65 protein-coding genes, 2 pseudogenes and 1 riboswitch (1 of these 68 running past the window's edge) are annotated in these 86,095 nt (G+C 68.9%); of the genes and pseudogenes, 33 read left to right on the top strand and 34 right to left on the bottom strand.

The window, feature by feature from the left end; genetic code table 11:
- Window positions 1–237: 237 nt before the first annotated feature.
- Window positions 238–843 (bottom strand): TetR/AcrR family transcriptional regulator, encoded by a 606-nt coding sequence (locus ACFY12_RS32345; protein WP_390719519.1) that lies wholly within the window; start codon window positions 841–843, stop codon window positions 238–240.
- Between the two features lie 98 nt (window positions 844–941).
- Here ACFY12_RS32345 and ACFY12_RS32340 point away from each other — a divergent pair, with 98 nt between their 5' ends.
- Window positions 942–1,376: a DoxX family protein gene (locus ACFY12_RS32340; RefSeq protein ID WP_390719518.1), complete on the top strand. Its 435-nt coding sequence runs from the start codon at window positions 942–944 to the stop codon at window positions 1,374–1,376.
- A gap of 305 nt (window positions 1,377–1,681) precedes the next feature.
- On the opposite strand, the gene ACFY12_RS32335 is transcribed toward ACFY12_RS32340, so the two are convergent.
- The 3 genes from ACFY12_RS32335 to ACFY12_RS32325 all read right to left on the bottom strand — a co-directional run bounded on the left by ACFY12_RS32335 (window position 1,682) and on the right by ACFY12_RS32325 (window position 5,776).
- Window positions 1,682–1,987: a DUF6086 family protein gene (locus ACFY12_RS32335; RefSeq protein WP_390719517.1), complete on the bottom strand. Its 306-nt coding sequence runs from the start codon at window positions 1,985–1,987 to the stop codon at window positions 1,682–1,684.
- Window positions 1,988–2,286: 299 nt separating this feature from the next.
- Window positions 2,287–3,552 carry a cytochrome P450 gene (locus tag ACFY12_RS32330; protein WP_390719516.1) on the bottom strand — a complete coding sequence of 422 codons (1,266 nt, stop codon included), beginning with the start codon at window positions 3,550–3,552 and terminating at the stop codon, window positions 2,287–2,289.
- A 580-nt stretch (window positions 3,553–4,132) separates the two neighbouring features.
- A complete protein-coding gene (locus tag ACFY12_RS32325; protein WP_390719515.1) occupies window positions 4,133–5,776 on the bottom strand; it encodes a histidine decarboxylase in 1,644 nt (547 codons plus the stop codon).
- A 542-nt stretch (window positions 5,777–6,318) separates the two neighbouring features.
- On the opposite strand from ACFY12_RS32325, the pseudogene ACFY12_RS32320 reads away from it, so the two are divergent.
- Window positions 6,319–7,019: pseudogene (locus tag ACFY12_RS32320) on the top strand (transposase); the annotation flags it as partial.
- Here the strand turns inward: ACFY12_RS32320 and ACFY12_RS32315 are convergent.
- The 4 genes from ACFY12_RS32315 to ACFY12_RS32300 all read right to left on the bottom strand — a co-directional run bounded on the left by ACFY12_RS32315 (window position 7,001) and on the right by ACFY12_RS32300 (window position 16,006).
- Complete coding sequence (locus ACFY12_RS32315) at window positions 7,001–7,489, bottom strand: hypothetical protein (protein WP_390719525.1); 489 nt, start codon at window positions 7,487–7,489, stop codon at window positions 7,001–7,003. The pseudogene ACFY12_RS32320 and the gene ACFY12_RS32315 overlap by 19 nt on opposite strands.
- A gap of 163 nt (window positions 7,490–7,652) precedes the next feature.
- The gene (locus ACFY12_RS32310; protein ID WP_390719514.1) at window positions 7,653–8,066 is read right to left on the bottom strand and encodes a hypothetical protein; all 414 of its coding nucleotides are present in this window, start codon (window positions 8,064–8,066) and stop codon (window positions 7,653–7,655) included.
- A gap of 207 nt (window positions 8,067–8,273) precedes the next feature.
- Window positions 8,274–8,816 carry a hypothetical protein gene (locus tag ACFY12_RS32305; protein ID WP_390719513.1) on the bottom strand — a complete coding sequence of 181 codons (543 nt, stop codon included), beginning with the start codon at window positions 8,814–8,816 and terminating at the stop codon, window positions 8,274–8,276.
- On the bottom strand, window positions 8,813–16,006 hold the full coding sequence (locus tag ACFY12_RS32300) for a polymorphic toxin-type HINT domain-containing protein (protein ID WP_390719512.1): 7,194 nt from the start codon (window positions 16,004–16,006) through the stop codon (window positions 8,813–8,815). Before ACFY12_RS32300 ends, ACFY12_RS32305 begins: the two co-directional genes overlap by 4 nt.
- 175 nt (window positions 16,007–16,181) lie before the next feature.
- Here ACFY12_RS32300 and ACFY12_RS32295 point away from each other — a divergent pair, with 175 nt between their 5' ends.
- Window positions 16,182–19,184 carry a DNRLRE domain-containing protein gene (locus ACFY12_RS32295; protein WP_390719511.1) on the top strand — a complete coding sequence of 1,001 codons (3,003 nt, stop codon included), beginning with the start codon at window positions 16,182–16,184 and terminating at the stop codon, window positions 19,182–19,184.
- 704 nt (window positions 19,185–19,888) lie between these two features.
- Here ACFY12_RS32295 and ACFY12_RS32290 read toward each other — a convergent pair.
- The 8 genes from ACFY12_RS32290 to ACFY12_RS32255 form a co-directional block, all read right to left on the bottom strand.
- The gene (locus ACFY12_RS32290) at window positions 19,889–20,317 is read right to left on the bottom strand and encodes a hypothetical protein (protein WP_390719510.1); all 429 of its coding nucleotides are present in this window, start codon (window positions 20,315–20,317) and stop codon (window positions 19,889–19,891) included.
- Between the two features lie 489 nt (window positions 20,318–20,806).
- On the bottom strand, window positions 20,807–21,754 hold the full coding sequence (locus ACFY12_RS32285; protein WP_390719509.1) for a hypothetical protein: 948 nt from the start codon (window positions 21,752–21,754) through the stop codon (window positions 20,807–20,809).
- Window positions 21,755–22,083: 329 nt separating this feature from the next.
- Window positions 22,084–22,329: a 2OG-Fe dioxygenase family protein gene (locus ACFY12_RS32280; protein WP_390719508.1), complete on the bottom strand. Its 246-nt coding sequence runs from the start codon at window positions 22,327–22,329 to the stop codon at window positions 22,084–22,086.
- 238 nt (window positions 22,330–22,567) lie between these two features.
- Window positions 22,568–23,623, bottom strand: a complete 1,056-nt coding sequence (locus ACFY12_RS32275; protein WP_390719507.1) for a bifunctional UDP-4-keto-pentose/UDP-xylose synthase — start codon at window positions 23,621–23,623, stop codon at window positions 22,568–22,570.
- Window positions 23,620–24,555 (bottom strand): formyltransferase family protein, encoded by a 936-nt coding sequence (locus ACFY12_RS32270; RefSeq protein WP_390719506.1) that lies wholly within the window; start codon window positions 24,553–24,555, stop codon window positions 23,620–23,622. Before ACFY12_RS32270 ends, ACFY12_RS32275 begins: the two co-directional genes overlap by 4 nt.
- Window positions 24,552–25,781 (bottom strand): DegT/DnrJ/EryC1/StrS family aminotransferase, encoded by a 1,230-nt coding sequence (locus ACFY12_RS32265; protein WP_390719505.1) that lies wholly within the window; start codon window positions 25,779–25,781, stop codon window positions 24,552–24,554. Before ACFY12_RS32265 ends, ACFY12_RS32270 begins: the two co-directional genes overlap by 4 nt.
- Before the next feature lie 292 nt (window positions 25,782–26,073).
- The gene (locus ACFY12_RS32260; protein ID WP_390719504.1) at window positions 26,074–27,087 is read right to left on the bottom strand and encodes a hypothetical protein; all 1,014 of its coding nucleotides are present in this window, start codon (window positions 27,085–27,087) and stop codon (window positions 26,074–26,076) included.
- A complete protein-coding gene (locus ACFY12_RS32255) occupies window positions 27,084–27,449 on the bottom strand; it encodes a PadR family transcriptional regulator (RefSeq protein WP_390719524.1) in 366 nt (121 codons plus the stop codon). Before ACFY12_RS32255 ends, ACFY12_RS32260 begins: the two co-directional genes overlap by 4 nt.
- A 132-nt stretch (window positions 27,450–27,581) precedes the next feature.
- Here ACFY12_RS32255 and ACFY12_RS32250 point away from each other — a divergent pair, with 132 nt between their 5' ends.
- Genes ACFY12_RS32250 through ACFY12_RS32240 form a run of 3 tightly spaced genes read left to right on the top strand, consistent with a single transcriptional unit; the run spans window position 27,582 to window position 28,261 of the window.
- Entirely contained in the window at window positions 27,582–27,839 is a 258-nt protein-coding gene (locus ACFY12_RS32250; RefSeq protein ID WP_390719503.1) for a hypothetical protein, read from the top strand.
- Window positions 27,785–28,039, top strand: coding sequence for a hypothetical protein (locus tag ACFY12_RS32245; protein WP_390719502.1), 255 nt, complete (start codon window positions 27,785–27,787; stop codon window positions 28,037–28,039). The genes ACFY12_RS32250 and ACFY12_RS32245 overlap by 55 nt, the downstream gene beginning before the upstream one ends.
- Before the next feature lie 27 nt (window positions 28,040–28,066).
- Entirely contained in the window at window positions 28,067–28,261 is a 195-nt protein-coding gene (locus ACFY12_RS32240; protein ID WP_390719523.1) for a GNAT family N-acetyltransferase, read from the top strand.
- Between the two features lie 59 nt (window positions 28,262–28,320).
- Here ACFY12_RS32240 and ACFY12_RS32235 read toward each other — a convergent pair whose 3' ends face one another.
- A complete protein-coding gene (locus ACFY12_RS32235) occupies window positions 28,321–29,181 on the bottom strand; it encodes a helix-turn-helix transcriptional regulator (RefSeq protein ID WP_390719501.1) in 861 nt (286 codons plus the stop codon).
- 236 nt (window positions 29,182–29,417) lie between these two features.
- Between ACFY12_RS32235 and ACFY12_RS32230 the strand changes: the two genes are divergently transcribed.
- Complete coding sequence (locus ACFY12_RS32230) at window positions 29,418–30,269, top strand: oxidoreductase (RefSeq protein ID WP_390719500.1); 852 nt, start codon at window positions 29,418–29,420, stop codon at window positions 30,267–30,269.
- Between the two features lie 50 nt (window positions 30,270–30,319).
- Here the strand turns inward: ACFY12_RS32230 and ACFY12_RS32225 are convergent, their stop codons facing one another.
- Window positions 30,320–30,904 (bottom strand): hypothetical protein, encoded by a 585-nt coding sequence (locus ACFY12_RS32225; protein WP_390719499.1) that lies wholly within the window; start codon window positions 30,902–30,904, stop codon window positions 30,320–30,322.
- A 224-nt stretch (window positions 30,905–31,128) separates the two neighbouring features.
- Between ACFY12_RS32225 and ACFY12_RS32220 the strand changes: the two genes are divergently transcribed.
- The 3 genes from ACFY12_RS32220 (at window position 31,129) to ACFY12_RS32210 (ending at window position 34,065) form a co-directional block, all read left to right on the top strand.
- A complete protein-coding gene (locus ACFY12_RS32220; RefSeq protein ID WP_390719498.1) occupies window positions 31,129–32,148 on the top strand; it encodes an isopenicillin N synthase family dioxygenase in 1,020 nt (339 codons plus the stop codon).
- A gap of 319 nt (window positions 32,149–32,467) precedes the next feature.
- On the top strand, window positions 32,468–32,818 hold the full coding sequence (locus tag ACFY12_RS32215; RefSeq protein ID WP_390719497.1) for a hypothetical protein: 351 nt from the start codon (window positions 32,468–32,470) through the stop codon (window positions 32,816–32,818).
- 293 nt (window positions 32,819–33,111) lie between these two features.
- Entirely contained in the window at window positions 33,112–34,065 is a 954-nt protein-coding gene (locus ACFY12_RS32210; protein WP_390719496.1) for an alcohol dehydrogenase catalytic domain-containing protein, read from the top strand.
- A 414-nt stretch (window positions 34,066–34,479) separates the two neighbouring features.
- On the opposite strand, the gene ACFY12_RS32205 is transcribed toward ACFY12_RS32210, so the two are convergent.
- Window positions 34,480–35,310: a dienelactone hydrolase family protein gene (locus ACFY12_RS32205; protein ID WP_390719495.1), complete on the bottom strand. Its 831-nt coding sequence runs from the start codon at window positions 35,308–35,310 to the stop codon at window positions 34,480–34,482.
- Between the two features lie 371 nt (window positions 35,311–35,681).
- On the opposite strand from ACFY12_RS32205, the gene ACFY12_RS32200 reads away from it, so the two are divergent.
- A complete protein-coding gene (locus ACFY12_RS32200) occupies window positions 35,682–37,577 on the top strand; it encodes an NAD-binding protein (protein ID WP_390719494.1) in 1,896 nt (631 codons plus the stop codon).
- Between the two features lie 506 nt (window positions 37,578–38,083).
- Here the strand turns inward: ACFY12_RS32200 and hutH are convergent.
- Window positions 38,084–39,721: a histidine ammonia-lyase gene (hutH, locus tag ACFY12_RS32195; protein WP_390719493.1), complete on the bottom strand. Its 1,638-nt coding sequence runs from the start codon at window positions 39,719–39,721 to the stop codon at window positions 38,084–38,086.
- A 126-nt stretch (window positions 39,722–39,847) separates the two neighbouring features.
- Window positions 39,848–41,437 (bottom strand): AMP-binding protein, encoded by a 1,590-nt coding sequence (locus ACFY12_RS32190; RefSeq protein ID WP_390719492.1) that lies wholly within the window; start codon window positions 41,435–41,437, stop codon window positions 39,848–39,850.
- A gap of 1,065 nt (window positions 41,438–42,502) precedes the next feature.
- On the opposite strand from ACFY12_RS32190, the gene hemA reads away from it, so the two are divergent.
- From hemA to ACFY12_RS32160, 6 genes are all read left to right on the top strand, one after another.
- The gene (gene hemA, locus ACFY12_RS32185) at window positions 42,503–43,720 is read left to right on the top strand and encodes a 5-aminolevulinate synthase (RefSeq protein WP_390719491.1); all 1,218 of its coding nucleotides are present in this window, start codon (window positions 42,503–42,505) and stop codon (window positions 43,718–43,720) included.
- Window positions 43,717–44,235 (top strand): GNAT family N-acetyltransferase, encoded by a 519-nt coding sequence (locus ACFY12_RS32180; RefSeq protein WP_390719490.1) that lies wholly within the window; start codon window positions 43,717–43,719, stop codon window positions 44,233–44,235. Before hemA ends, ACFY12_RS32180 begins: the two co-directional genes overlap by 4 nt.
- Before the next feature lie 5 nt (window positions 44,236–44,240).
- Window positions 44,241–45,323: a Gfo/Idh/MocA family oxidoreductase gene (locus ACFY12_RS32175; RefSeq protein ID WP_390719489.1), complete on the top strand. Its 1,083-nt coding sequence runs from the start codon at window positions 44,241–44,243 to the stop codon at window positions 45,321–45,323.
- A 28-nt stretch (window positions 45,324–45,351) separates the two neighbouring features.
- The gene (locus tag ACFY12_RS32170; protein ID WP_390719488.1) at window positions 45,352–46,566 is read left to right on the top strand and encodes an MFS transporter; all 1,215 of its coding nucleotides are present in this window, start codon (window positions 45,352–45,354) and stop codon (window positions 46,564–46,566) included.
- A 37-nt stretch (window positions 46,567–46,603) separates the two neighbouring features.
- Window positions 46,604–47,593, top strand: coding sequence for a LysR family transcriptional regulator (locus tag ACFY12_RS32165; protein ID WP_390719487.1), 990 nt, complete (start codon window positions 46,604–46,606; stop codon window positions 47,591–47,593).
- A 349-nt stretch (window positions 47,594–47,942) separates the two neighbouring features.
- On the top strand, window positions 47,943–48,218 hold the full coding sequence (locus ACFY12_RS32160; protein WP_390719486.1) for a DUF6228 family protein: 276 nt from the start codon (window positions 47,943–47,945) through the stop codon (window positions 48,216–48,218).
- A gap of 248 nt (window positions 48,219–48,466) precedes the next feature.
- On the opposite strand, the gene ACFY12_RS32155 is transcribed toward ACFY12_RS32160, so the two are convergent.
- Together ACFY12_RS32155 and ACFY12_RS32150 are read right to left on the bottom strand one after the other, a co-directional pair.
- The gene (locus ACFY12_RS32155; protein WP_390719485.1) at window positions 48,467–49,735 is read right to left on the bottom strand and encodes a glycosyltransferase family 4 protein; all 1,269 of its coding nucleotides are present in this window, start codon (window positions 49,733–49,735) and stop codon (window positions 48,467–48,469) included.
- A gap of 35 nt (window positions 49,736–49,770) precedes the next feature.
- Window positions 49,771–50,619 (bottom strand): polysaccharide deacetylase family protein, encoded by an 849-nt coding sequence (locus tag ACFY12_RS32150; protein ID WP_390719484.1) that lies wholly within the window; start codon window positions 50,617–50,619, stop codon window positions 49,771–49,773.
- Window positions 50,620–50,770: 151 nt separating this feature from the next.
- Between ACFY12_RS32150 and ACFY12_RS32145 the strand changes: the two genes are divergently transcribed.
- The 10 genes from ACFY12_RS32145 (at window position 50,771) to ACFY12_RS32100 (ending at window position 65,375) form a co-directional block, all read left to right on the top strand.
- Complete coding sequence (locus ACFY12_RS32145; RefSeq protein WP_390719483.1) at window positions 50,771–51,472, top strand: response regulator transcription factor; 702 nt, start codon at window positions 50,771–50,773, stop codon at window positions 51,470–51,472.
- On the top strand, window positions 51,469–53,052 hold the full coding sequence (locus ACFY12_RS32140) for a sensor histidine kinase (protein ID WP_390719482.1): 1,584 nt from the start codon (window positions 51,469–51,471) through the stop codon (window positions 53,050–53,052). Before ACFY12_RS32145 ends, ACFY12_RS32140 begins: the two co-directional genes overlap by 4 nt.
- 242 nt (window positions 53,053–53,294) lie before the next feature.
- The gene (locus tag ACFY12_RS32135) at window positions 53,295–53,972 is read left to right on the top strand and encodes a rhomboid-like protein (protein WP_390719481.1); all 678 of its coding nucleotides are present in this window, start codon (window positions 53,295–53,297) and stop codon (window positions 53,970–53,972) included.
- 497 nt (window positions 53,973–54,469) lie between these two features.
- On the top strand, window positions 54,470–55,765 hold the full coding sequence (locus ACFY12_RS32130) for a hypothetical protein (RefSeq protein ID WP_390719480.1): 1,296 nt from the start codon (window positions 54,470–54,472) through the stop codon (window positions 55,763–55,765).
- Between the two features lie 245 nt (window positions 55,766–56,010).
- Entirely contained in the window at window positions 56,011–56,949 is a 939-nt protein-coding gene (locus tag ACFY12_RS32125; RefSeq protein WP_390719479.1) for a hypothetical protein, read from the top strand.
- 43 nt (window positions 56,950–56,992) lie between these two features.
- The gene (locus tag ACFY12_RS32120) at window positions 56,993–57,364 is read left to right on the top strand and encodes a hypothetical protein (RefSeq protein WP_390719478.1); all 372 of its coding nucleotides are present in this window, start codon (window positions 56,993–56,995) and stop codon (window positions 57,362–57,364) included.
- A gap of 52 nt (window positions 57,365–57,416) precedes the next feature.
- Window positions 57,417–58,838, top strand: a complete 1,422-nt coding sequence (locus tag ACFY12_RS32115) for a hypothetical protein (RefSeq protein WP_390719477.1) — start codon at window positions 57,417–57,419, stop codon at window positions 58,836–58,838.
- Window positions 58,839–58,841: 3 nt separating this feature from the next.
- Entirely contained in the window at window positions 58,842–59,870 is a 1,029-nt protein-coding gene (locus ACFY12_RS32110) for a polyprenyl synthetase family protein (RefSeq protein ID WP_390719476.1), read from the top strand.
- 56 nt (window positions 59,871–59,926) lie between these two features.
- A complete protein-coding gene (locus ACFY12_RS32105; protein WP_390719475.1) occupies window positions 59,927–61,690 on the top strand; it encodes a hypothetical protein in 1,764 nt (587 codons plus the stop codon).
- Window positions 61,691–61,697: 7 nt separating this feature from the next.
- On the top strand, window positions 61,698–65,375 hold the full coding sequence (locus ACFY12_RS32100; protein WP_390719474.1) for a hypothetical protein: 3,678 nt from the start codon (window positions 61,698–61,700) through the stop codon (window positions 65,373–65,375).
- A 74-nt stretch (window positions 65,376–65,449) separates the two neighbouring features.
- Here ACFY12_RS32100 and ACFY12_RS32095 read toward each other — a convergent pair whose 3' ends face one another.
- From ACFY12_RS32095 to cobF, 5 genes are all read right to left on the bottom strand, one after another.
- The gene (locus tag ACFY12_RS32095; protein ID WP_390719473.1) at window positions 65,450–66,547 is read right to left on the bottom strand and encodes an alpha/beta hydrolase; all 1,098 of its coding nucleotides are present in this window, start codon (window positions 66,545–66,547) and stop codon (window positions 65,450–65,452) included.
- A gap of 375 nt (window positions 66,548–66,922) precedes the next feature.
- A complete protein-coding gene (locus ACFY12_RS32090; protein WP_390719472.1) occupies window positions 66,923–67,291 on the bottom strand; it encodes a hypothetical protein in 369 nt (122 codons plus the stop codon).
- A 443-nt stretch (window positions 67,292–67,734) separates the two neighbouring features.
- Window positions 67,735–68,157: a hypothetical protein gene (locus ACFY12_RS32085; protein WP_390719471.1), complete on the bottom strand. Its 423-nt coding sequence runs from the start codon at window positions 68,155–68,157 to the stop codon at window positions 67,735–67,737.
- A gap of 404 nt (window positions 68,158–68,561) precedes the next feature.
- Window positions 68,562–68,993 carry a creatininase family protein gene (locus ACFY12_RS32080; protein ID WP_390719522.1) on the bottom strand — a complete coding sequence of 144 codons (432 nt, stop codon included), beginning with the start codon at window positions 68,991–68,993 and terminating at the stop codon, window positions 68,562–68,564.
- Complete coding sequence (cobF, locus tag ACFY12_RS32075) at window positions 68,947–69,726, bottom strand: precorrin-6A synthase (deacetylating) (protein ID WP_390719470.1); 780 nt, start codon at window positions 69,724–69,726, stop codon at window positions 68,947–68,949. The genes ACFY12_RS32080 and cobF overlap by 47 nt, the downstream gene beginning before the upstream one ends.
- Window positions 69,727–70,145: 419 nt before the next feature.
- Here cobF and thiI point away from each other — a divergent pair, with 419 nt between their 5' ends.
- The 5 genes and pseudogenes from thiI to ACFY12_RS32050 all read left to right on the top strand — a co-directional run bounded on the left by thiI (window position 70,146) and on the right by ACFY12_RS32050 (window position 77,540).
- Window positions 70,146–71,462 carry a tRNA uracil 4-sulfurtransferase ThiI gene (gene thiI, locus ACFY12_RS32070; protein ID WP_390719469.1) on the top strand — a complete coding sequence of 439 codons (1,317 nt, stop codon included), beginning with the start codon at window positions 70,146–70,148 and terminating at the stop codon, window positions 71,460–71,462.
- Between the two features lies 1 nt (window position 71,463).
- Window positions 71,464–71,661 (top strand): annotated as a pseudogene (locus ACFY12_RS32065) (3-hydroxyacyl-CoA dehydrogenase family protein); the annotation flags it as partial.
- Window positions 71,662–71,779: 118 nt separating this feature from the next.
- Window positions 71,780–72,008, top strand: a riboswitch (cobalamin riboswitch).
- A 164-nt stretch (window positions 72,009–72,172) separates the two neighbouring features.
- On the top strand, window positions 72,173–74,491 hold the full coding sequence (gene metE / locus ACFY12_RS32060; protein WP_390719468.1) for a 5-methyltetrahydropteroyltriglutamate--homocysteine S-methyltransferase: 2,319 nt from the start codon (window positions 72,173–72,175) through the stop codon (window positions 74,489–74,491).
- Window positions 74,492–74,970: 479 nt separating this feature from the next.
- Window positions 74,971–76,122, top strand: coding sequence for an amidohydrolase family protein (locus ACFY12_RS32055; protein ID WP_390719467.1), 1,152 nt, complete (start codon window positions 74,971–74,973; stop codon window positions 76,120–76,122).
- A 257-nt stretch (window positions 76,123–76,379) separates the two neighbouring features.
- A complete protein-coding gene (locus ACFY12_RS32050; protein WP_390719466.1) occupies window positions 76,380–77,540 on the top strand; it encodes an alpha-hydroxy-acid oxidizing protein in 1,161 nt (386 codons plus the stop codon).
- A gap of 67 nt (window positions 77,541–77,607) precedes the next feature.
- Here the strand turns inward: ACFY12_RS32050 and ACFY12_RS32045 are convergent, their stop codons facing one another.
- Both ACFY12_RS32045 and ACFY12_RS32040 read right to left on the bottom strand, forming a co-directional pair.
- Entirely contained in the window at window positions 77,608–78,747 is a 1,140-nt protein-coding gene (locus ACFY12_RS32045; RefSeq protein ID WP_390719465.1) for an ABC transporter substrate-binding protein, read from the bottom strand.
- 311 nt (window positions 78,748–79,058) lie between these two features.
- Window positions 79,059–81,800, bottom strand: coding sequence for a SpoIIE family protein phosphatase (locus ACFY12_RS32040; protein WP_390719464.1), 2,742 nt, complete (start codon window positions 81,798–81,800; stop codon window positions 79,059–79,061).
- A 413-nt stretch (window positions 81,801–82,213) separates the two neighbouring features.
- Here ACFY12_RS32040 and ACFY12_RS32035 point away from each other — a divergent pair, with 413 nt between their 5' ends.
- On the top strand, window positions 82,214–83,272 hold the full coding sequence (locus ACFY12_RS32035) for a PP2C family protein-serine/threonine phosphatase (RefSeq protein WP_390719521.1): 1,059 nt from the start codon (window positions 82,214–82,216) through the stop codon (window positions 83,270–83,272).
- 211 nt (window positions 83,273–83,483) lie between these two features.
- On the opposite strand, the gene ACFY12_RS32030 is transcribed toward ACFY12_RS32035, so the two are convergent.
- The 4 genes from ACFY12_RS32030 to ACFY12_RS32015 form a co-directional block, all read right to left on the bottom strand.
- Window positions 83,484–83,879, bottom strand: a complete 396-nt coding sequence (locus tag ACFY12_RS32030) for a hypothetical protein (RefSeq protein WP_390719463.1) — start codon at window positions 83,877–83,879, stop codon at window positions 83,484–83,486.
- Window positions 83,880–84,036: 157 nt separating this feature from the next.
- On the bottom strand, window positions 84,037–84,207 hold the full coding sequence (locus tag ACFY12_RS32025; protein WP_390719462.1) for a hypothetical protein: 171 nt from the start codon (window positions 84,205–84,207) through the stop codon (window positions 84,037–84,039).
- A 323-nt stretch (window positions 84,208–84,530) separates the two neighbouring features.
- Window positions 84,531–84,971: a nitroreductase family deazaflavin-dependent oxidoreductase gene (locus tag ACFY12_RS32020; protein ID WP_390719461.1), complete on the bottom strand. Its 441-nt coding sequence runs from the start codon at window positions 84,969–84,971 to the stop codon at window positions 84,531–84,533.
- 271 nt (window positions 84,972–85,242) lie between these two features.
- A protein-coding gene (locus ACFY12_RS32015; RefSeq protein WP_390719460.1) for a DUF2079 domain-containing protein crosses the window boundary here: on the bottom strand, window positions 85,243–86,095 show its 3' portion. Its footprint extends 668 nt past the window's final position; the window shows 853 of its 1,521 coding nt (coding positions 669–1,521); its start codon lies beyond the right edge, outside the window — the gene reads right to left on this strand; the stop codon is at window positions 85,243–85,245.

The raw sequence follows: 86,095 nt of genomic DNA, 5'->3' as shown, positions 1-86,095 counted from the left end.
TCCCAACCCCTTGTCAATCAGCAGACCGCAGCCCACTCCCCTGGGACGCGTCCGCATAATGACACAAAGTGCCGACAACGCCGCAGGCCGGGCGGACGATGTGAGTGCGTCACCCCATCTCAACCAGCCGGCTGAAGCGCTCGGTCACCACGTGTTCACCGCCGGCGTTCTGGCCGGTGCCGGCTGGGTAAGGGTGAACAGGTCCGAGTGACGCCCGAGCGGCCGTCCCGGGACCGCTCAGCCGTCGTTTGCGGCCGGGCGCCCGTTGTTGCGGCCGTCGAGGAAGGCGTGGATGGCCTGGCGGGCCCGCTGTTCCGGTGGGGTGTCCTGTTCGGCGGGGAGGGCGTTGCTCAGCCAGAGAGTGGCGAAACCGTGTACGAGCGACCAGGCGGCGATGCCTGCGTCACGGGTTCCGGTGCCGGGCGGGGTGGGGGTGCCGTAGAGGAGTTCGCCGGCGCGCTGCTGAGCGGCGCGCAGTGCCGGGTCGTCGCCTTGGTGGAGGTGGGGCTGGAACATGACCTCGAAATGTGCGGGGTGGCTGAGCGCGAACTGTACGTAGGCCACGCCCATCTCCGCGAAGTCCGCGGTCTGTTCCTGCGCGCTGTGCATCAGGTCGGCCAGTGCGTGGAAGCCCTGGGCGGCCAGTGCCGTCAGCAAGCCCTCACGGCTGCCGAAGTGGTGCGTCGGTGCGGCGTGCGAGACGCCTGCGCGCCGAGCGAGTTCGCGGAGGCTGACCTTTGCCACGCCGGATTCGGAGATGGCGGCGGCCGCGTGGTCGAGCAGTGCGCGCCGTAGATCTCCGTGGTGGTACTGCTGTGTCCGTCCGTTGAGGGGGGCGTTCATCGCGGCAGTCTAGCCGAATCTTGACATTGGCAAGATGTCGTACATAGGTTTCGATCTTGTCATTGGAAAGATCGAAGACGGAATGATTGAGGGTGCGTATGGCGCCGTTGGTGACTCTGCTCGTCGGATCCGCTCTGGCGTGGCTGCTGGGGTTGGCAGGCGTGGACGCGCTGGAAGGGTGGCAGGCGGCGCTGCGAGTTGGTCTGGCCGCGATGTTCGCGCTGACCGGCACGGCGCACTTCACCCGACGACGCGAGGCTTTGACCCGCATCGTTCCCGCGCGCCTGCCCAGGCCCGAACTGTTCGTCACGATCACCGGTGTGCTGGAGTTCGCCGGGGCGGTCGGGCTGCTCGTCCCTTTCACCAGCCGTCTGGCGGCGGGGTGTCTGGGGGTGTTGATGGTGGTGATGTTCCCGGCCAACGTTCGCGCGGCCCGAAGCGGCGTCCTGCTCAGTCCCCTCAGTCGGCTCGCTCCGCGCACCGTACTGCAGATCGCCTTCCTGACGGCCTGTCTCGCGGTCGCGCTCTCCTGAGCGACCTCCGAGAGATCTGGAGGTAGCCGTACTCGGCCAGGGTGCGTCTCTTCTCGGGAGACTTTGCCACCGACCGGCACGGACGCAGTCGCTCCCCGGGATTCGATCTATGCTCCTGCACCGCGATGATCGCAGGTCTAGGGCGTTGACCAGGCATTTTTCGTCCCCTGAGGAGAAACGCACCCTCTGGCAGACGAGCCTCAGGACGCCATGTGTCGAGTGAGCTCGCGTGACTTCTGTTGCAGTGCGGCTGTCCACTCCTTTGCATGGGGATCTGAAACCGTCTGATAGCCGCTCACGGCGCGCTAGGCCGCCTGCCAGTCCACCTCGATGCTCGCTTTCTCAGCCAAGTACAGCACCATGGCAACGGACCCTTCGGACAGGGTGGCCATGACGGCGTGCCTGGTTTTGCTGTGCCAGGCGAGCAGGGCGTCGACGAACGCTGCGCATGCGATGGGGGCGATCTGACACTCGTCAGTTGCCATGAGGCCGATGCCGGATGGCAGATTCATTTCGGCTTGATAGACGGTGACCAGGCTCGTGAACGGCCGGGACGCCCCGTTGGACGGGTTCCACAGGGTTTGCCGCCCAAGTCGTAGTAAGTGGCTCACGTCAGCCTCTCACTGCTGGTCACAGGGGGTTGACATCACGGTCAGTCAGCCCTCCACGGAAAGTGAGCCAGAGCCACTACTGCCCGATAAAGCCACCGCCGGGTCCGGAGCGGGAGCCAGTGGCGTGGACGACGTCCCTTGGTCCGCTGTCCCCCTTCGGTGGACGGCGACAGGTCGGGGAGCCCTCCGCCCCGCGGGCCTCGTACGGGGTGTCCGGGGAGAGATCCGTCACCGTGCGTCGCGGAGCTGAAGAAGGTATGCGGCAGTCAGCGCAACAGCACGGTCCTCGTCATGCGTGGTCAGCCCTGTGCCGGCCCCTGACTGGTCGAGGGCGTCAACTGCTCGGCACGCCCAGTTGCGCTGCCACTGCCTGACGGTGGCCTGGGCGCGTACTCGCTTGCAGAGTCGCCGAGGCCGTCCACGCAAAGGCGTGCGGTGTAGCGGGCGGCCCAGCCGGATACGCGGGGCTGCTCCGAAAGGTCGGCGCGGACGCCGGGGTGGACGTTGAGGATGCCGGCGACCATGCCTTCCACGATGGCGGGAATGAACGCGCGTACGAGGCAGGCGTGTTCTCCGTATCCGAAGGTGACCAGAGGCTGCCGTCGGCGGCGGAGATCGAAGGTGTCGGGCTGCTCGAACACCGTCTCGTCGCGGTTCGCGGAGCCGATCGCGGCCAGGATGTGTGCACCGGCGGGCAGGCGTGTGCCGCCCAGCTCCACCGGTCGCGTGGTCATGCGGTCGACGAGCCCGAACGGTGGCATCCAGCGCAGGACTTCGTGGACGGCATCGCCGAGGAGCGCCGGGTCGTCCCGGACAAGTCCCCGCTGGTCCGGGTCGTTGAACAGCGCGACCAGGAGGCTGCCCGCCGCCCACCCTGGTTCGGGAAGGGACGGTAGGGTCACGCGGATTGTCGGGAGGACCTCCGCGGCGCCTCGCGGACAAACGCTTCCAGGGGTGATGTGCCGCCACCGCGCGATCGCCGAGGACGGGTCCGGGCCGAGGCCCTCGAACCAGCGGGTAAGCGCGGCGTCGAGCTCGTTCACAGCAGCGGCCGACACCGCGAGCTTGGCGGGGTCCCCCGGATCGAGGGCGCCCAGCCATAGGTCCTGTGCCAGGCGCAGCAAGGTCGTGCTGTCGACCTCAAGGCTCAGCATCCACCGGAACACCTCTGCCGCGACGGGTTGCAGGACCTCGCCCATAAGGTCTGCTTGCCCGTGCATGCCGGAGACCCGCTCGATGACCAGCTTCCGTGCGTACTCTCGGGCCACACCGGCCCGTTCGGGCTCGAAGATCTCCTCGACGCTGGCGCGCATCCCTTTGTGGATGTCGCCGCTGCTCGACAGGATGTTCTCCGATCCGTAGATCTCCGACATGGCGGACGGAAAGCTGGTGGTGAAGGTCTGGCTGTGACTCATCACCTGACGCACGTCATGCCAGCGCGTGACGAGCCAGCAGCCGAGGGCGGGGATCTCGGCCACAGGGTGGTCACGTCGAAGCCGCTGATAGATCGGATAGGGATCCGCGTGGAGCACCTCCGGCGTGATCGTGTCCAGGAACGAGGTCATGCACCCTCCCGAATCGCTTCGCGGCAGTCTTCGTTGATTTCCAGGGACTCGGAAGTGGGGAACCGTCGTTGAGCCGGCGGCCGCCGAGCTCTTCGTACGCTGAGACGCCCCGGGGGTTCGCGCGGTGCCGGATGGAACGACGACTCCGCCTGACGGCTCATCAGCGACCTTGGAGCCGGGACACTTCTGGCCTCTTCGGCCGCAAGGTCCGCCGGGCCGGTCGGCAGCGCCATCGGCGGTGTCCTCCTCAACACCCTCGGTCACGCCATTTCCCCTGGAGCGTCGTGAGCCTCATGGCGCGGGCACCGCCCTCGTTGTCGCTGCCCGGACACACGCTTTCCGACATGGCACGCCGCTACAAGCGGATCACAGGAACCAAGGCCCAGGGCCGTGATCCGGTGCTTGCCGTCACGGCTGTGCCGCTGGCCCCCAACGCCGGAATGCCGCACGCTCCGAATGGGACGCTCCTTGCCGGTTGGTCGGCGTGCGCCCCCTGCCTGTTGCCGCGCACGCGGGGATGGGCGGGGCAACATCCCCAGGAGGCGGGCAGTCGGTTGCGGTCCGGCTGCCCGCCTGCGGGTCAGCGTTGGTGGGGGAGCGGGGGCCGTTCGGCGTCTTGTTCGGCGGAGCGGTCGAATGCTCCCGGGCGGGAGAGGTCGTCAAGGAGCTCGTCGATGAGTTCCTGCGTGACGTGCGGCATCACGTAGACGTGGCTGTAGTCGTGCCGGCGGCCACCGAGGTTGAGCGGCACGCAGGCGAGCGAGTACTTTCGCGTGATCTCGGCGCGGGGCTGCTGGAACCAGACGCTGAGCGCGTGATCGCCGTGTCCTACCTCGATGCCGTCCTCGGCCCAGGGCTCACCGCGTTCCTGCAGCTGCACGCTCAGCCGGCGCAGGCGCTCGGCGGTGTACTCGGCGATCCGCAGGACCTCGGCGGCCTGGCAGACCTGCTGCTCCTCGCTGAACTGGGCGAGGTGATTCCACATGGCCAGGGAGGCGAAGCCGCTACGGGAGCCGGCGAAAGTGCTGTCGGGGGAGGAGACGACCGCCGGGTCGGACGGCGGGCGCAGTTTGGATCCCGCACGGGACATGTAGATCCCGGTGGGGACGGGCGCGCCGGGGTACTTGTGGCCGCTGGTGACGATCGAGGACACTTCGGGAATCCGGAAGTCGAAGACCGGGGGTGCGCTGTCGATGAGCCCATTGTCGCGGGCCTTCTCCAGGTACGGGGCGTAGGCGCCGCCGAGGGCTCCGTCGACGTGGATCCAGTACCCGTTGCGGATACTGACGCGCTCGGGGTCGTCGGGGTCGAAGCGCACGGTGCGGTCGATGAGTCCGTGCTGCTTGAACACCGGGCGCAGGCGCTCGCAGGCGCCTTGGACGTCGTCGTAGGCGCCCTTGAAGACGCTGCCGATGTTGAAATTGACCAGGACGGGGTGGCCCTTGGCGGCGAAGAAGTCCACGAGGGCGATCAGGGCGTCGACGTCGACCGTGCCCGGCCCCTCGTCGCCACCAGTGGTCGGGACTCCGCCGAGCGGCCAGCCGTTGTACGTCTGCATCCCGGTGCCGGCCACGTCGATCGGGCACTCGCCTGGGTAGAGGCTGCCACCCAGGTCGTAGAAGGTCGGGATGTCCAGCACCCGCATCGCCTTGATGTGCGAGTAGTGGGTCTCCTGCGAGAAAAACGCCACCGGCATGTATGCGTTGGGGTTGTCGTCGGGGTGCTTGGCCCGTAGATAGCTGGTACGACAGCTGGCGTCCCCGGAGATCTCGTCGCGTACCAGGGCGTTGCCGTCGAGGTAGTCACGCGCGTTCCACATGGCGTACAGGTTGCCCTCGGTGCTGCCCATGGACAGGACATACCCCCACCCGTCCTGATCCCCAGGACTGGCCGGATCCTCGGGCAGGGGGGCATGCCACAGACGGGCGTAGTGCTCCAGGACCGCCCGCTCCAACCATCGCGAGTGCAGGCTGTAATTGCTGTCGACGAACGGGTCCCCGATGTTGTTGATGTGATAGCCGAGGAAACGCCCCAGAGCGGCGTGGCCGTCGAGCGACAGGTTCACCTGGTAACCCAGGAGACGCCCGCGCTGCCCGCCCAGATGCCTCTCCAGCTTGGCGAGGACCGCGGTCCGCTGCTCATCGGTGTAGGCGACGCTGCCCAGCCGGTAGTCGTCGTTGGCCGGCTGCGCCGTCAGTTGCGTATCGGAGTGTTCGGTAGTCATTCTGTTTCCGATTCTGAGGGATTGTGAGATCAGGTGTGAATCACCGCCGGGTGACACCGATCTCGGCAATCGCTCGGATCTAAAGGGACGAAGCAGGCTGCGGGAATCAGCTGCCTGTATGAATTTCAACGGGCGGTAGTCGGAGTGGCCGGTCGCCGGACGCTGAACCGCCGCGGCAGTCATCGTGGTGCGTTGCTGCCCTGTCCAGGGCCTCGCCGCACACAGGATATGCATAATGCGATGCCCCGACTACCCGCCTGTCCACCTTTATCGCCATCTAGTCATTTCGACTGAAAAAGGTTTGCTTTCAATTTCCCGGAGTTCCTTCAGGAGTGACGTTTCGGCAAGCGGCGGAGAGCATGTTTGCGTCATTTGATTGCACTCCTGAGTAAATTCGATCTCTTTCGGTCGCGGCTACCCGCTCGTGCCCAGGCCATCGTCGGCTGGCCGGCCTTTCCCAGGCCGAGACGTGCTGGGCACGGGCCCGGCAGGCGCAGTCCGGCGAGCTGCGACAGAACCCCGTGTGGGCGTTGATCGAGCCGATGATCAGGCCTGGAAGCAGGGCTGGGTAGCGCGGTCGGCGACCGGAGATCCCGGGTCCTGCGACCTCCGGGAAGTCGTGAACGCGCTCTTCTATCAGAACCGAACAGGCTGCCACTGGCGCTGTCTGCCCCATGACCTGCCGACCTGGTCGGCGGTGTTCTACTACTTCGGCCTGTGGCGTGAGGACGGGCTGGACCAGCGGATCCAGGAACTCTTGCGCTGCCAGGTGCGGGAGAAGGCCCGCCGATTAGAGGACCCGTCCCTCGTGGTCATCGACACCCGGTCCGTCCGCGCCGCGGCGGGTGTCCCGAGGACCCCGACGGGGCTGGATGCGAACAAGAAGGCGTCGGGGCTCAAGCGAGCACTGGCCGTCGACGGTCTGGGGCTGATCATCGGCGTCGTCGTCCTGGCCGCCTCTGCACACGACGACACCGCCGGCCTCCAGGCCCGGCACGACGAGGTCGCCGAGCGGTGCGGGATGCGTCTGGGAAAGGCCCTGATGGACCAGAGCTTCAAGGACGAAGTCATCACCCACGGCGCCCTGATGGACATCGACGCCGAGGTCGTCCGCCGCAACCCGGCCGACCAGGGCAAAGGCTTCGTCCCGCAGCCCAAGCGGTGGATGGTCGAGCAGACGAACGGCACGGTGCTGCTGCACCGGCGCCTCGCCCGACAGCGCCTTCACGAACGGACGCGCGCCTGCCGGTCGAATTCCCGTGGAGTGACGGGCCGTCCGTCGTCCGCGTGCAGCGAGAGCGGGGCACCGTCCAGTGCGACGGAGGGAATCCCGGAGTCCTCCGGGGCGTCCTTGGTGCTGTGCGTGCGGACAACCTTGTTGACCCAGGGCAAATAGGTCAGTTCGCGGATAGCGCGGTCGAAGGCGGGGGAGCGCAGTCCCTCGACTCGCCCGGCGACTTTCAGCAGCCCCTTGTCCAAGGTGGCGGCGTCGCTCCCGGCAAGCAGCTCCCCGAGATAGCGAGCGAATTTCCCGGCGTCCGCGTCGGCGGCCGCGCCCAGCGCATTGAGAGCGCGCCGGTCTTCCTTGCTGCCGGAGCCGCCGTCCGGGGACGCTGCCAGCTGGTACTCGATCTTGTATGTGCCCTCGTCGGCGAGCTTGCGCATGGCCGTGCTGACGGACTGCTCCGCTGTGTGGCACGGCTTGCAGTTCAGCGCCGTGCGGACGGTCAGGGTGTGCGGTGCGTCCGGTTTGCCGTACGTGACGGAAGTCCGTTGCTGACGAGCCGTCGGCGGAGCCTGGTGCGACGGGCCGCGGTCGCTCGCTCGACCCGCAGCCGCTCCCGCGCGCTGAGTCCGGACGCACCCTCACCCACGGCTATGCGTCCTTGCCCGCCGGTGAAACCGCCGTACAACTGGCCGTCCCGAACTCGCCCTTGGCGGTGGCCCGCTTCGCTTCCTTGCCGTTGATATAGATCACGCAGTCCGCCTGGCCGCCCTTCTCACCCAGCATCAGACTGACATTGGGGGAGGTGGCTATGCCCTTCATGGTGAGCTCCTTCTTCCATGGCAGTTTCGGTGCCTCGACATCCTTCGAGGAGAGTTCGCCCTTGGCGCCTTCCTCGTAGGTGACGGTCTGCACGCCGCTTCCGGTCACCTCGTAGACGACTTTGAACTCCTTGGCGTCCAGCTTCTCGAATTCGCTCTTGACATCGCCGGCGCAGCCGGTGAGCCAGGTTGCTGCCAGCCCGGCCGCGACGGTGATCGAAACGGCCTTTGTTGTGCGACGCATGATTTCTCCTTACGGGTTACTGAATGTGTGCGTGAAAGTGGCCCCGGGGCCACGAAAGCCCGGTGCGGCGAAACGGAATTCCGCCGCACCGGCCGACTACCGAGGGTGTGGTTTCCCTATGAGGCGTGTGGTTCTCCGCCGGTGCGGCGGAGGCTGTCCGCCGCACCGGCAGGGAATCGGCCCCGAAGGGCCGCAGGGTGGTGCGTGTTACCCCAACATTTGATCTTCGTCGAACCCAAGCTCCTCCTCGGCCCCTAGTTCGACAGCTGCATGCCATCGGACAGTGTTGGGCCATGACGGGGCTGTCATCCGGCGAAGGTGATCATGCGCTTCCGGCGTGCCAATCTCTCCCAAAGAGGAGGTGACTTTCTGGCACAGCCAGTACGCCGGAGCGTCCTCGCTCACCGAGCGTTCCGCTACATGAAACAGACAGGTGACCGCGCCCACTTCCTGGATCTCACCCAAAATGTCCACGAGATCTTCTGCGTTGAATCCTACGGCATCTGAATCAAGAATCTCCTGAAGCGCCGCACCGAGGCCGGCCACCCGAAGAGGAGCAGCCAAGTTGGCGAACTTGTCAACCCTGGTCCAGTTTTCCGCATGCGCCGCTTCGCGAATCCAGGAAACGATGTCGTCGCAGAGCTCAGGGTGCCGTTCCGCAAGGGACCTGGCGACCTGTTCCGTGATGAATCCGTTCCCGAGCGACTCCACAATTTCGACTTGAAGCTGTTCGCTCCTTGGGGAGGTCACCAGTTGTTCACCCTTCCAGATCTGGCAATTCGTGAATTGAACACTCCGACCGAACCAGGCCTTAGACCGAAAGTATCGAAACTACGCTCCGATTTCAGGTGCACAGCGTTGATGTCCTGGCCGATTTCCCCCGGAGTCTTACCTGCCGCGATCAATGCATCGCGGGTGCCTGGGAACATCTCAAAGCGGACCAGGACAGTATATTTGTCGGCATTCCTGCCTCCCCTGCGCGCGGTCCTCGCCCGCAGGCCTTCAAGGTACTCGCGGGACTGCGTGACGAAGTTCTCCGTACCCTTGACAGTGATCTCGCCGTTGGGTCCCAGTTGCTTGAATTCCTTCTCGCTCATTGCGCGATAGAAGACTTCGTTGCAGTTGTGAACGAGTACGGGTGTGGCGCCGGCGAGGGCATGATACGTGTGGGTGCTCTCGACCGTGAGGTTGTGGACGGTGGCGTTCTGCGTCCACGCCTGTACCGCGCTGACCTGCACCCACGTGCCGGAGCTGGTCCGGAGCCACATGCCCGGCTTCAGATCGCCGGCGTCCACCCATTTCTTCAGGTCGGGGACCCAGAAGGGGTGGCCGTCGGTGGCGATCAGCGCACCGCCGGCGCCCTGTTCCCCGTCCTTGTCGCCGTCCGCGTGGACGGTGATCTTGACGAGGTCCTTGCTGCCGTTGCCGATGATCGTGGCGACGACGGGTTCGGCTGTGGTCCTGCCCGTTTCCGGGTCGGTGGCCAGGACCTTGTCGCCGGTCTTGATGTCCTCGATGGGCTTGCGGGTGCCGTCGGCCATCAGGACGGTCGTGCCGGGTACGAAGCTGTTGGGGGTCGGGCAGCCCGACGGCTGTACCGCCTCCCTGACCTGTTCCTTGACCTGCTGTTTGACCTCGCTCTTGATCTCTCGTTTGATCTGGCGGGAGCCCTGTGGGCGGGCCTTCTTCGGCGCCGGCCTGGTCCTGGGTCGGTAGGTGGGCTTGGCGCGCGGCTTGGGCCGTTGCTTGGCTGCATAGCGGTACTTCGACGCGCGTTTGGGCGCTGCCCTGTTCGCCGTGCGCTGTTTGGCCTTCGCCCGCTGGCGCAGTGCGTTCGCCTTGGCCCGCTTGGCGCGTTGAGAGGCTTCGCGGATTGCCCGGTTCTCCGCGCGCCGCAGCTGCTGCTGCATGCGCTTCACGGCTTCCCGCTGGCGTGCGATTTCCCGGGCCCGGGCCTTCTGAGCCGCGGAGGGACCCTTGTTGGGCTTGGCGCCCTTCCCCTTGCTGCCGCCCTTGCCGGCTTTCTTGCCGCCCTTGAACAGCTTGGAGGCGATCGTGCCGCCCACGCGGAAGAGCGCACCCCAGAAGAGGCCGTCGGGGTCGGACTCGGTGACCGGTGCGTTGTTGGCGTACGCGTACGGGTTCATCGTCTGCGGCTGGCCGAAGTCGATGAGCGGGTCCACGGAGATGAAGCGACCGGTGGTCGGGTCGTACTCGCGGGCGCCGAGCTGGGTGAGCCCGGTGTGCTCGTCCTCGCGGCCGGCGACGAAGCCACGGTTTCCGGCCCAGGCGCCGGGCTTGGCGCCGCGGTTGGTGCCGAAGGGGGTGAGCAGGCGCCGCTCGACCGGCAGGCCCGCCTGGCCGAGGCCGACCTGGGTGGTGCCGCTGCCGTGGTGGTCGGTCAGCTGCAGGTTGAGTGTGCCCTTGCCGTACGTCCCGTCCCCGTCCTCGACGGTGCGTACGGTGACGGCGCCGTCGGGGTGCTGGTAGTAGCGGGTGGTGGAGAGCTTGCCCTCCTTGTCCGCGGTCAGCTCGGTGTTGCCGAGGTAGAGCGTGGTGCTGCCGTCGGCAGCGCGGTGGATGAGGCGTTCGCCGTCGGCGTCGTAGAGGTTCTCTGTGCTCTTGTCCCCTTCGGTGATCTTGGCGAGGTTGCCCTCGGTGTCGTAGGACAGCTTCTGGATGGTGCCGCCCACCTGGCGCAGTGTCATGTTGCCGGCGGCGTCGTACGTGTAGGTGCTGGCCGAGGTGCCCTGGGGGCCCTTGGCGTCGGCCTTGGTGAGCGTTCGGGGCTGGTCCTTGCCCTTGCCCGGGTAGTGGTAGGTGCGGGTGATGTCGTTGGCGGTGTTGCCGCTGGGGTCGTGCTCGACGAGGTCGGTGCGGTTGCCCACCGCGTCGTAGCTGTAGCTGTGCCAGTACGGCTGCGGGCCGCCGACGTTCTCCTTGGACGGGGCCTTGGCGCAGGCGTCGGTCGCCGTCCAGGCACCGGTCATCCGGCGCAGCGCATCGTAGGCGAAGCACTGTGTGTCGGGCCGTCCCCCGTCGGGCATCGACGCACCGGGGATCCGGGCGATCTTGGTGATATTGCCGGCCGGGTCGTAGGTGTAGTTGGTGTCGTCGATCCGGCTGTTACTGGTGTCCTTGCTGTCGCGGTCGTGGACCGTGCGGGTCAGCCGGCGGGTGTGCTCGTCGTAGAACGAGGTGGTGTACACCTTCCTGCCGAACTCGCCTGCCTCGCTGCGCAGCACTTCACTGGACGCGGAGTACTGCAGGTTGGATGCGTATACCGACAGACCGGCCAGGCCGGTGGGAAGGTCATCGCTGTTGTACCGGGTGGCCAGCAGCTCCTTCTTCAGCGGACCGACGGCAGGTGCCTTCGTCCACAGCGGAAGGCCGGTTCCCTTGGTGTAGCCGTGCTCGTAGGCGTAGGTGCCGGCGAGTTTCCCCTCGGATTCGGGGATCACGATCTGGGAACCAGTGGGCTGGTAGGCCTGGTTGTAGCCGGTGACCTCGCTGCGGTACTCCTTGCCGCCGTGATGGCGGACGGCCGCGGCAGGCAGGCCCTTGAGCAGGCGGTCGTACGTCCACTCGGCGAGCTTGGGTCCGTCGGGTCCGCCCTCGCGCAGCGAGGTGGGACGGTCCAGCGCGTCGTAAGTGGTGGAGACCTTCTTGCCGCGGGCGTCGGTGACGGTGACCGGGCGGTCGTCCTTGTCGTACGTGGTGGTCCTGGTGCCTGCGTCGGGGTCGGTCGCCTTGATCTGGCGGCCCCGGGCGTCGTACTCGAACGTCCAGTTGTTGCCGTCGGGGTCGGTGACCTTGGTCAGCTGGCCCTTGCGGTTGTAGGCGTAGGAGGTGTCATTCCACTTGGTGCGCTCGGCGTTGGTGTACTCGCGCAGCTTGGTGGTGCGGCCCTCGCTGTCGGTGAAGGCCGTGCTGACCGTGCCTCCCTGGGAGGGCACGATCGTGGTGCGTTCTCCGTGGTGCTCGGCGGTGACGGTGTGCTGGTCGGCGCCGTACCGCCGGGCCGTCTGTTTGACCGGACGGCCCAGGCCGTCGTAGGTCATGACGCTCTGGTGCGGCACCTTGTTGTCGCCGACGACCAGGAGCGTGCGGCTCGTGGCTCCTTCGCTGAAGTAGCTGCTGTTCTGCTTGACGGCTCGGCCGTGTGTGTCATGGAAGACGTCGCTGATCAGTCGTCCGCCGCCGACCGCGTCGTCCTGGGTCTGGCGCTCGCGCAGCAGGCCGTCGTAGATCTCGATGCCGGTGGCGTAGGAGCCGTTGTCCTTCAGCGTCCGGACCGTGACGGTCGATGGACTCGTCTTGCTGATGTCGTAGCTCAGTTCGGCACTCGGTGAGTCCTTGGACTTATCACGGGTGATGTCCCAGAACTTGACCACGCGGCCGAGGCCGTCGTGTTCGGTGTCCGTGCGGCGGCCGTTGGCGTCCACCACCGAGGTGACGACCCCGAGCGCGGGGTCGGCGTTGCTGGTCTCGGTGTGGCCGAGCGGGTTGGTCACCACCGTCTGCGTCGGGTTCGCGCCCTTGGCCGGGGTGTAGGCGGTGGTGGTCTTGTTGCCGTCCACGTCCCAGCCGGCCGTCGGGCGGCCGTGCACGTCGTACTCGGTGCGCTCGGCGACCTGGTAGCCCTTGCCGTCCCCGGTCATCTCCTCGACCGAGGTGATGTCACCCTTGTCCGGTGCCGCACCGAAGGGCTTGCCGTCGTAGAACGTCCTGGTGTCGGAGACGACTTCGCCGCCTGCGGCGTCGCATGCGCCGGTGACAGTCTTCTCCTGGGACTCCAGTTCCAGGAACCACTTGTCGGTGTTGCGGGCGTAGGTGAGGGTCGTGCACGCGTCGTCGTTCGGGTCGGTGATGTCCCCGAAGTCGTGTGTCCGGACCGGCTGGCCGTAGTCGTCGTATGACGTCGTCTCCTTGGTGCGCTGCCATGTGCCGTCGGACTGGCGTGTGCGCTCCTCGGTGGAGTGGGGGTTGACGTCCCACGCCTGGGCGGGAGTGGTGCCGGTGCGGTTGCGGGTGGCGACGAGCCTGGCGGTGGGGGTCAGCTTGGTGGCGGACTCCACCTGGCCGCCCTCGTCCAGGTACGTCAGCTTCTCGCGCAGCTGGCCCCCGTACTGCGGCAGGTCGTCGGCCTTCCCGCCCTCGGAGTCCACCACCTGTGCGGTGCGCTTCTTGCCGTCGGGCAGGCGGTCGCCGTGCATGCCGCGGAAGTACAGCTCCTCGGCCATGGCACGCTTGCCGTCGCCTTCGCGGCCGGTGTACGTGCGGACCTTGCCGTAGCCGCGGTACTGGTTCCAGGTGCGGTGCTTGTCCTCGGTCAGCTCGCTGTCGTCGTACGCCCAGGCCGGGGCGCCCAGGTACTGGTACGAGGTCACCTTCGGCAACGCATCGGTGACGTTGTCCTCTTCGCGGATCTCGGTGACCACGTACTTGTGGAACCAGTCCTGGAGGGGCTTGTCGGCCCACTCCGGGGTCCAGAAGGACGGGTAGCAGCGCATGCCGTTGTCGTGCGGGGACGCGGGCAGCTTCTTGTTGTCCGGCATGGCCGAGCACTCACGCGGCGAGTAGGCGACGCCGACGGTCGAGCCGTGCTCGGTGTCCACCGCATGGATGCGGTAGCGGGAGAAGGGCTCCAGCCCGTCGAAGCCGTCGACGCGGTTGTCCATCATCTCGCCGCGGAAGGTCACCGGCGGCATGACGGTGTCCTTGCCCCCGGTGTGGCCGGTGTGGGTGACGGCGGCCAGCCACAGGGCCGGACTGGTGCCGTCGGTCCTGGGGAACTGGTGCGTGAGCTCCCAGCTGTCGGCCTTGACGTAGGCGTCGCCGACCAGCGCCTCGGTGGTGATCTTTGTCAGGCGCTTGGTGCTCCAGAAGCTCGGGGAGAGCTTGCCGGTGCACTTGGCTCCCGCGTCGCACTTGAGGTCGAAGGGAACATCCGGCCAGTGCTTGGCGTTCTCCTTGGTGAGCTTGTTGCCCGCGCAGTCGAAGTCCTTCGACGGCAGGCAGCGTTCGGCGGTGGTGAAGTGCACCCGCGCCGCGGCCTTGGCGGAGAACAGGGACTCGGCGCGCTGGCCGTAGTCGATCCGGGTCAGATGCCCGGCACGGTCGTAGCGGACCGGCTTGTCGGCCTTGCCCAGCCGGCCGTAGTGGTTGGTGTCCTTGGCCCACCACAGGCTCATCGCATCGCCGTGCGGATCGACGACGTAGTCCAGATTCCAGCGGTACGCCTGCGTGCAGCCGGACTTGTCGAAGGTGTCGGCGTGGCAGGGCTCGCCGGGGTGGTTGCCGAAGACCGGGGTGGTCAGCGTGGAGTTGGTCTCCGGCTTGCCCGCGCTCCAGCCCGGCAGGCGGTTCAGGCCGAACCAGTACTGGGTGCCGTCGGTGGTGGTGAGCACCCAGTGCTCACCGTCGTTGTCGCCGTTCGCGGCGCCCTTCTTCGGCTCGATCCGGGCCCCGTCATCGTCGGCCGGCTTCCAGGTGCCGGTCCTGTCGTCCTTGATCAGCTCGTTGGTCTCGCCGTCCAGGGACAGGATGAGAGAGTCCGCGAACCAGCACAGGTCGCCGGTCTTGGTCTTGTTGTTGGCGCCCTTGCCCATGTCCTGGGAGCAGGACTGGTAGCGGCGCTCGATGAATCCAGGGTGGTAGTCCCAGCCCTCACCGATCCAGGAAGCCTGGTTGTTGGTGGAGGCGGTACGGCCGTCGATGGACTGGGAGGAGTAGCCGAGCTGGATCTCGGGTTCGGGGCCGCCCGGAGCGTCCGGGGCCTCGATCGGGTGAGTCCAGGAGAATCCGCCGGTCATCCCGCCGGCGCTCCAGGAGCCGGACGGTGCCAGGTCGGTGGTGCCGAAGCTGCCGGTGGTGCCGGCGGCGCCGGCCGCGGCGGCGAGCATCAGAGGCTGGCCGGCAGAGAGTGCGACCCGTGCCGTCAGGCGCTGCTTGGCGGAGTCGTTGTGAGAGTCGATCTCGGTGGGTCTGGCGCACTCGGCGCGGCCCGGGTCGGTGGCGGCACAGCCGGGGAGCTGTACGAGCTTCAGCCGGGAGCCCCAGTCACCCCCGTAGAGCCGGGAGTAGGGCGAGTAGTCGAGTGCGACGTCCACCTTCTGGGGTGGGGCGTCAGCCTTCCGGGGTGGGGCGTCCGCCTTCTGGGGCGGCGCCCGCTGGCCGTCGGATATCGCCGTGGCCTGGGTGAGGGGTGTGGCGCGACCGGTGGCAGGCGAAGAGCCCTGCTGCGCGGTACCACCCGCCTCGCCGGGACCCTTGGCGTCGGTGTCGCGGGAGCCGCCTTCGCCGCCCTCGGAAGCGTCGCCATCGTGCTGTTCGGCCTGCTGGTGGCTCTCCTTGACGTCCTGCTTGCCGGCCTTGCCGTCGACGTTCGCCTCGTTCGGCTCACCGGAGTTCTCGGCCTTGTCGGCGGTGCCGGTCAGCTTGATGACGGGGCCGTCCGCACCGAGCTTCGCCGCGCCGTTGGCGTCCAGCATCTCGACGGTGACGCCGTCCAGTGGGGCGGCCGGGGTTTCGGTGTCGGCGGACCGCTTCGCCCGCTTGGGGGCAGGCTCGTGTGGGGGTTCGGCCGGGGCTACGGAGACCGGCAGATCGCCTGCCTGAGCATGACTGTCGCGACCCTTGTGTCCTGACGCGGCGTCCGACGCAGGCGCGAAGCCGACCTGTGCGCGGCCACTGGGCAGCTTCACGCTGGGAGCCCGCCAGGGAGTTCCGGCGCCGTTCTTCCGCGCCTTGTGCCGGCCGGTGAAGTCGTGGCCTTCGACCGGCTGCTCCTGCTGGAGCTTGGGCAGGTCCGGTCCCGCCTGCTTGGCCGCGGCAGGCGAGGTGCTGCCTATCAGAGGCACGAGCAGGGACAGGAAGAGCACCGCGACGGTGGCTCTCCATCGCTGACGTCGCGACCAGAAGTCGCGCAAAGCGGACATAGGGCACCCCTAGGGTTGAGTAAAGATCTTGCATTTTTTACACCAAGGGGCAATTGCCTGCAAAAAGCGCTCATTCCGGCCAACATCCACACCTCGAATAGGATAAGCCAAGTTTGGGCAAAGATCAGACCAAGTATCCTGCTGCACGCACTTGTCCTAGATGAGAGGAAAGTTCGTGATATTCAGGGGTGGCTGGTCCCGGCCGCACAGATCTCCGCGCAGACGAGCCGGAGCGCTTGCCCTCGTCATCGGTGCCGCCGGACTGGGGTTCGCGCCGGCCGCAGACGCCACCGGGACGTCGACTGTCACCCACACCGCGGACCATCAAGACACCCGCACTGAGGCCGACGCGATGGACGAGGCACGCCGCACCGGCAAGCCGGTGGAGGTCACCTCCCTGCGCACGGAGAAGCAGGAGGTGGTGGCCAACCCGTCGGGCACCCTCACCCTGACCCAGCACGCGCAGCCGGTACGGGCCCGCAAGAACGGCAGGCTGGTACCGGTCGACGCCACACTGGAACGCGCGGGCAGCCGTATCGCGCCGAAGGCCACCACCTTGAAGGTGACGTTCTCCGGCGGCGGGGACACCACCCTCGCCACACTCACCGCGCAGGACCGCAAGCTGTCGTTGCAGTGGCCGGAGAAGCTTCCCGCACCGCAGCTGAGTGAGAACGAGGCGACGTATCCCGAGGTACTGCCCGGTGTCGACCTGAAGGTCCGTGCCACCGCCGAGACGGTCGGTCAGGTCCTCGTCGTCAAGAACGCCGAGGCCGCCGAGAACCCCAAGCTCAAGCAGTTCCACCTCGGGATCGAAGCGGAGGGGCTGCGCATCGAGGAGGACGAGGAGGCCGGCACGCTGCGGGCGCTGAACCCGGCCGGCCAGGAGCTGTTCGCCTCGGCCACCCCCCGTATGTGGGACTCGTCGAAGGAGGAGCAGGGCAACGGAGACGATCAGCAGGACGGGCGTGACAGCCAGGTGGCCCTCCGCACCCTTGCGGCTGCCACCGTGCCATCAGGCGACCTCGAACCCGGTGTGAAGAGCGCCGATGTGGACATGTCGTACGCAGGTGGCAAGCTGACCCTGACCCCCGACCAGTCCCTGCTGACCGGCAAGGACACCACCTTCCCCGTCTATATCGACCCCACATTCGGCGGCGTACGCCAGGCATGGACCATCGCCTACAAGCCGGCGCCCAACTCCTCCTTCTGGAACGGCAGCGGCTGGGGCGGCTCCGGGAAGAAGACCACCGAGGCGCGGGTCGGCTACGAACGGGAGACCGGCGGCACCGCCCGCTCCTTCTTCCAGATGGACTCGCGGTCACTGGCCGGTGCGGAGGTGATCAAGGCCCAGTTCACCATCGTCAACACGCACTCGTGGACCTGCACGGCCATGCCCGTGGAGATCTGGGACACCGGCCGTATCTCCTCCGCGACCACCTGGAACAAACAGCCCAACTGGTCGCGGAAGATCGAGACGAAGAACTTCTCGCACGGCAACGAGAGCGTCGGCTGCGCGGACAAGGGCGTCGACTTCAACGTCACCTCCACGGCCAGGGACGCGGCACGGAACAAATGGCCCAACATGACACTCGGTCTGCGCGCGAGCAATGAGTCGGACACCAGCAGCTGGAAGAAGTTCAACAGCAACCCGAAGCTGATCGTCGAGTACAACCGAGCGCCCAACGCCCCCACCGCGTACGGCTCCAACCCGTCCGTCGACTGCCACGCCGACCCCTACCCGGCGATCGGCAACACCGACGTCCAGCTGCACGCCACGATCCGTGACCCGGACGGCGGCACCCTCGATGCCCGCTTCATCATGTGGCGGACCGGTGTCACCGGCAATGTCTTCGACGAGACGGTCTCGGTGACCAGCGGCAGTGTCGCCAAGGTCACCGTCCCCAAGTCAACCTTTAAGGACCGAACGTCCTACTCCTGGCAGGTACGCGCCGAGGACGGCCGCACGGTCTCGGCGTGGACCCCCAACCCACCCTGCCGCTTCACCGTCTACAAGGAACGCCCCAGCTTCCGACCCGCGGTCTCCTCCAAGGAATACCCCATCGCCCACGACGGCGGCGACGCTCCCGAGTGGGGCGCGCCCGCCCGCACCACCGGTACCTTCACCCTCGCCAACGGCGGCTCCAAGGACGTCGTGAAGTACGTCTACGGACTGGACCAGAAGAACCCGACCAGCGTCGCCGCCCCCTCCTCGCCGGGCGGCAGTGTCGACGTCAAACTCACCCCCTCGCACGCTGGACCGCACGTCGTCTACGCCTACAGCGAGGACCGGGCGGGCAACCGCTCCGACACCGGCGCGTACCTGTTCTACGCCTCCGGCGCCGGAGTCAAGGACAAGCCCGGTGACCTCAACGGCGACGGCCACCCCGACAAGTGGGCCACCGACTTCGACGGCAAGCTCTACATGTACCCGGGCACGGGCAACGGCGCGTTCGGGAGCCGACTGGTCGCGGCCGAGAGCGGCTTCAAGGACACGCTCCTCACCCGCCGCGGCGATCACACCCAGGACGGATACGAGGACCTGGTGGCCCGTCACCCCGACGGCAAGCTGTGGATCTACGCCAACACCGGCTTCGGCGCCGTCGACACCGAAAACCGCCAGGAAATGGAAGGGTTCGACACCCAGCTGGACACCGCCAAGATCGATCAGCTTGTCGGTGCCGGCGACATCTCCGGCGACGGCCACCCGGACCTGCTCGCCCGCGTCGGCGACAGCGTCTGGCTGCTGGTCGGCCACCCGTACGGCTACATCACCGAGGCTTACCCCATCGCCGACAGCGGCTGGGCCAAGCGCACCCTCATCGCCCCCGGCGACATGACGGGCGACGGCCCGATCGACCTCATGGCGCGCGACGACGCGGACGGGAAGATCTACCTCTACCGCGGCGAGGCCGACGAGGAGACCGGCGGCACCAAGCCGGCCAGCCTGGTGAACGGCGCTCCCAGCGTGTACGGGGCCAGCAACTGGCACAGCACCAACCGGCCGATGCTCATCACCCCCGGCGACGCCAACGGCGACGGCGTGCCCGACCTCTGGGCGGTCACCGCCGACGGCCAGAACGGCGACCTCCTGTACCACCCGAGCCGGCCCGGCAGCTTCGTCGACGGCACTCCGGTCAAGGTCGGCTGGGGCTACAAGTCGATAGCCTCCCTCGCATAGCCGGTAACCGCGCCTGTACGGCCATCCGTACCGCGGAGCCCCGGACCGAAGTGCATGCTGCTGGCTGATTCGTACTCTGCACGATGTCGGCCTTCGAGACCCGGCTGGGGCCTTGAAGGCCGACGTTCGCTTTCGCCTGACTACGCGCGTGTCGTTGAATTCACCCTCGATGAGATCCCCGGCATCCTGTGGACATGGGCATCCGCATCCGCTCGGCGGTGCGGGACAGGGTGCCGCTCATCGAGGGCAGGTCCCGGACCTCCTCGATCGCGGTGGCCAGCAGATGCGCAACCGCCCCGACGACTGGGGGAGCACTTATCCAAAGGATGCGGTATTCCGGCCTGCGGAAGGCGCTCGTGTGCAGGAACCCAGGCGTTGAACCGAGGATTGGGGGATGGGCCGCTCGGTCAGCTCTGGCAGCCGCAGCCGGACGCAGACTTGGCTTCAGCGATCAGCCCTTCTGGGCCGGCGGTTGGCCGCGCTGGGCACCGTCACCGCGCCCGTCCCCGTCAAGAAGCTCACCGAGGAGCGGCTCGCCGAGGCGATCCGGCGCGCCGTGTGCGCCCCCGAGCTGCGGGAGAACGCCCCCGGCGCCGGCCGCCGCATGGCTGCGGAGGACGGCGCCGAGAGCCTCGTACGGGCGGTGCGGCGGTCTGAGCGGTGGCTGTCCGGGCGGCCGGTCCGGCCCGGACAGCTCCCGGTACTCAGATCTTCGCGAACTTCTCCGCGTCGGCGTAGACGTAGTTCGTCGCGTCGAGGGTCTTGACGGCGACCTTCACCTTGTCGCCCTTGTGGAAGACGGCCCCCGCCTTCGGGGTTAGCCTCACCTCCGCGATGTGGGAGCCGAAGTCGCAGGTCACCTCGCCACTGGCGAGAGTGCCGGTGGCGACGGCCTTCTTGCTGACCGTGCTGGTGGCCACGCCCTCGATGCGCAGGGTCTCGCCAGTATCGCAGGAGTAGGTGACATCGACGGTGATCACGGGCTTGGGCTTGGCCACGTACTCGGCGCCGTCGATGGCGATGAGGTTGGCCTTGGCCGAGGCCGGAGCGGCCAGGGCCACCGCGCCGCCGGTCAGGACGACGGCGGCGGCCGCGGTGGCGCCGATACGGGCGCGCAGACGGGACTGCTTCATGGGTGTTCCCCCCTGAGAAGTGGTGCGAAAGGTATGGCGCTGCCCTGCCGGTTCACAGGAACCGCAGAGTAACAATGCGTACGGATCATCACAGGTGATAAGGATCGCCGTCTAGGGGATAACTCGGAACGGCTCAGGGGGGTGAAGCGGATGGCCATCGTGAAGATGGGGGAGATCGCCCAGCGGTGCCCTCGCAGGTTCGCGCACTGGCGTTGGACCACCGCCTCGACCTGGTGGCCAGGGCGACAGGAGCCGTGTAGCGAGAGATCGTTGCGCACGGTTCTGTGGGAGTCGAGGGGTGAGAATCCCCTCGGCTACTCGGCGGCTTTCAAGGTTCTGCCGTCCGTGGCTGACATCGATTGGTCACCCGATGCCCCACGGCGATTCGGCTGCCAATTGGAATTGCGAGTGATCGCTGTGTAGGGAATCAGCAGCGAGGTCGTCCGTCGGGAGGCATCACCGTGCCGAGCAAGAGCCAAGAGGGATGACCTAGCGTTCGCTGTCGTGCAGCAGGGTGTAGCGGTTCCCGCTGTCCGGGTCGCCAATGTAGTAGTAAAGGGTGGGGTGTTCCAACGTTCCGCCGATGCTCCAGGTGGTGCCGCAGGCACCCGCAAGCGTCAGATCCTGGCTGTGCGTTCCGCTGTTCCGAAGGCTCCACTTGCCCGTGCCCTCGCAATGGCCTTGGCCGGCGTCGCTCAGCCGGCGGGCAGTCGCCCGTCCGTCGGCAGTGAGTTCGAGTGTGCCGCCGCGTCCGTCCTGCCAGACGCCGACCACGTCGGTAGGGCTCAGGTGGGGCGGCTCGTACAGCTTCACCAGGCCAGTCGCATAGGCCAGCCCGCCCAACAGAGCAAGTCCCACGGCGCCGGCAGCTCCCGACGCGACCACCTCTATCGCCAGTTTCAGGCCGCTCCTCGGCTCGGTGCGGGACGCCGCCAGCCGGGCGAGCAGCGCGCTCGGGACGGTGATTCCGGTCAGTGCCAGCCACCACCAGGTATGGGCCGTCGGCGAGCCCACTGCCCCCGAAGTCACCGTGTACAGCACGCTGCCCACGACAAGCAGCGCCGCGGACACCACCGAGGCGGCAAGCGGCACACCCCACCATGCCCACTTCTGCGTCCACCTCCAGCGGTCCTTCGCCCAGCGCGCCAGCCAAACAGTGGGCAGTACCAGCAAGAGCGTTGCGAGAAGACCGAGGATCACGCTGGCGATGGCAAGCACCGGCAGGAGGGCGATCATGAAGACGAGACCGAGGGCGTTGTACTCGCCCTCGGGATCCTGCGACAGGCTGATGAGAATCAGGAGCACGCCCCCGATGGCCATTTCAGCCACCAGGGCCGCAGTCGACACCAGGATGGCCCTGCCCGTCCAGATGTCCCGTTGGCACGCTCGGTGGGTGCCCTGCTCTGGCGGGCTCCCTGCCATGGCCTGTCCAGTCATGCGTATCACCTCTCCCACCTGCGATGATGCACTCGCTGTTGGCGATGCCTCACACCAGGGTCGCGTATCGGTCATTCCATCCAGATGGGTAGAATCCGGGTCGGCAGGGGTATGGCGATGGACCTGTGAAGTCCTCACTGGACAGGCGGATGGGCCGTCTTGGTGGGCGGGCGTTGCGGGGCCAGCGGTCGTGGGCGCCGCGGGAACCAGGGGCCGGAGACGACAAGGACGAGATGAGGGCGAGTGGTGGCCCGGAAGTCGGTCGGGGTACTCCTCGTCAGCCGTGACCGACCGTCAACGGGGCCGTCGGTGCATGTGACAACTCCTCCTCATCGCACTGGTTTTCCTGGCTCGTCGCAGGCGGTGTAGGCCATCATCAGGACATCGCGATGAGCGGAGGCCGTGTGGTCACGCCGCTGGACTGCCGTGACGGAGTGCAGTGTCCGGCGGTCGTCCCCAAGCAGCAGGTCGCCGGGTTCGGTCAGCCGTGTCGTGAGCAGTGTCCTGCCGGCACGGTCGTAGACCGCGCTCTCGCCGCCCTCGACGTTGCGCGGACACAGCTCCACCCCCCCCACACACACGCACACGCCTCGTAGCGGTCTCGCGCCCCCTCTCCGGAGGAGTATGGATGGATGGATGGCTGTGCGTGAGTCGATTCTCATCGGATTCGACTCATGAACGGCTGTGAGAGAACGCGCCGGCCTTCTCGGCATCTCCACCGATCTGCATTCCCTGTCTGCATTCCCTGGAACGTGAACGCCTCAACACTCGACTACGCGCAATCGGCGCAATATCCCAGGCGTGTGCGGAGACTCATCGGGTGGGCGCGGCCGTCACGGCCGGGTGGTGGCCGGGTGCCGTGGGCAGGTAGGCCTGGACGGTGGAGGTCAGGAGTTCCTCGAAGCCGATGACCGGGTTCCAGCCCAGGAGGGTCCTGGCCTGGTGGATCGCCGGTACGCGGTGGTCGAGGTCCTGGTAGCCGGGCCCGTAGTAGTCGGAGCCGGGGCGCTCCGTGATCCGTACGGTCGCGGGGAGGTCCTCGTATCCGGGGGTCTTGGCGACGATGTGGACCAAGTGCTGCGCGAGCTCGCGGATCGACCGTTCGTTGCCGGGGTGGCCCAGGTTGAAGACCTTGCCGTCGGCTGCTCCGCCGGGGTTGGCGAGTATGCGCAGCAGCCCGTCTATGCCGTCGTCGATGTGGGTGAAGCAGCGGCGCTGCGTCCCGCCGTCCACCAGGACGAGGGGTTCACGGCGGATCAGATGACCGAGCATCTGGGCGACCACGCGGGAGGAGCCCGGTGCCTGGCTGTGCGGATCGTCCAGGCCGGGGCCCGTCCAGTTGAACGGACGGAACAGGGTGAAGCGCAGGCCCTGGTGATCTGCCAGGGCGTGGATGACGCGGTCCAGGAGCTGCTTGGATGCGGCGTAGATCCATCGGGACTTGTCGACGGGCCCGTACACCAGCGGGCTGTCGTACTCGTCGAACTCCTCGTCCGGGCACATTCCGTAGACCTCGGAGCTGGAGGGGAAGACGACGCGCGTGCCGGTGGCGGCGCACCGGCGGATGATGTCGAGGTTGTGGGTGAAGTCGAGGTCGAAGGTGGTCAGCGGGTCGTTGACGTATGCGGCGGGCGTGGCGACGGCGATCAGCGGCAGGCATACGTCTGCCCAGCGCAGCTGTTGGTCGATCCAGCCGTCGTGATCGGCCACGTCCCCGGTGTGCAGGATCAGTCGGGGATGGTCGAGGACGTCTGCGAGGCGGTCGGTGTTCAGGTCGAGGCCGCGTATGTGCCAGTCGGTGCGCTGGAGGACGGCACGGGCCAGGTGGCTGCCGATGAACCCGCCCGCACCGAGAACGAGGATGTTCACCGGCCCGCCCTGACTCGTCCCAGCACGGCCTCGTGGCGCAGGACGTGGGGGAAGTCTCTGGGGGTGCCTCGTCGTCCGTCGAGTTCGACCTCGTCCAGGCACAGGCGGCGTCCGTCGCCGCACAGTACGAACACCCCGGCGGGCTCGATGTGGATCTCGCCGGGCCGTCCCGGGCGGGGCGGTGGTTCGGACGACGGGTGGCCGGCCCGCCAGATGGTGAGCTGGTGAGGGCCCATGTGGCAGAACGCTCCGGGGTAGGGGTCGGTGACGGCGCGGATCAGGTTGCGGATGTCCTCGGCGGCGTGCCGGAAGTCGATCAGCCCGTCGGCGGGTCGCCTGCGGCCGAAGACGGTGGCCTTCGAGGCGAGCTGGGGCCAGCGAGGGGCGCGGCCTTCGATGACCGGCCACGCGTTGCGGCGCAGCACCGCCTCGGTGGCGGGCAGGAGCTTGCGGTAGATGTCCGTGGGGGTGTCGTCCGGGCCGATGGGGAAGCTCTCCTGATCGACGAGGTCTCCCGCGTCCGGTTCGCGGACCATGTGGTGCAGGCTGACCCCGCCCTCCCGCTCACCGTGGAGGATCTGCCAGTTGACGGGCGCGCGGCCCCGGTAGCGGGGCAGGAGGCTGCCGTGGACGTTGACCGCGACGGGGGCGAGGCCGAGGACCTCGTCCGGCAGGAGGTGACGCCAGTAGGCGCTGAACAGTGCCCGGGGCGCGAGCGCGCGGATGTGCTCTCGTTCGCCTGCGGTGCGCGGGTCGGCGTGGCGTACGGGTATGCCCAGCGACGCTGCCGTACCGGCCACCGACCCGAACCAGGTGTTCTCTCCCGGATCGTCGTGGTGCGTGTACACGCAGGCGATCTCGATGCCGAGTTCGGTGAGGACCTCCACCGTGCGGCAGCCGACGTCGTGATACGCGAAGAGCACCACGGTCATCGCGTACCGCCTGCGGCCGGCAGACGATGGCGGGTCACCAGGGTGCGCACCGCCGCGACGACATGGTCCTGGTCCTCGTCGCTCATACCCGGGTAGAGGGGCAGTGAGACGATCGCCTCCCCGGCGGCTTCGGTGACTGGCAAGTCAACACCGGACACGGACATGGCCTCGCGGCTTCGGCGGTAGTGACGATGCTGGTGTACAGGGGTGAAGTGCACCCCCGCACCGATGCCCAGCTCGCCGAGGGCTTCGATGAAGGCGTCGCGGTCGATGGCCAGTCGGTCCAGCCGCAGGTGAACGACGTACAGGTGCCAGGCATGGGTGTGGGTGTACGGCGGGGCCTCGGGCAGGTGAAGTTCCGCCAGGCCGGCCAGCAGCCGCGCGTATCGCGCCGCGAGCTCGCGCCTGCGGGCGTTGAAGCGCTCGACCTTGCCCAACTGGACGACACCGAGTGCGGCGTTGAGGTCGGACAGGGTGTACTTCCAGCCGGGCTCCAGCACCTCATAGCGCACCGGGCCGGTGCCGTGGTGACGTGACCAGGTGTCCTTGGTGATCCCATGGAAGCGCAGCAGCCGTAAGCGCTCGGCCAGTTGGGCGTCGGAGACGGTCACCATGCCGCCTTCGGCTGTGGTGATGTTCTTCACGGGATGGAAGCTGAAGACGGCCGGCTCCGCTCCGCAGCCGATGGGCTCGGAGCCGTAGCGAGTGCCCAGCGCGTGTGCCGCATCATGCACGAGGGCGATCCCGCGCCCCTTGGTCACAGCCCGCAACGCGTCCAGGTCGGCCGGCGCTCCGGCATAGTGCACGGGGATGACGGCGCGCGTACGAGGCGTGATCCGGCGGGCCACGTCGGCCGGATCGAGCAGCAGCGTGCCGGGCTGTACGTCGGCGAAGACCGCTCGCGCCCCCAGCAGTTCGATCACGTTCGCGGTGGACGGCCATGTCAGGGACGGAACCACCACCTCGTCCCCCGGGCCGACCGCCAGCGCGGCCAGTACGAGGTGCAGACCCGCTGTGGCGGACCCGACGGCAATGGCGTGTGGCGCCCCCAGCAGCTGCCCAAATGCCTGCTCGAACTCCACGACCTTGGGGCCGGAGGCCAGCCAGCCCGAGCGCAGCACCGCCACCACCGAGGCGATCTCGTCATCCTCGATCGTCGGCCTGCTCAACGGCACCCGCTTCTCCGCACCCACCACTGCCCCCCGGCGCTTCTGTGCTGTCGACATAACTCATTGCTGAGCATAACGTTGCCGCTTCGCCGCCCGTCCGCTTCGCTGTCCGTCTGCTCCCTGCCTGTCCGCTCCTTGCCCGTCCGCTCTCTGCCCGTCCGCGCACGGCGCGGACAATCTCACCAGCTGTCCGCACGGGCAGGCGCGGAAAGAGGACTTAATGCTGGGGACAGTCGGGGTGCCGGGGGACGGCCTGAAGCCGAGTCGGTCAAGGTCTAGCCTGGGTGGTCCCCTTTCTCTTCTAACCTGGCCGGTCCCCCTTCTCTCCTGCTCTCTCCTGCCACGCGCCTCAGCCGGCGCCCGTGCTGCGGCGCCGGACAGTCGTCAGGTTGTGCACCGCGACGATTGCGCCGACCGCCACGAGCAGCGCGACCAGTGCCGTCTGTGCTACGACGGTGCGCACTACGCCGGCCGGAGCCACGGCCAGCACCTGCGCCAGCGTGCTCAGGCACGGGACCAGGACAACGGTTCCCAGGGCTGTGAGTGCGGTGGCGGCCGTCGCCTCCACTCGCCCTCGGGAGGCGGCCAGCCATACGGAGGCGATCGCGCTGAAGGCCGTGGCTGCCGCCCATACAGGGTCAGTTGCTCCAAGGAACAGTACGAGGAAGGCGCTTGTCAGGACGCAGCAGGCCGCGAACACCAGCCCGGGACGGCCTGCGGGGCGGAGGGGCGGCGGGGCATCGGTATGGAAGCCGCCGTTGACGGCCAGGACGGTCAGCCAGGTGAAGGCCGCCCACAGTACGGTGAAGGCCAGCCACGTCCCGGCCTCGCCCTCGGCGAGCTGCTCGACGAGCGCGAGGGTGGCCGGCACGGCAGCGGCCGTAACCGCGTACCGGGCGGCACGCCGGTGTCCGCGCATCAGGCAGACGTACCCAGCGGCCCACAGCAGCGGCAGCACCCGTACGGCGACCGCAAAGGCCCCCGCGAGCGGCGCCCGGTCGGTGAATGCCGCCGTGAACAGGGACCGGTCCACGGTCGTCGCACCCGCCAGCCAGGCCAGCGTCAGCACGCACTCGGTCACCGCGCAGGTCCCCAGCACGAGCACGGCGAACACTGCGAAGTCACGCACCACGGCCCCGGCCGTCGCATAGCGCACCGGAGCGCCGGGAGCGGCCAGCCGGGTGCGCACCGCCAGGGCCAGGATGCTCGCAACCTCGCCGAGAGCGGGGCGCGCCTCCTCCTGAACACTTTCGTCGATGCCGCACAGGTAGGTCTCGACCATCTCCTCCTCGCGCGCCCGGCGGTAGTAGGACGGCAGGAGGCGGAGCAGGGAGCGGTAGCGCTGTTCGAGCAGAGTGGTCACGTGGCACCACCTCCCGCCAGCCCGACCGGTCCTGGCCCCTTGCCGGGCCGGAGGCGGCGGCCGAGGGCGATGCGCCGCGCCGCCGCCTGTGCACCGGCGGCCATGCGCTCCGCCTCGGCGGTCAACGCTCGCTCCCCGGAGTCGGTGAGGCGGTAGTAGCGCCGCAGGCGGCCCTGCTGCACCTCTTCCCGGTCCAGCGCGATCAGCTCGTCCTTGACCAGCCGGTCCAGCACCCCGTAGAGGGTGCCGACCCGCAGCTGGACGCTGCCTTCGGACAGCTCCTCGACTTCGCGCAGGATGCCGTAGCCGTGTCGCGGTTCATCGGCCAGCGCGGTCAGCACGAAGAAGGCCGCGTGCGTCATGTCTCTTCCAGCCATGGCAGCCAAGATACCCTGTCAGCCGATATATATGCACGCGGCGAAGTATGGAGGTGGGGCTTCCGTTCAGCGCATGCGCGCCCTGTTGTGTATCAAGTGGTACAGAACGGCGGATCCATGGCCAGTCAACCCCTCGCCGTCGGTCTCATCGGCGCCCCCGCCACCGCCGAGGCCAACTTCCAGGCCGTGTACGGCTACTACGTACGCGGCGAGGTCTTCGGCTCCTCCGGCATGCTCACCATGGGCGACATCCGCCGCACCCACTTGACCGCCTACGGCCCCGACGGCATCACCGCCGACTGGGCCACCACTACGGGCCGGTGTGGTGGGACGCGCCCTCCGAGGACCTTCCGCAGGGCACCCAGGTCGTCCTGAAGGACCTGTCGAACGGGACCGAGACCACCTACAAGCCCGGCAAGCAGAAGATCTCGCAGAACCGGCCCGGCAACAACTCCAGGAGCTGGGAGGTCTTCTACCGCTGGAAGTCCCCCGAGGGAAAGACGATCGAGTCCGAACGGGTCCGGGTCGGCATGACCTGCAACCTGGTGGAGTGCTGGGGGACCGGCGGGTCCTGACGAGCATGAGGTTCTCGGCGGCCCGCGCTGGGGCGGGGGCATGCCCCCGAGGCGGCCCGGGCACTGGCGGGGTTCGGGCTCACCGCACCGGAGGTGCAGAACGTGTCCGCCTGCGCGGAGCTTTCCCGCCAGGCCTCGGTCCGGGTGCTGGAGAAGGCGGGGGTCCGCAGGTACGCGGATAAGGGGGACCCGGCCCGGTTCGGGATGACCCGGGAGCGGTGAGACGGGGCGGAGACGGGGCGGGGCTCCGGCGCGTGCGGTGTGCCGGAGCCCCGCCCGCGTCAGCGGCCTTGCGAGGTCTCGGGCTGTCGTATCCACGCGGCCAGTAGCCGAAGCGCCTCTTCGGAGCTGGAGCCTGCCTCGGCGGTGTAGACACTCAGCCGCTGGTCCGGGTCGGCGGGCAGGGTGAGGGACTCGTAATTGAGGGTGAGCGGGCCGACGATCGGGTGGTGGAAGTGTTTGCTGCCATGTGTGTGCCGATACACGTTCTGGTCGGCCCACCAACGGCGGAAGTCCTCATCCGTGATCGAGAGTTCGCCGACGAGTTCGGCCAGCAGCGGATCGTGGGGATGGCGTCCGGCATCGCGCCGGAGCGAGGCGACGATGTCCTGGGCGTGGGTGTCCCAGTGGGCATACAGCGAGCGGGCGGTCTCGTCGCAGAACATGAACCGCACCAGGTTCCGCTCGCGGTGCGGCAGCGCGTCGAAGTCGGTGAGCAGCGCACGTGCCGTCTGGTTGGACGCAAGTACGTCCAGCCGCCGCCCCAGCACAAGGGCGGGGGTGTGCTCGAGGATCCGGAGCAGGTCGCGCAGCCCCGGGCGGACCGGCTGCGGACGCGTCGCCGTGCGGCGGGGCCTGCCCGCGGCGGGCTTGGCGAGCTGGAACAGATGGGTGCGTTCGACGGGATCGAGGCGTAGCGCGCGGGAGATGGCGTCCAGCACGGTCTCGGAGACGTTCAGTCGGCGTCCGCGTTCCAGGCGTACGTAGTAGTCGACGCTCACGCCCGCCAGTTGCGCGACCTCTTCGCGGCGCAGTCCTGGCACTCGACGAGAGCCGCCGTCGTCGGACAGGCCCGCCTGGCGCGGGGTGATCCGTGCCCGCCGGGAGCGGAGGAACTCACCGAGAGCTGTGTTGCGGTCCATGCCGTTCACGATAGGGCCCGAGAGCGCCCCGACGGCCCGCGAAAGGGGGACTGGCTGTCCCCCGGTCCGGCTGTCCCCCGGTCCGGCTGTCCCCGGGGCGAAGCGGACCCCCCGGAAGCCGATCAGCGGCCGATTCCGGTGCTGAAGTGGAACGTGTCGAGACCGACCGGGGCCCAACATCGCCCCGGTCGGCCTCTGTTCGCAGCGCCTGTTCGCATCGCACGAAGGGAACTCCTGTGTCGGACACCAAGACATTCCTGATCACCGGCGTCAGCACCGGCCTGGGCCGCGCACTCGCGCGCGCGGCGTCGGCCGCGGGCCACCGGGTGGTGGGCACGGTGCGCACGCCCGCCGACGCACGGTCCTTTGAGGCGCTCGCCGACGACGCGCACGCCCGCATCCTGGACGTGACCGACCATGACGCGGTGGACACGGTCGTGGACGAGACCGAGCGCGACCTGGGCCCGGTCGACGTACTCGTCGCCAACGCCGGGTACGGCCATGACGGCCTCTTCGAGGAGTCGTCGATGGATGACCTTCGCCGTCAGTTCGAGGTGAACGTCTACGGAACCGTGGCGGTGATCAAGGCCGTGCTGCCGCACATGCGCCGGCGCCGTTCGGGCCACATCATCGCCGTCACCTCGATGGGCGGGCTGATCACCATGCCGGGCCTCAGCTTCTACCACGGCAGCAAGTTCGCGGTGGAGGGCATCCTCGAAACGCTCGGCAAGGAGGTCGCCGACTTCGGCATCCATGTCACCGCCGTCGAGCCGGGCAGTTTCCGGACCGACTGGGCCGGCCGCTCGATGATCCGCGCACCCCGTGTGATCGCCGACTACGACGAGCTGTTCGAGCCGCTGCGCGCCCGGCGCATCCACGGCAGCGGGCACCAGCCGGGCGACCCGGACAAGGCCGCGGCCGCGGTGCTGCGCATCGTGGCGGCCGACCAGCCGCCGACGCGCCTGCTGCTCGGCACCGATGCGCTTCAGCTCGTCCGGGCCGGACGCGACGCCTTCGAGCGCGACATGCTGGCATGGGCCGAGCTGTCGGCCTCCACCGACTTCGACGACGTCAGCCGGTCCGCTTAGCCTTCATTCGCTGTCGAGCCTCCAGCGCGGGGCCTCGACGGCGGCCGTCATCACCAAGCCGGCCCACTCTTGGCCCACCACAGCCGGATCTGCTCGCAGCCGTTCACGCCACCCAGCGCCTCCTGATAACCGGGGGAGGGAGGCGAAACCTCAAGCTGAAGAACGAGCTTGACGACCAGGCCCGCGTCAGCGGCCAGATGCCGCACAGCGAGAAGCGGCTGCGGCAGCAGATCGATGTGGCGGCGAGAGGTCAGAAGGGTGAGGAGGGGGAGCGTTGGCACGGGGAGGGGGAGCGTTGAAGGGCGCCGCCCTGCTCGCCGGGGGGCAGGGCGGCGCCGGGTCGGCCCGTCGCAGTGCGGACAGGCGGTCGTAGCGCGGACGGAAGTGATCACCCTCTGGAACTGTTCCAAGGACTCGGACGTCGCCTCGGGCCGTGCGGCCGCATAGTCGTAGTCGTCGGTGTACCAATGGTTGGCGCGGCTGCTGTGGTCATTGTCGATCCCCAGGGCGTAACGGCCGTCGACGGTCGCCACGGAGGATTCGTCGCCCGCACCCTGTGCCGCCGCCTGAGGTGGGGAAAGGCCAGGTGTGAGGTGTACCACGCTCGGCCCGCCGGTCGGCGCAGTATTCTTCATGCCATGCTCCTGCTCGTTCGACGCCGCCACGTGGATCTCCTCCGCGTCACGCGCATGTCCTGTCGACACTCCGGCTGACTCCGCTCCCGCCTGCCGGGCCTTCCTGCGCACGCGGGCTCCCCTCTTCACCTCTGCCCGGCCTCGCGGCCCGCCCTACCCCGGCCTGCCGCGACACCCCTCGGCCATCACCGAGGACGGCCTGGCCCTCACCCGCGGAAAACACCATGTCGCAGCAGCTTCCCGTGATCGACCTGTCCGCCGCCTCCCGTGGCCCCGAAGAGCGCGCCCACCTGCACGCGCAGCTCCACACGGCTGCCCGAGACGTCGGCTTCTTCCAGCTCACCGGCCACGGGGTCACCCCGGCCCAGACCGAGGCGCTCGTCGGTGCCATGCGCCGCTTCTTCGCCCTTCCGGAGGCGGACCGCCTCGCCGTGAGCAACCTCAAGTCCCCGCACTTCCGTGGCTACACCCGCACCGGCGACGAACGCACCGGCGGCAGCCGTGACTGGCGCGACCAGCTCGACATAGGCGCCGAGCGCCCCGCCCGCGCTCCTGGCCCGAGCGAGCCCGGCTACCTGTGGCTGGAGGGCCCCAACCAGTGGCCGGCTGCCCTGCCGGAGCTGCGTGCCGCGGCCCTTGCCTGGATGGACCGGCTCACCGAGGTCGCCGGCAGGCTGCTGCACGAGTTGCTCGCCTCGATCGGTGCGCCGGCCGGTTTCTACGACGATGTCTTCGCCACCGACCCGCACCTGCACCTGAAGCTGGTCCGCTACCCCGGCAGCGCCGCCGACGGCACCGGGCAGGGCGTCGGTGCCCACAAGGACTACGGCTTCCTCACCCTGCTGCTCCAGGACCAGGTCGGTGGGCTCCAGGTGCAGCGCGCAGATGGGGAGTTCCACGCCGTTCCGCCGTTGCCGGGGGCGTTCGTGGTCAACCTGGGGGAACTGCTGGAGGTGGCCACGAACGGCTACCTCAAGGCCACCAACCATCGCGTGGTCAGCCCGCCCGGGGCCGTGGAGCGGTACTCCGTGCCGTTCTTCTACAACCCGCGCCTGGACGCGCGCATCGCACCGCTACCGTTCCCGCATGCAGGCCACGCCCCCGGCGTCACCCAGGACCCGGCCAATCCGCTGTTTGCCGAGTACGGGCGCAACGAGCTGAAGGGCTGGCTGCGGGCCCACCCCCGGGTCGCCCGCCGCCACCACGCCGCACTCCTCACCCAGGAGCTGAGCGCGGCTGGGTAAGCCGGATCCGGATGCGGTGTCCGGACGGTGGGCGAGGGGGCCGCCACGCCCCGCCGGATACCGTGGGCCCTACGAGCGCACGCGCGCGGATGAGGAGTGGGGAGGGGGAGGGGGAGTGGTGGCACGGCGTCCGACGGCGCGCGGGGAGGGCGGGCCGGTCCGTTTCCGGGATACGGGGGAGACGTGGACGGCCTTCGTCGGCGAGATTCTGGTGCGCTGCCCAGACTGCTGTCACCGGGCCGTGCTCGCTCCCCTTCCGCCCGCACCTCCCTCGCCCGGCGTCGCGCGTGCGCAGCCGCCCGCCTCCCAACCTCGCCGTATGGTCTGCCATCTGGGGCATGTACGGACCTGGTCCGGCGGCGCCGTCCACTACCGGCAGCCCAGCGCGGACGTGCAGCGCGACCCGTTTCTGGGGCTGCCGCTCTGGCTTCAGACCAACTGTGCCGGCCATGTGCTGTGGGCGTACAACGCGCGTCACGTGGCCCACTTGCGCGGCTACGTGGCCGCGGACCTGCGCGAGCGCGGGCTGTCGCGGCCGGATCCGAGCACCTACTGCGGCGCCAGCATGATCGACCGGCTGCCGGCCTGGATGAAGGCCTCCGCCCACCGCAGCCGTGTGCTACGTGCCCTGGACCGCCTCGCCGCTGCGGCCGCCAGGCCCACCCCGTAAGCAACCACTCGGCGGGCGCTGAGGAGACGGCGGCGTCCGGAGTGGCGAAGCAGCGGCAGCCGATCCCGCCGGTGGTCTGGACTTGAAGTACCGCTTCACGTTCTCCGGCTTCTTGCGCCTCGACTTGGCCATGAGCTGACCAGCCTGCTTGCCCCCGGGCGGCGTTGACTTGTCCCGAGAGCTATACCACGAGGGGGACACGACCTTGCGTGGTTGGTGATGGATATGGATGCGGATCGGCGGCCCGAACCCCGCCACCAAGGCACGCGAGACTGCGGGCATACATTGCGAACATGCGAACCGTAGCGATCGATTCTCAAGGGACCTTCCAGCTGAAGCGGCGTCCAGAGCCGGTCGCGGGACCGGGGGCCGTGGTGGTCCGGGTGCGGGCCGCTGGGCTCAACGCCGCTGACTTGCAGCAGGCACGGGGGGATTACCCGGCGCCACCGGGATGGCCGGCCGACGTGCCCGGCCTGGAGGTCGCAGGCGAGGTGGAGCAGGTCGGTCCCGATGTCATGGGGGTTGTGCCCGGGGACCGGGTGATGGCACTGGTTGGCGGCGGCGGCCATGCCGAGCGGATCGCGGTCCCCGCCGATCTTCTACTGCCGGTGCCGGAGGGCCTGCCGTGGGAGGAGGCCGCCGGTTTCCCGGAGGCGTTCAGCACCGCCTGGGACGCCCTGGTCACCCAGGCCGGGGTCCGCGCCGGCGACCGGGTGCTGGTCAGTGGCGCGGCGGGCGGGGTGGGCACGGCCATGGTGCAGGTCGCCGCGATCTCCGGGGCGCACACCGTGGCCAGCGTGCGTCGGCCCGAACTCCATAACCGTGTCAAGAATCTCGCCCCGGATGGCGGGGTGGACGTCGTGACTCCCGACCAGGAAGCCGCGCACGCGCCGTACGACGTGATCGTGGAACTGGTCGGTGGCGAGTACTGCCTGCAGCGAGTCGCTCTGCTCCGCAGCCGGGGCAAGGTCCTCGTCGTCGGAGTCCAGGCCGGCACCACGGCGCCGCTGCGGATGTTCGATCTCATGCTCGCGCGTGCCCAATTGGTCGGCACCACCATCCGCGGGCGTTCACACGCCGAGAAAGTGCTTCTCGCCGCTACCGTGCGGACGTCCGTGGTGCCCCTGCTGGCGCAGGGGCGGTTACGGGTACCCGTCGACGCGGCCTTCCCGCTCGACCGGTTCACTGACGCCTACGCGCGCCTGGCTGGGCCGGGCAAGTTCGGCAAGGTCATCTTGCTGCCCTGACGGTCTCGGCCGCGGGGCGCAGCTGTGGCACAAGGATGCCGAGGGTCGCGATGCTCTGGCGCTGGCCCGGTACTGGCATGAGACGGGCGCCGTGGCCGAGTTGTGCCGCCGGAGTGAGGCATCGGGCCCAGTCGGGCGCAGGGCCGTGCGGAGTGAGTCGGGGACGACCTGCGAGGAGCTGTCGCTCGGTGAACTGGCGGTCCGAACCGTGCACACTGCGATCCTCACCATGCTGGAGCCGAAGTACGGAATCACTCCGTCCTTCGACGAGTTGATGTCCCGTGCGCCGGCCGAATCGGACGTCGACCACGAGGTGTGGTGGGCAACGGCGTCTGTGCTCCAGCAGCGCCAGGACCGCCCTGGCCGCCGGACTGGCAGCTGCCTTCAAGAACTTCTGGGGCTCCGGCGCCCGCGCTATGGGCGCTGCTCAAGCAAGCGTCTACGGAAGAGGTCGAGCACCCCGTCGAGCGCCAGGCGGGTCGGCTGCCCCGGCTCGTCGATGAGGTGCTCGGTCAACACGGAGTGCGGTGGCCCAACACCGTCCGGATTCCCAGCGGAGTCGTCGAGTTCAACGGCGACAAAGGCCTCGCCGAGTTCGCGGCGCAGAAAGGCGAACCGATCGCCTGGGACCAACCGGTCACCTCGAAAACGCAGCCCCATCACCCGCAGCCCGTCGCGTTCACAGCGGGCCCGGACAGCGGCGAGGTCCTCAGCGCAGATGTCGATGCCGGCAGCCCGGCTCCTGGTGAGCGGCAGTGGCAAAGACGGCTGGGACAGGACCGGAGCCACCAGGCGCTCATCCGCAGCCATGGCCAGAGCGAAGCCGCCGGTCAGGCACATACCGACAGCCCCGACGCCGGGACCGCCACAGCGTCGGTGCTCGTGTGCGGCCAGGGCCCGCAGCCACGTCACCACGGGCGAGGTCTTCCCGGTGGCCAGCACGGTGAACTCCCGGCTCACGCACACTTTCCCTATCGACGAGGCCATATACAACCCGGACTTCAGCCGGCCACCACCATCAGCAGGGTTACCAGCGCGGCCGGGCGTACCGAAGAGCACCGGCAGCACCGCAGTACAGCCGATCTCGGCCACCCGCTCCGCAAACCGCAGAACCTTGGGCGTAATGCCGGGGATCTCCGCCATCACCATCACCGCGGGACCCGTACCCCGCCGCAGAACCCGGCGGGTAACGCCGTCATGAGTGAACGTACCGCGGTCGAAGCCGGTCAAGTCATGATCCGTCATGGACTACCGCCCTTCCCATCAGCTACCACTCGCAGACCATCGCATGCCGTTCGAAGACTGGCTACCCGCATGCTCGAAGCCTCCTCACCCAGACCCTCCACTGCGACACAGGTTGAAGTGCACTGCACGCCGCAGAGGCAGGCGACGGATTTCCCCTGTCCCCATCACCGGCGTTGGGTCGGCAGCCGGTGAGGGCGAGCGGCCGCCGCGGTCACCACTGCCGCAGCGGCGACAGATACCGGTCGTTGAGCGTTTGAGAGAGCCCACGGGCCCCTCCATACGCAACTTTGACGCCGAACTGTTGTGCGCAACGGAACCGTGTACCCCACCCCGGCAATCTTGACGACGTGATGTCAACTCTCCAGTTGCGTATGTCCTTTGGACAACGCTCGCAGCACATGGTGATCTGCGGCGACGACGGGCTTGCGCACCGTCTGGCGGTGACGCTGGATGCTGTATGCGGTGAGGCGGTCACCGTGGTGCTGCCCTCGGGGCGCGAGGGGCACGCGCCGGAGATCGCCGCACTGCACCGTGATCCGCAGTCGCCGGTCGAGCTGCTGGTGGCAGCCCATCCGGACGAACAGACGCTGCGCGCCGCCGGGGTGGAGCGGGCGGCCGCGCTCGCCCTGACCTACAGTGACGACCAGGTCAATGTCACCGCCGCGCTGCTCGCCCGCACCCTCAACCCGACGATCCGCCTGGTCATCCGGATGTACAACCGTGAACGTGGTCAGCACCTCGAACGGCTCCTGGACCGGGCCGTGCTGGCACTGGGCCGGACCGATGACGCATCGCTGGACATGTCCACCACCGTGCTCTCCGACACCGACACCGCGGTCCCCGAGCTGGTGTCCGCCGCCGCGGTCGGCCAGGGGCACACGCTCCAGGTCGAGGGCCAGGTCTTCCGCGGGGTGGTGCGCTCTGCCCGCACCCCTCTCCGCTCCGCCGACCTGGCCACGCTCGCCGTACTGTCCGGCGCGCACCAGGACGACCCGGCCAGTGAGGACAGCCCCGAGACACCGGGGGAGGAGGGCACGCAACTGCTGCCCGACACCTTCACTGCCTACCACCGGCAGTTCACCCACGGACGGCTGATGCTGGAGGAGGTGACCCACCACCACCCGCCCGAGGCCCCGCCGCGGGAACGGCGCAGTTACGGGGCCTGGCTGCGGGACCGGCTGGCGCACCTGCCGTGGAAGGTGTTCCTCTCCCGAGAGCTCATCGCCGTCTTCGGTGCGCTGGCTGCGATCGTGCTGGTGCTGGCCGGTGCCACCGAGCTGGCAGAGCCCGGACCGCTGTGGAAGTCGGTGTACCTGCCGCTGCTGGACATCTTCACCATGGGCGATCCGGCGACGGACGAGTCCCCGGCCCGGCGGGTGCTGCAGCTCATCGCCGGTTTCGTGGGCCTGGCCGTGTTGCCCCTCGTAGTGGCGGCGACGATGAACGCCACCGACGCCTTCCGTAAAGCCTCCGTCGGACACCCGCCGGCCGAGGACCTGACTGGCCATATCGTCCTGGTCGGCCTCGGCAAGATCGGCACCCGGGTGGTGGCCCAACTGCGCACCACCGAACACCAGGTGGTCGTCATTGAACGCGATCCGCACGCCCGGGGCGTCGCCCTCGCCCGGGATCTCGGCGTACCGCTGCTCCTCGAGGACGCCGGCGTTCCCGGCGTCCTCGACCGTGCCCGGATCCGGCAGAGCAAGTCGCTGCTGGTGCTCACCCGCGACGACGGCGAGAACCTCGACATCGCGATGGCCGCGCGCGAGGCCAACCCCCAGGTGCGGGTGGTGATGCGGCTCTACGACGACAACTTCGCCGCCACTGTCTCCCGCACGATGCGCGCCTCCTACCCCGACGCCGCCACCCGCAGCCGCAGTGTCTCCGCGCTCGCCGCACCCTCCTTCGCCGCCGCCATGATGGGCCGTCACGTGCTGGGCGTCATGCCGGTCGAGCGCGGATCCCTCCTCTTCACCACCGTGGACGTCGCGGGCCACCCGGAGCTGGAGGGACGGTCCGTCCACCAGGCGTTCCGCCAGAACGAATGGCGTGTCCTGGCCGTCGGCCCGGCGATCACCCCACAGTCGTCAGGCTCGTCCGACACACTCGGCGGCGGTCTTCGCCTCGACCGGCCGGGGTTCGACTGGCGTCCGTCACACGGCCGGATGCTGCGTGCCGGTGACCGGGTCGTGGTGGTATCGACCCGGCGCGGCCTGGACTTCCTGATGACGGGGGTGCAGCCGCATCCGGCCGACCCGCGCACGTGAGCGGAGCCTTGTTTCCCGGACGGCCGGCCAGCTGCGACGGCGCCCGGCCGCTGTGACGACGTGACGACGTGACGACGTGACGACGTGACGGCGGCCGGAAGGTCGGGCTGGGTCGGCCGCCTGCTCCGCGGTCGGCGGGGGAGAGGAACTGGACCGGCTCCGCCGCCGTACCGAGGATGCGACACCCGCCTGAGGAATTTTTCCTGGGCGGGGCTGCGACCTGCGAAAACGGTCACCGTAATGCGGACACCGGGATGAGGAAAGCACACAGACGCTGTTGCCTCAGGTCGCTGCCGGCGTCACCCGCCGACGAGATGCCGTGGATCCCCGGCCGGATGGCCATCATGCCGTAGCGCGTGCCGGTCATCCGGTGAAGCCGGCGAGCCGTATGCGCTGGACGACCGTGCGGCGGCGTCAGGAGTCGGTGGTCCCGCGAGACGGGTGGCCGGTGTGGTGGCCGGCCACCCGTCTCGCATCCGGGGCAGTCCCGCCCGCGGCGGGGCGGGTCAGTCGCGGCCGGCGTCCTCGACGGCCCGGCGGAGCTCGCCGGAGGCGATGAGGCCGACCACGAGCTCGATGTCCTGGGCCAGCGGCCGGTCACCGTCCATCGTGGCGGAGACGGAGCGGATCAGCTCGTGGGCGGCACGCGTCGGAGCGCTCAGGCACTCCTGGCCGCGCAGGTCCGCCGCCTGGCACAGGGCCAGGAGGTGGATGGCGGTGACCTGCCGGACCAGTTCCACGACCGTACGGGCGTCCCGTGCGGCGATGGTGGCCATGCTGACCTTGTCCTGGTTGTGGGCCTCGGTCGACCGGGAGAACGACGTCGCCGGCATGGTGTTCTTCAGCGCCTCGGCGGTGAGGCCGGAGGCGGCGATCTGCATACCCTTGAAGCCGTGGTGCAGCCCGGCCTCCCAGCTGTCGGCGTCGAAACGCGGGATGAGGTTCGGGGTGAGCCCGTTGTTGAACTTCTCATCGACGATCAGTTCGAGCTGACGGTCCAGCAGGTCGCCGACGCTGGCCACCGCGGTCTTGAGCGCGTCCATGGCCTGGCCGACGTGGCCTCCGTAGAAGTTGCCGCCGTTGCGGACCATGCCCGCTTCCACGTCGAACAGCGGGTTGTCGTTGGTGGAGTTGATCTCGACCTCGACCCAGTTCTTCGCCCAGTCCAGGGTGTCACGCAGCACACCGTTCACATGCGGCGCGCAGCGCACCGAGTACCGGTCCTGGATGGGCTCCTCCAGCTCCCGGAAACCGGACTCCGTCAGGGCCGCACCCTCGGGGTCCACGGACGGGTCGAGGTCCTCGGGGTTGCCGAGCAGTTCACGGATGGTCCGGGCGCTGGTACGGGTTCCGGTGTGCGGCTTCTGGTCGAAGATGAACGGGACGAAGTGGCCGGGGTTGCCCTGGAGCACCTGGGAGGCCAGCGCGGTGCTCAGATCTGCGGCGAAGGCCAGTTCGGTGGCGTCGTGGACGGCGAGGGTGGCGAAGCCCGACATGAACGAGGTGCCGTTGACCAGTGCGAGGCCCTCCTTGGCCCCGAGCACCACCTCGCCGAGACCGGCGTCGGCCAGTGCCGTGCGGGCGTCCTTCTCTTCGCCCTGGTGCAGCGCCTTGCCCTGTCCGGTCAGCAGCGCGGCCACGTAGCTCAGCGGGACCAGGTCGCCGCTCGCGCCGACCGAGCCGCGCTCGGGGATGGGCGGCAGCACATCGTTGTTGAGGCAGTCCAGGAGCAGTTCGAGGATCTCGGTACGGATCCCGGACGCGCCCCGGGCCAGGCAGTTCGCCCGGACGATCATGGTGGCCCGGATGACGTCCGGGGTGGCGACGGGGCCGATACCACAGGACAGGAACCGGATGAGGTTGGTCTGCAGGGCCTCGGACTTGAGGCCGGATATCTGCCGGGTGTTGCTGTCACCGAAGCCCGAGGTGACGCCGTAGACGGGCAGACCGGCCTCGATGACCTTGTTCTTGAGCGCGAGGGACTGCTCGATGCGCTGGACCGCGCCTTCGGCGAGCCGGGCGCGGACGCGAGTGATGCCGGCGGGGCGAGCGCCGCTGACGACATCGGTCACCGTCAGGGTGTGGCCGTCAATGAGGAGCTCGGCCTTGTCGTTGGCTGCCAGGGCAGTGTCCATGGTGTGCATTTCTCTTCCGTGACGCGATGGTGACGCGGGTTCAGTGGGCGCTCGGCCGGTACGTACCGAACCAGCGCTGTGGAGTGGGTAGTTGGCCCAGCGGTCCGCCGGGATGATGGGGTGATGGGCGATGGTTCAGTGACTGAGTGCTCCGGCGGTCTCGCACTCACTCAGCACCCAGGCCCGCAGGGCTACCTTGTCGAGCTTTCCGCTGGTGTTGCGGGGTAGGGCTTCGACATGACGGACGGCGGTCGGCAGCTTGTAACGGGCCAGCCGCTGACCCGCGTACGCGCGGACTTCCTCGATGGTGAGCTGGGGCGCAGCGCCGTCCTGGCGCAGCACCGCGATCGGGGTCTCGCCCCACTTGGGGTGCGGCACGCCCACCACCGCCACGTCGTGGACGTCGGGGTGCGCGGCGAGTACCCGCTCGATCTCGGCGGGATAGACGTTCTCTCCGCCGCTGATGATCATATCTTTGAGGCGGTCGACGATGTGAAGCAGCCCCGTCTCGTCGAGGTAGCCGATGTCGCCGGAGTGGAACCAGCCGGAGCAGTCGAACGCCACCGCGGTGGCTTCGGGGTTGTTCCAGTAGCCCGGGGTGACGTGCGGCCCCCGGACGCAGACCTCCCCCGGCACCCGTGCTTCGGTGACGGTGGCTCCCGTCTCGGGGTTCGTCAGCCGTATCTCGGTGTACGGCATGGGGAAGCCGGCGGAGTCGGGGTGGTCGCCGACCAGGTGTCCGGGCAGGTACGTCGCGAACGGCGCGGTCTCGGTCAGCCCCCAGGCCTGCTGCAACTGGACGCCACGGGCCGCGTAGTCGCGTACCAGTTGTCCCGGCACCGGGGCCCCGGCCACGACCGCGGCCGTCAGCGCGGTCAGATCGGCGTCGGCGAATCCGGGGGTGCAGGTCAGCGCGGCGAACATCACCGGCACCGCGAACACGCTGTTCACCTGATACTTCGTCAAGTCGGCTAGGCACTGGGCGGGTTCGAAGGACCGCCTGACAACTACGGTGCCACCGCGGGTCAGGGCGCCCAGGGTGAAGGCGTTGAGGCCGCCGATGTGGAACATGGGCGCCACGGCGAGTGTGGTGTGGCGGGGGCGTACGTCGATGGCGCCGGTCACGTTGAGGTGGTTCCACCACAGGTTGCCGTGGGTCAGCATCACACCCTTCGGACGGCCCGTCGTACCCGAGGTGTACATCAGTACGGCGGTGTCGTCCGGACCGACCTTGACGGCTTCGTCGCGCGGGGCGCTCTCGCCCGCCTCGGACAGGCGCTCCCAGCGCGGATGGGCCGACGTGGCGGCCGGGACGAGCGGGTCACGGTCGCCGAGCAGGAAGCGGCGGACCGGCGAGCCGTCGGCGATGCTGTCGACGACCGGCCGGTGCCCGTCCTCGGCGACCACGGTGTGGGTGCCGGAGTCGTGGAGCAGATAGGACACTTCCTCGGCGGCGAGCCGGAAGTTGGCCGGAAGGAAGATCGCTCCCAGGTGGGCGGCGGCGAGCGCCGTCTCCAGCAGCAGTGCGCTGTTGTGGCCGAAGTAGGCGACGCGGTCCCCGGCCCGCAGCCCACCCTGGGACAGGGTGCCGGCCGTTTCACGGACCCGGGCGCTCAGTTGGGCGTACGTGGTCTCGGTACCCTCGTACACGATGGCCGGTGCGTCACCGGCGACCTGCGCCCAACGGTGCACGGCTGTGGCCGTGCTGACGCTGACGTCTCTCATGATTCCCCCGTGCTGAGTGGGTGCGAAGGTGTTGCGGAGATGCTGCTGTGGGCTGCCATGGGACCGCCGGGACACGGGTGCCGTCGTACAGGCTCGCTCCGGTCACGGGCCGGCGAACCCGTGAATGAATGACGGCGTGTCAGATGAGACCGCCGGAGGCGGCGATCGACTGGCCGGCGACCAGCGGGACCGGTCATCGGCGAGAAAAGGTAAGGGCCCAGTCGGCCGGCCGATTCAGCTCATGGTGATGCGGCCCCACGCGGGGCCGGGAATCGACTACGGGCGGCGCGAAAGCTGAAGTTCGGTTCTTGCCTGCGGTGGTGCCGCGGCGTCAGGCGAGACAGCAGAACTGAATGGCGAGATCCGCCGTGTGGTCAGCATGCCGAAGAATCATGTGGTTCATCCCCCATTTGAACACTGTCGTTTCTCAACGACGGGAGGGAACCTAACAACAGTCCATTGAAGACTCCAAGCCATCGTGTCTGATTGCCTGAGCCTTTTTGAGTCATAGCGAAGCGTCTGATGCAGGATGCTACCTTTGACGAGTAAACATCATAAATGACCGTTCTGCTCACCTCGGCAAGTGACTCTACGTGCAGTGTGTCGACGAAATGGCGGGAGTTTGACCACTTTCCGCTACGATCCACTGATCCCTGTGGTGCTGATCACGACGTCATCACGCCACACGGGAACGTATGCCTCCGCTTGGGGGGTAGGTGCTGACCGGGGTCCGCGACTTTGGCGCAGGGCGCCCTCCCGCAGTCGGGGCGGTACCCCTCCTTTACGCGCATCCGACCGTCTGACGTGCAGTCTTGACGGGGCGTACGGCCCGATGTCTGCCGTGTTCCGCCCGCCGAAGCGAGCACGCCGCAGTCCCACGAATCCGCCCTCGGCGGTGTGACCGGCATCTCATGAGTCGCCGTCAACTGCGGTGACCTGCGGTCATGCAGAAAATGCATCACAGATGCAGACGGCCGACTTGCGGGGGAGGTGCCCGCTGTATGTAATTCCTCCGTTTACAAATTACGTGCGCTCAAGTGCGCATGTTAGTTGCAAGGCGGGGGAATGTACGAAAGCTATCTGGCGGAAAAGCTTGACAAGCTGAGACGAGATGGCCAGTACCGAACGTTCATAGAAATCAATCGTCACGCGAATGCGTACCCGAAGGCGACGCGTCGCGCGGCCGACGGGCGCAGTCAGCAGGTGACCGTTTGGTGCAGCAACGACTACCTGGGGATGTCACAGCACCCCAAGGTGGTCGAGGCGATGCATCGGGCGATCGATGAGTACGGAGCCGGTTCCGGGGGGTCACGGAACATCGGCGGAACTCACGCCCACTATTCCGCGCTGGAGGCCTCGCTCGCCGAGTGGCACCGTAAAGAAGCCGCCCTGGTCTTTCCCACGGGATACAGCTCGAACGATGCCACTCTGCGGTGCCTGCTGCGCCTGCTGCCCGATCCCATCGTCCTGTCCGACGAGCTGAACCACGCTTCGATCATCAACGGGATATGCAGCACGAACGCGGACCGCAAGGTATTCCGCCACAACGATGTGGCCCACCTGGAAGAGTTGCTCTCCAGCGAGCCTCTGGACCGTCCGAAGATCGTCGTCTTCGAGTCCGTTTACTCGATGGATGGTGATGTCGCCCCCATCGAAGAGATCGTCAAGCTCGCGCACGAATACAACGCGCTCACCTACCTTGACGAAGTGCATGCGATCGGCATGTACGGGCCCCGAGGCGCGGGGATCGCGGCACAGCTGAATGTCGATCACCTCGTCGACATCATCCAGGGCACGATGGCCAAGGGGATCGGCGTCATCGGTGGATACATCACCGGCTCGACCACCCTGGTCGACGCGGTCCGCAGCTTCGCCTCGGGCTTCATCTTCACCACCTCACTGCCGCCCGCGGTCGTGGCGGCCTGCCACGCCAGCGTGGAACACCTGAAGACCTCCACTGCTGAACGGGACGCGCTGCAGAGCAAGACCGCCCACCTGCGTACGGCCTTGGCGGGCGCCGGGATCGAGGTGATGCCGTGCAGCACGACGCACGTCCTGCCGGTCCTGGTCGGGGACGCCGAGCTGTGCAAGCAGTCGGCCGCACGGCTGCTGGACCTGCACGGCATCTACCTGCAGCCCATCAACTCGCCCACCGTTCCGGTCGGCACCGAGCGATTCCGCGTCAACGTCACGCCGAATCACTCCGACGAGGACATCGCCCACCTGGTCCGTTCCCTGGACGAGGTCTTCACCCACTTCGGCCTTCATGGGAGGACAGCGTGACGACAGCGACCGACACTGTGGTGCGGCGTGCGGAGCCGGGGGACATCGACGAACTCATCCGTCTGCGCGCCTTCCTGCTCGACGGCGATGAGGAGCAGGCATCGCTCCCGTACATCGCGACGACTCCCGAGGCGCGCAAGGCGTGGCGGGCCGGGTACCGGGCCTGGCTGACGGAGAAGGTGTCCCATGAGGACGTGTTCGTCTCGGTGGCCGCCGGCCCCGACCGGCTCCGTGCCTGCGCCATCTCCGTCATCGACCAGCGTCCCCCTTCGCCTGCTCAGCCCAACGGCCGGGTGGCCTGGATGCAGACCCTCATCACCGATCCGCGTGACCGGGGCCAGGGGCTGGCCACCGCTGTGATCGACCGTCTCTTCGAGTGGGCGAGTACGCGCGGCGCCGACGTCGCCATGATGCAGAGCTCAAGCGGTGCCGTGGAGTTCCACCGCCGGGCCGGCTGGCAGCTCTCCGAGGAGGGCCTCTACCACCGCCCCGTCACCGCGAGCCAGGAGGGATGATCCCCATGGACACCGTGAAAGTACTGATCGCGGGAATGGGCTACGCCGGTACGCGATTCCGGAGTGCACTGCGCAGCCTCTCCGGCCCGCAGGAACTCGGTCTCGACATCGAGATCGCCTACCACGCCCGGCACCGCACGGTCGAGGACATCCCCTACTTCCCCACGGTCGAAGGCGCCCTCGAGGAATTCGAGCCCGATCTCGTCATCGTCGCGGTGACCGACTCGGCGCACGCCGAGATTCTGACGCGCCTCAAGGGCTACAAGGGCTTCGTCCTGGCAGAGAAGCCCCTCACCTCCGCCCACGACGACCTGGACGCCGTGGCCTCGGCCCTGAGCGATGTCTCCGGCTTCGCCATGGACCTGGTCGGCCGGTACTCGGAGGCGAGCGTGGCCCTTTGGGACTACGTGCACCGTCACCGGCTGACCCTGGTGCGGGCCCACGCCACCTGGGGCAAGAACCGCATCAACGACCACCGGCCCACGGTCGGAGTCGCCAGTGAGGTCATCCATTCCCTGGACCTGGTCCAGGGGCTCGACCTCGACGGTCAGCAACTGCGGCTCCGTGACGCCGTCGCCGTCTGCTCCGACTACTCCATCTCCGGGCCCGACGTCCTGGACAGCGTGGCCCTGACAGCTCAGCTGGGCGACGCCGTGGTGAGCGTCTACAGCAGCTTCGTCAACGTCACCCGGCAGCGCACCATCGACTGCGCCTTCCGGGACCAGGAAGGCGGCCTGGTCTACGCCACCGTGGAGTACTCCAACCCCACTTGGGACGCGGACCACCTACGGATCTGGCGCGAGGCCGACGGCCGAGAAGAGCTGCTGTGCGAGGTGGACACCCGCCACGACCCCGTTCCCGACGGGCACAGCACCATCGTCTCGCTGCGCCGCGTGGTCACGGACGCCGTGCGGTTCGCGCACAACCGGCAGCAGCCTGCCGTGCCGTTCGCCGGTCTAGAGGAGTCCGTACGGCTGCAGCGCCTGCTCAACGAGATCGAACAGAAGGCCGCGGTGACCGAACCGGCCAGCTACTTCCCCAACGGTCGCCAGGTCATCGCCGAAACGGATTTGGAGCGCCTCGGATGAGCGCCACACAGAAATTGGAGCGCGTCGGATGAGCGCCACACAGAAAATAGCCACCCCGAAGAAGGACGACACCCGCAGCAAGTTCATCCCGCTGCTGGCGCTGGGCACGTTTGCGCTGGGCGTGGACGCCTACGTGATGGCCGGACTGCTGCCCCTGGTGTCGGCGGATCTGCACATCTCGGCGTCGTCGGCCGGCCAGATGGTCACCGTCTTCACGCTCTGCTACGCGCTGGGCGGGCCGATCTTCGCCACCCTCCTGGCCACACGGCCGGCGAAGGTGGTGCTCGGCGTGGCGCTGGTGGTCTTCACCATCGGCAATGCCTTGACCGCCGTCGCCCCCAGCCTGTGGGTTCTCCTGATCGCCCGCGCGGTCGCAGGCATCGGTGCGGGTGTGTACTCACCCTTCGCCGCCGCCACGGCGGCGGGCCTGACCTCTCCGGAACGGCGTGGCCGCGCGCTCGCCACCATCATGGGCGGCCTGAGCATCGGCACCGTCATCGGTGTCCCGGTCGGCATGCTGCTCGCCTCGCACATGGGGTGGCGCGGCACGCTGTGGCTGATCACCGCGCTGGGCGTGGTCGCTCTGATCGGGATCATGCGGCTGCCGCAGGTCGCGGTGAGCCCGCCGCCGCCGCTGGGTCAGCGCGTGCGCGCCCTTGCCAGCGGCCGGGTCGCCGGCATCGTCTCCGTCTCGCTGCTCGGCGGTATCGCCAGCCTCGGTCTGTACACCTACCTCGCTGAGTTCATCGTCGACGCCGCGCACACCGACCAGACGGTCTGGGCCATGTGGGCCTGGGGCGCGGGTGGCATCATCGGCAGTCTTCTGATCGGCCGCATCGTGGACCGCACCCGCCGGCCCTTCGCTGCGGTCGCCTGGATCCTGGTCCTCGTCGTGGCCAGCCAGCTCGTCATGCCCGTCGCCGCTCACACCGCCGTGGCTCTGGCAGCCGTCCCGCTCGTGATCTGGGGCGCGGCCGGATGGGCCATCCAGGTGCCTCAGCAGCACCAGCTCATCGCGGCCCAGCCCGAACAGGCCACGGTCGCCGTCTCGCTCAACAGCTCCGCTGTCTACCTCGGCAGCGGCCTCGGGTCCGCGCTCGGCGGCGTGGTGCTGGGCCTCGGCGTGGCTCCGGGCTCCCTGCCGTACTACACGGCCGCACTCACCTTGGTCGCCCTCATCCTGCACCTGACCGTGGTGCGTGGTGCCGTACGTCGCGGGGGAGATGCCGTTACGGCACCCTGAGCTGGGAAGACAGCCGCAGTTGGCTAGATTGTGCCCCATGGATATTGGGTTGCATCACCTGCGATGCTTTCTCGCCCTGGCCGAGGAGCAGCACTTCACCTGGGCTGCTGATCGTCTCGGTATCTCCCAGCCCACCCTCAGCCGGCACATCCAGCGTCTGGAGGGGGCCCTGGGCCGGACCTTGGTGGACCGCAGCACCCGCCACCCCCGCCTCACCGCGGACGGGAACCGACTGCAAGCCGATCTCCAAGTCCTTCTGCCCCAGCTGGAAACGGCTCTCCAGCCCCCCGAGCCGCAGTCCTCACTGCGCCTCGGCTATGCCTGGGGCTTCCCCCTCCAGCGTGGCCGTCAAGCGACGGCCACGCTGGAGGAGCAGCACCACGTCCTCGTGCACACCGTGCGCCGGGACGACCGCACCGCCGGACTGCGCGACGGTTCGGTCGACGCGGCCCTGCTCTGGGGGGTCATCAGCGATCCGTTCCTGGTCACCACCGAGATCCTGCGGGAGCCGCGTATCGCAGCGGTCTCCCGCAGCTCCACCTTGGCCGTGCGTGACCGTGTCACCTGGCGCGACCTCGGGCGTCGCTGCCTCGTCGTCAATACCGTGAGCGGCACGCTCACCCCGCAGGACTGGCCGGCCGATGCCACCCCCGAGATCGGCGTGGAAACCTCCAACATCGAGGAGTACCTCCACGCCGTCGCCGCCAGACGCGGTGTCGGTGTACTCCCGGTATCGGTGGCCGAACAGTACCCCGATCCGGACATCCTGTACCTGCCGCTCACAGGCTGCCCGCCCGCCATCCTCACCTATGCCTACCCCCGCAACAATCCCCACCCCTACGCAGCGGTCTTCGGGCGTGTCCTGCGGCAGGACCAGGCCAGCGAGGGAGCGAGCCACTTAGCGTGGCCAGGCGGCACCCTCATACCACTGCTCGGCCGTCAGGTTCGCTTCGGACCGTACAGCCCCGAGCGCCAGGGCGACGTTATGAGCCGCTTGATGCGCCGGAAGCACGTCGCGTGTCCGTAGCGGTGCCGGTAGGTGAGCAGTGCCGCGGCCTCACGCTCATCCCGCCCGTGCCGCGCAGTGCGAACGGCTTCACGTCGACTTCGAGGAGCACCTGCGCCGGGGCACACACGCCCAGGAGAGGCATCGGGATGCCGTGCCATGTTCCCTCACCTCACCCATCTCGATCGTCACGGGCAGCGACTGCACCACACAAGTTGAGCCGGAGCCTGGAAAACTGAGAGCGCTTCTCGGCGACTTCGGAGAGCTGTCTGCGGGGCCAGGGCAAGGAGTGTTGATGAGAAGTAGCAGCGGTGCCGCAGCGTGAGAACCGCGATGACGGCTGACCTTGGTGCCTCGTATCGTTCGGCACGTGAGTGTGTCCGAGGTTTCCGCTGAGTGGTCCGAGTTCGTTGTCCGTAGCCCGGAGACGCCGTCAACGTATGTCAGGCTTTTCGACTGGGCTCGCGTGGACGAGCATGAAGTCGCCTTCGCGGTGGAGGCCGTGGGGGACGGACTGTGCGCACGGCTCGACTCGGTGAACGTCTCGGTGTGGGATGGTGCGGGAGATCTTGCTGAGTTCCTGGATGGTCTGGCGGGTGACCACGACCCTCGAAGCGGGAGAACAGATGTCGCGGCTCGCCTCTGACGTGCGGAGATTCCTCCATCAGGGATAGGCCCGCGGCCTGACGGCTACGTCGGGCCGGCCGCGTCCAGGGCTGGTTGATCAGCGTGATCGGGTGCTGGCGCTGGCCGTGCGCGGCCAAGGGACGGAGGCGCCCTGATCGTCTGGCAGCACACCGCGCAGCCGTACCGGACCGACGGTGGTACGTGCCTCGACGTGCTCGACCCGGGGGCGGGGGCGCCGGGCTGCACGCACGCGGATCAACCGACGCTTCACCCTTTCATCGCGCGGCGCGCAGTGGATCGCAGGGTGTGCGCGGTGTCGAGGGCGGTGGTGCGCGCCCGGTGGGCGGTTTCCCGGAGCGGGCTGGGGGAGCGTCGGCCGGGGCCGCGCCTGAGGAGGTCCCGGTAGAGGTCGAGGTGTTGCTCGGCGATGTGGTCCGGGTCGTAGCGGGCGGAGTTGCGCCAAGCTGCCTCTCCCATGCGCCGGCGCAGGGTGTCATCGCGGATGAGGTCGCACAGCGCGGCAGCGAGGCCTTCGCCGTCGCCGGGGCGGACCAGGCGTCCGTCGATGCCGTGGGTGATGATCTCGCGCGGCCCGAGGGGGCAGTCGGTGGCGATGACGGGAAGGCCGCAGCGCATGGCCTCGACGATGGTCATGCCGAAGGACTCCCGGTCGGAGGTGGAGACGGCGATGGATGCCTTGGTCAACTCGGTGTCCAGTGCATCGACATGGTCGTGGAGGAAGACGTGGCCGTTGAGCCCGAGGTCGTCGACGAGGGTGGCCAGGGTGCTCTTCTCGTTGCCGGTGGTGTCGCCGCTACCGAAGATCCGTAGTTGCCAGTCGGGGTGGGCGGCGGCGACGTCGGCGAAGGCATGGATGAGGAGGTCGTAGCGTTTCACCGCGACAAGCCGGCCCGCGGCCACGACGACCTTGCTTGTGTGCTCGACCGGCCTTGCGGTCAGGGGAGGGACGCTGTTCGCGATCGCCTGCACCCGCACGTCGGGCAGGCCGATGTGCCGGTAGGCGAGCGCGTCGGCTTCGGTCACGGTGGTGAGCGCGTCAAGGAAGGGGTAGCGGTGGCGTATCTCATGGCGCATGCGCAGCCCGTGGCCGGAGAGGGTGAGGTGTTCCTGCCCCACCCTGATCGTGGCGGGGTGGGCCTGCCGGGCGATGTGCACGTTCAGTCCCGGTCTGGTGCCGACGATCACGTCTGCCTCCAGGCGGGACAGACAGCGGCCGATGCGTTCATCTGTGAGGCGGCTGTACTGCCTGTGACGGCCGTCCGCGCGGGGGAAGACACGGGCGGGCCGTGCGTGGCGGGGATCGTCGCCGTCGTAGTGCGCGGAATCGCTGCGCAGGTCCACCAGCGGGGTCAACCGCACATGCGGTGGTGCGCCCATGGCCGGCGTCTCGCGGTGCCGGAAGACCGAGATGATCTCCACGTCGTGGTGTGCGGCCAGTGCGGCGGCGAGGTTGAACGTCGATCTGATCGTGCCGCCGAAGCTGTAGGCGTTGTGGAGCAGGAAGGAAATACGCATGCGTCGGCACACCTCCGGCCGGCTGGTGGGGCGGGTCACGGGCGGTAGACGGTGCCGGGGCGCGGACTGGCCGGGGCCAGGAGCTGGGGGACGGTGACGAAGGTGTACCCCCGGGCGCGGAGCTCGTCGATGATCCTGGGGACGGCGGGGACGGTGCCGTCGTAGATGTCGTGGAGCAGGATGATGCCGTCGCGGGTTGCCTGGTCGAGGATGCGGTCGCCGATCAGGCGGGTGTCGGTGGTGGCGTAGTCGCTCGCGGTGGCACTCCACAGGACTTCGGACAGGCCCAGGGAGCGGGCGACCGAGCCCACCGTCTCGTTCGTGCCGCCCTGCGGCGGTCGCATGAGGGTGGGGGCCTTGCCGGTGATGGCTTTGATCGCGTCCTGGGTGCGGTCGAGCTCGTCGCGTATCTGCTCGGGGGTGAGGTCGTCGAGGCGTGGGTGAGTCCAGGTGTGGTTGCCGAGCTCGTGTCCTTCGGCTGCTGCCCGGCGCACCAGATCTGGGTGGGCGAGCACGTGATTCTTGCCCAGGAGGAAGAAGGTGGCGTGCAGCTTCTTCGCTTTGAGGATGTCCAGGAGTGCGGCGGTGTGGGGCCCGGGGCCGGCGTCGAAGGTCAGCGCGATGCACTTCGCCTTCCGGCAGTCCACCGGCGCCTCGCCGGTGTCGCCCGCAGCGGCGGGTGCGCTCCCGCCTGCTTGTGCGCGCGCCTGGGCCGGCGTGACGCGTTCTTGCCCGCAGCCTGTCAATCCGGTCAGCAGGGCTGTCCCGGTGACGAGGCAGAGCGCCGCCGTCACAGCTCGATGTCTCCGGGCAAGGACGCGGGGGGTTGGGCGGGTGGGGCGTACGGCAGGGCTGAGCATCAGGATGGCTTTCTGAGCGATCATGGGGCGCAGGAGAACCGGCTCGTCACGGCTCCGTCGAGCCTGGTCGACTGTGAGCAGGCGAGCCCCGGTCCGGCGTGGTGGGGACACACCATGCATGAACCGACCCAAAGATGATCTAAAGAACCTAAAGATCACCTTCAGGGAAAAAGGCATGCGGCATGAAAGCCTTGACCATGTGGAAGACATCCTGGTCGTTGAGGACGATCCGCAGCTCGGGCCCGCCCTGCAGCGCGGGTTGACAGCAGAGGGCTACCGCGTCGAACTCGTACGCGACGGCGCCACCGGGCTGGAGCGCGCCCTGGCCGGTGAGCACGCGGTCATCGTGCTGGACATCATGCTCCCCGGTCTGAACGGCTACCGGATCTGCTCCGCCCTGCGTGCCGCGGGCGTGGGCACGCCCGTGCTGATGCTGACCGCGAAGGACGGCGAGTACGACGAGGCGGAGGGCCTGGACACCGGCGCCGACGACTACCTGGTCAAGCCGTTCGCCTCGGTGGTCCTGCTCGCGCGGCTGCGGGCCCTGCTGCGCCGGGGCGCCACCGCCACGACCGGCCAATCGGTCCTGCGCGCCGGTGACTTGTGGGCGGACCCGACCTCCCGCCGCGCGGGCCGGGGCGCCACCGAGTTCGCCCTGACACCCAAGGAGTTCGCCATCCTCACCTGCCTGCTGCACACACCGGATCGCCCGGTGTCGAAGGAGGCGATCCTCGACGAAGTCTGGGACCCGGCCTACACCGGGGGCACCGCCATCGTGGAGGTCTACATCTCCGCACTGCGCAAGAAGGTCGACGCCCCCTTCCACACCCACAGCATCGAAACCGTCCGCGGGTACGGCTACCGCCTCACGCCATGAGAACAACCGTCATGACCGCGCAGCAGCGTCCCGCACACCGCACACCGCTCCTGCTCCGGGTCCTGCCCGGCCAGGTGCGCATCGCACTCGTATCGGGGACCGCCGCCCTCGTGCTGTTCGGCAGCGGCGCATGGTGGCTCTTCCAGCACGTCCGCACGTACGCCGACCAGCGGACGCAGGAGCGGGCATACGAGCTGTCCCTTCAGCTCGCCGCCCAGGCCGCCGCCGGCAAAGAAACCCTCAGCGATTCTCTGTTCAACTGGCCCCTCATCGAAGTCGACCGGAAAGGCCGCACCGTCATCGCCACAGGCGCCGCCCTGGGCCTCGCCGACCTCAAGGCGCTGCTCCCCCCACCCCCCGCCCCGCCTCCCCGCCGCGCAACCGGTGCCCCGCAACGGGGCACGGTCCACGTCGGCGCGGTCGACGAACGCGAGCACGACCGCTTCCACCGTCCCGACGGGACACTGAAGCCGCCCCCCACCAGCTTCACCACCGCCGAGCAGAAGGCTCTCCTCGCCCACCGGCAGGCGCACACTCTCGCCCACCGCACCATCACCGTCTTCGCCACCGCCGTGCACACCCCTGCACACGCATGCCACCGGCCCACCGAAACCGACGGATCGTGCCGCTCCACCCTCTACGTCTTCGCACCCCCCTACGTCGCCGAGGAGGCCACCGCCCCCCTGCGTACCCCGCTCACCACAGGCGTCCCCCTCGCCGCACTGCTGGTCGCCGCCCTCGCCTGGGCCACCGCACGCCGCTCCCTGCGCCCGGTCGAGGCCATCAGGCAGGAGGTCGCCGAGATCACCGACACCAGCCTCGACCGCCGCGTCCCCGTCCCCGACGCCCGCGACCCCGTCCGCCGCCTGGCACTGACCACCAACACGACCCTGGACCGGCTGGAGACCGCCGTAGAACGCCAACGCCGCTTCGTCGCGGACGCTTCGCACGAACTACGCTCCCCCGTCGCCGCCCTGCGCTACGAACTCGAAACCGCTCTCGCCCACCCCGACACCATCGACCCCCACCAGACACTCCACGACGCCCTCACTGCCACGCAGCGCATCCAGACCCTCACCGAAGACCTGCTCCTGCTGGCTCGCCCCGATCACCCCGCCGTCCACTCCCTGATCGACCTGGCCGGCCTCGCCACGGAACTCGTCCACGAATACCGGCACCGCGGTCACCCCGTCTCGCTGCGCAGCAGCCCTGACCAAGCCCCCGTCCGCGGCGACGGCACACAGCTGCACCGGCTGCTGCGCAACCTCCTCGACAACGCCGTACGGCACGCACGCACCGCCGTCACCGTGAACGTCACCGACGACGGTCACACACATACCGTGAGCATCCACAACGACGGCACGCCCCTGGCCCCGGAGGAGTACGAGCACATCTTCGAGCGCTTCACCCGCCTCGACGAGGCCCGCGACCGCGACAGAGGCGGCAGCGGCCTGGGGCTGGCCATCGCCCGCGATATCGCCGAGCGCCACCACGGAACCCTCACCGCCCACTCCGACCACCCCCAGCCCGGCACCACCTTCACGCTGACCCTCCCTGCCCCACCGGACACCGACCCATGACCCGTGAGGGGAGGGGAGGGGAGGGGAGGGGAGGGGAGGGGAGGGGAGGGGAGGGACAATCCGGTCAGGACCAGGGTCGCCTCGCAGGTCGACTACCTCTGGGGGCAGTAACGTCGCCCCGACGGCGGAGGCCGGAAACGCGTTGATGAAGGCGACGAAGGCGCTGGTCAGGGGGCCCGCGAATCCGACAGTGCCTGGAGGTTTATGTAGTGCAGAGGTGGGGGTGGGCTACCGTGTCGGCGATGAGATGGCTGCGGCGTTTGCCCGCTACGACTGTGTATGTGGGTCTGCTCCTGGTCACCGCTGGATGGATGGTCTCGCAGCCGGTGCGGGAGCAGGCCCGCTTCATCCGCCACAACAGCAGCAATGTGCACCACCTTGAAGTGGGCAAGTGGTGGACGCTTTTCACCAGCGCGCTGGTTGTGGACGGCGTTCCCGTCCTGCTCGGAATAGGTGCGGTGGCCGCCGTGCTCGGGCTGGCGGAGTGGCGCTGGGGGACGCTGCGCGGGTTTGGGATCTTCCTCGTCGGGCACGTCGTGGCGACGCTCCTCACCGAGGGCGCCATGTGGCTGATGAAGCTGGCCCACCTGCCGGGCGCCCTGTCCAGGGCCCGTGACGTCGGGATCAGTTACGGGCTCGTGGCTACTGCCTCCTGTCTGCTGGCCCTCGGCGGACGGCGAGTTCGCCGCTACGGGCTGCCCGCCCTTGCCGTCCTGCTCACGGTCGCGTGGGCCATCAACCAGGAACTCGCTGACGCGGGCCACGTCGTAGCCCTGGGCCTGGGCGTACTCGGCGCCCACACCCCCTGGTTGCGCTCCGCCGCACAGCGCCGCTCGCAGCAGCAGCGCCCCAACCCACTGGCACCCGCCAAGTCCACGCCACCCTCGCACGCGCCAAGCGCCGCCGGCCCTCAACCATGAGGTGACACCATGCCAATGACCGTGACGACGCGAGCAGTTCCTGGCCGAGCGGCACATCGGCGTCCTGCTGGCGTCCTGCCGGTGTCCACCTTACGCGGTCCAGCCGGCCGCACTCCGTGCCCGTCCGGAGAGCGCACGACGGTGGTTCCTTGTGCGGATGCAGGAACCGGAACAGGAACAGGAACAGGACGCACGCTGGGTGCGTCATCCGGCCGTCTGCTTCGGATCGCGCCAAACACTGCGGCCCGGCGCGGACCGTGGACCGTGCGGAAAGCGGAGGACATCACGCGCCGACCAGATGTAACCCGAAGTAACAGCGCATCGGGGCGTGTCGGAAATTCTCGTGCGGTCTTGAATGTGCCGCAGGCACGCCACCATTATCGGTGCCGTCGCCCGCGTCATATCGTCGTGCCCGGGTTCGCTTTTTCGATGCTTTGTTCGGGCTCTTTGGTGTGGGTTGATCCGACCGCTGGTAAAGAACTGCAAAAGGAGCACGCATGAATTGTGACCTCGTGGTGGGGGCGAATGTCGACGTCGTGAACGCGACGTCCAAGGAGGTCTACGACCAGCTCTACCCGCAGTACTTCACCGGATCGCAGCCCTGCGACGTGGAAGGCGCCACGTTCACCGTCTCCTGGGACGTCGAGGAGGCCCCGGTCTTCGACCTCACCCCGCCCCCCTCGCTCTCCGAGGCCGCCATACGCGCGCACCTCACCGAAGGGCCGGCCGCGGGCCGGATAGCCGAGGGCGAGCTCGCCGAGCACGTCACCGCCCTGCGCGACGCGCTGGACGGGAGCACCTTCCTGGTGCGGCTCAACCGGGTCCACATCAAGGTCGACTCGGGGGACGGGAACCCCGTCGAGGAGGACATCGCGGTCACCGTCGACGTCCAGGCCGCGACGTCCGGCACCGGCATGTTCGGCCTCAACCCCCTCCGGGCCACCGCCGACGCGCCGAGCAAGGTCGACAAGGTCTTCCTGGACAAGGTGGTGCTCCCCAACGTCCTCGACCAGTCGCGGAAGGTCCTGTCGGGCATCACGCTGCCCGCACCGCAGATCCCGGGCCTGGCGCTGTCGACGCCGGTCCCCGTCATCCAGCCGCGGCAGGCGGTGGCCGCCCTCAACCTGGCCGAACACGGCACGCCGCGGCCCCCGTTCCCCGACAGCTGGCCGCAGAGCCCGTTCTTCGCCCTCCTCGGGCGGGCCGCGGTCGAACGCGTCGCGCAGGTGGCGACCGCCTACCTGGAGGGCAAGCCGTTCCACGCCGGCGACAGCAAGGATTTCCTGGGCAGCAGCGCGTACTACAAGGCCGATGTCACCATCCATGACGTGCGGTGCGAGGTCGTGTGGGACGACGTGCCGACCGTACGCGTCCACACCGCCGTCTCCGGCAGTGGAAGCGCCGGCATCAACTGGATCTGGGGCACGTCGACGGACGCGTTCTTCGACCTCTCCCTGGAGCCCGATCCGACGGTCACGCTCACCCTGGCCATGTCGGGGACGACGCTCAAGGCCACGGCTGTCGAGGTGAGTTCCTTCGGCTTGAAGCTCGTACCCACCCGCGGCGACATCGTGAGCATGATCGTCTCGTGGGTCGTCGACGCCCTGTCGTCGACGTTCGGCGGCATCGTCGGGAGCGCGCTGCGCGGCGTCGAGTTCCCGGTGGGTGACTTCCCGGCCATCCCCATCGACGTGGATCCCGTCCACCTCGAAGCGACGCCGACGGGTCTGACCCTGGCACGCTTCGGTGACGCGCTCGCGCTCCAGGGGGACGTGACGGTCACCAAGCGGTAGGGGCCTTCGGGGTCCAGGTGCCGGGCCCGGGCCTCCTTCCCGCCGACGGGCCCGGCCCCGGATGAATTCCGGCAATTTCCGCCGCAGTGCCACCCGCGCGGCTTTGCGCTGCCCATATGCGTGAGGGAATTGAGGGTGCACGGAAAATATCGGAACTGATTGTTCATTCGCTGCGGAAACCAGCCTCAGGCAATGGCCGGGAATCGATTGCCTCGCCCTCCGGACAGCCCTTTAAATCGGCTACCGTGACCGAAACGCCATATGATCTCGCACTCGGAATCCACGCCGACGCACTCAACTCCGCACTCACATCCCTGCACAGTCAGCACCGCGCGGTGTTCCAGGGCAGCTACGGCCCCGAGACCATCGATTCCATCGCCTATACCTTCTCCTGGGACTTCCTGGAGCCGCCCCAGCTCGTACTGGAGAAGCCGGACGCCGGTCTCTGGGCCGAGATGATCAAGGCACAAGGGATCACCGACCTCCCCGACTCGGGCGTCCTGCAGATCCACGCACCGAAGTTACAAGTGGGCGGCACCATCGCCGGCGATGCCCTCCCCCAGGGGGTCAGCGAGGTCAAGGTCGCCGTCCAGGCCAAGGTCGACGGAGGCACCCTCACCGTCGTCCCGCTCGGTGTGTGGCTGTCCAAGATCCCGGACAAGTACACCAGGGTCATGGTCGAGAAGGTCATCGTGCCGAACGTCCTCGACCAGGCGAAGAACCTGGTGAACGGAGTGAAGATCCCCGTCCAGGACCTCTTCGGACAGCAAGTGACTCTCACCCCTGTCCTGTTGGACGTCACCGGGACCCACCTGGTCCTCACCGCGACCGCGGGAACCGGCCGGACGTCCGACGCCGGTGCCTCCGCCGGTACGGCCACCGACTGGCCGTCGGACAAGCAGGTCTTCCTCCTCGTCGGCCGGGACCTGCTGGCCCGCCTCATCCAGGGAGCACTGGACCAGTGGCGCGACAAGCAGCTGGCCGACGACGACAAGACCGTGACCGGAGTCGCCTCGGTCTGGTGGAAAGCGAAGTTCCGCAAGGCCGACAGCGTGCAGGTCGACGAGAACGACCCGACCACCATCTCGGCCAACTTCGACATCCCGTGGTCGGTCGGCGTGGACCTGTTCCCCGTCGCCCCCGGCAAGGGGTGCGCGCTGGCCAAGGCCTCCCAGGAGTCCTGATCCCCTCTTCCTCGTCGTTCCCTCACTCCAGGAGGTCCGCACCATGGACGCGCTGATCGACTTCGATGTCACCCTCGACCCACAGGAACCCAACGTCACCTTCAAGGCCAACGGCCTGACGGACGCGGCCCTGTCCGTGACGCTGGAGAAGATCGTCCTGAACTCCGTCACCCTCAATCCCCGGTCCGATGCCGCCAAGCTGGTCGCCGGGCCCGCCAATGCCCTGGCCGCCCTGGCCCCGGGCGTCCTGAAGAAGGCGCTCGAAGGCAAGAAGACCGTCGACATCCCGCTCGACAAGCCGCTGGGCACCGACATCACCATCAACGGCCAGACCGTGTCCGTGAAGCTGACGTCCCCGGAACTGGGCTCCCACGGCGGGATGCTCATGGTCAGCGGCACGTTCGTCGTCTCCTGAACCGTCACCGCACCACGCCTCTCATGTCCCGCCGACCACTTCAGGAGACCCGTTGAGCACGCCCCAGCCCCCGCAGTCCGACGACGCCCGGCCCGGCCCCGAGCCCGAGGCGCTCGTCCTCGCCGACACGCCCGGCTACCCACTCGCCCGCAGTGTGGAGATGCCCGGCACCCTCGACTACCCCACCGGCTCGCTGAGCTTCCGCCTCGGTGCGCTCCGGATACGCGCCGAGGGGCAGCCGGAGGTACTCACCGAGGAGACGCGCGGCGGCACCCGCCGCACCGTCCACCGCATCCCGGCCCTCGTCCTCACCGGCCGCTACGCCCTCGACGCCGGGCCCGACGAGATCCGGGAGATCGACACCGCCGGGAACCTGAGCCCGCTCTCCGAAGAGGCACGGCGGCCCACCCTGCCGGCCGGGGCCCGCGCCGTCGCACCCAGCCACCCGGACGAAGAGACCGTCCGCCGGTGGACCGACCGCGCCGACGCCCACCGCACCAAGCTGATGAAGACCGAGAACGGCCGTCAAGTCCTCATCCACTACGGCACGCACAACGAGAGCTACTACGACATCTTCAACGGCAGCTCCTCGGTGTCCTCCAACCTCCGCAAGAAGTGGGCCGAAAAGGGCATCACCCAGCGCATGTCGGAGCACACCTACGGCACCACCGATCCGGACCAGGTCACCGGTGCCCGGCCGTCCGGCGGGGACGAGCAGCCGGTCAACGACTGGGAGGATCCACAGGAGCAGGTCACGTACAACGCGCACGCGTGGCAGCAGCGGACCACGATGCAGACCGCGCTCACCACCGAGGCCGCCCGGATCCAACGGAAGGATCCCGACAAGGCCCAGCGTCTCCAGGATGCGGCCAAGGCCGCCGAGAGCTTCTCCAAAACGGTCCAGGACACCGGCAACGACGGCTCGCAGACCACTCCCATGACGCAGGACAACGTCTACACGGCCATCGACCAGCACTCCGGGGACATGCCGGCGGTCTCCCCAGCGGAAATGGCCCGCTACAACGGACTCGCCGCGTTCACCGACGGGGAAGTACAGGCGCTCCCAGCGGACCGGCTGGCGGAGCCGGAGGACTGGATCGCACTGTCCGACGAGGAACGCACCCTCATCCAGGAGTTCGGCGCCGCCGCCTACCACGACGAGGCGATGCAGGGGCCGCAGGCGACCGACACCTTGCACACGGGCGCGTGCACGGCACGCCTGGCGGACGTCCGCATCACCACCCGTCTCACGCCGGACGGCGCACCGGCGGACGTGACAGTGGAACTGCCCGACCTCGCGCTGAGCATCGACGACGAGGAGTGGCGGGGAACGGCCGCCGACGTGGCCCGCGAACGCCTCGCGGCCATGCGGTTCGTGCACACGCTGCTGCGGGACGCCGTCGCCGAGACCGTCCGCCACGCCGCCTTCACCGGCATCGCCGGCTACGCCCACCCGCAGGACGGGCGGTCCTGACCCGTGCTCATCCTCGACACCACCGCCCCCGCCGAGGACGTCCTCGGCGGGGTGTGGACGAACCTGCTCGCCGACGACGTGCCGCGCTTCGAGTCGTTCCTCGAGCAGGCGCTGGCCCCACAGCAGGAGTACCTCACCGACGACGAACGGGCCCTGTACCGGCACGGCAAGCGGCTGCGCCCGGCCGTCCTGCTGCTGGCCGCCCGCATGGTGCACGGCTCCGCGCCGCTCCCGGACAAGGTGCTCCAGGGCGCCGTCTCGCTGGAGATGCTGCACGTGGCGACGCTGATCCACGACGACATCGTGGACGGCGCCGCGCTGCGCCGCGGCCTGCCGTCGGTCAACGCCGCACGCGGCACCGAGACCGCCGTACTCGTCGGCGACCTGCAGTTCGTCCAGGCCATCCGCGGCTTCGTGCGGGCCATCGACCGGGACCGCGACATGGGCCTGATCGAGCTCGTCCTCGACACCGCCTTCCAGATCGGCTGCGGCGAACTCGACGAACTGCGCACCGACCTCGCCCAGGACCCGGAACTCCTGGCCACGACGTACTGGAGCACCGCCGACCGCAAGACCGCCGCCCTGTTCGGGCTCGCGGCCGAGGCCGGGGTGACGCTGGCCGACGGGCACAGCGGCGACGCCCGCCGGGCCGGGTTCTACGGTCGCCGGCTGGGCCGTGCCCTGCAGGTCATGGACGACCTGTTCGACCTCGCCCAGGACGAGGCAGGCTCCGGCAAGCCGCGCGGCATGGACCTGCTGCGCCGCCGCGCCTCCCTGCCGCTGATCTACGCCATGCAGGAGTGGGGTCCCACGCACGCGGTCAGCCGCATCATGCGTGGCGAGCCCACCGGCGCCGAGGCGCTGGAGAGGACGCTCGCCGAGGTCCGCGGCGGCCGCGGCTTCTCGCGCGCGTACACCGATGCCCGCGCCCAGGCGCTGGAGGCCGTCGAGCTGCTGCGTCCGTTCCCGGCCGGACGGTACCGCTACGCGCTGGAGGACCTGGCCCTGCACGTCGTGGACCGCGGGGCCTGACCGGCGGCCGGCAGCCCGCCCCGACCGACCACCCCGAGAACCCGGAGGAGAGCCCTGTGGCCACCGAGCTGATCAACTTCATCTACGCCACCATGTACAAGCGCGTCAACGACCCGGACAGCCCGTACTGGCTGCCCACCGTCCTCAAGGACGTCCGCACGCCCGACGGCCGCACGCTGAATCCGCTGAACGTCGACACGTGGGACATCGGGGAGCTCGACGGTGCCGAGGGCAAGACGATCGGGGACACCATCGCTTCCGCGTGGTGGATCTTCGTGGGCGCCGCCTTCGACGATGCGAAGGACCGCGGCGTGCCCGGCCTTCCGGACAACCTCGATCCCTTCACCAGCCAGCGCGACGCCGACCACCCCTACCCTTCGCTGACCCTGACCTCCGTCACGGTCGACGGGCTGCCGAACGCCTCGGTCGGGGAGTTGCAGAACCTCACGCCCACCGAGAACGGCTACCGCGGCACGATCCGGGTCACCACCGCGGCGTACGACACGCACGGCTGGCAGAAGCAGATCACCGTCAAGGGCTCGTACAGCCTGGTGCAGCACGTGGTGGTGATCGACGATCCCGGGGACGGCAGCGGAGGCGACGACCTGAAGCCGCCGACGACGGTCGTGGTCCACGGGCTGGAGGAGGAGGGGGTGGAATGGCCGCGCCAGAAGATCGAAGGCCATGGGCAGTTCGCCGTGTCGGCCCAGGACCTCGCCTTCGACGTCGTGCTGTGTGTGGAGTCCACGGGCACGGGAGCGGACCGCACTCCGCGGCTCACCGTCGAGTCGATCACCGTCGCGTCGCAGCCGACATTCCACCTCGACGAGAAGTCCCTGACCATCGAGGGCAGCACGGTCGACGAGGCCACCCTCGACATCTGGAAGCAAGCGGCGGCCGACGCCTTCAACGCCCCCGACGCCCGCCAGGCCCTCACCGCGAAGCTCGTCGACACCCTCGCCGACCCCTCCTTCCGCGACCAGTTCTCCTCGACGGTCACCGCCCAGCTGGTCAAGGCGCTGGACGGGGTGCTCGGCGCGGTATCGCCGGGCAGCCTGCCCTCGGACGACAGCGGCTTCCCGCCGAAGTACGGGCCGCTGGAGGTCTACCTCTTCGACCGGCTGCGGGCCTCGGTCAACGACACCGGCTCCGGCTTCTACCCCCCGACCGTCGTGCTCGGGGCGACCGACCCCACGCTGGAGCCGTACGGCCTCGGGGACATCGACCTCGGCTCGTACAAGATCGGCGTCGCGACTGCCGACCTCAGTTTCAAGGGGGGCTCGATCAAGGGCATCTCCAACGTCCTGATCCCCGTCAAGGACGCCACCCTGACGGACGGGGGCATCGGGGTCACCCTGAGGTTCGGTCAACTCCCGGGCGACGCCAGGGTTCCCGCGCCTCCGCTCACCATCACGGGCACCGGCGTCGTGTCCTTCCCCGACGCCGCGGCCGCGGCCGCGGCGGCCCCGGAACGCGCCGCGGCGAGCGACGACGACACGATCGAGGGCGACATCACCGTCACCATCGACCAGCCCTCGGCGACCGCCGGTCTGTCCTTCAGCGGCCGCGACGCCGACGAGCTCACCATCGGCCTGGACGCGCTCACCCTCGCCATCCACACGAAGGACCTCCAGGTCACGATCGAACTCAAGGAGCCCAGCCCCTTCCAGCAGATCATCCAGCAGGTACTGAACAAGGACGAGGTCAAGCAGAAGATCATCGACGGCGTGCAGAGCACGGCCGACACCCACCGGGCCGACATCGCCAAGGAGCTCACCGACAACGCCCGCACGGTCATCCGTACCAAGCTCGAAGGCTGACCTCCCCATGACGATCGACGAACTCAAGGCCCTCATCACCCAGCACACGCAGGGCACCACCCTCACGCTCCCCGCCGCCGACCTCGGCACCGGTCCCGCGGCCGCGCTCATCGGCACCTGGCTCGACGGCACGCTGACCGTCAGCGACCTGCGGCGCGAGGACCACGACGACAGCGTGGTCGTGCACGGCACGCTCACCCTCACCGGCCTCGGCCTCACCGAACTGCCGGTCCACGGGATCGAGTTCGGCCTCGACCCCCTCGACCACGACCCCACCCTCTACCTCCCGCTCGTCGTCCCCGCCGACTGGACCTTCGCCACCTCCTTCCCCGCCACCGACGGCAGCGACCTGGCCGCCCTCACCTTCCCCGTACCGCCCGCGCTCCTGCTCACCTCGGCGGCCCGGCCCGCGCGCGACGGGTACCCGGCGCTGGACCCCGGCCTGACCTGCCACGCCTCCCAGGTGAACGACCCGGAGCAGCTCGGCGGCCTCGCCACGCTGCTCCGGCCCCGACCTGGAGACCTGTCGCTGAGCGGACCGGTCGTACGCCGCCCCGCCAAGGGCCCGCACGGCGACGTCCGTACCGACATCGCGCTGCGCTCGTCGCCCCGGCCGGACGGGGACTTCTCGGCGTCCTTCTCTCTGTGGGCCGGCTCGCGTGACGACGGGGCGAACGGCTCCTCGGTCACGTACGGCCTGCGGCTGGCCGCGGACCTGGTCCTCGGGCAGGTGGGCGGGGCGACGATCAGCGCACCGCTCTCCTCCGGCGGCGGTGCGCTCACCCTCAGCGCCGACCGACTCCCCGAGAAGCTGTCCCCCCACGACCTCGCCGCGTGGAACGGCACCGGCGCCGCGGTCCACCAGCTCGTCGACCAGCAGGGTTTCACGCTCGGCGACTCCGTCCGCCTCACCGGGATCACCGCCACCATCGATCCCTCAGCGTTCGGCAAGGGCGGATTGGCAGCAGCCCTGACCCAAGTCACCGCCACCGTCGAGACCACGCCGGGCACGACATGGCCGATCGTGGGCGACGACCTCGCCCTGACCGGCGTCGGCGCCACCCTGACCGTCAAGAACCCGCTCCAGGCCTCCCGTTCGGCGAAGGTCACCGGCCGCGGTGACTTCACGGTCGCCGGCAACGTCGGCCTCCACGCCACCGCGGAGATACCGCCCGGCACCTTCCGGCTCACCCTTGACGAGAGCACGCCGGCCGAGCTGCGGGACGTGCTCCAGCACTTCCTGCCGCACGCCGACCTCACCGGCGTGCCTGCGCTCACGCTCAAGAAGTTCTCCGGCACCGCGACACCCAAGAAGGGCGCGTACGAAGTCGACGCGTCCGTCTCCTCCGAGTGGCACATCGACGTCGGCGCCGCCCGCATCGCGCTCACCGAGGCGGGGCTGGAGCTGTCGCGCGAGGGCGGCGAGGGTGCCCCCGCCGGCGTAGTACAGCAGCAGGTGGACAGCGGTCCGGGAACCACCGGCACCCTGTCGGCCAAGGCCGAGCTCGGTCCGGCCTCGGGCGGCAACGGCGACGACTCAGTCGTGAAGTTCTCCGCCGCGTGGACCATTCCCGGCGCCTTCAAGCTCGACGGGACCTTCCCCGACCTCGACCTGACCGGGCTCCTGAAGTCCCTCGCCTGCCAGGCCGACGTACCACTGCCCACCGGCCTGCCGCAGGTCTCCCTCCGCCGGCCCGTCGTGGCCGTACGGCTGGGGAACGCACTGGCGGGACAGCCGGCCGCGGGCAAGAGCTACGAGCTGACGGTCAGCACCACCGCGACGTTCGACGCGGCGCAGCTGACGTTCTTCGGCAAGGCGGCCAAGAAGGCGGAGGGCGGCACCCTGTTCGCCGCCGCGTTCTGGCAGCAGGACTGGGTCTGGTCGCCGGGGAAGGTGTCGGACTGGGCCCCGGTGCTCGGTTTCCTCGACGGCATCACCTTCGCCAAGTCCGGGCTCGCCGTCAGCTCCGCCGACGGGGTGACCGTCGATGCCGGAGCCAACCCGCCCGACACCCTGCCCGCCACGCTGAACAAGGGCCTCACGTTCTTCACCGAGTTGGGGTTGACGGGCCCGCTGGCGCCCTTGAAGGAGCTGTTCCAGGACACCGGCGGCATCCACCTGACGGCACGGCTCACCACGCCGGTCCAGGAGTCCGAGTTCACCGCGTCCATAGCGGAGCAGAAGACCCGCGAGGGCTTCGGCGGCCTGACTCTCACGTTCCGCCCGGCACAGTGGGAGGTGTCGCTCCAGACCTCTTGGAACTTCACCGTTCCGGCTGTCGGTTCCGCTTCTCCGACCCTGCTGCAGTTCGTGGCCGGCGGGGCCCTCAAGGGCACGGAGTTCCACCTCTTTCTGGCGCTCAAGCCCGCCGGTTCCGGTGCGGCAGAAGCCGCCGGACGACCTGCGCCGCACCAACTGGCCTACGCGCTCCGGGCCCCCGGGCCCACGCTGCTCACGGCGGACCCCGTCCCCGGGACCGACGGCCGCCTCATCCACGACGCGACGCCGCACGAGGCGAGCGAGACCACATACAGCCTGGTGCGCAGCACCGCGATCCACCTCGCCGGTCTCACCGAGCCGCCTTCATCCGATGACCTCCCCACGTGGAAGAACGCCTTCGGCGTCGAGGGCTTCGACGTCCAGTACTTCTACCTGCAGATCGGCTACGGGGCGAAAACCGGGCTCACCCTGGGCGGGGGCGGTTCGGTGGTCATCGGCGACGCCGCCCTGAAGCTCGACATCGAGGGCGGGTTCGATCCGGAGCCGTACGTCACCGCCTTCCGCTTCGACCTGGAGGCCGTCCACCAGGACACCGGCATCTCGATCTGGGACATGCTCGCCGTCCTCGTCAACCCGCCGGAGTGGCTCGCCTTCCTGAAGCAGATCGTGCTCCACAAGCTGGCGATATGCGTGGTCACCGCTCCCGGCGGCTGGACCAACCCCGTGACCCACGAGGAGTGGAAGCAGGGCTTCTACGCCAAGGGAGACATCGACTTCTTCGGCAACAACTGGCGCTTCGAGGTCAACGTCAGCGACGACGGCCTCTACGCGTACAGCAACGTCGCCCAGCCGCTGAAGCTCGCCGACGTCCTCACCTTCTCGGACGCGAGCGGCGCCAAGGGCCCCCAGTACCTGCTCGACACCCGGGGCATCCGGAGCGGGCACCTCCCGGCGAAGATCTTCTCCCTCTCCGGGAAGCTCGACCTCCTCGGCCTGTCGGTCTCGATCGAGGCCGAACTCGGCGACGCGGGCTTCGCCTTCACGACCGCCGTGGACCTGCCGGACATCCTGCACGCGGACATGAGCTGCACCCTCAACCGCACCGGACTGAAGGCCTCGGCCCACGTCAAGCTGGACTTCGACGTCACCATTCCCCGGGGCGTGGTGCTCGGCGGCATCCCGGTCCCCGCCGGAAACCTGGTGGGCATCCACGCGGAAGGCGGCTTCGACCTCACCGTCGACGGTACTGGCGCCATCCTGCACCTGACGGCGAGCTGCGACGCGTCCCTGCTCGACGTGCACCTGGTCGACTTCCACCTCGACCAGCGGTTCACGATCGGCAAGTGGGACGACATCACCTCCTGGCTCCAGCACCACCCGGAGGAGCTCTTCAAGTCCCTGGGCGAAGGCATCTGGGACGCCCTCAAGGACTGCGCCACGACGACCGCGGCGGAGCTCACCTGACGCGCCCTGCGTCCTCGCCCACCGCACCCTGCCCGCCCGGCACGAGCCCGTGCCGGGCGGGCAGGGTGCGCAGGTCAGCCCGACGGTGTCGGACCCTCCATCTGTTCGCTGATCCACTTCAGCGGCTCGCGCATGTTCGAGAGGTACGTGGCGGCGTTGTGCTTGCCGCCCGGGATCTCCCAGTACTTGGTGTGGAGTGGGCCCTTGCCGTAGGTGGCCATGAACTTCTTGACGCCGGCCAGGGTCGCGGAGTTCTCCTTCGAACCGACCTGGAAGGCGACATAGACATCCGGCCCCTTATGGGCCTGCAGCTGCTTGGCCAGCACCTCGGGGTTGTTCTCGCGCATCTGCTTCTGGTGGCCGCGCCACAGAGGGGAGTCGGGGACGATGTCCGGGCCGTTGGCGACGGCGGCCTTGAACTTGTCCGGGTGCTTCAGCACGGACTTCAGGCTCGCGAAGCCTCCGGTGGAGGATCCCATGTAGCCCCAGCCGTCACGGGACTTGAGGGTGCGGAAGTTGGCCTTCATCAGGTCCGGGACGTCTTCGGTCAGCCAGGTGCCCATCTTCGGCTGGCCGGGTATGTCACTGCCGTCCCAGTAGATGCCCTTGTCGTCCGGGCCGGGGTTGAGGATCGGCATGGCCAGGAGAAACGGCTTGCTCGCGCCCTCGTGGTACCACCGGGAGATGCTCTCCTGCAGCGAGAGCTTGTCCTTGCCGAACTGGCCTATCCAGTAGTTGCTGTCGTTGCCGGGGCCGCCCGGCAGGGCTATCAGGACGGGGAAGCCGCTGGAGGCGAACTTCGGGTCGTCGGTGTACTCCTTGGGTGCCCAGACCCACACTTTGCCCTTGAAACCGGATTTCTTGCCGTCCAGCGTGACGACACTGATCGTCGAGCCGTCGCTCATGGTCCCGGCGTTCTTGAACGACGCCTGCGGACCTGTGGGCATCAGGGTCCTGGAGTCCGCGGGCTTGCCCCCGTTTGCGCCATTGGCCTGGCCGTAGCTGACCGGATCGCCCTTGTCGGTGAACGGCGGGATCTCGAAGTAGCTCATCACCGGCCAGGCGATCAGCCCGAGCGCGGCTATGGATGCCACTGCGAAGAGCCATCGCCGGGCGCGGGAGGCACGGTGGCGGCCCCGGGACTGGTAGACCCCGGTGGCTGGGTTGGTCATCGCGGTTGCTCCGGCTGGTGCTGGCTGCCCCGAGGGGCGAAGATGGTCGGTTCCTTACTTGCAGATGAGTAATCCCAGGACAAGGTTCCGGGATCACTCCGTGAGTCCACCTTTGTTACCAAGGTCTCGCTGTCTCCCGCCAGGGTCGCAGCAATGGCGGCCCACTCCGGAAAGGCCGTCGGGGGCCTCTTGACCTGCAGGAACAGCTCTGCGTCTGTGTCGGGACCGAGCAGTTCCCCAGGCCTCCTCGCCGTCCCTCCCCACCGGCGTCGGACGGTGGTGGAGACAAGATGCGGGGCGGCGGAATTCCGGCCACCCTCTGTGGTGGATCAGTCACGGCACGCACCGCCTACTGCCTGACCCGACGGATGGTTCTTAGGGAGTGGGCGGCCACACGGTGACCTTGCCCATGTACGCCTCACGGGTCCTGCTGTATGCGCCGACGGCGACCATGGCGACTCGGCCCTTCGCCGACCTGACGCAGAAGCGGCCGCCCTCGGCAACCGGAAGAGTTTCCGACCCCTGCTGGGCGATGAGGTCCGCACACCGCTGTTGCGTGGGCTTACGGGTGTCCTCCCAGAGTGCGACCGTGGGCTTCGTCGTGAAGAATCCGCCGTTCAGGCCGTAGATCTTGGCTTCCGCGCCCTCGCGTGTGGGGTCGAAGTTGATCCAGAAGCTGGCACCCGAATTGCTGCCCAGGACCGTCGGCGGAACCGTGTCCAGGTTGACGAAGGTCAGTTTCATGTCACCGGACCACTGAGGCCTGGCCGCCGGAGGACTCGGGGACAGTGTGGACGGGAGCGGGGACTGCGTACGAGGGGACTTTGGCGGGGCCGTGCTGTCGGTGGTACGGACGGATGGGGGCAGTTGGCCCTGTGACCGATTGTCCGGTGTGTCCTCGTCGTCACCGGGCGAGCCGATCCTGATCAACCAAACCGTGAGGGAAAGGCCAACCGCGAGGGCGAGAACGCATACGACTGCGATGCGGACCATTCGTCGCCAGGACCGCGGCCCGCTCCCCTGAGCAGCCGGCGGTGGCCCCCCGTGGCCGACCGGGTAGTGATGATGGTGCTCAGTGATCTGTTGATTTCCCGCGGACTGGTAGACCCTCCCTTGCCCCGATGCATGGCCTTCGCTCTGCGGACCGGAGCCGGAGCCGCCGTCCGACGGTCCGTCCCGTCGCGAACTCACCTTTCGGTGATGTGCTGGTCTCGGCCCGCCTGATACACGCGGGCGCTGTCGCTCGCCCGCGCCGTCATGCGAACCTCTCCGACATCCGCTCCGTGCCGTGCGGGGGCGGCACCTTCATCGTCCAGGAGCTGCCGCAGAGCCGCGGCAATGCCGGGATTCTCGACGAGGAGCCGACGCACGCGACTCTGCCATTCCGCGAGCAATTCCGATTCGGACAGCTCGTCGCCGTTCGCACGCGCTGCGAGCAGTTCGTCACGGCTGACGTCGAGGTCGGTGCCCACTGCCTCGGCGCGGTCCGGATGCACCCGGCGCCACGCCGCGACGACGATGTCTCGGGTGCGAGTCCAGGCATCCGTGGCCATCGCACCGATGATGGTTGTCCCGGCCGTACGTGCCAGGTTCACCAATTCAGCATCCATGAAGCCCCCCGGCTCTCCGTGCGCTTGCCGACGTCCCGGCAGCCGCATCCACCGGGATGGTAGGCCATTCTCGTCCACGGACGGCGGCCCGCCCGGATCACGTCCCTTCTGCGTAACACTGTTGCATTTAGCCCGCGTTGGACTCGTCAAGGCCGTTCTCCTTGATCATCTCGTAGTGGAAATGCTGTACGCCTGGGTGTACTCGGGTGCCTTCCGGTGGTGAACGTGTACTTGCTGTTGCGCCTGTACTTGCTGTTGCGCCTGCGGACACGGAGCTTCAGCCGCCGGTGCGGTGTCTGCGGCAAGAGGCCGAGGTGATGCCTGCTGACACGGGCATGAGTGACAACCGAGTGGGAGATGGCCGGTCTTCGACCGTGAGGTGGCACTCCCCCCCCAGCGAGCCGTTACGCCTCCGCCGCGGGCGCGGAGCCCGGACGTCGTGGCTGGACGTGGCATCCCATGAGCACCGGGTGGGGACAAGGGGGACAAGGTGGCCCTGACCGCAGTTGTGTGAAGGCCAGGGCGGCGAGCTGGTAGGCACCGTAGGCATCGGTGCCCAGAGGCAGGTGTGGCCCGTGCTGTTCGATGACCCCCGTGGGCAAGAGGACGCACGCTCCCCGCCCGGCCGCTGCCTCCACCTCTGGGCCGGAGCTTCGCGGACCGTACCGCTGGGCAGCCGATGGAGTGGTGTGTCCTCTGCGAGCGCGGTCGCGACACACCGGCAGGATGGCGCCCACCGTTATCAGGCACGACGCGAACTTGCCGACCACACCGACACTGTCGGGCCGCTCAGCGGTCCACGATGCGCAGAAGGTACGTATCCATGATCCATCCATGGTGGGCACGCGCCGCAGCCCGCACCTGACGGATGCGGTCGGACACCTCACGCAGGGGACCGGCAATGAGCAGTTCGTCCGGAGTGCCGAGGTAGGCACCCCAGTAGATCCAGACGTCGTCGCTGTCGACCTGGGCGAACGACTCGTTCGCATCGAGCATGACGACGATGTCCCCGTCGTCGTTCTGGCCCACTTCGGGCAGGCGGCGCGCAGGGGTGATGTGTACCGGCCGGCCGACCTGATTCAGTGGAATGCGATGCCGCGCGGCCAGCGTCGAGACACTGCTGATGCCGGGGAACACCTCGACCGCGGCAGAGACCGTGCCCCGCCTCTCGATGTCGGAGAGGATGCCGAGCGTGCTGTCATACAGCGACGGGTCGCCCCACACGAGGAAGGCCCCGGTCTCCCCTGCCGTCATCTCGTCGCGCATCAGCTGCTCGAAGATGTCCGCGCGACGAGTACGCCAGTCGTGGACGGCAGAGGTGTAGTCGGAGCGGTCCATCGGACGACGCTCCGGACTCGGGTCGTCGACCTCCACGACACGGTACGGGGCCTGCGCGTGCTCCTCGATCATGCGGTGGCGCAGGTCCGTCAGTGCGGACTTGTCCGACCCCTTGCCCACGATGAAGAAGACGTCCGCGCGACGCATGGCCTTCACCGCGGCGAGTGTCAGGTGGTCCGGGTCGCCGGCTCCGATGCCGACGACGAGTATGGTGCGCTGCTCCGTGCTCATGCGAGGCAGTGTCGCAGGTCAGGCTCCCTCGGCAGCACCCGGACCGAGACCTGTCTCGCTCGGCCAAGGGCCCGAAGGACGCGCTCGGCGACGGTGGTGAGGGTGATGCCGCGCTCGGCGACCTTCCCGGCTGCCCACGCGTGCCGTCGGCGGATGTCCTGCACCGCTCAGTGGACTGTTCGCGTCAGTGGACTGTTCGCGATCGGTACGGGTATTGCCCCTGCCGTCGCTGAGCCAAGTGCCCCGGCCGGCACTGGCGGGGAGCACCGTGAGCGGGGAGCGCCGCGAGCCGGCGGCGCGGCCATCAGCCGCCCCACACCCCGTTCACCGACCATGCGCCACCTTGTCTACCCTGGGTACCCCGCACCGCGCTCGCGTTCCGGGGCCGGTCCTCACGACGACTCGCGAAGGAGAGTTTCGTGCCCGGCGAACCGAGCATCCCTTCCCCCAGCACACCACGCCCCGGCAGCGGGCCCTGCGTGCTGCTCAAACACGGTGAGATCTTCCTCAAAGGCCGCAACCGGCACCTGTTCACCGAGCGGCTGCACGACAACCTCCGCCACGCCCTGCGGGGCGTCGGCGGCTCCACGTGGATCAAGCACGGCCAGAACGTCACCGTGCTCGGCGGAGAGGTCCCACAGGAGGTCTTGGTGGAGCGTGCCCGCCGGGTGATCGGGTTCAACTCGGTCGAGCCCGCTCTGCGCGTCCCGGGTACCGTGCCGGACATTTCCGCGGCCGTCGTGGACGCGGTCGCCGGTGCCCGTGCCGAGCGGCCCGGAATCAGCTTCGCCGTGCGGGTCAAGCGCCGGGACAAGGGCTTCGAGATGACCTCGTCGCAGTTCGAGCGTTTCCTGGGGTCACGCGTCCTCGCCGCCCTGGGGCCGCTGCCGGTGAACCTCTCCCGACCCGACGTTCGGGTCTCCGTCGAGATCGACCACAAGGAGAGCTACGTTTCCTGGACCCGGCACCCGGGTCCGGGCGGGCTGCCGGTCGGCTCCAGCGGCCGTGCCCTGGTGCTGCTCTCCGGAGGGTACGACTCGCCGGTGGCGGCCTACCGGGCGATGCGCCGGGGGCTGCACTGCGACTTCGTCCACTTCACCGGCGCTCCGTACACGAACGCCGCTTCCGTTTACAAGGCGTACGCCCTCGCCCGGGAACTCAACCGCTATCAGCCCGGCGGACGGCTCCACGTCATCGCCCTCGGCCAGGCACAGAAGCAGCTGGCCGTCGCGGGTGCCGGCCGGCTCCAAGTCGTCGCACAGCGGCGGCTGATGGTGCGCGCCGCCTCGGCGCTGGCCGGCCGAACCCGGGCGGAGGCGCTGGTGACGGGGGACAGTCTGGGACAGGTGGCCAGTCAGACCCTGGCCAACCTGGCAGCCGTGGACGAGGCCGCCGGCCTGCCGGTGCTGCGGCCGTTGATCGGTTGGGAGAAGCAGGAGATCATCGACGAGGCCAGGTCCATCGGCACCGCAGAGGTCTCCGTGCTGCCGGACGAGGACTGCTGCAAGCTCCTCGCACCGCCCCGTGTCACCCTCCGGGCCGGACTGACCGGCCTGCGTTCGGTGGAGAGGCGCCTCGACGTGGACGACGTGGTGGAAAGCCTGTTGCGTGACGTCCAGGTCATGTACCCGGGGGAGGTCGACAGGGCGGCCGGATCCGGTCCGGGTGATCCAGGTGACGACCATGCTCCCTCTGACGGTTCGCTGTTCCGGGCTGCGGGAGCGTGCGCCCCGTAAGGCCGGCGTGGACGCGGGCATGGAGCTGGGCTGCGCCCACCCCGTGGCCCCGCTCGGACTCGCCGGCCTGATCGGCCTGGACACCGTCGCCTCCATCGCCCGGTCCCTCTACGACGAGTTCAAGGAACCCCTCTACGCACCGCCACCGCTGCTCCGGCGCATGGTGGACGCGGGACTGCTCGGCCGTACGGGCGACTGAGGCCGTTCCGCACCCCGCCGCAACTCCACCACGTCCCGGCATCTCCACCACGTCCCGCCGGTGTCTCATCTCACAGTCCGGAATGTGAACAGAGGTGTCCGTCGCCACGGCCGCCCTCTACGCTGGCCGGGCAACAGGTTCGCCCCGTCCGCCAGACGGGCCGCGTCGTAAGAGGGAACCCGGTGGGAATCCGGGACTGCCCCGCAGCGGTGAGTGGGAACGACCGCCGTCATACGCACTGGATCCGGGCCGCGGATCCGGGAAGCGACGGCCAGTAGGTGCCCGCCGGAAGACTCCGGCAGGCGTGCCCGCGAGTCCGAAGACCTGCCCGTTGCCCGTCTGCGCCCATGCGTGGACGGCCATCCCGGTGACCTCGAGGGCGGGTCGGCGTACATACCAGGCGGACACGTGCGTCGCGAGCGCACCGTGGTTCCGTCCGGTTCGTCACCCCTTCGCGCTTCTCGTTCCGTCCCCGGGGCTTTCACCAGGCACATCCGCGAAGGAGAGTTCCGTGACAGCGAAGTCCGCAGCCGCGGCAGCACGGGCCACCGTGTACGGCTACCCCCGCCAGGGACAGAACCGGGAACTGAAGAAGGCCATCGAGGGCTACTGGAAGGGCAAGGTCACCGCCGACGCCCTCAAGGAGACCGCCCGCACCCTGCGCCGTTCCCACTGGCAGCAACTGGCCGACGCCGGCATCCACGAGGTGCCGACCGGTGACTTCTCCTACTACGACCACGTGCTGGACACCAGCGTGATGGTCGGTGCTGTCCCGGACCGCCACCGCGCCGCCGTCGCGGCCGACACGCTCGACGGCTACTTCGCGATGGCGCGCGGCACACAGGACGTCGCGCCGCTGGAGATGACGAAGTGGTTCGACACCAACTACCACTACCTCGTACCGGAGTTGGGACCGGACACCGTCTTCACCGCCGACTCCGGCAAGCAGGTCGCCGAGTTCAAGGAAGCTCTCGCGCTCGGTCTGCCCCCCCGGCCGGTTCTCGTCGGACCGGTCACCTACCTCCTGCTGTCCAAGCCCGCTCCCGGCGTGGCCGCGGACTTCGAGCCGCTGACGCTGCTGGACCGACTGCTGCCGGTCTACGCCGAGGTGCTCGCCGACCTGCGTGCCGCCGGCGCCGAGTGGGTGCAGCTCGACGAGCCCGCCCTCGTGCAGGACCGCACCCCGGCCGAACTGAACGCCGCCGCGCGCGCCTACCGCGAGCTGGGTGCCCTGACCGACCGTCCGAAGCTGCTGGTCGCCTCGTACTTCGACCGCCTCGGCGACGCCCTGCCCGTCCTGGCCAAGGCCCCGGTGGACGGTCTGGCGCTCGACTTCACCGACGCGGCCGTGGCGAACCTCGACGCCCTGGCGGCCGTCGGCGGACTGCCGGGCAAGCGCCTGGTGGCGGGAGTGGTCAATGGCCGCAACATCTGGATCAACGATCTGGAGAAGTCGCTGGCCGCCCTCGGCACCCTGCTCGGCCTCGCCGACCGCGTGGACGTGGCCGCGTCCTGCTCGCTGCTGCACGTGCCGCTGGACGCCACCGTCGAGCGCGACATCGACCCTCAGATCGTCCGCTGGCTGGCCTTCGCCAAGCAGAAGACCGCGGAGCTGGTGACCCTGGCGCGAGGCCTGTCGGAGGGCACCGACACCATCGCCGCCGAACTCGCCGCGAACCGCGCCGACCTGGCCTCCCGGGCGAACTCGGCGATCACCCACGACCCGGCGGTACGCGCCCGTGCCGCGGCCGTCACCGACGCCGACGGCCGCCGCTCCGCGCCGTACGCCGAGCGCGCAACGGCCCAGCGTGCCCACCTCGGGCTGCCGCTGCTGCCGACCACCACCATCGGTTCCTTCCCGCAGACCGCCGAACTGCGCACCGCCCGCGCCGACCTGCGCGCGGGACGGATCGACACCGCGGGATACGACGACCGCATCGCGGCCGAGATCCGCGATGTCCTCGGCTTCCAGGAGAAGGCCGGCATCGATGTCCTGGTGCACGGCGAGCCGGAGCGCAACGACATGGTCCAGTACTTCGCGGAACAGCTCACCGGCTACCTCGCCACACAGCATGGCTGGGTGCAGTCCTACGGCACCCGCTACGTCCGGCCGCCGGTCCTGGCGGGTGACATCTCCCGGCCCGAGCCGATGACGGTCCGCTGGACCTCCTACGCGCAGTCGCTGACCGACCGCCCCGTCAAGGGCATGCTCACCGGCCCGGTGACCATGCTCGCCTGGTCCTTCGTCCGCGACGACCAGCCGCTCGGTGACACCGCCCGCCAGGTCGCCCTCGCCCTGCGCGACGAGGTGGGTGACCTGGAGGCGGCCGGAACCTCGGTCATCCAGGTCGACGAACCCGCCTTGCGTGAGACGCTGCCGCTGCGCGCAGCCGACCACCCCGCGTATCTCGCCTGGGCCACCGAGGCGTTCCGCCTCTCCACCAGCGGCGTACAGGACCGCACGCAGATCCACACCCACATGTGCTACGCGGAATTCGGCGACATCGTGCAGGCCATCGACGATCTCGACGCGGACGTCATCAGCCTGGAGGCCGCCCGCTCCCACATGCAGGTCGCCCGGGAGCTGGCCGCACACGGCTACCCGCGCGAGGCCGGCCCCGGTGTCTACGACATCCACTCCCCTCGCATCCCGAGTGCCGACGAGGCAGCCGCCCTGCTGCGCAAGGGACTTGAGGCCATCCCCGCCGAGCGCCTCTGGGTCAACCCGGACTGCGGCCTGAAGACCCGCGGCTGGCCCGAGACCCGTGCCTCGCTGGAGAACCTGGTCACCGCGGCCCGCACCGTCCGAACGGAGCTGTCCGGCTCCTGATCCGGTCGACGGCCGGGAGGGAGCGAAGCCGGTCCCTCCCAGCCGTCTCGGGGGGTGACGGTGGGGGAGCCGGTGTTCGTCACAGGGCCGGCACGGTCCGCCGGCCGGGTCCGGTGTCGGCGTCGCCGGTCGCTCAGGGGCGGTGACCGGCGACCTCTCCGTCCTCGCCCCCCACGCCAGGGGTCTCCGCGCCTCATCGAGGCGGCCCCGGGTCCGGCTTGCCGGTCGGTCCGTACCGATGCAGCCTGGAAACACCAGCGTGCGGTCGGACTCGGCCCTCCGGCCGAAGCGGTGCACGTGGGCCACTGCCCGCGGGCAGGCGCGTACCTCGTGCAGGCGCGTACCTCGGCTGCTACTGGGCCATGGGCCGCATCAGCTCCACCCTCGATGCCGACATCGATGAGCCGCTGGGTGCCACCGCGATCGTCGATGCCGGCAAGCGGCATAGGGCCACCACACTCCGCGGCGAGGAACGACACATGGCTTACAGTCTCGCGGGCGTTGTCGAGGGGATCATCGACGCCCACATGCATCAATGGGATCCGTTCACCACCCCCCGTCAGGCCAGCCCGGCGGCACCGGTCTATCGGGCGGCACCGCGGCTGGTCGAGGCGGCCTTCGCCAAGTTGGCGCCGGTCACGCTCAGGGAACTGACGCTGACCCCGCGGTATGTGGTACGGCCGTTCCTGCCCGACGACTACGCCGCTGTCGCCGAAGGGGTCGCCGAGGCGGTCGGCGCGCCCGTCACCGCCGTGGTGCATGTGGAGGCCGGGTGGCAGGAGAAGAAGGACCCGATGGCGCCGGTGGCGGAGACCAGATGGCTGACCTCCCTGCCCTGGGGCCGCGACGGCCGGCCGGACCTGGCCGCGATCGTCGCGCGCGCCAACCCCTCAAGCCCGCACTGTGCCGCCCTCATCGACGCCCACCTGCAGGCCAGCGGCAAGGTCACGTGCATCCGTCAGCTCGCGGCCTGGCACCCGGACCCCAAGGTTCTGAACTGGTACGACGAACCGGGACTACTCAAAAGCCGGGACTTCCTCACCGGATTCTCCGCGGTCGCCGAACGGGGCCTGCCCTTCGAGGCGACGATCTACTCCGGCCAACTCCCGGACGTCGCCGTCCTGGCGCGCGAGTACCCCGAGACGACCATCATCGTCGATCACTACGCCACCCCGGTCGGCGTGTTCGGCCCCGTGGGAACCGACACCGGAGCCACCGCCGCCCAACGCGCCGACATCTACCGCACCTGGAAGGACAACATCTCCGCGGTGGCCGAGCACTCCAACGTGGTCGCCAAACACTCCGGATGCGCCTTCCCGCAACTGGGCTTTGGTCACAGCCCCGAGGACAACATCGGTGGCCGCGACAATCTCCAACAACTTCTGCGGCCCATGGTCGATCACGTCACTGACGCCTTCGGCCCCGACCGTGTGCTGTTCGGATCGAACTACCCCATGGACCGGCCCAACGCCTCACTGCCCGACATCATCGGCATGCTGGTCAACGTCCTGGGGCCGCGCGGCCACGACGTGCTGCGCAAGACATTCCGCGACAACGCCATGCGTGTGTTCCGCATCGACGCTCAATCAAGAAAGGCCGTGGCCGGCTCGCCGTCGGCGAGCCGGGGCTGAACACCGCCCCGCAGGGCCACAGCCCCGCCGGTAGGCGACTCGTCGGCGCTGGTGATGGCGCTGGTGACGGCGCTGGGCGGAAGACCGCGAGCGGGGAAACCCTCGCGTCTGGCTGAGAGGCTTCGCCGTTTCCTGCATCCTGGGCATCTCCGCGGCGAGAATCATGCGTTCTGGCGGGCTTGTGGAGCGCTTGCCTCCACTGTAGAGGCCGGGCCCGCACCGGGCGGGCCGCAGCACAAGCGCCGGAGGGCCGGATCATGACCTACGCCGACTACCAGAACGAGATCTACTTCAACGGGCTCCGTGGAGTGCTGCCCAGCCTGCCGATGACCTACGCCGACCTGGAGCCGCCGGCCCAGGCGGCGATGTCGCCTTCGGTGCTCTCCTATGTGGCAGGCGGCGCCGGCGACGAGTACACCCAGCGGGCCAACGTCGCCGCGTTCCAGCGGTGGGGCCTGTTCCCGCGCATGATGGTCAGCCCCACCGAACGCGACCTGTCCGTCGACCTGTTCGGCATGCGCCTGCCCACCCCGCTGTTCATGGTGCCGGTCGGCGTGATCGGGCTGTGCACACAGGACGGCCACGGCGACCTCGCCACCGCACGGGCCGCCGCACGGACGGGAGTGCCGATGGTGGCATCGACGTTGACGGTCGACCCGATGGAGGAGGTCGCCGAGGAGTTCGGCGACACCCCGGGCTTCTTCTCGCTCTACACCCCCACCGACCGGGAGGTGGCCGAGAGCCTCGTACACCGGGCGGAGGCCGCCGGGTTCAAGGGCATCGTGGTCACCCTCGACACCTGGATCGCCGGTTGGCGGCCGCGCGACCTGACCGCCGGCAACTTTCCCCAGCTGCGCGGCCACTGCCTGGCCAACTACTTCTCCGACCCCGTCTTCCGCTCCCGGCTTGCCAAGTCCCCCGAGGACGACCCGGAAGCCGCCGTGATGCACTGGGCGAAGATCTTCGGCAACCCCCTCACCTGGAACGACCTGTCCTGGCTGCGGTCGATCACCGACCTGCCGCTGATCCTCAAGGGCATCTGCCACCCTGACGACGTCCGCCGTGCCAAGGACGGCGGCGTGGACGGCATCTACTGCTCCAACCACGGCGGCCGACAGGCAAACGGCGGTCTGCCCGCCCTCGACGCCCTGCCCGCCGTGGTCGAGGCCGCCGACGGCCTGCCCGTCCTGTTCGACTCCGGTGTACGCACCGGAGCCGACGTCATCAAGGCCCTCGCCCTCGGCGCCACTGCCGTCGGCATCGGCCGCCCCTACGCCTACGGCGCGGCCCTCGGCGGCACCGACGGCATCGTCCACGTCCTGCGCGCCCTGCTCGCCGAGGCGGACCTGCTCATGGCCGTCGACGGCTACCCCACCCTCGCCGACCTCACCCCCGACACCCTCCAGCGCATCCACTGACACAAGACGACCCGTACTGCCACTGACACGAGACGACCCGTACTCCCGTGAACCCCGGGGTCCGCCGTCAGCCTGACAGGGCCTTGGCCCAGCCCCGGGCGATCTTCGCCTGCGCCTTCTCCGACTGTGCCTCGGTCGGGAATTCCGTCGTGCCCTCGACCGTCGGCAGCCTTGCGGCGGCGGCCTCGTCAAGGGTGCCGTCCTCCTTCATGGCGTCCATCAGTACGGGGCGGGCGTAGCCCTCCAGCCGGAGGTTCTGGCCCTCCGGGCTGAAGAGGTACTCCTGCCACAGGCGCGCAGCGGCAGGGTGCGGGGCGTCCTTGTTGATGGCCATCGCGTAGTACTGACCGAAGCTGCCGTCGAAGGGAATGGAGACCTTCCAGTCCACGCCCTTGCTGCGGAACTCGTCGGCGTAGCCGAGGTTGACGAAGTCCCAGTCGATGCTGATGGGTGTGTCACCCTTCACGATGGCGGCCGGGGTGGACTCCACGGGGTTGAAGTTGCCGATCTTCTTGAGGTTGGCGAAGAAGTCGATGCCGGGCTGGATGTCGTCGAAGGACCCTTTGTTCGCCAGGGCCGCCGCATACACGCCGGCGAAGGCGGCGCCGGCCTCGGTGGGGTCGCCGTTGAGCGCGACCTTGCCCTTGTATTCGGGTTTCACCAGATCGGAGAAGGTCTGCGGGCAGGTGTGGACGCGCGTGGCGTCGCAGCCGATGGAGATGTAGCCGCCGTAGCCGTTGTACCAGTGGGCCTCGGGGTCCTTCTGATTCTCCGGGATCGAGCCGTACGCGGCGACCTGGTAGGGAGCGAGCAGCTGCTTCCGGGCCGCGTCCTGCGCGAATGTGTCACCGACGTCAATCACGTCGGGAGCGCTTGCCCGACCCCGGTTCCTCTTGACGGCGTCGATCTCGCTCTGGCTGGAGCCCTGCGGATTCTCGACCCTGACGTCGATCCCGTACTTCCTCTCGAAGCCGTCCAGCAGGGCGCCGTAGCCGGCCCAGTCGCGCGGGAGCGCGATCGCGTTGAGTGTCCCCTCGTCCTTCGCCGCGGCGACCAATGCGTCCATGCCACCCACGTGCTCGGCGGAGGTGGCCAACGACGGCTTCTCGGGCGTTGCGGTGGGTGTGTCGCCGCAGGCGCTCAGGGTCAGTGACATGAGGACGAGGCAACCGGAGACGACCCCTGCTCGGGCACGAGGTGCGGTCACGATGGTTCCTGGACGGGTCACAGAAGTTCCAGAGTTCCAACAAGGGGCGAGCGATACAGGGATGTCCACCGGTTGTCATCGATGGACACATGGCGATGGCAAGGCGTGGAGGAGGTCCGAAGAACCGTGCCCGCCTCTGCGTCTTCTTGGTGTCTTCTTGGTCTACGTCGGCCTACCGCGTCGGCGCAGCGGTCACCCAGGCCAGAGTACCCAGTACCACGAGCATGGGCCGGGAATCGTCTGCATGCCGGTGAGGAGCCCGGACTCGGGAGGCTGTCGCCGGCCGTGCCGGCGAACGCGAGGCCCGTTCCTCACCACGCGGTGTCGTCCCAGAGACCGGGGGCGATCTCGCCGAGGCCCTCTCCGGCGGAGGTGACGCCGTCGTGGAGGCTTTGTTCGGCCCAGATGATCTTGCCGGTCGGAGTGTAGCGGGTACCCCAGCGCTGGGCGAACTGGGCGACGAGGAACAGTCCGCGACCACCCTCGTCAGTGGTCTTGGCCCGGCGCAGGCGGGGAGAGGTGCTGCTACCGTCGGCGACCTCGCAGATGAGGGTGCCCGCGGTGGAGCCGCCGATGGGCGCTGTGCGCAGCAGCCGCACGGTGACGGGCTCGGTGCCGTAGCGGATGGCGTTGGTGATCAGCTCGCTGAGGATGAGCTCGGTGGCGAAGGCGATCTGCTCCAGCCCCCAGTCCGTCAGCCGTCGGACGCAGGCGGAGCGGACCGAGGCTACCGCCGCCGGGTCGTAGGGCACATCCCACTCGGCGACCTGCGCGCGCCCCAGCCGACGGGTCCGGGCCACCAGCAGCGCGATGTCGTCGCGAGGCCGGGCGGGCAGCATGGCCTCGATCACCGCGGCGCAGGTTGCCTCCGGGGTGCGGTCAGGCCCTGCGAGGGCACGGCGCAGGGCCTCCAGGCCGGCGTCCAGGTCGCGGTCCTCGACGAGCCCGTCGGTGTAGAGCACCAGCCGGGAGCCCTCGGGCAGGGTCAGCTCGGTGCTTTCGAAGGGCAGGCCGGCGCCCAGGCCCAGCGGCGGGGATACCGGCATCTGGGGGAAGAGCACGGTGCCGTCGGGATGGACCACAGCGGGCCCCAGATGGCCGGCGGTGGCGGCGGCCAACTGCCCGGAGACGGGGTCGTAGATCACGTACAGGCAAGTGGCCCCGGTGATCCCCTGCCAGTCCTCCTCGGCGGCGGTCTCTTCGGTGGCGGTCTCTTCGGCGTCGATGTGGGCCACCAGTTCATCCACATAGCGCAGCAGTTCGTCAGGAGGCAGGTCCAGGGTGGAGAAGTTGTGCACCGCGGTGCGCAGTCGACCCATGGTGGCCGCAGCGCGCAAGCCGTGGCCGACGACATCGCCGACCACCAGGGCGACCCGGGCACCGGACAGCGGGATGAGGTCGAACCAGTCGCCGCCCACCCCGGCCTTCGCCGGCAGGTAGCGGTGAGCCGCATCGAGCGCGGTCTGCTCGGGCAGCTCACGGGGCAACAGGCTGCGCTGCAGCGTGACGGCCATGGCGTGCTCACGGGTGTAGCGGCGGGCATTGTCGATGCACACCGCCGCCCGAGCGGCCAACTCCTCGGCGAAGGACACATCCTCCTGCTCAAACGGTGGAGAGGCGCGCGCCCGCCAGAAGTTCACCATTCCCAGCACCGTCCCCCGGGCTCGTAGCGGCACAGCGATCAGGGAGTGGATGCCCTGGTCCAGTACTCGCCGGGCTCGTTCCGGGGCCTGGGCCCGCCAGCCGTCGGAGGTGCTCAGGTCGGCTTCGAGGACCGCGTGGCCGCCGGTCACCCCGGCGATGATCGGGTCGGCAGGAGCGAACCGGATCAGTTCACCGACGGGGTCGAGGGAATGGCCGCCCTCCAGGCCGGCAACCGCGGTGCGGCGCATCTCGGTGCTCGCGCCGGGCGGTTCCTCACCGCGCAGCACCGGGTCCAGCAAGTCGACGGTGACGACGTCGGCGAACTGGGGGACCGCTGCCTCCGCCAGTTCCTCGCACGTGCGCGTCACATCCAGTGTGGTCCCGATCCGCGCCCCGGCGTCGTAGAGCAGCTTCAACCGCTCACGGGCTATCTCGGCCCTGCCGGAGAGCGCCCGCAGCTCGGTTGTGTCACGCAGCGTCACCACGCTGCTGGACGGCCCATGGGGGGCGGTGAGCCGCTTGTTGACCGCCAGCAGCCGGTCACCCGACAGGAGTACCTCGTCGGTGGCCGTGCGAGGGGAGGCCAGCCGCTCGGCGACCGCCGCGTCCAGGCCCAGGTCGGTGACGTAGCGCCGCTCCGCGTTCACCGGTAGGTCCAACAGCCGCCGGGCCTCGTCATTGGCCAGCAGCAGCCGGCCGTCGTCCCCGATGATCACGACCCCCTCCCGGACCGCGTGCAGAACCGCGTCATGGTGTTCGTACATCCGTGTCATCTCGGCCGGGCCCAGGCCATGTGTCTGCCGCCGCAGCCGTCGGCTCACCAGCCCCGCACCGCCCGCAGCGAGCACGAGAGCCCCGCCCGCGATGCCGAACAGCACCGGCAGCTGCTGGTTCACCCTGTCCTGGACCTTCTCGACCGTCACCGGGACCGCGACGAGGGCGACAACGGTGCCGGCGGCATTCTTGACGGGGACCACCGAGACCACAGAGAGACCCAGCGTCCCCTCGAATGTCCTGGTGAACGCCCTGCCGGCCGCTGCCTCCGCGAAGGGGCCGATGACGCGTTTCCCGATCTGCCGGGGGTCACTATGGGTGAGCGTGATCCCGTCGCGCCGGTACACGATGATCGCGTCGACACCGGAGCCTTTCCGCGCCGCCTCGGCGCGCGGCTGGAGGATCGCGGTCGGGTCGGAGCTGCCCAGTGCCGTCAGGATGCCCGGAGCGTTTGCGAACGTCTGGGCGGCGGCAAGCGTCCGGTGCCGGGCCTCGGACGTGCTCTCGCTCCGCGCCTGTACGACCAGAGCCGCCGCCGTGGCGGCGACGAGCAGCACCACGACCACCAGATGCAGGAGGAACACCTCGCCGGCGAGGCTGCGCACACTCAGCAGGGAGTGCAGGCGCCGCAGCACGCCCGAGGGGTTTCCGCGGTGCGGACGGGCGGATTCCTGGAGCCTGTGATCGTCTTCCTGGAGCCTGTGATCGTCGCGCCCCGGACGAGGAAGCCGGCCCGGCGCATGGACGCTCCCCGACGTGTGGAACCACCTGCGCCAGGTCCGTCCCAAAAGGCTACGCATATCCTATTTCTATCGCTTTCGGGTCCTGAATCACGGTGTGATCGGCCAGAAGGTGCGGCGGCCACCATGGGGCAGCGTGTCGACCACTGGGCCGGGGGTGCGTCGTGTCGGCCGAGGAGTACCGGCTCCCGGACGCCGTCGAGGCGCCATGTCCGCTGTGCGTGGATATCCTGCGAAGTGTGATCAAGCCTGGACGGCTGAGCCTCCGTCATCGCCACGGCCGGGGGCCGCTCACTCTGCTGTCTCCGGTGATCCTGACCGTTGTCATCGCCGGCCTGGCGTACGCCACTCCACCTGAACTGGCTTTCAGCCGGCTCCTGCCCGCAGCGCCGGCCCTCGCGGCCGCCATGTGGCCCGTGCTCCCCACCGTCCTGCTGGGCACGGTCTGCCTTCTTCTCATGATCGGCCTCGGCATCGTGTTCCCCGGCCTGGGGACGTGGTGGACGGCGGCGGGGATCGTCGCTGTCACCGTGGCGGCCGCGTACGGAAGCCATGTCCGGCTCCAGCGGGAGCAGACCCTGTTCCAGGTCCGGCTCGTCGCCGACGCGGCGCAGCAGGTGGTCCTGAGCCCGATGGCGCGCCGCTTCGGAAACGTCGAGATCGAGGCGCTGTATCTCGCGGCCGCCGCGGAGGCCAGTATCGGCGGCGACTTCTACGAGGTGGTCGACACGAAGTACGGCGTCCGGCTGCTCATCGGCGACGTGCGGGGCAAGGGTCTGCCGGCGGTGGGTGCGGCCGCGGCGATGGTCAATTCCTTCCGGGAGGCAGCCTACGACGAGGCCGACCTGGTCAACATCGCGCGTCGCCTGGAGGCCAGCAGTACCCGTTACAACGCCGCCTTTCCCCCCGAGGACATGATGGAGCGCTTCGCCACCGCCCTTCTCGCCGAGATCCCGCACGAGGGCGGCAGTATCGGAATCCTCAACTGCGGACATCCCCCACCGCTGCTCCTGAACCGTGGGGAACTCCGCGCCCTGGAGCCCACCGCTCCCTCGCCGCTCCTCAACCTCGCGGAGCTGATCGGTGATCACTACCGCATCGACACCTTCGGCCTCGCCCCTGGCGACCTGCTGCTCCTCTACACCGACGGTGTCGCCGAGGCTCGCGGCCGCGACGGCGGGTTCTTCCCCGTGGCGGCCTGGTTGCGCCGGCAGCCGCCGGGGCGACCCCGCGAACTGCTCAATGCTCTCCACCATGACCTGCTGCACTACAGCAGAGGGCGCCTCGACGACGACATCGCCGCCCTCGCCGTGCGCTTGTGCGCCGCTCCGGAGCCGCTTGACGGTCAGCGGGATCAGCCCGCTTAGTGAGAACTCGTCACGCAACACGGGTCGCAGGCGTCGCCGGCAGATCAGCCGGCGGGCGAGGCCGGTTGTGGTTTCGTGGCCGGCCACCACCAGGAGCCGGTCACTTATCCGTCCTCGGCCGGTGCTCCTGGTCCACCAGCCCGCCGCACGGCGAGGCGGCCCCCGCCGGAGAGTGGAGCCGGGGGCCGCCGTTGAGCCGGGACGAGCAGTTTCAGCCGGGGCCGTGCGGGAGGGCGAAGGTCTTCACCGTCTTGCCGTCGTGCTTGTAGACGACCTTGGGCGTGGCATCGGCCTGCGCGGCAGGCTTCGGGAGCTGCAGCGTGTACGTCCCGTTCGGGTCCATCCGGCTGTCCACCGGACCGAGCTTGTTCACGTTCAGCTTCCCGGTGACGCCGTGCTCGGGGTCTTTGATGGTGACGGTGTCGGTGTTGCCGTCCAACTCGAGGGTGTCGCCGTTGTCGACCTTGACCTCCTTGACGTAGTCCGTGGGCATGGCGAACGCCGAGGTGGCCGGTACGGCGAGTGCCGCGCCGGCTATTGCGACGGTGAGGGCGGCGCGCAGCCCGGTGCGCTTACGGCTGGTATGCGGCACAGCGTGCTGGGACATGGCTGCTCCTTCAGAAATGCACGGTGCGTCCGAGTCTGTTCGGACCTGGCAGGGGCGCCGGGAGGCACCCGTGCCCGGCACGTTAGGCAGCGGATGTTTCGGCCGTCCTGAGGCCGTGTATCAGCGACATCGCGATCATTCATCGGAGCCGTCACACTCAGCGGAGCCGGACTCCGGCACGGTGTCCCGCCGAGGCCACTCTTGTGCCGACGTGGAAGGTCGCGCCCCCGAAGAGGCCGTCCGGGTCGGACTCGGTGACCGGCGCGATGTCGGCGCAGGCGTACGGGTTCATCGTCTGCGGATTACCGAAGTCGATGAGCGGGTCCACCGAGTTACCGAAGTCGATGAGCGGGTCCGGCGAGAGGAAACTCGCAGGCGATCAACCAGCTCAAGGCTGTCCTGGTGTCAGCAGGCCCAGCCTGCGGGAGTCGTTGGCCGGCCTGAGCAACCCCCAGCCCAACCGGCGGTGTTACGAGCTGGAACCCCTGAAGACAGAATTGCCCGCGCGGCCGGTGACGTGCCGCCAAGCCAACTCCGCGCTCTGCACAGTCGCCCCGGCCCGCCTGCGCTGGGACACCCGGACCCGCACCCGCGACTATGCGGAGCGGCGAATCCGCGGGGGCAAGGCACGCCGTAGGTCCGGAGTGCCGGTCAGGTGTCCATCGGTGTCAGGACGAACACCGGGATCTGCCGGTCGGTCTTCTTCTGGTACTCGTCGTAGGCGGGCCAGACCGCGATCGCACGCTCCCACCACAGCGCTCGCTCCTCGCCGGAGGCCAGGCGGGCCCGGTAGTCCTTCTTGACCGGACCGTCCTGTAGCTCGACATGCGGCTGGGTGAGCAGGTTGTTGTACCAGCCCGGGTTCTCTGGGGAGCCGCCTTTGGAGGCGACCGCCGCGTACCGGCCCGCATGCTCGACCCGCATCAGCGGGTTCTTGCGCAGCTTGCCGCTCTTGGCGCCGACCGAGGTCATCACCACGACCGGCTTGCCTTCCAGTGTGTTGCCCTCGGCGCCGCCGGACCTCTCGTACAGCGCGGCCTGTTCGTTTGCCCAGCCCAGTGCACCCGGCTCGTACTCACCTTCAAGTGGCATACCCGGAGAATAGACACTCGGCTCGTCGGCTGCGTCCGACACAACGAGCCAATCTGGGCACGCAGAACAAGTTCTCCAACAGGCCCTGGGCCAAGTCCCCGTCACGAACGCCGGGCCGGCCTGCTTCGACGATGTCTTGGCCCCGCGGTGCATCCATCGACATCGATCAAGCTGAGCACGGTGGCCGTGGCCGTGGACGAGGCCACGCGTCATGGGCGTGGCATGTGTGACGCGGGGTGTCGCGCTCGCCTGCTCGCGGTCAGGCGAACAACTATCGCAACAGGTTGCGGCCCACGTCGGCGGGCACCCGTTCGCGAACCGGGGTGCTGCCCGGTCCGGGGCGGCTGGTGCCGGGAACGGGTATCGGGCGGACGCGGTGCAGGAGCACCACCCCGTCCCGGCGCCACACCTCCTCGTACCCGTGACTCAGCAGAAGGCTGATCCGCTGTCGCTGCTCGGACACTGCGGCGAAGGGAAAGGCCCGCTGCTCCTCACGCATCAGCACCCAGTCGGCTCCCCGTGGGGTCGCATCGGCGATGACCACGTCGGTACGCGCCGTCAGACGAGGGGCGATGTTGTTGTCCGCCTCGACCGTCGCCCCGTCCGGAATGAACTCCGCTGCCTGGGCCAGCGCGCGCCTGTCAGCCGTGGGCTGCCATGACCCCGGGTTGACCAGGGGGCCCAGACCGAGGAAGACCGCCGCCGCTGAACTCAACGTGACTGCTGCCATCGCCCATCGGCCCGGAAGGCCGGGTTTCCTGGCAGCGGGCTGCGGCAGCCCGGAGCGATGCGCCCGGGAGCGATGCGCTCGGGAGTGATGCAGCCGAGCCAGGGTTTCCAGCGCGGCGGTGAGCAGGATCGGCCACAGGAAAGCGTCGTAGTGGTTGATCACCGGCCAGTGGTTGGGGTTGTCGGACAGCACCCGCTCCGCCAGCAGCGGCACCGCGAGGAGCAGCGTGGGCGAGCCGAGCGGCAGCAACGCCAGGGTGCCCAGCACCCACGCCAGCATGGCCACCTTGACGAGCGGGCTGACGGCGACCTGCGCCACCACCCACGGTTCGGACAGCACGTGGACCAGGGCGTCGCCCGGATTCGCCCCCAGGCGGTCGTAGGACCAGTAGTAG

It is taken from the genome of Streptomyces sp. NPDC001339 (assembly GCF_042895955.1).
GTDB lineage: Bacteria > Actinomycetota > Actinomycetes > Streptomycetales > Streptomycetaceae > Streptomyces.
The sequence above is the reverse complement of the archived record's forward strand: the minus strand, read 5'-3'. Positions and strand labels throughout refer to the sequence as shown.

Excerpts from the sequence above, each read along its gene's own strand:
- ACFY12_RS32100 (WP_390719474.1), top strand. The coding sequence starts at position 61,698 with ATGACGATCGACGAACTCAAGGCCCTCATCACCCAGCACACGCAGGGC.
- ACFY12_RS32055 (WP_390719467.1), top strand. The coding sequence starts at position 74,971 with ATGGCTTACAGTCTCGCGGGCGTTGTCGAGGGGATCATCGACGCCCAC.
- ACFY12_RS32340 (WP_390719518.1), top strand. The coding sequence starts at position 942 with ATGGCGCCGTTGGTGACTCTGCTCGTCGGATCCGCTCTGGCGTGGCTG.
- ACFY12_RS32330 (WP_390719516.1), bottom strand. The coding sequence starts at position 3,552 with ATGACCTCGTTCCTGGACACGATCACGCCGGAGGTGCTCCACGCGGAT.
- ACFY12_RS32030 (WP_390719463.1), bottom strand. The coding sequence starts at position 83,879 with ATGTCCCAGCACGCTGTGCCGCATACCAGCCGTAAGCGCACCGGGCTG.
- ACFY12_RS32220 (WP_390719498.1), top strand. The coding sequence starts at position 31,129 with ATGTCGCAGCAGCTTCCCGTGATCGACCTGTCCGCCGCCTCCCGTGGC.
- ACFY12_RS32310 (WP_390719514.1), bottom strand. The coding sequence starts at position 8,066 with ATGCGTCGCACAACAAAGGCCGTTTCGATCACCGTCGCGGCCGGGCTG.
- ACFY12_RS32200 (WP_390719494.1), top strand. The coding sequence starts at position 35,682 with ATGTCCTTTGGACAACGCTCGCAGCACATGGTGATCTGCGGCGACGAC.
- ACFY12_RS32090 (WP_390719472.1), bottom strand. The coding sequence starts at position 67,291 with ATGAAACTGACCTTCGTCAACCTGGACACGGTTCCGCCGACGGTCCTG.
- ACFY12_RS32165 (WP_390719487.1), top strand. The coding sequence starts at position 46,604 with ATGGATATTGGGTTGCATCACCTGCGATGCTTTCTCGCCCTGGCCGAG.
- ACFY12_RS32345 (WP_390719519.1), bottom strand. The coding sequence starts at position 843 with ATGAACGCCCCCCTCAACGGACGGACACAGCAGTACCACCACGGAGAT.
- ACFY12_RS32130 (WP_390719480.1), top strand. The coding sequence starts at position 54,470 with ATGAATTGTGACCTCGTGGTGGGGGCGAATGTCGACGTCGTGAACGCG.
- ACFY12_RS32325 (WP_390719515.1), bottom strand. The coding sequence starts at position 5,776 with ATGACTACCGAACACTCCGATACGCAACTGACGGCGCAGCCGGCCAAC.
- ACFY12_RS32095 (WP_390719473.1), bottom strand. The coding sequence starts at position 66,547 with ATGACCAACCCAGCCACCGGGGTCTACCAGTCCCGGGGCCGCCACCGT.
- ACFY12_RS32190 (WP_390719492.1), bottom strand. The coding sequence starts at position 41,437 with ATGAGAGACGTCAGCGTCAGCACGGCCACAGCCGTGCACCGTTGGGCG.
- ACFY12_RS32135 (WP_390719481.1), top strand. The coding sequence starts at position 53,295 with ATGAGATGGCTGCGGCGTTTGCCCGCTACGACTGTGTATGTGGGTCTG.
- ACFY12_RS32020 (WP_390719461.1), bottom strand. The coding sequence starts at position 84,971 with ATGCCACTTGAAGGTGAGTACGAGCCGGGTGCACTGGGCTGGGCAAAC.
- hemA (WP_390719491.1), top strand. The coding sequence starts at position 42,503 with ATGTACGAAAGCTATCTGGCGGAAAAGCTTGACAAGCTGAGACGAGAT.
- ACFY12_RS32215 (WP_390719497.1), top strand. The coding sequence starts at position 32,468 with ATGGTCTGCCATCTGGGGCATGTACGGACCTGGTCCGGCGGCGCCGTC.
- ACFY12_RS32155 (WP_390719485.1), bottom strand. The coding sequence starts at position 49,735 with ATGCGTATTTCCTTCCTGCTCCACAACGCCTACAGCTTCGGCGGCACG.
- ACFY12_RS32145 (WP_390719483.1), top strand. The coding sequence starts at position 50,771 with ATGCGGCATGAAAGCCTTGACCATGTGGAAGACATCCTGGTCGTTGAG.
- ACFY12_RS32225 (WP_390719499.1), bottom strand. The coding sequence starts at position 30,904 with ATGAAGAATACTGCGCCGACCGGCGGGCCGAGCGTGGTACACCTCACA.
- ACFY12_RS32080 (WP_390719522.1), bottom strand. The coding sequence starts at position 68,993 with ATGGATGGATCATGGATACGTACCTTCTGCGCATCGTGGACCGCTGAG.
- ACFY12_RS32175 (WP_390719489.1), top strand. The coding sequence starts at position 44,241 with ATGGACACCGTGAAAGTACTGATCGCGGGAATGGGCTACGCCGGTACG.
- ACFY12_RS32255 (WP_390719524.1), bottom strand. The coding sequence starts at position 27,449 with ATGACGCACGCGGCCTTCTTCGTGCTGACCGCGCTGGCCGATGAACCG.
- ACFY12_RS32250 (WP_390719503.1), top strand. The coding sequence starts at position 27,582 with ATGGCCAGTCAACCCCTCGCCGTCGGTCTCATCGGCGCCCCCGCCACC.
- ACFY12_RS32285 (WP_390719509.1), bottom strand. The coding sequence starts at position 21,754 with ATGACTGGACAGGCCATGGCAGGGAGCCCGCCAGAGCAGGGCACCCAC.
- ACFY12_RS32170 (WP_390719488.1), top strand. The coding sequence starts at position 45,352 with ATGAGCGCCACACAGAAAATAGCCACCCCGAAGAAGGACGACACCCGC.
- ACFY12_RS32150 (WP_390719484.1), bottom strand. The coding sequence starts at position 50,619 with ATGATCGCTCAGAAAGCCATCCTGATGCTCAGCCCTGCCGTACGCCCC.
- ACFY12_RS32300 (WP_390719512.1), bottom strand. The coding sequence starts at position 16,006 with ATGTCCGCTTTGCGCGACTTCTGGTCGCGACGTCAGCGATGGAGAGCC.
- ACFY12_RS32290 (WP_390719510.1), bottom strand. The coding sequence starts at position 20,317 with ATGAAGCAGTCCCGTCTGCGCGCCCGTATCGGCGCCACCGCGGCCGCC.
- ACFY12_RS32085 (WP_390719471.1), bottom strand. The coding sequence starts at position 68,157 with ATGGATGCTGAATTGGTGAACCTGGCACGTACGGCCGGGACAACCATC.
- ACFY12_RS32140 (WP_390719482.1), top strand. The coding sequence starts at position 51,469 with ATGAGAACAACCGTCATGACCGCGCAGCAGCGTCCCGCACACCGCACA.
- ACFY12_RS32205 (WP_390719495.1), bottom strand. The coding sequence starts at position 35,310 with ATGACGGATCATGACTTGACCGGCTTCGACCGCGGTACGTTCACTCAT.
- ACFY12_RS32270 (WP_390719506.1), bottom strand. The coding sequence starts at position 24,555 with ATGACCGTGGTGCTCTTCGCGTATCACGACGTCGGCTGCCGCACGGTG.
- ACFY12_RS32210 (WP_390719496.1), top strand. The coding sequence starts at position 33,112 with ATGCGAACCGTAGCGATCGATTCTCAAGGGACCTTCCAGCTGAAGCGG.
- ACFY12_RS32050 (WP_390719466.1), top strand. The coding sequence starts at position 76,380 with ATGACCTACGCCGACTACCAGAACGAGATCTACTTCAACGGGCTCCGT.
- ACFY12_RS32265 (WP_390719505.1), bottom strand. The coding sequence starts at position 25,781 with ATGTCGACAGCACAGAAGCGCCGGGGGGCAGTGGTGGGTGCGGAGAAG.
- ACFY12_RS32235 (WP_390719501.1), bottom strand. The coding sequence starts at position 29,181 with ATGGACCGCAACACAGCTCTCGGTGAGTTCCTCCGCTCCCGGCGGGCA.
- cobF (WP_390719470.1), bottom strand. The coding sequence starts at position 69,726 with ATGAGCACGGAGCAGCGCACCATACTCGTCGTCGGCATCGGAGCCGGC.
- ACFY12_RS32120 (WP_390719478.1), top strand. The coding sequence starts at position 56,993 with ATGGACGCGCTGATCGACTTCGATGTCACCCTCGACCCACAGGAACCC.
- hutH (WP_390719493.1), bottom strand. The coding sequence starts at position 39,721 with ATGCACACCATGGACACTGCCCTGGCAGCCAACGACAAGGCCGAGCTC.